The organism is Gluconobacter roseus (assembly GCF_046058915.1).
Classification (GTDB): Bacteria; Pseudomonadota; Alphaproteobacteria; order Acetobacterales; family Acetobacteraceae; genus Gluconobacter; species Gluconobacter roseus_A.
This window is the reverse complement of sequence record NZ_CP175538.1, coordinates 574,623-688,988: the sequence shown is the minus strand read 5'-3', so window position 1 is coordinate 688,988 and position 114,366 is coordinate 574,623. Positions and strand designations below refer to the sequence as shown.

100 protein-coding genes and 4 pseudogenes (2 of these 104 running past the window's edge) are annotated in these 114,366 nt (G+C 60.7%); 43 read left to right on the top strand and 61 right to left on the bottom strand.

From position 1 onward, the window contains the following. The 8 genes and pseudogenes from ACJ2A4_RS03230 to ACJ2A4_RS03195 all read right to left on the bottom strand — a co-directional run. Positions 1–852, bottom strand: the start of a protein-coding gene (locus ACJ2A4_RS03230) for an AAA family ATPase (protein WP_408873600.1). Its footprint begins 3,684 nt before the window's first position; only the first 852 of its 4,536 coding nucleotides appear in the window; it begins with the start codon at positions 850–852; its stop codon lies off the left edge, out of view. A 34-nt stretch (positions 853–886) separates the two neighbouring features. Beyond that, on the bottom strand, positions 887–1,513 hold the full coding sequence (locus ACJ2A4_RS03225) for a thioredoxin domain-containing protein (protein ID WP_408873599.1): 627 nt from the start codon (positions 1,511–1,513) through the stop codon (positions 887–889). Then, on the bottom strand, positions 1,514–2,137 hold the full coding sequence (locus ACJ2A4_RS03220) for a thioredoxin domain-containing protein (RefSeq protein WP_408874081.1): 624 nt from the start codon (positions 2,135–2,137) through the stop codon (positions 1,514–1,516). 66 nt (positions 2,138–2,203) lie between these two features. Next, a complete protein-coding gene (locus ACJ2A4_RS03215; RefSeq protein ID WP_408873598.1) occupies positions 2,204–3,151 on the bottom strand; it encodes a hemolysin family protein in 948 nt (315 codons plus the stop codon). Continuing rightward, positions 3,148–3,636 (bottom strand): rRNA maturation RNase YbeY, encoded by a 489-nt coding sequence (gene ybeY / locus ACJ2A4_RS03210; protein WP_408873597.1) that lies wholly within the window; start codon positions 3,634–3,636, stop codon positions 3,148–3,150. The genes ACJ2A4_RS03215 and ybeY overlap by 4 nt, the downstream gene beginning before the upstream one ends. Then, complete coding sequence (locus ACJ2A4_RS03205) at positions 3,605–4,786, bottom strand: PhoH family protein (RefSeq protein ID WP_408873596.1); 1,182 nt, start codon at positions 4,784–4,786, stop codon at positions 3,605–3,607. Before ACJ2A4_RS03205 ends, ybeY begins: the two co-directional genes overlap by 32 nt. After that, positions 4,780–6,104 (bottom strand): annotated as a pseudogene (miaB, locus tag ACJ2A4_RS03200) (tRNA (N6-isopentenyl adenosine(37)-C2)-methylthiotransferase MiaB). Before miaB ends, ACJ2A4_RS03205 begins: the two are co-directional and overlap by 7 nt. 344 nt (positions 6,105–6,448) lie before the next feature. Continuing rightward, positions 6,449–7,405 (bottom strand): lysophospholipid acyltransferase family protein, encoded by a 957-nt coding sequence (locus tag ACJ2A4_RS03195; RefSeq protein WP_408873595.1) that lies wholly within the window; start codon positions 7,403–7,405, stop codon positions 6,449–6,451. Between the two features lie 275 nt (positions 7,406–7,680). Between ACJ2A4_RS03195 and ACJ2A4_RS03190 the strand changes: the two genes are divergently transcribed. Both ACJ2A4_RS03190 and ACJ2A4_RS03185 read left to right on the top strand, forming a co-directional pair. Then, positions 7,681–9,888: an autotransporter assembly complex protein TamA gene (locus ACJ2A4_RS03190; protein ID WP_408873594.1), complete on the top strand. Its 2,208-nt coding sequence runs from the start codon at positions 7,681–7,683 to the stop codon at positions 9,886–9,888. Continuing rightward, positions 9,888–14,033 carry a translocation/assembly module TamB domain-containing protein gene (locus ACJ2A4_RS03185; RefSeq protein ID WP_408873593.1) on the top strand — a complete coding sequence of 1,382 codons (4,146 nt, stop codon included), beginning with the start codon at positions 9,888–9,890 and terminating at the stop codon, positions 14,031–14,033. The genes ACJ2A4_RS03190 and ACJ2A4_RS03185 overlap by 1 nt, the downstream gene beginning before the upstream one ends. A 3-nt stretch (positions 14,034–14,036) precedes the next feature. Here ACJ2A4_RS03185 and ACJ2A4_RS03180 read toward each other — a convergent pair whose 3' ends face one another. The 5 genes from ACJ2A4_RS03180 to ACJ2A4_RS03160 all read right to left on the bottom strand — a co-directional run bounded on the left by ACJ2A4_RS03180 (position 14,037) and on the right by ACJ2A4_RS03160 (position 18,571). After that, positions 14,037–15,665, bottom strand: a complete 1,629-nt coding sequence (locus tag ACJ2A4_RS03180; RefSeq protein WP_408873592.1) for a tetratricopeptide repeat protein — start codon at positions 15,663–15,665, stop codon at positions 14,037–14,039. A 9-nt stretch (positions 15,666–15,674) separates the two neighbouring features. Further along, positions 15,675–16,055 (bottom strand): response regulator, encoded by a 381-nt coding sequence (locus tag ACJ2A4_RS03175; RefSeq protein WP_408873591.1) that lies wholly within the window; start codon positions 16,053–16,055, stop codon positions 15,675–15,677. Between the two features lie 5 nt (positions 16,056–16,060). After that, the gene (locus tag ACJ2A4_RS03170) at positions 16,061–16,861 is read right to left on the bottom strand and encodes an SDR family NAD(P)-dependent oxidoreductase (RefSeq protein WP_408873590.1); all 801 of its coding nucleotides are present in this window, start codon (positions 16,859–16,861) and stop codon (positions 16,061–16,063) included. A gap of 173 nt (positions 16,862–17,034) precedes the next feature. Continuing rightward, on the bottom strand, positions 17,035–17,622 hold the full coding sequence (locus ACJ2A4_RS03165; RefSeq protein WP_062509245.1) for a CarD family transcriptional regulator: 588 nt from the start codon (positions 17,620–17,622) through the stop codon (positions 17,035–17,037). Positions 17,623–17,695: 73 nt separating this feature from the next. Continuing rightward, positions 17,696–18,571: a bestrophin family protein gene (locus ACJ2A4_RS03160; RefSeq protein WP_408873589.1), complete on the bottom strand. Its 876-nt coding sequence runs from the start codon at positions 18,569–18,571 to the stop codon at positions 17,696–17,698. A gap of 180 nt (positions 18,572–18,751) precedes the next feature. Here ACJ2A4_RS03160 and ACJ2A4_RS03155 point away from each other — a divergent pair, with 180 nt between their 5' ends. The 3 genes from ACJ2A4_RS03155 to ACJ2A4_RS03145 are packed head-to-tail and all read left to right on the top strand — an operon-like array spanning position 18,752 to position 21,479. Beyond that, positions 18,752–19,867: an S-(hydroxymethyl)glutathione dehydrogenase/class III alcohol dehydrogenase gene (locus ACJ2A4_RS03155; RefSeq protein ID WP_062509241.1), complete on the top strand. Its 1,116-nt coding sequence runs from the start codon at positions 18,752–18,754 to the stop codon at positions 19,865–19,867. Positions 19,868–19,869: 2 nt separating this feature from the next. Beyond that, entirely contained in the window at positions 19,870–20,718 is an 849-nt protein-coding gene (gene fghA, locus ACJ2A4_RS03150; protein WP_408873588.1) for an S-formylglutathione hydrolase, read from the top strand. Further along, positions 20,715–21,479: a ribonuclease T2 family protein gene (locus ACJ2A4_RS03145; protein WP_408873587.1), complete on the top strand. Its 765-nt coding sequence runs from the start codon at positions 20,715–20,717 to the stop codon at positions 21,477–21,479. Before fghA ends, ACJ2A4_RS03145 begins: the two co-directional genes overlap by 4 nt. Here ACJ2A4_RS03145 and hisI read toward each other — a convergent pair. Both hisI and ACJ2A4_RS03135 read right to left on the bottom strand, forming a co-directional pair. Continuing rightward, positions 21,467–21,877, bottom strand: coding sequence for a phosphoribosyl-AMP cyclohydrolase (gene hisI, locus ACJ2A4_RS03140; protein ID WP_194260074.1), 411 nt, complete (start codon positions 21,875–21,877; stop codon positions 21,467–21,469). The two genes, ACJ2A4_RS03145 and hisI, sit on opposite strands and share 13 nt — an antisense overlap. After that, positions 21,874–22,686: a YgfZ/GcvT domain-containing protein gene (locus tag ACJ2A4_RS03135; protein WP_408873586.1), complete on the bottom strand. Its 813-nt coding sequence runs from the start codon at positions 22,684–22,686 to the stop codon at positions 21,874–21,876. The genes hisI and ACJ2A4_RS03135 overlap by 4 nt, the downstream gene beginning before the upstream one ends. 276 nt (positions 22,687–22,962) lie before the next feature. On the opposite strand from ACJ2A4_RS03135, the gene ACJ2A4_RS03130 reads away from it, so the two are divergent. The 5 genes from ACJ2A4_RS03130 to ACJ2A4_RS03110 are packed head-to-tail and all read left to right on the top strand — an operon-like array spanning position 22,963 to position 28,672. After that, positions 22,963–25,284, top strand: a complete 2,322-nt coding sequence (locus tag ACJ2A4_RS03130; protein ID WP_408873585.1) for a cache domain-containing protein — start codon at positions 22,963–22,965, stop codon at positions 25,282–25,284. Beyond that, complete coding sequence (locus ACJ2A4_RS03125) at positions 25,281–26,105, top strand: MlaE family ABC transporter permease (protein ID WP_408873584.1); 825 nt, start codon at positions 25,281–25,283, stop codon at positions 26,103–26,105. Before ACJ2A4_RS03130 ends, ACJ2A4_RS03125 begins: the two co-directional genes overlap by 4 nt. Next, entirely contained in the window at positions 26,098–26,817 is a 720-nt protein-coding gene (locus ACJ2A4_RS03120) for an ABC transporter ATP-binding protein (RefSeq protein WP_194260079.1), read from the top strand. The genes ACJ2A4_RS03125 and ACJ2A4_RS03120 overlap by 8 nt, the downstream gene beginning before the upstream one ends. Next, entirely contained in the window at positions 26,817–27,773 is a 957-nt protein-coding gene (locus ACJ2A4_RS03115) for an MlaD family protein (RefSeq protein WP_408873583.1), read from the top strand. Before ACJ2A4_RS03120 ends, ACJ2A4_RS03115 begins: the two co-directional genes overlap by 1 nt. After that, positions 27,770–28,672 (top strand): hypothetical protein, encoded by a 903-nt coding sequence (locus tag ACJ2A4_RS03110; RefSeq protein WP_408873582.1) that lies wholly within the window; start codon positions 27,770–27,772, stop codon positions 28,670–28,672. Before ACJ2A4_RS03115 ends, ACJ2A4_RS03110 begins: the two co-directional genes overlap by 4 nt. Positions 28,673–28,733: 61 nt before the next feature. On the opposite strand, the gene ACJ2A4_RS03105 is transcribed toward ACJ2A4_RS03110, so the two are convergent. The 4 genes from ACJ2A4_RS03105 to bioB form a co-directional block, all read right to left on the bottom strand. Further along, the gene (locus ACJ2A4_RS03105) at positions 28,734–29,024 is read right to left on the bottom strand and encodes a hypothetical protein (protein ID WP_408873581.1); all 291 of its coding nucleotides are present in this window, start codon (positions 29,022–29,024) and stop codon (positions 28,734–28,736) included. A gap of 147 nt (positions 29,025–29,171) precedes the next feature. Further along, a complete protein-coding gene (locus ACJ2A4_RS03100; protein WP_408873580.1) occupies positions 29,172–30,731 on the bottom strand; it encodes a carbohydrate porin in 1,560 nt (519 codons plus the stop codon). 296 nt (positions 30,732–31,027) lie between these two features. Then, the gene (locus tag ACJ2A4_RS03095; protein ID WP_408873579.1) at positions 31,028–32,329 is read right to left on the bottom strand and encodes an Hsp70 family protein; all 1,302 of its coding nucleotides are present in this window, start codon (positions 32,327–32,329) and stop codon (positions 31,028–31,030) included. A gap of 122 nt (positions 32,330–32,451) precedes the next feature. Next, a complete protein-coding gene (bioB, locus tag ACJ2A4_RS03090) occupies positions 32,452–33,492 on the bottom strand; it encodes a biotin synthase BioB (protein ID WP_408873578.1) in 1,041 nt (346 codons plus the stop codon). A 103-nt stretch (positions 33,493–33,595) separates the two neighbouring features. Between bioB and ACJ2A4_RS03085 the strand changes: the two genes are divergently transcribed. From ACJ2A4_RS03085 to ACJ2A4_RS03070, 4 genes are all read left to right on the top strand, one after another. Then, positions 33,596–34,417 (top strand): acyl-ACP desaturase, encoded by an 822-nt coding sequence (locus tag ACJ2A4_RS03085; RefSeq protein ID WP_194260086.1) that lies wholly within the window; start codon positions 33,596–33,598, stop codon positions 34,415–34,417. 58 nt (positions 34,418–34,475) lie between these two features. Further along, complete coding sequence (locus ACJ2A4_RS03080) at positions 34,476–35,153, top strand: Dabb family protein (RefSeq protein ID WP_408873577.1); 678 nt, start codon at positions 34,476–34,478, stop codon at positions 35,151–35,153. 83 nt (positions 35,154–35,236) lie between these two features. Continuing rightward, positions 35,237–37,321: a M13 family metallopeptidase gene (locus ACJ2A4_RS03075; protein ID WP_408873576.1), complete on the top strand. Its 2,085-nt coding sequence runs from the start codon at positions 35,237–35,239 to the stop codon at positions 37,319–37,321. 75 nt (positions 37,322–37,396) lie between these two features. Then, a complete protein-coding gene (locus ACJ2A4_RS03070; protein WP_041112230.1) occupies positions 37,397–38,122 on the top strand; it encodes a glycine betaine ABC transporter substrate-binding protein in 726 nt (241 codons plus the stop codon). A 42-nt stretch (positions 38,123–38,164) separates the two neighbouring features. On the opposite strand, the gene ACJ2A4_RS03065 is transcribed toward ACJ2A4_RS03070, so the two are convergent. Next, positions 38,165–38,944: an acetoin reductase gene (locus tag ACJ2A4_RS03065; RefSeq protein ID WP_408873575.1), complete on the bottom strand. Its 780-nt coding sequence runs from the start codon at positions 38,942–38,944 to the stop codon at positions 38,165–38,167. Positions 38,945–39,202: 258 nt separating this feature from the next. Between ACJ2A4_RS03065 and ACJ2A4_RS03060 the strand changes: the two genes are divergently transcribed. The 7 genes from ACJ2A4_RS03060 (at position 39,203) to mltG (ending at position 45,576) form a co-directional block, all read left to right on the top strand. Then, entirely contained in the window at positions 39,203–40,081 is an 879-nt protein-coding gene (locus tag ACJ2A4_RS03060) for a class I SAM-dependent methyltransferase (protein ID WP_408873574.1), read from the top strand. Between the two features lie 41 nt (positions 40,082–40,122). Further along, complete coding sequence (locus ACJ2A4_RS03055) at positions 40,123–40,869, top strand: hypothetical protein (protein WP_408873573.1); 747 nt, start codon at positions 40,123–40,125, stop codon at positions 40,867–40,869. 72 nt (positions 40,870–40,941) lie between these two features. After that, positions 40,942–41,886 carry an ACP S-malonyltransferase gene (fabD, locus tag ACJ2A4_RS03050; RefSeq protein WP_408873572.1) on the top strand — a complete coding sequence of 315 codons (945 nt, stop codon included), beginning with the start codon at positions 40,942–40,944 and terminating at the stop codon, positions 41,884–41,886. A 12-nt stretch (positions 41,887–41,898) separates the two neighbouring features. Next, positions 41,899–42,639 (top strand): 3-oxoacyl-[acyl-carrier-protein] reductase, encoded by a 741-nt coding sequence (fabG, locus tag ACJ2A4_RS03045; RefSeq protein WP_408873571.1) that lies wholly within the window; start codon positions 41,899–41,901, stop codon positions 42,637–42,639. A gap of 220 nt (positions 42,640–42,859) precedes the next feature. Next, complete coding sequence (locus tag ACJ2A4_RS03040) at positions 42,860–43,099, top strand: acyl carrier protein (RefSeq protein ID WP_011253554.1); 240 nt, start codon at positions 42,860–42,862, stop codon at positions 43,097–43,099. A 123-nt stretch (positions 43,100–43,222) separates the two neighbouring features. After that, the gene (gene fabF, locus ACJ2A4_RS03035; protein ID WP_408873570.1) at positions 43,223–44,509 is read left to right on the top strand and encodes a beta-ketoacyl-ACP synthase II; all 1,287 of its coding nucleotides are present in this window, start codon (positions 43,223–43,225) and stop codon (positions 44,507–44,509) included. Between the two features lie 17 nt (positions 44,510–44,526). After that, complete coding sequence (gene mltG, locus ACJ2A4_RS03030; protein ID WP_408873569.1) at positions 44,527–45,576, top strand: endolytic transglycosylase MltG; 1,050 nt, start codon at positions 44,527–44,529, stop codon at positions 45,574–45,576. Positions 45,577–45,612: 36 nt separating this feature from the next. Here the strand turns inward: mltG and ACJ2A4_RS03025 are convergent, their stop codons facing one another. From ACJ2A4_RS03025 to ACJ2A4_RS03015, 3 genes are all read right to left on the bottom strand, one after another. After that, on the bottom strand, positions 45,613–46,491 hold the full coding sequence (locus tag ACJ2A4_RS03025) for a lipid-binding SYLF domain-containing protein (protein ID WP_408873568.1): 879 nt from the start codon (positions 46,489–46,491) through the stop codon (positions 45,613–45,615). 87 nt (positions 46,492–46,578) lie between these two features. Next, positions 46,579–47,367: an inositol monophosphatase family protein gene (locus tag ACJ2A4_RS03020; protein WP_408873567.1), complete on the bottom strand. Its 789-nt coding sequence runs from the start codon at positions 47,365–47,367 to the stop codon at positions 46,579–46,581. A 10-nt stretch (positions 47,368–47,377) separates the two neighbouring features. Next, positions 47,378–47,941 (bottom strand): MmcB family DNA repair protein, encoded by a 564-nt coding sequence (locus ACJ2A4_RS03015; protein ID WP_408873566.1) that lies wholly within the window; start codon positions 47,939–47,941, stop codon positions 47,378–47,380. Positions 47,942–47,969: 28 nt separating this feature from the next. Between ACJ2A4_RS03015 and ACJ2A4_RS03010 the strand changes: the two genes are divergently transcribed. Beyond that, the gene (locus ACJ2A4_RS03010; RefSeq protein ID WP_408873565.1) at positions 47,970–48,926 is read left to right on the top strand and encodes a hypothetical protein; all 957 of its coding nucleotides are present in this window, start codon (positions 47,970–47,972) and stop codon (positions 48,924–48,926) included. 20 nt (positions 48,927–48,946) lie between these two features. On the opposite strand, the gene ACJ2A4_RS03005 is transcribed toward ACJ2A4_RS03010, so the two are convergent. The 6 genes from ACJ2A4_RS03005 to ACJ2A4_RS02980 are packed head-to-tail and all read right to left on the bottom strand — an operon-like array spanning position 48,947 to position 54,758. Next, complete coding sequence (locus ACJ2A4_RS03005) at positions 48,947–50,017, bottom strand: glycosyltransferase (protein ID WP_408873564.1); 1,071 nt, start codon at positions 50,015–50,017, stop codon at positions 48,947–48,949. Continuing rightward, positions 50,014–50,769, bottom strand: a complete 756-nt coding sequence (locus tag ACJ2A4_RS03000) for a nucleotidyltransferase family protein (RefSeq protein ID WP_408873563.1) — start codon at positions 50,767–50,769, stop codon at positions 50,014–50,016. The genes ACJ2A4_RS03005 and ACJ2A4_RS03000 overlap by 4 nt, the downstream gene beginning before the upstream one ends. Further along, complete coding sequence (locus ACJ2A4_RS02995; protein ID WP_408873562.1) at positions 50,766–51,581, bottom strand: sterol desaturase family protein; 816 nt, start codon at positions 51,579–51,581, stop codon at positions 50,766–50,768. The genes ACJ2A4_RS03000 and ACJ2A4_RS02995 overlap by 4 nt, the downstream gene beginning before the upstream one ends. Next, a complete protein-coding gene (locus tag ACJ2A4_RS02990) occupies positions 51,578–52,687 on the bottom strand; it encodes an LptF/LptG family permease (RefSeq protein WP_408873561.1) in 1,110 nt (369 codons plus the stop codon). The genes ACJ2A4_RS02995 and ACJ2A4_RS02990 overlap by 4 nt, the downstream gene beginning before the upstream one ends. Beyond that, positions 52,684–53,838, bottom strand: coding sequence for an LptF/LptG family permease (locus ACJ2A4_RS02985; protein ID WP_408873560.1), 1,155 nt, complete (start codon positions 53,836–53,838; stop codon positions 52,684–52,686). Before ACJ2A4_RS02985 ends, ACJ2A4_RS02990 begins: the two co-directional genes overlap by 4 nt. Then, positions 53,835–54,758 (bottom strand): metallophosphoesterase family protein, encoded by a 924-nt coding sequence (locus ACJ2A4_RS02980; RefSeq protein WP_408873559.1) that lies wholly within the window; start codon positions 54,756–54,758, stop codon positions 53,835–53,837. The genes ACJ2A4_RS02985 and ACJ2A4_RS02980 overlap by 4 nt, the downstream gene beginning before the upstream one ends. A gap of 144 nt (positions 54,759–54,902) precedes the next feature. Between ACJ2A4_RS02980 and ACJ2A4_RS02975 the strand changes: the two genes are divergently transcribed. Beyond that, positions 54,903–55,850 carry a diacylglycerol/lipid kinase family protein gene (locus ACJ2A4_RS02975; protein WP_408873558.1) on the top strand — a complete coding sequence of 316 codons (948 nt, stop codon included), beginning with the start codon at positions 54,903–54,905 and terminating at the stop codon, positions 55,848–55,850. Further along, on the top strand, positions 55,798–56,781 hold the full coding sequence (locus ACJ2A4_RS02970) for a hypothetical protein (protein WP_408873557.1): 984 nt from the start codon (positions 55,798–55,800) through the stop codon (positions 56,779–56,781). Before ACJ2A4_RS02975 ends, ACJ2A4_RS02970 begins: the two co-directional genes overlap by 53 nt. Before the next feature lie 39 nt (positions 56,782–56,820). Here the strand turns inward: ACJ2A4_RS02970 and spt are convergent. The 5 genes and pseudogenes from spt to ACJ2A4_RS02945 all read right to left on the bottom strand — a co-directional run bounded on the left by spt (position 56,821) and on the right by ACJ2A4_RS02945 (position 62,686). Continuing rightward, positions 56,821–58,013, bottom strand: a pseudogene (gene spt / locus ACJ2A4_RS02965) (serine palmitoyltransferase). After that, a complete protein-coding gene (locus ACJ2A4_RS02960) occupies positions 58,010–58,264 on the bottom strand; it encodes an acyl carrier protein (protein WP_062509391.1) in 255 nt (84 codons plus the stop codon). The pseudogene spt and the gene ACJ2A4_RS02960 overlap by 4 nt, the downstream one beginning before the upstream one ends. 113 nt (positions 58,265–58,377) lie before the next feature. Continuing rightward, the gene (locus ACJ2A4_RS02955; protein ID WP_408873556.1) at positions 58,378–60,189 is read right to left on the bottom strand and encodes a fatty acyl-AMP ligase; all 1,812 of its coding nucleotides are present in this window, start codon (positions 60,187–60,189) and stop codon (positions 58,378–58,380) included. Further along, the gene (locus ACJ2A4_RS02950; RefSeq protein ID WP_062509173.1) at positions 60,189–61,319 is read right to left on the bottom strand and encodes a hypothetical protein; all 1,131 of its coding nucleotides are present in this window, start codon (positions 61,317–61,319) and stop codon (positions 60,189–60,191) included. The genes ACJ2A4_RS02955 and ACJ2A4_RS02950 overlap by 1 nt, the downstream gene beginning before the upstream one ends. Beyond that, a complete protein-coding gene (locus tag ACJ2A4_RS02945) occupies positions 61,319–62,686 on the bottom strand; it encodes a lipopolysaccharide biosynthesis protein (protein ID WP_408873555.1) in 1,368 nt (455 codons plus the stop codon). Before ACJ2A4_RS02945 ends, ACJ2A4_RS02950 begins: the two co-directional genes overlap by 1 nt. A 225-nt stretch (positions 62,687–62,911) precedes the next feature. Between ACJ2A4_RS02945 and alr the strand changes: the two genes are divergently transcribed. Beyond that, positions 62,912–64,015, top strand: coding sequence for an alanine racemase (alr, locus tag ACJ2A4_RS02940; RefSeq protein ID WP_408873554.1), 1,104 nt, complete (start codon positions 62,912–62,914; stop codon positions 64,013–64,015). A gap of 6 nt (positions 64,016–64,021) precedes the next feature. Here alr and ACJ2A4_RS02935 read toward each other — a convergent pair whose 3' ends face one another. The 3 genes from ACJ2A4_RS02935 to ACJ2A4_RS02925 all read right to left on the bottom strand — a co-directional run bounded on the left by ACJ2A4_RS02935 (position 64,022) and on the right by ACJ2A4_RS02925 (position 67,598). Further along, complete coding sequence (locus tag ACJ2A4_RS02935; protein ID WP_408873553.1) at positions 64,022–66,631, bottom strand: hypothetical protein; 2,610 nt, start codon at positions 66,629–66,631, stop codon at positions 64,022–64,024. Between the two features lie 204 nt (positions 66,632–66,835). After that, positions 66,836–67,423: an HD domain-containing protein gene (locus tag ACJ2A4_RS02930; protein ID WP_408873552.1), complete on the bottom strand. Its 588-nt coding sequence runs from the start codon at positions 67,421–67,423 to the stop codon at positions 66,836–66,838. 49 nt (positions 67,424–67,472) lie between these two features. Continuing rightward, the gene (locus ACJ2A4_RS02925; RefSeq protein WP_264787796.1) at positions 67,473–67,598 is read right to left on the bottom strand and encodes a hypothetical protein; all 126 of its coding nucleotides are present in this window, start codon (positions 67,596–67,598) and stop codon (positions 67,473–67,475) included. A 207-nt stretch (positions 67,599–67,805) separates the two neighbouring features. Here ACJ2A4_RS02925 and ACJ2A4_RS02920 point away from each other — a divergent pair, with 207 nt between their 5' ends. The 3 genes and pseudogenes from ACJ2A4_RS02920 (at position 67,806) to ACJ2A4_RS02910 (ending at position 70,700) form a co-directional block, all read left to right on the top strand. Then, positions 67,806–68,024: a hypothetical protein gene (locus ACJ2A4_RS02920; RefSeq protein ID WP_408873551.1), complete on the top strand. Its 219-nt coding sequence runs from the start codon at positions 67,806–67,808 to the stop codon at positions 68,022–68,024. A gap of 146 nt (positions 68,025–68,170) precedes the next feature. Then, positions 68,171–69,591, top strand: a pseudogene (cysG, locus tag ACJ2A4_RS02915) (siroheme synthase CysG). A 152-nt stretch (positions 69,592–69,743) separates the two neighbouring features. Then, positions 69,744–70,700 carry a glutaminase gene (locus ACJ2A4_RS02910; protein ID WP_408873550.1) on the top strand — a complete coding sequence of 319 codons (957 nt, stop codon included), beginning with the start codon at positions 69,744–69,746 and terminating at the stop codon, positions 70,698–70,700. A gap of 3 nt (positions 70,701–70,703) precedes the next feature. Here ACJ2A4_RS02910 and ACJ2A4_RS02905 read toward each other — a convergent pair whose 3' ends face one another. Beyond that, a complete protein-coding gene (locus tag ACJ2A4_RS02905) occupies positions 70,704–72,056 on the bottom strand; it encodes an Nramp family divalent metal transporter (RefSeq protein ID WP_408873549.1) in 1,353 nt (450 codons plus the stop codon). Between the two features lie 168 nt (positions 72,057–72,224). On the opposite strand from ACJ2A4_RS02905, the gene mntR reads away from it, so the two are divergent. Continuing rightward, a complete protein-coding gene (mntR, locus tag ACJ2A4_RS02900; RefSeq protein ID WP_408873548.1) occupies positions 72,225–72,716 on the top strand; it encodes a manganese-binding transcriptional regulator MntR in 492 nt (163 codons plus the stop codon). Between the two features lie 9 nt (positions 72,717–72,725). On the opposite strand, the gene ACJ2A4_RS02895 is transcribed toward mntR, so the two are convergent. The 6 genes from ACJ2A4_RS02895 to metH all read right to left on the bottom strand — a co-directional run bounded on the left by ACJ2A4_RS02895 (position 72,726) and on the right by metH (position 81,754). After that, complete coding sequence (locus ACJ2A4_RS02895) at positions 72,726–73,544, bottom strand: DeoR/GlpR family DNA-binding transcription regulator (RefSeq protein WP_062509156.1); 819 nt, start codon at positions 73,542–73,544, stop codon at positions 72,726–72,728. A 121-nt stretch (positions 73,545–73,665) separates the two neighbouring features. Further along, positions 73,666–75,165 (bottom strand): malate dehydrogenase (quinone), encoded by a 1,500-nt coding sequence (mqo, locus tag ACJ2A4_RS02890; RefSeq protein ID WP_408873547.1) that lies wholly within the window; start codon positions 75,163–75,165, stop codon positions 73,666–73,668. A 56-nt stretch (positions 75,166–75,221) separates the two neighbouring features. Then, positions 75,222–76,640: an FAD-binding oxidoreductase gene (locus ACJ2A4_RS02885; RefSeq protein ID WP_408873546.1), complete on the bottom strand. Its 1,419-nt coding sequence runs from the start codon at positions 76,638–76,640 to the stop codon at positions 75,222–75,224. A 143-nt stretch (positions 76,641–76,783) separates the two neighbouring features. Next, the gene (locus ACJ2A4_RS02880) at positions 76,784–77,230 is read right to left on the bottom strand and encodes a hypothetical protein (RefSeq protein ID WP_408873545.1); all 447 of its coding nucleotides are present in this window, start codon (positions 77,228–77,230) and stop codon (positions 76,784–76,786) included. Between the two features lie 101 nt (positions 77,231–77,331). Beyond that, positions 77,332–78,210 (bottom strand): formyltetrahydrofolate deformylase, encoded by an 879-nt coding sequence (gene purU / locus ACJ2A4_RS02875; RefSeq protein ID WP_408873544.1) that lies wholly within the window; start codon positions 78,208–78,210, stop codon positions 77,332–77,334. 37 nt (positions 78,211–78,247) lie between these two features. Further along, on the bottom strand, positions 78,248–81,754 hold the full coding sequence (gene metH, locus ACJ2A4_RS02870; protein WP_408873543.1) for a methionine synthase: 3,507 nt from the start codon (positions 81,752–81,754) through the stop codon (positions 78,248–78,250). Between the two features lie 174 nt (positions 81,755–81,928). Here metH and ACJ2A4_RS02865 point away from each other — a divergent pair, with 174 nt between their 5' ends. Both ACJ2A4_RS02865 and ACJ2A4_RS02860 read left to right on the top strand, forming a co-directional pair. Continuing rightward, complete coding sequence (locus tag ACJ2A4_RS02865; protein ID WP_408873542.1) at positions 81,929–82,300, top strand: hypothetical protein; 372 nt, start codon at positions 81,929–81,931, stop codon at positions 82,298–82,300. A gap of 70 nt (positions 82,301–82,370) precedes the next feature. Beyond that, positions 82,371–83,000, top strand: a complete 630-nt coding sequence (locus ACJ2A4_RS02860; RefSeq protein WP_408873541.1) for a TetR family transcriptional regulator — start codon at positions 82,371–82,373, stop codon at positions 82,998–83,000. A 16-nt stretch (positions 83,001–83,016) separates the two neighbouring features. Here the strand turns inward: ACJ2A4_RS02860 and ACJ2A4_RS02855 are convergent, their stop codons facing one another. The 3 genes from ACJ2A4_RS02855 to ACJ2A4_RS02845 all read right to left on the bottom strand — a co-directional run bounded on the left by ACJ2A4_RS02855 (position 83,017) and on the right by ACJ2A4_RS02845 (position 87,136). After that, entirely contained in the window at positions 83,017–85,224 is a 2,208-nt protein-coding gene (locus ACJ2A4_RS02855) for a TonB-dependent receptor (protein ID WP_408873540.1), read from the bottom strand. 315 nt (positions 85,225–85,539) lie between these two features. After that, a protein-coding gene (locus ACJ2A4_RS02850; protein WP_408873539.1) for an IS3 family transposase occupies positions 85,540–86,726 on the bottom strand; the annotation gives its coding sequence in 2 pieces (ribosomal slippage) (positions 85,540–86,468 and positions 86,468–86,726; 1,188 coding nt in all). Positions 86,727–86,791: 65 nt separating this feature from the next. Continuing rightward, positions 86,792–87,136 (bottom strand): 5' nucleotidase, NT5C type, encoded by a 345-nt coding sequence (locus tag ACJ2A4_RS02845; RefSeq protein WP_408873538.1) that lies wholly within the window; start codon positions 87,134–87,136, stop codon positions 86,792–86,794. A 297-nt stretch (positions 87,137–87,433) separates the two neighbouring features. Here ACJ2A4_RS02845 and ACJ2A4_RS02840 point away from each other — a divergent pair, with 297 nt between their 5' ends. Beyond that, the gene (locus ACJ2A4_RS02840; protein WP_062509140.1) at positions 87,434–87,703 is read left to right on the top strand and encodes a general stress protein; all 270 of its coding nucleotides are present in this window, start codon (positions 87,434–87,436) and stop codon (positions 87,701–87,703) included. 97 nt (positions 87,704–87,800) lie between these two features. On the opposite strand, the gene ACJ2A4_RS02835 is transcribed toward ACJ2A4_RS02840, so the two are convergent. The 4 genes from ACJ2A4_RS02835 to ACJ2A4_RS02820 form a co-directional block, all read right to left on the bottom strand. Next, positions 87,801–89,363, bottom strand: coding sequence for a TolC family protein (locus tag ACJ2A4_RS02835; protein ID WP_408873537.1), 1,563 nt, complete (start codon positions 89,361–89,363; stop codon positions 87,801–87,803). Positions 89,364–89,449: 86 nt separating this feature from the next. Beyond that, positions 89,450–91,282 (bottom strand): FUSC family protein, encoded by a 1,833-nt coding sequence (locus tag ACJ2A4_RS02830; protein WP_408873536.1) that lies wholly within the window; start codon positions 91,280–91,282, stop codon positions 89,450–89,452. Beyond that, a complete protein-coding gene (gene mdtN / locus ACJ2A4_RS02825; protein ID WP_408873535.1) occupies positions 91,263–92,312 on the bottom strand; it encodes a multidrug transporter subunit MdtN in 1,050 nt (349 codons plus the stop codon). Before mdtN ends, ACJ2A4_RS02830 begins: the two co-directional genes overlap by 20 nt. Positions 92,313–92,314: 2 nt before the next feature. Continuing rightward, entirely contained in the window at positions 92,315–92,590 is a 276-nt protein-coding gene (locus ACJ2A4_RS02820; protein ID WP_408873534.1) for a YtcA family lipoprotein, read from the bottom strand. 166 nt (positions 92,591–92,756) lie between these two features. Here ACJ2A4_RS02820 and ACJ2A4_RS02815 point away from each other — a divergent pair, with 166 nt between their 5' ends. The 3 genes from ACJ2A4_RS02815 to ACJ2A4_RS02805 all read left to right on the top strand — a co-directional run bounded on the left by ACJ2A4_RS02815 (position 92,757) and on the right by ACJ2A4_RS02805 (position 94,606). Then, positions 92,757–93,311, top strand: coding sequence for a YceI family protein (locus ACJ2A4_RS02815; RefSeq protein WP_408873533.1), 555 nt, complete (start codon positions 92,757–92,759; stop codon positions 93,309–93,311). 85 nt (positions 93,312–93,396) lie between these two features. Then, the gene (locus tag ACJ2A4_RS02810; RefSeq protein WP_408873532.1) at positions 93,397–94,341 is read left to right on the top strand and encodes a ribokinase; all 945 of its coding nucleotides are present in this window, start codon (positions 93,397–93,399) and stop codon (positions 94,339–94,341) included. Positions 94,342–94,468: 127 nt separating this feature from the next. Then, positions 94,469–94,606: a hypothetical protein gene (locus ACJ2A4_RS02805; RefSeq protein ID WP_408873531.1), complete on the top strand. Its 138-nt coding sequence runs from the start codon at positions 94,469–94,471 to the stop codon at positions 94,604–94,606. Positions 94,607–94,686: 80 nt separating this feature from the next. Here ACJ2A4_RS02805 and ACJ2A4_RS02800 read toward each other — a convergent pair whose 3' ends face one another. Further along, entirely contained in the window at positions 94,687–94,923 is a 237-nt protein-coding gene (locus tag ACJ2A4_RS02800; RefSeq protein ID WP_408874080.1) for an RcnB family protein, read from the bottom strand. Between the two features lie 3 nt (positions 94,924–94,926). Continuing rightward, positions 94,927–95,112 carry a hypothetical protein gene (locus ACJ2A4_RS02795; RefSeq protein WP_408873530.1) on the bottom strand — a complete coding sequence of 62 codons (186 nt, stop codon included), beginning with the start codon at positions 95,110–95,112 and terminating at the stop codon, positions 94,927–94,929. Between the two features lie 274 nt (positions 95,113–95,386). On the opposite strand from ACJ2A4_RS02795, the gene ACJ2A4_RS02790 reads away from it, so the two are divergent. The 4 genes from ACJ2A4_RS02790 to glpK all read left to right on the top strand — a co-directional run bounded on the left by ACJ2A4_RS02790 (position 95,387) and on the right by glpK (position 100,396). Beyond that, positions 95,387–96,172, top strand: a complete 786-nt coding sequence (locus ACJ2A4_RS02790) for a DeoR/GlpR family DNA-binding transcription regulator (protein WP_408873529.1) — start codon at positions 95,387–95,389, stop codon at positions 96,170–96,172. Between the two features lie 119 nt (positions 96,173–96,291). Next, positions 96,292–97,872, top strand: a complete 1,581-nt coding sequence (glpD, locus tag ACJ2A4_RS02785; protein ID WP_408873528.1) for a glycerol-3-phosphate dehydrogenase — start codon at positions 96,292–96,294, stop codon at positions 97,870–97,872. A gap of 36 nt (positions 97,873–97,908) precedes the next feature. Beyond that, positions 97,909–98,805, top strand: coding sequence for an MIP/aquaporin family protein (locus ACJ2A4_RS02780; RefSeq protein ID WP_408873527.1), 897 nt, complete (start codon positions 97,909–97,911; stop codon positions 98,803–98,805). Between the two features lie 52 nt (positions 98,806–98,857). Next, positions 98,858–100,396, top strand: coding sequence for a glycerol kinase GlpK (glpK, locus tag ACJ2A4_RS02775; protein WP_408873526.1), 1,539 nt, complete (start codon positions 98,858–98,860; stop codon positions 100,394–100,396). 74 nt (positions 100,397–100,470) lie between these two features. Here glpK and ACJ2A4_RS02770 read toward each other — a convergent pair whose 3' ends face one another. Continuing rightward, positions 100,471–101,526: a Rieske 2Fe-2S domain-containing protein gene (locus ACJ2A4_RS02770; RefSeq protein ID WP_408873525.1), complete on the bottom strand. Its 1,056-nt coding sequence runs from the start codon at positions 101,524–101,526 to the stop codon at positions 100,471–100,473. A gap of 239 nt (positions 101,527–101,765) precedes the next feature. Here ACJ2A4_RS02770 and ACJ2A4_RS02765 point away from each other — a divergent pair, with 239 nt between their 5' ends. Beyond that, on the top strand, positions 101,766–102,020 hold the full coding sequence (locus ACJ2A4_RS02765) for a hypothetical protein (protein ID WP_062509120.1): 255 nt from the start codon (positions 101,766–101,768) through the stop codon (positions 102,018–102,020). Positions 102,021–102,094: 74 nt separating this feature from the next. Here the strand turns inward: ACJ2A4_RS02765 and ACJ2A4_RS02760 are convergent, their stop codons facing one another. The 4 genes from ACJ2A4_RS02760 to ACJ2A4_RS02745 all read right to left on the bottom strand — a co-directional run bounded on the left by ACJ2A4_RS02760 (position 102,095) and on the right by ACJ2A4_RS02745 (position 107,750). After that, positions 102,095–103,411 (bottom strand): c-type cytochrome, encoded by a 1,317-nt coding sequence (locus ACJ2A4_RS02760; RefSeq protein WP_408873524.1) that lies wholly within the window; start codon positions 103,409–103,411, stop codon positions 102,095–102,097. Further along, positions 103,404–105,041 (bottom strand): GMC family oxidoreductase, encoded by a 1,638-nt coding sequence (locus ACJ2A4_RS02755; RefSeq protein ID WP_408873523.1) that lies wholly within the window; start codon positions 105,039–105,041, stop codon positions 103,404–103,406. The genes ACJ2A4_RS02760 and ACJ2A4_RS02755 overlap by 8 nt, the downstream gene beginning before the upstream one ends. 20 nt (positions 105,042–105,061) lie before the next feature. Continuing rightward, a complete protein-coding gene (locus ACJ2A4_RS02750; protein ID WP_408873522.1) occupies positions 105,062–105,679 on the bottom strand; it encodes a sorbitol dehydrogenase family protein in 618 nt (205 codons plus the stop codon). A 424-nt stretch (positions 105,680–106,103) separates the two neighbouring features. Further along, positions 106,104–107,750: a lactate permease LctP family transporter gene (locus tag ACJ2A4_RS02745; protein ID WP_408873521.1), complete on the bottom strand. Its 1,647-nt coding sequence runs from the start codon at positions 107,748–107,750 to the stop codon at positions 106,104–106,106. Between the two features lie 579 nt (positions 107,751–108,329). Between ACJ2A4_RS02745 and ACJ2A4_RS02740 the strand changes: the two genes are divergently transcribed. Continuing rightward, on the top strand, positions 108,330–109,232 hold the full coding sequence (locus ACJ2A4_RS02740) for a S1/P1 nuclease (RefSeq protein ID WP_408873520.1): 903 nt from the start codon (positions 108,330–108,332) through the stop codon (positions 109,230–109,232). A gap of 24 nt (positions 109,233–109,256) precedes the next feature. Here ACJ2A4_RS02740 and ACJ2A4_RS02735 read toward each other — a convergent pair whose 3' ends face one another. Genes ACJ2A4_RS02735 through ACJ2A4_RS02725 form a run of 3 tightly spaced genes read right to left on the bottom strand, consistent with a single transcriptional unit; the run spans position 109,257 to position 113,453 of the window. Continuing rightward, a complete protein-coding gene (locus ACJ2A4_RS02735) occupies positions 109,257–110,768 on the bottom strand; it encodes an efflux transporter outer membrane subunit (protein WP_408873519.1) in 1,512 nt (503 codons plus the stop codon). Further along, entirely contained in the window at positions 110,765–111,760 is a 996-nt protein-coding gene (locus tag ACJ2A4_RS02730) for an HlyD family secretion protein (protein WP_408873518.1), read from the bottom strand. Before ACJ2A4_RS02730 ends, ACJ2A4_RS02735 begins: the two co-directional genes overlap by 4 nt. Positions 111,761–111,776: 16 nt before the next feature. Next, complete coding sequence (locus tag ACJ2A4_RS02725) at positions 111,777–113,453, bottom strand: MFS transporter (RefSeq protein WP_408873517.1); 1,677 nt, start codon at positions 113,451–113,453, stop codon at positions 111,777–111,779. A gap of 166 nt (positions 113,454–113,619) precedes the next feature. On the opposite strand from ACJ2A4_RS02725, the pseudogene ACJ2A4_RS02720 reads away from it, so the two are divergent. Beyond that, a pseudogene (locus ACJ2A4_RS02720) lies at positions 113,620–114,081 on the top strand (LysR family transcriptional regulator); the annotation flags it as partial. Positions 114,082–114,159: 78 nt separating this feature from the next. Next, positions 114,160–114,366: the 5' portion of an IS5 family transposase gene (locus ACJ2A4_RS02715; RefSeq protein WP_408873516.1), read on the top strand. It continues 873 nt past the right edge of the window; the window shows 207 of its 1,080 coding nt (coding positions 1–207); its start codon is at positions 114,160–114,162; its stop codon lies beyond the right edge, outside the window.

The following is a 114,366-nucleotide window of genomic DNA, read 5'->3' as shown; positions in this document are numbered from 1 at the left end:
GGCTGCCTTGCGGGCTTCGAATTCGGCAATGGCCGCAGCTTCGGCAGCCTGCTCAGCCTTTTTCAGATCTTCGCGGGCCTTGGCGAGATCGTCCCGGCTGCGCTGGACGGCCAGATTGGCGCGGGCATGGAGCAGGGCGTGAAGCTCGGTTTCCGTCGTGCGGATTTTTTCGGAAATTTCGCGATATTTCCGGGCCTGAACGGTCTGGCCCTCAAGGCTTTCAAGCCGCTCTTCGAGCTGAAGGCGCAGGTCCTCAGCGCGGGAAAGATTGGTCTCGGTCTGGCGCAGCTTGAGTTCGGCGTCGTGGCGCCGGGCATGCAAACCGGTGATGCCTGCGGCCTCTTCAAGCAGCAGGCGCCGCTCTTCGGGCTTGGCCGCAATGAGCTGGCCGACGCGGTTCTGGCTGATGATGGCGGAGCTTCGCGCCCCCGACGCCAGATCGGCAAAGAGCGTCTGGACGTCACGGGCACGCATGACGCGGCCATTGATGCGGTATTCGCTACCCGAGCCACGCTCGGCCCGGCGACTGATTTCCAGCTCGTCCGCGTCCTGAAACGGGGACGGAGCCAGACCGGCCGCGTTGCTGAGATGGAGTGTGACCTGAGCGATGTTACGGGCCGAGCGCGCGCCCGTGCCCGCGAAAATCAGGTCGTCGAGTTCGCCGCCACGCAGGGCGCGGGCGGATGTTTCGCCCATCGCCCAGCGCAGGCCTTCGACGACATTGGATTTTCCGCAGCCGTTCGGCCCGATAATCCCCGTCAGACCCGGAAGGATATCGAGACGCACCTCATCGGCGAAACTCTTGAAACCGCCAATACTCAGGCGGTCGATCGTCGTGGTACGGCTCGACATCAGGGTATGGAAATGATGGTCCTACGGTTCTGGATCAGGACGCCTTAGCGACCAGATCGGCGAACTTTTCGTAGGTTTCCGGATCCTGGTCGTAATGCGTGTTGTTGAAGCGGAAATACGGCGTTCCCTGGATGTTGTAGGTGTCCGAATCCTTCTTGACCTGATCGAACAGGGCTTCCGCGAAGACATTGTCCTGGCTGATGGACTGGAACTGCGTCGCGGAAACACCGGCGAGAGCAGACATCTGCTGCAGGCGCTGCATCGGGTCACCACCAGCCGCAAAAGCCCACTGCATCTGGCTGGAGAACAGGGCTTCGAGGAACGGCACGTAGCGGTCTTCCGGCAGTGAGCGTGCGACCATCGCCGCGGTCAGGCCAACGCGGTCACCGCAGAAATCATGGAACTGATAGCGGATCTTGCCCGTATCGATGAGCTGTTCCTTGATCTTCGGGAACTCTTCCGTCGCGAAATGGGCGCAGTGCGTGCAGGTCAGGGAGAACCATTCCTGGACCAGAACCTTGGCGTTCGGATTGCCGATGATGCGCGGGCTCAGGCGGGGATCAACGGCATCGGCGGCACGGGACGCGCTCACGCTGCCAGCAACGGCGAGGGCCGGTGCGGCAGAAACGAAAAGGCGGCGGGAGAGGGAAAGACGGGTCATTCAGGAAGCCTTTGCGACTGCTTTGGCAAAATCATCATAACTGCCCACCACGTCTGGTGCGGCAACATCATTGATACGGAAATATGGCGTGCCCTGGATCTGGAGGAAAGCGCCATCATGATCCTGTTTGTTGATGATGGACTCACGCAGGGCATTGTCGGCATTGATCCGGTCGAACTCTGCGGCATTGACGCCAAACAGGGCCGCACGCTTTTTCAGTTCCGCGATCGGGTCGATGTTCTGTGCGAAAGCCCACTGGTCCTGATGGTCGAGCAGATCGGTCACGAACGGCTCGTACCGGTCAGCGGGCAGGGAGCGCGATACCATGGCCGCCAGCAGGGCGACCTGATCGAGCGGGAAGTCATGAAAGCGGTAGCGGATCTTTCCCGTATCGATCAGGTTCTTGCGGGTCTGAGGAAAGACCTCCTGTGCGAAATGGGCACAGTGCGAGCAGGTCAGCGAGAACCATTCATCCACCATGACCTTGGCATCCGGCGAACCGATGACCCGTGGCCCCATGCGTGGATCGCTGGCCGGAAGGTCCTCGGCACGCAGGGATGGCACCGAGGCCGTAGCCACGAGAGCGGCGCCAGTCACGAGAAAGGCGCGGCGTCCGGAAAGCAGGGGGCAGACATGGGCGGGGCTCCGCTGGAAACGATATGGTACTCGAACGATGAACGGGGGGCTCCGTCAAGAGCCCCGGTCATCTTCCTGCGTCTTGAGAGTGGGAAGCGGCTTGTTTTCCCAGCCATCCGGCACCCGCATGCGCAGGGAACGGATATGCCGCGCATCAGCATCCAGAACGCGGAACTCCAGACCGCTCTCATGGGTCAGCACTTCATCCTTGGCCGGGACATGCTCGGCCAGACGGAAGACCAGACCACCGACCGTCTCGATCTCGGCCTCGCGTTCGGCATCGGTCAGGACGGCGCCAAGCCGTTCCTCAAGCTGCCGGACGGGAAGGCGGGCGTCGATATCGAACGAACCATCCGGGCGCTCCACCCACATGGTCGTGACCGGATCGTCATGTTCGTCGGAAATATCGCCCACGATGGTTTCGATCAGGTCCTCGATCGTTACGAGCCCGTCGATGCTGCCATATTCGTCGATGACGAGGGCCATGTGCATCTGGCGCTGACGCATCTGCAGCAGCAGGTCCAGCACCGGGATGGTCGGGGCAATCATCAGCGGCTGACGCAGAAGCGGGCGGATGTCGAAGGCTTCCGGATCGCCGACATAGGCAATCAGGTCCTTCACATGGATCATGCCCGCAATATCGTCGAGCTGGTCGCGATAGACGGGAAGGCGGGAATGGTTTTCCCGGCGCATCAGGTCCAGCGCTTCCTGGAAGGGCAGGGCCTCGGGCATGGCAATGATGTCTGCCCGCGGGATCATGACATCATCCGCCGTGATGTCGCGCAGACGCAGCACGTTCATGATGAGCGCGCGTTCCTGCCGATCCAGTTCGGGTTCGTCGCTCGCTTCCTCAGCCGGCTGCCCAGCTTCCTGAACAAGGGTGGCGATGGACTCTCGAAGCCCCTGATCGCGGCTACGGCGGTTGAAAAGTCCGAAAAGACCGCGGGAAGGGCGGCTCTTGCCCAACTCTTCAAACAGGCGATCGTTTAATTCGTCACTCATATCCGGCAGTTTCCCTGGCGCCACGGGTCCCCGAAACCAAGGGACCGCAGGGTGCGGGTCTCAATTCCTTCCATTTCCCGGGCCTCGCCGGGATGATGATGGTCGTAACCGGCAAGATGCAGTGCGCCATGCACCACAAGATGCGACAGATGGGCCCGCAGCGAGCGTCGGGCTGCCGTGGCTTCACGGCGCACGGTCTCGTAACCCAGCACGATGTCCCCGCCATGCACGGGCGAAACAGGCTCGAACGTCAGCACGTTCGTGGGTTTGTTCTTGTCCCGGAAGCGCGCATTGAGGCGCTTGACGATCCGGTCTGTCGCCAGAAGGATCGAAGGAGCCGGGGACTGCGTGAAGTCGGGTCCACCCTGACGGGCGACCGCAACGAGGGCGCGCCGGATTGCACGCTCCGTCCCCGGAACCGAGGCGCGCCAGCGGGCGTCCTCGATGATGATGTCAGTACCGGCGTGTCGACTTGGAGGTTCCATTGTTTTCCCGGCGCAGCCTGTTCCGGAACACGTCCCGGGGGGCTGGCGCTTTCTGTTCATAGGCATCGACGATACGGGCAACCAGCGGATGGCGCACCACATCTTCGGAAGAAAAGCGCGTGATGCCGATTCCCTTGATGCCTTCGAGGGTTTCGACCGCTTCACGCAGACCGGATGATACACCATTCGGCAGATCGATCTGACTCAGATCGCCCGTAATGGCCATGCGTGTCCCTTCCCCCATGCGGGTGAGGAACATCTTCATCTGGGCTGCGGTCGTATTCTGGGCTTCATCCAGAATGACGTAGGAATGAGCCAGGGTGCGTCCGCGCATGAAGGCGAGCGGCGCCACCTCAATCTCACCCGTCCCCATGCGGCGCACCACCTGATCGCCCGGCATCATGTCATGCAGGGCGTCATAGAGCGGACGCAGATAGGGGTCGATCTTTTCGCGCATGTCGCCGGGCAGGAAGCCGAGGCGCTCACCGGCTTCAACGGCCGGGCGCGAGAGAATGATCCGGTCCACCTGTCCGGCGAGCAGCATGCCCACGGCCTGCGCCACGGCGAGGTAGGTCTTACCCGTACCGGCCGGGCCGATGCCGAATACCATGTCGGTATTGGCCAGCATTTCCATATAGGCCGCCTGACCATGCGAGCGGGGTGCGATCACGCCGCGCTTGGTCTTGATGGCGGGCAGATCCCCGAATGCCGTTGCAGGCGCGTTATGCGGCTTACCATGGCCCTTTTCCGGACGCCGGTGGCCGTTATTGCCACGCGAGCGTTCTTCGGGAGCGGGCCGGGCCTGCCTTGTGTCAACCGGGCGCTCCGGGCGGCTCGGCAGGGCCGTCAGGCGGATCACGCCATCGACCTGCGAGGCATCGATCGTGCCACCCTGTTCGAGCTGGTTGTATAGCGCGATGATGGCCGCCTGTGCGCGACCAACCGTTTCCGTCTCCCCGGATATGGCGATCTTGTTGCCACGACAGGACAACTTGACGTCAAATCCTTCCTCAAGCCGGACGAGATGCCGGTCATGATCCCCCAGCAGGCGCTGGAGCAGGATGTTGTCATTGAAGCGAAGGGCAACGGTGCGGTTGCCTTCGGAGCCAGTGCTGGTGGCGGCGGGACGGGTCGGGTGCGTTGTCAGCAAGCGGAGGCTGTCTCCCGGATCAGGGTGCCGCCCAGGGAGTTGGTGCGGCGCGTGGTGATGGCGACCTTGACGGTGGACCCGATCAGATGATCCGGCCCGTCGAAATGAACGGGTTGCAGATAAGGGGAACGCCCGGCGATCTGCTCGGGCTTGCGGCCCCGGTTCGTCACGAGGATTTCCTGCACCGTCCCGACCATGTCGGCATTGAAGGCGTCCTGCTGTTCGCGCAGAAGCGCCTGCAATTCGGCCAGACGGCGATCCTTCACGTCCTCGGGCACCTGCATCGGCTGGCCGGCGGCGGGTGTGCCGGGACGGGGGAATATTTGAAGCTATAGGCCATGGCGAAACCGATATCGCGCACGAGCTGCATGGTCGCTTCGAAATCCTCTTCCGTCTCGCCGGGATGGCCGACGATGAAATCGGAAGACAGGGCCAGATCCGGACGGGCCTCGCGCAGTTTGCGGACGCTCTCGCGGTATTCGTCCGCCGTGTGGCCGCGGTTCATGGCCTTGAGGATCCGGTCCGAGCCGCTTTGTACGGGCAGATGCAGGAACGGCATGAGGGCCGGGTTGTCCCGGTGCGCGTCGATCAGGCTCTGATCCACGTCGCGGGGATGGGACGTCATGTAGCGGATGCGGCCCAGACCGGGGATCTGCGCGAGCTGTTCGACCAGCCTCGCCAGCGTCGCACTGCCGCCCTTGCCATCATCGCCATGATAGGCGTTGACGTTCTGCCCGAGCAGCGTGATCTCGCGCACGCCGCTTTCCGCCATCCGGCGGGCTTCGGCGAGCACCGAAGCGACCGGGCGGCTCGTTTCCGCGCCACGGGTATAGGGCACGACGCAGAACGAACAGAACTTGTCGCAGCCTTCCTGAATGGTGAGGAACGCCGTCAGGTTACCCTGCGTCTGGGGCGCGGCATCCGTAGGGAGGAAATCAAACTTCTGCTCGACCGGGAAATCCGTCTCGATCACGGCGCCGCCGGCACGGGCCGCACGGGCCACCATTTCGGGCAGCTTGTGATAGGTCTGCGGGCCGAGCACCAGATCCACATAAGGCGCACGGGAAAGGATGACTTCCCCCTCGGCCTGCGCCACGCAGCCGGCGACGGCGATAATGGTGCGGTCAGCCCCATTGCTCATCCGCTCGTCGCGGATCTTGCGCAGGCGTCCGAGTTCGGAAAAGACCTTTTCGGTCGCCCGTTCGCGGATATGGCAGGTGTTGAGGATGACCATGTCCGCGTCTTCGGGCCGCTCGACCGGTCCATAACCCAGCGGGCGCAGGACATCGGCCATGCGCGCGCTGTCATACACGTTCATCTGGCAGCCCCATGTAATGACATGAAGGCCCCGTGGAGCATGTCCGATGGGCGCGGTGTCGGAAGAGGCAGGCACGGCTGGGGAAGTCGGGGCAGTCAAGGTCTCGGTCCGGGAATGGCAAAATCAGGCACACACATCGGGGCAGACATCCACGGGGTCAAGCCTGTTCCGGAGAACGGCGAACCGAATGTCACGGGCCGACGGATTGTCAGACGGGCCTGAATGGGTATCACCACCTCCGGACACGCAGGCTGGATTACCGCCGTGTCATGATCTGAAGGTGGCGCGTGGGCAGGCGTCAAGTCAAGACAAACATGATGACAGGGCCCGGTTTCGCGCAGATTTCAGGACCGGGCCGCGTCTGTCTGGCCGCGACGGAGTTCCGCTGCGCCGTCATTGACGACCTTGAAGGTGGCGCGCGCGAGTTCCTTGCGGGAGCGGTAATCCTCGGGATTGATGGGATCATGCAGCATCAGCGAGGCGCCCATCGAGCGCCATTGTCCGAAGGACCAGAGATGCGGGGCAAGGTCCATGTCCCCGTACCATGAAAAGACATTCCGCCGGCTGCGCCCGACCGGCAGGCCTTCAAGACGGTCATAGACCACCGAAACGGGCTGGATCAGGACCGGAGGGGCCCTGGGGAGCCCGGCCTGTTCCAACCGTCCGGGTTTTGCGACGGCAAAAAACGACGACAGAAACGGAAGAACCCGGGAGCCGTCGGAAGATGTGCCTTCCGGAAACAGGACGATGTCGTCTCCATCCCACAGACGTGCCGCCATGTCCTGTAGTTCGCGGCCGGTGTCCTGACGGTTGCGGCTGACGAAAATCGTCCGGCCCAGTCGCGAGGCCGTGCCGATGAGAGGCCATTTCCCGACTTCGCCCTTGGCGACGAACACGCCGGGCAGGGCGCTGCCGATGATGATGATGTCGAGCCAGGAGCAGTGATTGGCGACGAACACGACCGGGCGCTGCCCGCTGCGGACGTCCTTGGCACTCCGCACGCCGCCTGCGCTCTTGCCGATGACGGTGGTCCTGATTCCCATGATCAGGCAAACGCCTTTCCAGAGCAGCTGCGGCATCAGGATTTTCAGGCGTCCGGGAAGGCGGATGAGAATGGCCTGTATGCAGCACACCCAGAATGCCCAGATCAGGACAAGCGACAGCCGCCTGATGCAGCGCAGGCGGCTGTACAGCGAGGACGACGTTGTCGGCTGGAAGGCCGGGAAATCGGCATTTCCATCCAGGACGGGGCGATTGTGACCGCGCCGGCCGTTTGGTGTCTTGGCATCACGATGGGACATGGGTGCTGAGTGATACGGTTTTCGCGGGGACGACACAATCTTGTTTGTGTCCGCTCGCCGGCTGGAAAGCGTTTTCGCTGCCGTGCCAGAATAAGGCGGCGATATGGCAATGGGGTCTGACAGGGCATTTTCCGGACCGCTCCTGTCCGGGAGGACTTGACAGGAAAGGCCGTGCAAGGTTCCTCGAACGGTAGCAGTCCTGTCGTTCGGTCTGCGCTCTCGTATCCGGCTCTGACATGGCCGGAAGTGCCCTCAAGACGATTCCAGGACGCACGGTGAAATCAGGCCGCCGCCCCGTTTCCTTTTCTGTTTCTTTTGCCTCGATGTCCTGCGCGCTGGGCATCGTTACGGTGTTCTGCGTGCCGCATCCGGCCGAGGCAAAGGCTTCGAAACCGGCGGCAAATGCAAAGCCGGTCACGGATGGCACGACCGATCCAGCCATTCCCTATGCCGTCACGCTGACGCCCACGAAACAGGCCGATCTGGATGCCGCGATCAGCGCATCCTCCCAGCTCAAATCACTGCAGACGTCTCATACTGTCGGAGCCTATGCCCTCGCCGGGCGCATCCGCAGCGATTACGACCGGGTCAACAGTGCGCTTGAATCGCAGGGATATTACGCGGGGTCTGTGAAGATCAGCGTCAAGGCGGGCGCACGGACCGTGGATGGCAAGGATCCGTCCCTGCCGGATATCCTTAAGGCGCTGGATAAAAAGCAGAAGGTCGCCATTACGGTTTCGGCCACGACCGGACCACAATTCAGTCTTGGCGCTGTGGCGCTGACCACGCCGCCGCAGGAAGCGCCCGCCGCATCCGCTGCAGCGCCCGCTCCGACGACACCCACGGTGTCCGCCATGTCGCAGCCCGCGCCGAAAGTGCCCGCTGCGAAAACATTCGCCGCGAAAACGCCCGACAGCGGAACTCCGGACCAGAAAACCGCGTCCCCGGCACCTGCGACCACAACAGTCGCCGCAACGTCCGAACAGGCCATCGCCCAGGCGCAACCCGTCACGCTCCTGCCCGAGGAGCGCAAGGCGTTCGGTCTGACATCCGGGCAGCCCGCGGTGGCGGCCGATGTGCTGGCGGCGCAGAACAGCCTGCTCAACCAGTTGCAGGAAGAAGGCTATGCCACGGCAAGCGTGTCCACGCCGCTGGCCTATCTGAAGCCCCAGACGCATACGCTGGATGTCGTGTTCAGGGTCAATCGTGGGCCGAAGGTCGTGATCGGGCCGGTCGGGCTGACGGGACTGAAACAGACCAACCAGCGCTATCTCATGAACCGGCTGGAGCTCAGGGAAGGCGAACTGTACCGCCCGTCACGGATCGAGGCCGCCCGTCAGGATCTGGCGAGTACGGCCGTGTTCGCGTCCGTTCAGGTCCGGAACGTCCCGCCGATCATCACGCTTCCCCCGAACAAGACGCTCATGCCTGGTATCCTTCAGGCCATGCCGATCGAGTTCAGTTTCAAGGAAGCCAAGCGGCGCACATTATCCGCCGAAATCGGATATTCGACCGATCTGGGCGGCCGCGTGGGTGTGAGCTGGACGCATCACAACCTGCTGGGCAATGCCGAACAGCTGCGCCTGACGGCCCTGATCACCGGCCTTGGCGGTTCCGCCCAGCAGGGGCTGGGCTATGACGTCTATGCGGATTTCATGAAGCCGGACTTCCTGTCCAAGGGGCAGAACCTGAGCGTGCGTCTCGAAGGCATCCGCCAGCTTCTCTATTCCTATCATCAGACCGCCATCATCGGCCGTGCGGGGCTGAGCCGCCATGTTGGGAAATACTGGAACGTCTCGGGTGGCGTGATGGGTGAGCAGGAACAGATCCAGCAGTTCGGTGACACGCGGAGCTATTTCATCATAGCCGCCCCGCTGAACGCCACATTCGACAACACCCGGCTCTCCAACCCGATCGACCCGGCAACGCATGGTGTGCGCGCTTCGCTTTCGGTGACGCCTTCAGAATCGCTGGAAAGCGGGTCGTCGTTCTTCACGCTGCTGTCGGCGCAGGTCTCAACCTATTTCGATCTGAAACATCTTGGTATTTCCCGCCCCGGACGCAGCGTGATTGCGGTGCGTGGGATCGTAGGCTCGGTGCAGGGTGCATCGACTTATCAGATCCCGCCCGATCAGCGGCTCTATGCGGGTGGCCCGGCCACGGTGCGTGGGTTTCGCTATCAGGGCGTCGGCCCGCAATATGGCAAGTCCAAATACGGCATCGGTGGCACGTCCATGGATGCAGGCAGTGTCGAGTTCCGCCAGCGCCTGCCCATGAATCTGGGTTTTGCCGGGTTCGTGGATGCCGGTCAGGTGGGCACGGGATCACGGCCGGGGCAGGGCACGCTACGGGTCGGTTATGGGGGCGGCGTGCGCTATTTTACGCCGATCGGGCCGATCCGCGTGGATGTGGCGCTGCCGATGAACCGCCCGGCTTACGGCGATAAATGGGAACTGTATTTCGGCCTCGGGGAGACGTTCTGATGCGTGTTCGCAGGATTCTTCTCCGTGTCGCGGCCGGTCTGGTCATCGTGCCCGTGGGGCTCGTGGCTGTGGCCGTCACGGGTGTTCTGGTCGGGATCAACATCTCGCCCGGCCAGCGCCTGATCGAGCGCAAGATTGGCCCGCTGACGGGAGGGATGGTCGAGATTTCCGGGCTTTCGGGCTTTCTGCCGCATCATCTGGCGGTGACGAAGCTGCTGATCAAGGATACGAAAGGCCCCTGGATCGAGCTGGATAATGCCGACCTGAAATGGTCGCCACTGTCGCTGATCCACATGGATGCGAAGATCGCCAGCCTGACTGCCGCGCGTGTAGCCATCCTGCGCAAGATGGTCTCTGCTCCGGATACGACGCCTGCAAAGCCCACGACGACCAGCACGGCACCGTCTAAGCTGCATCTGCGCGTCGATCTGGCGTCCCTGCATATCGGACGGCTGGACATCGGACCGGATTATACGGTGACGCCGACGGCCTTCTCGCTGGATGGGCACGGCCATATTCACAGCATCGCGCCGTTTCTGGATGGCGTGACGATGAAGACGCTGCCGGTCATGGACGTGGCGCTGGCGCTGAAGCGGCTCGATCAGCCGGGCAGTCTGACGCTGAATGTCCAGACGCCGAAGAAGCGTATTGCAGTCGGAGTGCAGTTTCAGGAAGGCGATAACGGTTTTGCCACGACACTCGGGCAGATGCCGCAGCTTGATCCGATGGACCTGCACCTAAACCTCAACGGGCCGCGTACGGCTGCGGTGCTGGATTTCGGTCTGGGTGCTGGTCCGATCAAGGCGTCCGCCAGCGGGACGATGAACCTGCTAACCCGTGTCGGGGACCTGCATGTGAAGGCCAACGCGCCGTCCATGACGCTGCGTCCGGGCATTGCATGGAACACGATCGCACTGGATACGGACCTGCATGGGCCACTGACGGCACCGAACGGGCAGGGCGTTCTGGATATCGACTCCCTGAGTGCGGCGGGCGCTGGAATCGGGCATCTGCATGCGCAGTTCGAGGGCGTTGAGAGCGACCAGCCTGATGATGCGACGGGCCATCTGACCGCATCCCTGGACGGGCTGAGAATTCCGGGCTCCCAGCCCACGCTTCTGGCGTCCGCGCCTCTGACACTGGATGTTCTGGCGCATCCGCTGGCGCCATCCGCGCCGATCGTGGCGAAGCTGGATCATCCGCTGCTCCATGCCACGGCCACGGCGGATCTGAAGCCCGCCGCGAAAGGGCATCTGGATCTCGACCTGCCGGATCTGCGCCCGCTGGCCGCCATGGGCAAGACGGACCTCAAGGGCAGTGCAGGGCTGCATGCCAACTTTGCCATGCCGGTCACGAAGCAGGACGATCTGACGCTGAAAAGCACGGGGACGCTCGCGATCACGGGCGGGCAGGCACAGGCCCTGAACCTGATTGGCAAGACGGGCACGTTCTCGCTCGATCTGACGAAATCGCCCGCCAATATCCTGACACTGAAAAGCTTCGGACTGGATGGGGCGGCCCTGCACATGCTGGTGTCCTCCGTCATCGACATGGCGCATGGCAACCGGATGCAGACGAAAGCCTCTGTCCAGCTGCCGGATCTCGCCAAAGCCAGTCCCGCCATTCTTGGCAATACGACGCTGACGGCCACGGCAGATGGCCCGACCGATGATCTGGCGGTCAAGGCCGACCTGAACGGGAATTTCGGCACAAAGGAAGTCGCGAAAGGGCCGGTGACGCTTCATGCGGATTTCCAGCATCTGCCGTCCCATCCCGATGGCACGCTGACGGCCAAGGGCACGCTGGACCATGCGCCACTCGCCCTCGATACCGCGCTGCAGCAGGACGATGCAGGCGCTTACCATCTGGATCTCAACACGCTGGACTGGAACAGCCTGAGCGGGAAGGGCAAGCTCCGCCTGCCCAAGGGTGCGAAAGTCCCGCTCGGGGATCTGGACGTCTCGATCCGCAATCTGGGCGATTTCCGGCGTCTGATCGGGCAGGCGATTTCGGGCCATCTGACGCTGGGCCTGCACACGACGGAAGCCGAAGGCGCACCGCCTGTCGTGAAACTCGGGCTCGACGGGATGCTGTCGATGGCGCAGGCCGCCGTCCAGTCCCTGAAGGTTAATGGTACCATCACCAATCCGATCGACGCACCGGAGCCATCGCTGGTGCTGGATCTGGCTGGAATGCGCTATCAGGCTATGACGGGCAAGGCGCATGCCACGATCAAGGGCCCGCAGACCGCCATGGCCATTGCGCTGAACGCGGCCTTCCAGAACGTGATGGATGCTCCGGCGAATATCGACACCGCACTTGTCCTGAACGTGCCTGAAAAGACAGTGCGCCTCGGGCAGTTGACGGCGCTGGCCAAGGGCGAGAGCCTGCGTCTGAGCCGCCCGGCCGTGGTGTCTTTCGGCAAGACGATGGGTGTGGATCATCTTCTGGCGACGGTCGCACCGCAGGGTGTCGCACCGGCGACGATTGATGTTGCCGGCACGATCAAGCCGGCGCTCGCGCTCACGGCCCGTCTGGACCGCATCACGCCCGCAATCGCCAAGCCTTTTGCGCCAGACCTTTCGGCAACGGGTGCGATTTCGCTCAATGCAAAACTCGGGGGAACGCTGGCCGCTCCGACCGGTAAGGTCTCGCTGGACGGGCGTGATCTGCGGATGCGGACCGGTCCCGCAGCATCCCTCCCGGCCGCCCAGATCCTGGCCAATATTGGTCTGGCCGGAAGCTCCGCAAAAGTGGATGCAACGCTCGGAGCAGGGCCGTCTGTCGCCCTCGCCGTGCGGGGAACGGCGCCGCTGTCCAAGACGGGGTCAATGGCCCTTGCGACCACGGGACATGTTGATCTGTCAGTCGGCAATGCGGTTCTGGGCGCCAGCGGCATGGGGATGGCCGGCAAGGTCGGTATCAACCTCAATGTCGCGGGAACGGCCGCCCAGCCGCAGGCCACAGGGCAGGTCACGCTCGAGAACGCCTCGTTCGACCACTATGCGCAGGGCGTGCATCTCAATCACATCAATGGGGCGCTTGTTGCGTCCGGAGACAGCATTGCGATCAACCATATCGTCGCGCATGCAGGTCCGGGCACAATTACAATGGATGGCTCAGTGGGCGCATTCCGGCCGGATATTCCGATGGACATCCATATCACGTCCGACAACGCCCGACCGGTTTCAAGCGACCTGCTGACCGCGACGGTCAATACCGACCTGCATATTCACGGGCAGGCCACGACGCGGCTGGATGTGGACGGGAAGGTCAACATTCCCAATGCCACGATCAATATTCCGGATTCCATGCCGGCTTCCGTGCCGCAGCTTGAGGTCATCCGTCCGGGGCAGAAGCCGCCTGCCACGTCTTCTTCGAACCTGATCATCGGGCTTGGGGTGGACGTGATTTCGCCAGGCGAGTTCTTCGTGCGCGGGCATGGCGTCTTTGCGGAAATGCAGGGCCGTCTGCGCGTGCGCGGTACGAGTGCGGAACCTTCTGTGGGCGGCGGCTTCGATCTCAAGCGCGGTAATTTCAACCTGGGCGGGATCAACCTCAACTTCACCAACGGGCGCGTCGCATTCAACGGCTCGGGCGTGAACCACAAGCTTGATCCGACGCTCGATTTCCGCGCTGACCGCAACGCCAGCGGCACGCTCGCGAGCCTTCTGGTGACGGGCTATGCCAGTGCGCCCAAGATCGACTTCGCGTCCACGCCAAGCCTGCCGCGCGATCAGGTCCTGTCCATCCTGCTGTTCGGCACTGACAGCCATTCGCTGTCCACGACGCAGCTGGCCGAACTAGGTGCGGCCGTGGTGCAGCTTGCGGGCGGCTCGGCCTTCGATCCGCTGAGCAAGGTCCGCAACCTGCTGGGGCTGGACCGTCTGGCCGTGGGCGGTGGCAGCGGCGTGGATAATGGCGGCACTAGTGTCGAGGCCGGAAAATACGTCATGAAGGGCGTCTATGTCGGCGCCAAGCAGGCGACATCCGGTTCCGGCACGCAGGCACAGGTCCAGATCGACCTGACAAAGCGCCTGAAGTTCAACACGACGGTCGGCACGGGCGGTCAGGTCACGGGCTTTACGACGCCGGAAAATGATCCGGGATCGAGCATCGGCCTGTCCTACGGCTACAGTTACTGAGCTTTAGTGTGCGGAAACGGCGTCTTCGAGGCGCCGTTTCACGCGCTTTACGACGTCCGACCAGTCCGCAAAACGGGTCTGACGGATGATCGTCATCTGCGGATACCAGGGCGTATCGTCGCGTCCGTGCAGCCAGCGCCAGCAGTTATTGACGCGATCCATCATGATGACGGGCTTGCCCAGTCCGCCCGCCAGATGAACGGCTGACGTATCGACCGAGACGATGATGTCTAGGTTCACCATCAGCGCCGCCGTGTCGTCCATCGTGTGACATTCGGGCATGAAATTGATCAGCTCGCCTGGAAAATCGGGGATCTGCTCGGCCGGGCGATCTTTCTGCAGGGAATAGAAACTCGCGCCTTCAATGTCGGCCAGAGGGGCAAGGGCGGAAAGCGGCATGGAACGCTGGCGGTCCACCATGAGCGCCGCCGTATCCTCAGGCCGCGCCGCCCCGGCCCAAACCAGACCGACCCTGAATTTGTGATCATCCTGCAGGCGCTGACGCCACATCTCGGCTTTCCGGCGGTCCGCGCTGAGATAGGGAACGGGCGCGCCCATTGCGTCCGGCGTGCCGGAAAAGGCGCGGGGCAGGCTAATGAACGGGCAGTGATAGTCGTATTCCGGCGTCTCGCCGCCAAACTGCACTTCCGCCACACCCGCCACGCGCTCACAGAGCGCGGCCAGTGTTTCCGTGCCCCAGATATGAACGATGGCGCCAGTCCGGGCGAGGGGCGGGATGTAGCGCAGATACATCAGCGTATCGCCCAGACCCTCCTCCTGCGTGACGAGGATGCGCTTGCCCTGCAGGTCCAGCGATGGGGAAATATTGGGCAGGAGCCGGTCCAGCGGCATGCTGGTATGGCCCGGCAGACCGAAACGCCATTCATGCTCGGCCCAGCCCTGTGCCATGCGGCCGCTCTTGAGCATGGTAATCGAATGGTTCAGTCGCAGACGAGGGTCTTTCGGGGCCATGGGGACCGCCTGCCGGTACAGATTGGCCGCTTCCTCCATCCGCCCCAGGCTGCTGAGGATGCAGGCCATGTTGCAGATCGGCTCCCAGTCATCCGGGTCGCCTTCACACAGATCATTCATGACGGAGAGAGCGCTGTCGAAGCGCCCTGTTTCCGTCAGAAGAAGGGCAAGCAGGTTGAGCGTGGCGCGGTTGTCCGGACGGCACTGCAGGCTCTTGCGCAGCAGAAGTTCGGCCTCGTCAAACCTGCCGATCTGGATCAGTACGGTCGCTTCGGCATCCAGCAAACGCACGTCGTCCGGCTTTCGTCCGCGGCAGATCTCCAGCAGCGGCAGCAGGTCGTCCCGCCGACGCATGGCCACGGCTTCATCCAGCAGCAGGGAAACAGCGTGCGGGCCGGCATTGGTGCTGGCCTTTTCAAGCTCCTCCGCACAGTCATCGTAGCGGTGAAGATGAAACAGGGCACGGGCGCGGACATAATGGAGCGCCGGGATATCTAGACCCTCTTCCGGAGCAGGGCCGGCAAGAGCGAGGGCCTGCTCTGGGTCTTTGCGGGTCAGTGCGTCCTGCGCCTGGGCCAGACGATCGGCCGGGCTGCTCTGTTCCGGTCCGGTCGCAGGTGCCGGATCATCGAGGGCTGGTCTGTCCAGACTGGCAGACATACGGATCTCCTAGTCCGAGGCCGCCGATGTCATGTCCTTCAGGGCCTCCAGGATGCTTGCTAGCGTATAAGGCTTCGAGATGAAACGGTCCCGTGCAGGATCGCCGGATGTCTCATCACGTCGCAGGTCGCCATGGCCGCTGATATAGATGACCGGAAGATCCGGCCAGCGCTCGCGGGCCGGATGGACGAGGCTCATGCCATCCCCGTCCGGAAGGGTCATGTCGGCCACAAGTGCATCCAGCCGGGGCTCCGCACCGATAATGGCACGGGCCTCGGCGCAGTTATCCGCTTCCCTCACTGTCAGGCCGCTGTCCAGCAGAAATTCCGCCAGACAGGTTCGAATAAGGAAATCGTCTTCGATCAGCAGAACGATAAGGGAAGGGACCATATGGGTTACGAGGACCAGTTCTTTTCAAAATCGCCATAAAGCGTCAGACCGCCATCCACATACAGGGTCTGGCCCGTGATGTAGGTGCTGTCTTCAGCGGCGAGGAAGGTGATCGCATCTGCGATTTCACGGCTCTCGCCCGGGCGCTTCATGGGAATATAACTCGAAACAGCCTTGTACTGCTCGGGAGCATCGATCCAGGACATGTTGATCGGCGTCACGATGGCACCCGGGGCCACGGCGTTCACGCGGATGCCACGGCTGGCATATTCGAGCGCCAGCGTACGCACGATGTTGCCGACAGCGCCTTTGGAGGCGGAATAGCCCAGATAATGCGGTTTGGGGATGATCTGGTGAACGGAGGAGTTCACGATGATCGTGCCCTTGATGCCGTTCTCCAGCCAGTACCGGATGACTTCACGGCAGGGCAGCATCACGCCGGTTACGTTGACGGCCATCACGCCTTCAAAGTCTTCGAGCTTGATGTCCTCGGACGGCGAAGCGATCTGATAGCCCGCATTGCAGACGAGCACGTCCAGACCACCCATGGCCTTGATGCTCTCGGCAACCAGACGCTTGACGTCCTCTTCCTTGGAAATATCACCCGTGGCGATCGGGTGTTCTCCGCCGGAGACCTTTGGCAGCTTGTCGCGGACCGCGATCAGCTTGTCTTCCTTGCGGCCGTTGAGGGCGACCTGCGCGCCTTCTTCGGCAAAACGAAGCGCGGTCGCTTCTCCAATTCCCTGGGATGCCCCGGTGACGAGGACTTTCTTGCCGGCGAAACGGTCTTTGTAAGGGGCAGGCATGTGGCCTCACCTCTCCTTGTGAATGCAGGTTTGAAACCGTGACTGAAAACGCATCGCGAAAAAGGTCTTCCGTATCGCCAACGCGGAAGACCCCATCCGGGATGCGAAGAAAACCACATCCTGATCCATATTGGAGAAGTGCAGGCTTTTCAAACCGTGCCCTTGGCCGCGCTTCAGGCGGCCTTCATGGTCTTGGTCAGGTTTTCGAGCACCTGCGCCGGATCGACGTTTTCGAGAACGGCGACTTCAGCGACGAAACGTTCCTGTGCCGCTTCGAACAGTTTGCGCTCGGAGAAGCTGCCGTCGAGGCTGTCGACGTTGCGGCGCAGGTCACGCAGCACTTCGGCAATCTGGATCAGGTCACCGGAGTTGATCTTTTCCTGATAGGCCACGGCACGACGGGCCCACATGCCCTTGCTGACATGCGGCTTGCCCTTGATGACGGTCATTGCCTTGTCGACGATGTCACGCGTGACGATCTTGCGCAGGCCGGCCTTGCGGGCCTTGGCCAGAGGGATGCGGAGCGTCATCTGGTTGCCGGGGAACGAGATCTGGATCATCTCGATCGAGGTATCGGCGACTTCGACCATGCCAATCTTGTCCACGCGCCCGACGCCATGGGCGGCGTAGACAATGGAGTCACCTTCGCGGAAGGGGTCGGTTTCGTGGTCCGGATCGGTCTGACGGGCCGTGTTGTTGGCGGCGACACGAGCCATTTCATCGGTCATGCCGCCCTTCTGGGGGCTTTTGAACGTGTTCATAGCCCCAGCTTATAGCAGAAAAACCCTCTCCTGTCTTGTCCGTTCGCAGGAGGGGCTGTGGCGCGCTATGCCGTCAGGGTTGCACACCATGGATGGGCTGGATGGGGTCGGGCGGTGTATCGCCGATCGGCTGCAGCAGGTCACGTTCGATCGTGCGCGCCATCGTCAGCATGGGCAGGGCGTGGACGCTTTTCTTGAAGGGTTCCTGAAGGTCGCGGCCACTGCGGTCGAGCATCTGGAACAGCATGCCGATGATGCTGGAGCCCAGCGGCGTGATCCAGCCGAGCGTCTGCACCGCCGAAAGGGGCAGGATGATGCAGAACAGATGCGTCGCGATCTCGGGCAGCATGGAATATTGCGCGGGCAGGGGCGTGTTCTTGATCCGCTCCAGTCCGCCCTGTGCATTGGCGATGTCGGACAGGATACGGTCCACCGTACCATGGACGGCACCATCGATTCCCTTGAGTTCGACTTCGTCCCGGACACCCAGACCGATCTGATAAAGCAGCATGTTCGCCGTGTTCGAGCAGGAGAAGACCTTCTCGTACATCTCAGGCGTCAGCAGCCTTTTCGTGTCCTCATTGGGCGGATCGCCTCTGAGGGCAGCGCGCAGGACATGCGGATAGGCCGCCATGGCACGGGCCAGATCCGGACGCCCGCCCAGCAGGGTTGCGGCTTCACGACCGAAGGAGCGGCAGTTGTTGGTGATCGAGCCCCAGAGCGTGCGTCCTTCCCACCAGCGGTTATAGGCTGCGTTGTTGCGCATGCTGAGGAAGATTGCGAGCGCCGAACCCATCAGGGAAATCGGGAGCGACGGCTGTTCCATCCAGTCCTGATGGTAGATCTGGAACAGGACCACCACAACGAAGTCCCACAGCGTCAGGATGATCAGGGGCGGCAGGGATTCCCGGAACAGAATGGCCAGTCCATGCGGACGGTTGACGATCAAACGGCTGTCTCCTCGGATGGATGGAAAAGTCCATTCAAAGCCTAGCTGTGAAGTCTGCCGGGGGCCAACACCAAAGGGTGTCTGTCACTTTACTTTCTTTTGCAGCGACCAGAACCGCCTCTTGCCGCGCGCCTGTCCCATACGACACAGTGTCTGCACTTTTGAGAGGAGACTGATGTTATGGACGTGACCGCAGCCATTGCGTTCGAGGCCGGCAGGCCGCTGGAAATCGACACGGTTCAGCTCGAAGGCCCGCGTGACGGGGAAGTGCTGGTCGAGATCATGGCAACCGGACTGTGCCATACCGACAAGTACACGCTCTCCGGTCAGGACCCCGAGGGCCTGTTTCCGGCCATTCTCGGGCATGAAGGTGCTGGTATTGTCCGTGAGGTCGGGGCCGGGGTGAAGCATCTCAAGCCCGGCGATCACGTCATTCCGCTCTACACCCCCGAGTGCCGGGAATGTCCGTCCTGCCTGTCACGCAAGACCAATCTGTGCACGGCGATCCGCAGCACACAGGGCAAAGGCGTGATGCCGGACGGCACGTCCCGCTTCTCCTATAAGGGCCAGCCGATCCATCATTATATGGGCTGCTCGACCTTCGCGAATTTCACGGTCCTGCCGGAAATCTCGCTGGCAAAGATCCGGCCCGACGCGCCGTTCGACAAGGTCTGCTACATCGGCTGCGGTGTGACGACGGGCATTGGCGCCGTGTTGTTTACCGCCAAGGTCGAGCCGGGATCGACGGTTGCAGTGTTCGGGTTGGGTGGCATCGGGCTCAATGTCATTCAGGGTGCCAAAATGGTCGGGGCGAACCGGATCATCGGCATCGACATCAATCCGGGACGCGAGGCCATGGCCCGCAAGTTCGGCATGACCGACTTCGTGAACCCGAAGGATCTCGGACCGGATGGAGACCTTGTCGGCCATCTGATCGAGATGACGGGCGGCGGTGCGGACTACACATTTGAGTGTGTTGGCAACACAACGCTGATGCGTCAGGCGCTGGAAAGTGCGCATCGGGGCTGGGGCGTATCCTGCGTCATCGGTGTGGCCGGGGCAGGGCAGGAAATCAGCACGCGTCCGTTCCAGCTCGTGACGGGACGCCGCTGGATCGGCTCGGCGTTCGGTGGTGCGCGCGGGCGGACCGATGTGCCGAAGATCGTGGATTGGTACATGGAAGGCCGGATCGACATCGACGATCTCATCACCCACAAGCTCAAGCTCGCTGACATCAATCTGGGCTTCGACATGATGAGCCGCGGTGAGAGCATTCGCACCGTCGTGGAGTACTGAGCATGTCCGACATCGAAGTTCTGGCGCATCACGCCTGTTTCGACGGCTCACTGCGCTTCGTCCGGCACAATTCGCAGGCGCTCGGCGTTCCCGCGACGTTCGGGATCTTTCTGCCGAAAGAGGCTCTGGCGGGGCAGAAAGTTCCCGTCATTCATCTGCTGGCCGGGCTGACCGCGACGCAGGAGACGTTCCTCATCAAGGCCAATGCCATTCGCTTTGCCGCCGAGCACGGCATCGCACTGGTGGCGCCCGATACGTCCCCGCGCCATACGGACACAAAAGGTGAAGACGACAGCTATGATCTGGGATCGGGTGCCGGCTTCTATATTGACGCCACGTCCGAGCCCTGGAGCCATCACTACCGGATGGAGACCTATGTCGGGGAAGAACTGCCCGCACTGACGGAACGGCTCTATCCTCTGGACGGCACACGACGCGGCATCATGGGACATTCCATGGGCGGCATGGGCGCATTGCTTCAGGCGCTGAAATATCCCGATCGCTGGAAGACGGTCTCGGCTTTCGCGCCGATCTGCCATCCGAGCATCGTGCCCTGGGGGCAGAAGGCGTTCGACGCGTATTTCGGTGGCGATCCGGCGAAATGGCAGAGCTGCGACCCGACGCTCCTGTTGCGCTCGGGGCATAAGCACCCGTCCACCATTCTCGTGGATCAGGGGCTGATGGACCAGTATCTGGCCGATCTGTGCCCGGATGCGCTGGAGGACGCGGCGAGAGAAGGCAAACAGTCTCTCGAACTCCGTCGCCATGCCGCGTATGACCATTCCTACTGGTTCGTGCAGAGTTTCATCGCGGACCATCTGCCCCACCATGCCAAAGGGCTTTCCGCGTGAAGCGTTCCGTTCTTGTCGCTCTTTTCCTGCTGGGAGGCTGTGTTTCGCAGGCTCCAACCGGGCCTTCGATCACGCCCACGGCCCATACCGATTTCCGGCATGACACGCTGGCCCTGACCTGGCAGCCGGGGTTCTGTGCCACGGGCGGCGGATGTGAGTGGGACCAGACACATCGCATCTCGATCGGTCTGCACGGGCTGTGGGCGTCCGAGCCACATGCGCTGGAAGCACAGGGCGTGCCGGTGCAGGAATGGTGGTCCAAGGGCTGTAATCTCTATGATCACAACGACACCCCGCCACAGCTCCTGCCGACAACGGTTGAGGCGCTGCGGGGTGTGGTGCCGCATCTGAAGAAGCCGCTTTACGTGCATGAATACACCAAGCATGCCCGCTGCTTCGGCTATGACGCGGATCGCTTCTTCATCACGTCCATGGAAATGCGGGACCGGTTTGCGGCTTCGGCCTTCGGGCTGTGGCTGGCGCAACAGTCCGGATTTCAGGTCAACCGCGATGACATGCTGGCCACCTTCGCACGTCTGATGAATGTGCGCGACAGCCGGGCTCTTCAGGTCCGCTGCGAACCGGCCCATAACGGGCAGATGGTGCTGACACAGCTCTGGTTCACGCTGGATCCGAAGAAGCTGTCGCGCTTCCCGTATGAAGGGGCCTATCTGTCCTCACCGGACGACCAGAACGGCTGTCCGGCCACGTTCCTCGTGCCGGGCTGGACGGCGCCGTCTGCGGCTGATCAGCGGCCGTAAAGCTCTTCGGCGCTGATTTCGGGCTGCGAGGTGTCGCGCAGCCCGTCCGGCGTCACCCCGTGATAGAAACAGCTCCGGCGACCGGTGTGGCAGGCCACGCCGGTCTGGTCGACGATCATGAGAACGGCATCCATGTCGCAGTCCAGCCGGGCTTCAATAAGCTTCTGCTGCTGACCCGAGGTCTCGCCTTTGCGCCACAGCTTCTGGCGGCTGCGGGACCAGTAGCAGACACGGCCCGTCAGGAGCGTCTCGCGCAGGGCGTCCGCGTTCATCCAGGCGAGCATCAGCACCACGCCATCCGGCGCCTGTGCAAGCGCGGAAATCAGGCCGTTCGCATCGAACTTCACCTGCGCGATGATGTCATCGACAACGGACGGGGCGGGGGGGACATAGGTCACGAACGCATCTCCTCGGGAAACCAGACGGGCCACGCTACAGAAAGCGGCTGTCCATTGCACGTCAGGTCCGGCGAAGACCAGGCCTCCCGACGCAGCATGGCGATCGCCCGATTGCCATTGCGGGAGCGGATGTCCCCTACTTCGCGCTCGCCGGAAACGATGACGCCACTTTCATCCGCAAACGTGCTGCCCGACAGGACAACCGGCAGCAGACGGCGCTTGACGAGGCCGCGGTAATGGGTGCGGGCGGTGAGTTCCTGCCCCATGTAGCAGCCCTTTTTCCAGGACACGCCGTGCAGAAGATCCATGTCGGCTTCGAGCGCCAGCGTCTGTTCGCTCTCAAAATCCATAACGTCCGGCAGGCCGAGCAGGAGGCGGCGTTCCAGAAACGCGGATGGTGTCTCGCCGCTCTGATCCGTTCCAAACACGATGGCCCGCCAGCCTGCACCCTCACAGCGCGGATCGGACGCGCTGCTGATTGCATCTGGTGGCACGGAGTGGCTGTCCGCACCGGTTATAACGCGCAGATCCGTCTTCTCGATCTGCACATCCGCACGCAGGCGAAAGCGTGACAGGCGTTTGACGAGCATGTCGGCATGGTCTGCCGCGCAGTCCATCAGGATCCGGTCCGGCGCCTCATACAGGAAGAACTCGCTCAGCCAGCGTCCCTGCGGCGTAAGCAGCGCACTCCAGACAGCCGTCGCGGGCGTCAGATCCTGGACGTCATTCGTGATGAGGCCCTGAAGAAAGCTGGTCCGGTCCGATCCCGTAAAAGACAGGACGGCGCGGTGGGAGAGAGATCCGTGCATGTATGACACCGCAGTTTCGACGGTTTCCAGCAAAACCACCATGTTGGAAAACTGCCTGACCATAACGGCGAAATCTCGGGGCCGCCATATCTGCGTCAGGCCAGCATGCTTAAAAGTCGGTTGGGCAGATCATATAGAAATGATGGGTTCCCGATGTAAGCCTCTGTTTCGGAGCATGGCTGCGGGTTGCAGTCTGGCAGTACTCGGGGGATATTGCCGTATCGCGGTAGTACGGCCCTGTTCCGCGACCCCGTGCCTGTCCGGAGAGAGAAGACGTTGTCAGCCGCAGAAATCGTGGACCCCACCCAGAGCCCTGCCAGCGACCGCCGCCGGATCTTCCAGATCCTGGGCCCGCTCGTGGGCGTGTTTCTGGTCATCGCCGCGATTACGGGTATCAGTCTCCACAACTACCAGACGACCCGCAAGGGCGCGATTTCGCTCTCCAACGACCTTCTGCGCAGCCAGCAGCGCTATGTGACGCAGGAGGTCAGCGATTATCTCGCCCCGGCCTCCATCGGCGCCCTGATCGCACAGGACATGTTCCGCGATCCGCTGACGAATGCCACGCCCAACACGTTCATGCTCTACGGTCGCTCCATCCTGACGCACACGCCTCAGGTGGACAGCTTCTATATTGCGAACGATCAGGGCCAGTTCTGGATGATCACGCGCCACGGAGAAGACGGGTTCGAACAGACCCATTTCCAGACTGATGACGGCAAGCAGGTCTATCACCACGTCTATACGGACAAGGACGGCAACGTTACGGGTGAAAGCTCGGACCCGGCGGAAGGCTATAATGTCATCACCCGCCCTTGGTTCGCAAAAGCCGTCAAGCATCAGAACGACCCGGAGCGACAGCTTCACTGGACCGATCCCTACGCCTATATTTCAACCCATCAGTTCATCATCACGGCCTCGCTCGCCTTTGACGGACATGACGGGCACAAATCGGTCTTCGCGATCAACATTTCCCTGAACCAGCTGACGTCCTTCCTCAACAAGCTTCAGGTCGGGCGGAGCGGGCAGGCCGTGATCGTGGACATGCACGGCCAGATCATCGCCGGGCACAATGTCGCGGCCGGGCAGGATCCCAAGACCTTCGATCCGGGGAATGTGTTCCTCGATCCCAAGACGCAGCCCGTCTTTATCCATGCGCTCAACCGCTTTCGCATCAAGGGACCGGGCACAGGCGTGGTGCAGGCGCGGGGCAGGAATTACGTCACCATCGCGTCCGAACTGCCTTTCGTGCACCGGCACTGGGTGCTGCTGCTGAATGCCCCGGAGAGCGATTTTGCCGATTTCGCACAGACCGCGCGGCGGCAGAATATCGGATTTTCGCTGCTGGTTGTTGGGCTGGCGTCCATTCTGGCGCTCGCACTTGTCGCACAGGGGCGCCATGTGGAGCGTCTGCGAAAGCAGCTCCAGCGGGGGCGGGATCAGGTCAGGGCGGAGAATGCCTCGCTGCTCGAAATCGCCAGCACGCCGGATCTGTTCGATCCTGCGCATGAAGTGCCGATCCTGACCGAAGCCCTGACGGCCCGGACCAGCGCGCGGCGTGCCAGCCTGTGGCGACTGCTGCCCGATGGCGACCGCCTGCTCTGCGAGGATGCATTCGATCCCGCGCGTGACGTCCACAGCACCGGCGTCGAGATCAGTCAGCGTGAAAACGGCAAGCTGTTCGAGGCTCTGGAAGAGGGCCATACCCTCTCGATCGCGGATGCGTCGCAGGACGAACGGACGCAGAACTTCCAGCGCGTCATCATGCGTGCCGTGGGAGCCAATACGCTGCTGTTCCAGCCGGTCCGCAACGCACATAAAACGGTTGGCGCGATCGTACTGGAAGATCCGGGCCAACCGGAGACGATGGAACATATCATCGCCATCGTTGCGTCCATCGTGGCCCTGCGCTTTGCCAAACCGTTCGACGGGGCCGCGGAAGACGGCAAAACCGGCCTTACGGTTCCAGCAGAAAAGCATGATACGCGCTTTGACGAAGGCTTCCTGCTGGCTCCATCGGATACCACGGCCGGAGAGCCGGTGGCGGCGGGTGTGTATCCGCAGGTGCCGGTCATGGTCATTTCCTTCGTGGACCCCTATGCGTCGGATCGCGACAGCATAGCGCGCGCCATGAACGTCATCCGTGCGCTCAGTCTGGAGATCCAGAAGATCGCGCGCGACAGCGGACTGTTCTCGGTTCAGGTGGTGAGCAACCGTCTTGTTCTCGTGGGTGGCTGCTCGCAGACGCCGGACCCGTCTGCGGCCGTCCGGCTGGCGGATGCTGCGGTCTCGATCCGTGAGGCCTGCCTGTCCTCGCTGGCCGCGGCGGATCTGGACCCCGTCTTCCGGATCGGCATGGATGTGGGATCGGTCATGGCCTCCGAACTCGGAGAGTCGCCTTCGGTCTTCAACATCTGGGGCGACGCGCTCAACGGTGCCGAACTCCTGACCGGCAGCGCGCCGGATGCGGGCACGATCCAGGTCTCCGAACAGGCCTATATGATCCTGCGTGAACATTTCCTCTTCCGTGCCCGGGGCATGTTCTACCTTCCCAACAGCGGGATCACCCGCAGCTTCATTCTGGCGGGCCGTCGATGAAAATGCTGCGCAATTTCGACCGGATCACGATGGTCCGGAGCATGCTGGTGCATCTGGGATATTTCTCCCGCACGCAGATGCGCTTCACGCTCATGATGATCGGCGCCGGCTGGGGCATCATGCGCGAGGCCACCCGTCTGACGACCTGGCGGCGGACGGTGCGGATCGAGTTCTGGACCTCCCTGCATCAGGCCGTGGGTGGCGGTATCCTGAGCACGCTGGTGACGGCGGCGCTGACGGGGTTCGGTATCGTGGCCCAGACCGTTTACTGGCTTGGCTTTGCCGGCATGGCACAGATGACAGGCTCTATCCTGTCCACGGTGCTGGTGCGTGAGATCGCGCCGGTTCTGGTGGGGGTCATCCTGCTGGGACGCTCCGGGATGCTGATGCTGACCGAGCTCGGGACGCTGACGACGGGCGGGCAGATGCGGGCCATGACCGGAATGGGCATTGATCCGTTCATTTCCTTTCTGGTGCCGCGCAGCCTGGCCATGACGATCAGCGGCTTTACGCTCGGCATCATCTTCAGCGCGACCGCACTCCTTGTGGGATATGCGGTCTGTCGCGTCGAAGATGCGATCACGATGCCGATCTGGGCGTTTCTGGATCAGGTTGTCAGCAGCGTGAAGCCGATCGACTATATCGTGATCCCGGCCAAGTTCATCTTCAGCGGTTATGCGGTAGGCGTCTGCTCGTGCCTGTCGGGCATGGACGTGACGACAGAGGATGATCTGTCGAGCATGATGCCGCGCGGATTTGCGCGCGGGATGCTGTCCATCATGGCCATCAACGTCGTCTTCAGTGTGTGTTTCGATGGCTGAACCTGACGACGTCTTTCCGAATTCACTCGATGCCCGTCTGGAGCTTCTGGACGCACGGCCGCGCTTTGATGAAAGCGGGCTGGTCTCCAGCCGCTACAATCTGCGTCTCAATTCAGGGGAATGTGCCCTGATCGAGTGCCGGGACATGGGGCAGGCAGCCCTCTTCGCCGATATGTGCGTCGGGCTGATCCCGCTCGATGACGGGCATATCCGCTGCATGGGGCTCGACTGGGCCGATCTGGACGAACGGCGCAGCAACGCGCTGCGGGGCCGGATCGGCCGCGTGGTCATGACAGGCGGCTGGGTGGACCTTTACGGGACGCATATGAACATCCTGTGGCCACAGTTGCACCATACCCGCACGCCGATCGAAAAGCTTCAGGCCCAGGCGGTGCATCTGGCCGTGCGGCTTGGCCTGCCGGGCCTGCCCGTCGTCCCGCCGAACCGCCTGTCGTCCATGGACCGCCAGCGCGCAGCCTGTGTTCGGTCCATGCTGGGCGAACCTGCGCTCCTGCTTCTGGAGCATCCGATGGAAGGGGCGTCCGTCAGTCTGATGGAGGCGTTCCTGTCTCTCGTGACCAATCTGCGGGATCGCGGATGTGCGGTGGTCTGGATGGCTCCGGATGAAAGCGGGTGGGGGGATTATGCGTCCGATGCCACCATCCGCCTGCGCCTTTATGATGACGGACTGTTTTCGATGCGAGGTTCCTGATGTTTCGCGTACGCCAGACCGAGACCGCCCGTCCCCTCTTTCAGAACCGTTATGCGGATGAATGGGTCGGACTGCTTGTCCTTGCCGCGATCGTCCTGTTCTCGGTGGCCGTCGTGGAGGCGGGATTTCTGCGCCAGTGGCTGACGCCGGAGAAGAAACTGCATTTCGTGCTGCCGGAAAGTGGCGTGGCGGGGCTTGCGATCGGGAATGACATCGAGGTTATGGGCGTCCATGCCGGTGAAATCCGTCGCCTCAAGCTCAACGAAACGGGGCGGATGTATGCCGAAGGGGATCTCGACCCGCAGTTTGCCAACTTTATCCGCCAGGACAGCACGGCCATCATCCGTCATCGCCTGATCGTGGCGGGGGCGAGTTACATTGAACTGGGCCGCGGCAAGGGTAAGCCGCTGGACTGGGACTATGCTGTTTTGCAGGCGACGGTTGAAGCCAACCCGGCCGATGTGATTACCCAGACCGTTACGGATCTGCGCAACAAGCTCGTACCGGCCATGAATAACATCCAGCTCATCACGACGCAGGTCAACGATATGCTGACCGACATGCGCAAGGGACAGGGGACGATTGGCGGATTGCTGGTGAAGGATGACGTGCTCGACAAGGCCAATGCTGCGCTGGCTCATCTCGATACTGTCATTGCGGATCTCAGACCCATTGAAAAACAGGCCGGAGGAATCATGACCAAGGCTGATGGCACGATGGCCAATGCCAGGGCCGCGACGGCGAGCCTGCGTCAGAGCATGCCGCAGGTTCAGCAGACTGTCGCCCATACCAATACGGCCACCGCACAGCTTCCGGCCCTGCTGGCGCAGGCGGAGGCCAGTGCGAGCAGTCTGCGCAAGCTGACGGATCAGTTGAGGGGGCTCTGGCTGCTGGGCGGCGGCGGATCGAAACAGGAGCCCTCGCGCCGACTGCCGGCGCAGGCGGTGCGGCCATGACGCGCGTTTTCCTGGGATGCTCCGCCCTGATGGTTCTGACGCTTGCTGGCTGTTCATCTTCGACCGCGACGAAAGGTCCGAAGCCGGACCAGCCTTACGAAGACGCCATGGATACGGGCAAAAGCGTGTATGAGATCGGTCAGGCCTCGCAGGCTGAAGCCCAGTACCGGACGGCCATGGATCGTGCGCTGATGCGGGACGATGCGGCGGGTATTCATGAGGCCGGATTCAATCTGGCGACCGTCCTGCTGGCGCAGGATCAGCCCCGCAAGGCTTTGCAGAGCCTGAGCACGACCGAGGCCGCGCTGAGCCTGCGCAGTTTCTCCGATACGTCCGATCTGGCCGTGATCCGTGCGGCCGCGCTTTACCGGCTTCATGACACGGTATTCGCGTCGCAAGCTGTGGAGCGGGCTCTTCAGTCTCCGGATATGGGGATCCGCGAACGAGCGCTTTACCTGTCGGGGCTGATCGCAGCGGACCTGAGGCAGGATACGGTTCTGGCCCAGCGTGTGAACGATCTGGCGGGATTTCATACGACCGGCGCGACAGTTGATCAGCAGGAACTCACGGCCCGCCTGAACCTGCTTCGGGGACAGCCGGAACTGGCTTATAGCGGAGCGCTGTCAGTGGTGAAGAACCGCCGGGATACGCTGGATTATCGTGGAATGCGCCGGGCGCTTACACTCGCGGCCGATGCTGCCGAAGCGGCAGGGCATCTTCCGCAGGCCACGGCGCTTCGTCAGGAAGAACAGATCAGCAAACAGGTGGCTGTGAAACAGGCCGGGGAAAATGGCGGTGCTGCGGGAGATACTCCTGCGCCCGGATCAGTCCCGGCCAAGGTTACGGTACAGGTGCGTGGCACGCCTGCCGATCAGTCAGGCCTCGGGGCTGGTGACTGAAAAAGAAAAGGCGTCAGACCCGGATTGCACGGGTTCTGACGCCTTTTTTCTCAAGTAAAACTCAGAACTGGCCGCGGGTATTTCCTGTCCGCTTCGCTTCGTCTTCGCACATATAGGTTCCATGTGAAGTGGCGCCGTACCAGAAGCTGCCCTGTACATGGTAAACATGGGTTGCCGTGTTGACCCAGACCTGATTGCAGGTCTCGCTGTTCCGGGTATCTGCGGCCTGCGTGACTTGGGGCTTTCCTTCTGATGGTGCGCTGACAACGGCGTTTTCGACTTTCGGATCCTGAGCGACGGCCGTTCCACTGAGAAGTCCAAGAACGAAGACAGAAGCGAAAACCGTTTTCATGCGAGAATTCCTTATCGGTGGTCAGTAGCTGCCTTCAGATTATGTAAATGGAAAAGCATATCCAAATCACGAACGGGTAATTCTACTGTCAAAGAATAACATTCATGTTAATTCACAAGTAACGGATCTGTTATCAGTGATCTTGTCTTACAGGTTTCCAAGAACCTTCAGGCCGACCAGTGTTGCATTCGGAATGACGGAGGTCTGGCCCGGGCGCATCATGTATTCGAACTCTGGCTGCAGCACGAGACCAGGACGAATAGGGACACCGTAATAGGCTTCCAGAATGGCGGAATGGGTCTGCGGGCCGTTGACGAATGCCCCCATAGACATGCCTGCAAGCTGTCTCAGACGCTGACCGATAGTTATGGCTGGGCTCATCTGGTAATAGGAATACATCACACCGAACCGGTCGAACGGCCGGCGGGGGATAATGCCGAGCAGTGATGCGCCGACATAGACCTGATCCGAGAACGTCGAGACGCTGGGCGTATTGTGCACATAGCCGGCGAGGATGTAGCCGCCCGCCATCTGGTGCTGTCCGCCCTTGCGATACACCATCTGGTCCGCTTCGATATAGAACGTGTCGCGCGGTTTGTTGGCGTCGTGGATCACGTCCTTCGCAAACATCGCCGGAATGGTGCCGAGCCGATCCGCATAAGGCGACGTGTCATGCGCGAAGCCGAGCTTGTAATGGCCTGGGAGGTTGTCTGGACCGATAAAGGGCTCCCAAGTCAGTTCGATCGGAAGCATGACACCGGTTGAGTGTTCACTGCCCCAGGCCCAGCCGCTGGGATTTTCCGTCAGCGCGCCGACCCGGTAGACGCCGGTTCGCAGGGTTAGGTCACGTGTGGGTTTGATACGCAACGTGCCGCCCCAGTTGGCTTTCGGGTAGACGCTCCAGCCTTCGTCGGCCTTGATGGCGGGGGGCGCGGAGCATTGCACCATGAAGGTGCAGAGCAGCACGGAGGTCGCATAGGTATGCGTCAGCGTGATGCGGCCGATATTGATGTTGATGCGGTTATTAAAAAACGACTTTTCGAGATAGATGTCCGCCAGATGGGCCGCCGCATGGCCGGAAAGGCTGTAGACTTCACTCAGCAGGATGTGGTGCTCGCCAACATGGTCGTAGGAGACTTCGCGGCCGGCACGCTCCATCATCACCGCATGCAGGATCCAGCCATCCAGCCCCAGCAGCCGACCCAGATCCCAGCGTGTGTTGAACGTCAGTTCATGCGCGTAGGACATGCCCTTGCTGATGCCGCCGCCGACATTCGCCATGGCTTCTCCCTTGTAGGAGAACTCGAAGCTGAAGCCGCGCTCTGCCAGCCAGTTCCGGTAAGGCGAGAGCTGGGGCGCGATATGACCGAAGGCTTCTGCTGGCACGTAATAACCGGCTGTCAGGTCACTGCGGCGCAGGGCGTCGTCATTGCGGTTGAGGAGGGAGGAGATGCTCTCTGTATCAAAAATTGCCCCAAGATGGTCCGCGGACGGTGCGGGGGGATGGGCGGCAGGTGCATGCTGCGTCCGGGCGGCCGGGTGAGACATGCCGGGTGTCGTGGACGGAAGCTGCCGGACAGCCGTGCCCGGAGCGGGCTGCTGGGTTGTCTGGGTCGTGTCCTGAGCATGAACTGTCAGGGGAGTAATGGCGATGGCCGAAAGAATATTGATCTGCAGGAAGACTTTTAAAAAACATTTACGAGACATTTCTGGTACTCTTTCCTGCGTTCATAATAACTATGGCGCATTACTTTAAATATAGTAGACGAAAACGAAGCGGCCAAAAGGCTTAGCCGCGCGTTTCTGGTCTTTCAAAGAAAGATAAAGTCCGGAATGAAGAAAATTCCCAATCACATAATCCGGAATTTTCTTCACTAAATAAAAAAGTATAATCTTGAGTGTTGGATTTGCGCCGTTATTCCGGAGTTTCGGGGCAGGACATCATGGATTTGTCCTTCGACCTGCGCGGTATGATGACCTGCAGGGAAAGGCCCGCAAGGCTTTCAGGCCAGATGACGCTCGCGCTCGATCAGGGCCAGTCCTTCGGCAACGGAAACAAACTCCGATCCACCGTCCACACGCTCGGCACCAAAACGGCGGTCGAACAGGTTGCGGACGGCGGGGACGAAAGATGTGCCCCCGGTCAGGAAGACCCGGTCGATGTCGTCCGGTCCAAGTCCGGTCTGACGCATGGCATCTTCGATGGCGTCATCCAGACGCTCCAGATCAGGAGCGATCCAGCTTTCGAACTCCGCGCGGGTAATGGTCTCTTCGATCTTGAGATCGCGGTGAATAAAGCGCAGGACGGTGCTGTCTTGGCGCGACAGGTCACTCTTGGCCTGTCCGACCGCGCGATAGAGGTTCTGGCCTTCCTGATCCTCGATCAGCCGCAGCAGACTGCGCAGCTTTTCCGGTTCGGACGATGTCTTGGCGACGTCAGCGATGTCCCGCAGAGTCTGGAGCGTGCGCATCAGCGACAGGCGGTGCCAGCGGCCGAGGCTTGCGAACCATTCGGCAGGGACGGGCAGGGGCTGGCCACCCATGACGCGATAGGTCGCATCGCGTCCCAGAGCCGGGGCGACGGCATGGCTGATGATGCGGTAGTCGAACTGGTCGCCGGCGATGCCGACACCCGAATGGCCTAGCGTTGTAACACGCTGGCTTCCTTGCGGATCGAAGCGCATGACCGAGAAATCGCTGGTACCGCCGCCGAAATCGCCGACGAGAACCGTGGCGGGCCTGTCGAGGCGCTGCATGAAGCGCCAGCCTGCGCCCTCGGGTTCGAGAACGATATTGGGCTCGGGGAAGCCCGCTTCCAGAAAGCTCTCGCGCAGACGGGCGACACCGAGCGAATCATCGGCCAGTTCACCCGCAAAGCGCACGGGACGGCCGATTGTGGCACTCACATCGCCCGGGTTCAGCCCGGCCTTGTCCATCAGCGACCTCAGAAAGCGCGCAATCAGGGCTTCGAGCGTCATGACGCTGCTGAAAACCCGCGTTTCGCGGAAAGATCCCTGCGCGAGATAGGTCTTCATGGACATGATGAGGCGGCTCTCGGCCGGATCGTCCAGATAGGCCTCGATGGCATCCAGTCCGATCGCATCCTTCATGACGCGGCGGCGTCCGTCCTGATCCATCCAAAGGCAGAGCAGCGTGCGGCAGGTTTCGCTGGTGGCGTGGTCCGTGAAGACGAAGCGGGCAGGGTGCGTGTTGCCGTTTTCGTCCGCGATGACGACCACGCTGTTGGTGGTGCCGAAGTCAATTCCGACGCGGATTTTGGTCTGGTTGTGTCCGGGCGCCGTCATTGGTTCTGCTTTCTTCCGGTTTGGGCAAAGGGCGTGGGTTTAGGGAAGAAGCGGGCAAAGGCCAAGCATAAAAAGGGGAAGCGCCCTTTCGAACGCTTCCCCTTTCAGACGTGGACCGAAGATCAGGAGACGGCCATTTCGCAGACGGCGTCTTCCGTCACGGCCGGGCGCATCGTGCCCATCTCGGCTTCAGACTGCACCATGGGCGACATGCCGAGCGCGGAGAGGAGCTGGCGATCACGGTGTTCGGCCGGGTTCGGCGTGGTCAGGAGCTTCTCGCCGCAGAAGATCGAGTTCGCACCCGCCAGGAAGCAAAGCGCATGGGCTTCGTCCGTCATGTTCTCGCGCCCTGCGGCAAGGCGGACATGACTTTCCGGCATCATGATGCGGGCCGTGGCGATGATGCGGACGAAGGTGATCGGATCGACGGCTTCGGCCTCACCCAGCGGGGTGCCTTCGACGCGGACGAGCAGGTTGATGGGCACGCTCTCGGGATGCTTGGGCAGGTTGGCGAGCGTCATGAGCAGGCCCGCGCGGTCGGACAGGTCTTCGCCCATGCCCACGATTCCGCCGCAGCAGACATTGATGCCCGCGTCGCGCACGTTCGAGAGCGTATCGAGACGTTCCTGATAGGTGCGGGTGGAGATGATGGAGCCGTAGAACTCCTCGGACGTGTCGAGGTTGTGGTTGTAGTAGTCCAGCCCCGCATTCTTGAGACGCTCGGTCTGCTGCGCATCGAGCATCCCGAGTGTCACGCAGGTTTCCAGCCCCAGGGACTTCACGCCCTCGATCATCTCGCAGACGGTGTCGAGGTCATGATCCTTCGGCGTGCGCCAGGCGGCCCCCATGCAGAATCGGCCCGCACCAGCCTTCTTGGCAGCCCGTGCTTCCTTCATGACGGACTCCACGGCCATCAGGCGCTCGGCCTTGACGCTTTTTTCGTGCAGCGCGCTCTGCGGACAATAGGCGCAGTCTTCCGGGCAGCCGCCCGTCTTGATCGAAAGAAGCGTGGAAATCTGCACTTTTGTGGGGTCAAAGTACCGGCGGTGCAGGGTCTGCGCACGGTACATCAGCTCCGGAAAAGGCAGGGTGACAAGGGCTTCGACTTCGTCGCGGGTCCAGTCGTGGCGGACGTCTGGCTTGGTCGTGGTGGTGGCCGTCACGGATCAATCTCCAAGGGTTGCTGCATCACACCTACCCAAAATTGTCCCATCGTGTCATCTCATCGTCACTCTTGATGAGCCGGAAAACGGACGAGGTCGCAGAATGAAACACTGGCATATCGATCAGATGGACTGGAACTCCTTTGATCCTTCCCGCGTCGATCCCGAGATCATCCCCCTCGTGAAGGCGGCTTCCGTGGTGGAAAAGAACGGTCTCGACTACGCCCAGTATCTCCGTCGCGTCTTCGTGGGCGATCCGGATTTCAGCAAGGCAGCCGAGAACTGGGCTGTTGAGGAAGTGCAGCATGGGGATGCGCTCGGGCGCTGGGCCATGCTGGCCGATCCGTCCTGGAATTATGAAAAGGCGTTCGACCGCTATCGCGCATCCTATAAGATCGATGCGGATGTGGACGCGTCGATCCGCGGCTCCCGCACGGGCGAGCTGATTGCGCGCTGTATGGTCGAGACTGGCACGTCGTCGTTCTACACGGCGCTGGCGGATGCGACGGACGAGCCGCTGCTCAAGGCCATCTGCAAGCAGATCGCGGCCGACGAATATCGCCATTTCAAGCTGTTCTACGATCACATGCGCCGCTACCTGAAGCGCGAGAAGCTCGGTGTCTGGGCCCGGACCCGCATTGCGCTGGGCCGTGTGACCGAGAGCGAGGACGACGAACTGGCCTCCGCCTACCACACGACCAACGAGCCGCCGGGCATGGCCTATGACCATCAGCGCTGCATCGCGGCCTACATGTCCAAGGCAATGGGGTTCTACAAGCCCAAGCATATCGACCGGGTGACGGCGATGATCTTCAAGACGATCGGTTTCACGCCCCATTCGCGCTGGCAGAAGCTGGCTGCGAATGTTGTCTATCGTCTGATGCAGTGGCGCCGGAAGGTCTTCCAGAAGGCCGTGGAGGCCTGAGTCCGCAAACGAAACATTGGGATACTGAAAAAAGGAGACGGAACAGAGCGGTTGTGCCATGAAAGGCAGCAGTTTTCCTACCCTGCGTCCGGAGATCGAGATGACCGTTTCCGCCCTTTTCTCCCGTCGTGCCGTCTATGGGGCCACCCTGGCGGTCTGTGCCGTCGGGCTGTATCAGTTTCCGGCCGCAAAAGCGGATCCGTATTCGCTGCCGATCGCCTCATCCGGGCCGGTCAAGACCGATACGCTCAGCCCGGCCACCCTGTCCGCCCAGCAGCTTGCCAAGCAGGTCGGCTACGCACAGTTCACGGCGCCTGATTGGCATGTCGGTCCGGTCCGGCACATGGTGATGTTCCGCTACACCAAGGACTCAACGACCGCCCAGCGTGCCGAAGTCTCCGGCCGTTTCCTGCATCTGGTGCAGGACAGCCGCCGTATGGACGGAAAACAGGTCGTCGCCAGCATTGAAACCGGGTTCCAGAGCAGCGGGGAAGGGGCCGATGCCGGCCTGCAGCAGGCGTTCCTCGTGACATTCCGTTCGGAAGGCGACCGCAACTATTATGTCGGTAAACCGGTCGTCACGGATTCTGCATTCTTTGATCCGGCCCACGAAGCCTTCAAGGAATTTGCGGCCCCGTATCTCGAGAAGGTTGTCGTGTTTGACTACATGGTTGCGGCTGAGGTCACGCCTGCCGGGACGGGCATAAAGGCCAGAAAAGCCAGGCACGATCGCTGATTGCACTGTTTGCATTCCGTCCTTTTGACGAAATGATATTTTATACCTCATTATAGGGGCACCACTCTGGAATGAGGTTTAATGTGAAACAATTCCTTACGTCACGACATGCTCTGAAACATGGAGCCAGCCTGTTTGCCCTGGCAGCAGGACTGATGGTCTCTGGCGCGCAGGCTGCAGGATACAACGCGGGCTGGGGCTTTGACGAAGCCGGAATGAACCGTGCCGTTCAGCCGGGCGACAATTTCTTCGAGTATGCCAACGGCACCTATCTCAAGAACCTCAAGATCCCCGGCGACATGAGCAGCTACGGCCCGTTCCGTATCCTCTACGAACTGTCCCTGTCGCGTCAGAAGACCATTCTTGACGAAGCCGCAAAGAAGTCCGTTGACCAGCCGACGGACGACATGGGCAAGATCGGCACCTATTACGCCAGCTTCCTGGACCAGAAGACCGTGGATCGTCTGGGCGCCAGGCCGCTCGCTGCCGATCTGGAAAAGATTCGCAACGTCAATGACGCAAAGGGTCTGGCCACGGCATTCGGGTCGTCGCTCAAATCCATGGCTTTCACGACATTCCAGATTGGTGTGGAGCAGGACCAGAAGGACCCCGAGCACTACATGCTGATGCTCGATCAGGGCATGAGCATCGGTGTTGGCGGCGGTCTCGGTCTGCCCGATACGAGCTACTACACAAACCCCAAGCTGGCGGACAAGAAGAAGGCCTATCAGGCCTATATCGCCAAGATGCTGACGCTTGAGGGCTGGCCGGACGCAGAAAAGAACGCGCAGGCTGTCGTCGATCTCGAAACGGCGCTGGCCAAGGTCGAAGTCCCCCGTGACCAGACCCGTGATCCGCTCAAGACCTACAACCCGATGCCGGTTTCCGAGCTTCAGAAGCTTGCGCCGGACTTCGACTGGGCCACGTTCCTGATCAGTGCCGGTCTGCCGGCCGAAGGGCTGGAAAACCGCAAGATCGACGTGCGTGAGCCGGCCGGGATCAAGGCGATGGCGACGGTCCTGAAGGGCGCGGATATCGGAACGCTGCGGGCCTGGCTCGCATTCCATCTCGGAGACAATGCGGCGGCCTATCTGTCCAGCACGTTCTATGATGCGTCGTTCGAGTTCAACAGCCATACGCTCTCGGGTGTCGCGCAGCAGTCCCCGCGCTGGAAGCGTGCCGTACGCGTGACGAACGGTGCTCTGGGCTGGGCTCTGGGTCGCGAATATGTCGCACGTTACTTCCCGCCTTCCGCACAGGCGCAGATCACGTCGCTGGTGCAGGAAGTGAAGGCGTCTTTCCACGAGCGCCTCGAGCACAACAGCTGGATGGACGAGCCGACCCGCAAGGCAGCCCTGAACAAGCTCGATCATTTCGCCATTCAGGTCGGCTATCCGAAGAAGTGGTGGGATTACAGCAAGCTCGAGATCCGCAAGGGCGACGTCTACGGCAATGCCGTGCGTGGCGTGGCGTTCAACTGGCAGCACGACCTGGACAAGCTCGACAAGCCCGTTGACCGTGACGAGTGGGGCATGACGCCGCAGACGGTGAACGCCTACAACGATCCGACAATGAACGAGATCGTGTTCCCGGCTGCGATCCTTCAGCCGCCGTTCTTCGATCCGAAGGGTGATGTCGCCGTCAATTACGGTGCCATCGGCGGCGTGATCGGTCACGAAATGAGCCATGGTTTCGACGACCAGGGCCGTCATTACGACGAGCATGGCCGCCTGAGCGACTGGTGGACCAAGGCTTCGACGGATGCGTTCCAGAAGCTGGCCGACCGTCTGGGTGCGCAGTACGATGCACAGGAAGTCCTGCCGGGCGCGCATGTGAACGGCAAGATGACCATGGGCGAAAACATCGCGGATTCCGGCGGGCTGAACCTCGGTCTGCAGGCCTATCATGACTCGCTGCACGGCAAGCCCGCGCCGGTCGTGCATGGTCTGACCGGTGATCAGCGCGTCTTCCTCGGCTGGGCTCAGGTCTGGCGTGAGAAGGATCGTCCGGATGCGCTGCGTCAGCAGATGCTGTCGAACGAGCACGCCCCGGCCATCACCCGCGTCAACATCCCGGCTCACAACATCGATGCCTGGTATGACGCGTTCGACGTGAAGCCCGGCCAGAAGCTCTATCTGGCACCGGATCAGCGCGTAAAGATCTGGTAAGCTCGTGACAAATCGGAACGTGGGGCCTAATCACGGTCTCACGTTTCACTTTTTCTACCTGACGGACCCATTCTCATGACGCAAATGACGATCGGCCATCTGTACACCTCGTTGCATGCGGGCTGTGCCAGCGCGGTCGCGCGCGTTCTTGAGGCTTACGAGGTCGAGGTCGAATATGTCGATCTGGACCCCGATGATATCGAGGACGCTCTCGAAGGGGCGGAAGTCGATCTTCTCGTCTCCGCATGGTTTCCGCGGGACGAAAAGTTTGCCGGTCCGGGGCGTCGGGTTCTGGGCGATCTGTACCAGCCTGTCGTCAGTTTTGCGGCCCTGTCACCGCTGGGTGCCGTCGGGACGCTCACATCCGCGGATGTGGACCGCATCATCGTCAGCGATGACAGCCGTCAGGCGCTGGAAGATGCTCTCAAGCAGCTTCCGGCTCTCTCGGTGCTGCCGATCGAAAGCATCGGGGAAGGGGCGCTGATCGAGCGTCTGGAAAAGGCGCGCGATGCCGGAGAGAAGCCGCTGGTCGTGGCGACGCAGCCTCATGCGGTCTTCCATACGGATCTGCTGACCGTGATCGAGGATCCGGCCCACCTGCTGGGCGGAGAAATGTCGGCCCGGATGATCATGCGTGAAGATGTGGCCCGTCAGGCGGACAGCGATCTGCTCGACGAGCTTTCGGAAATGATGCTTGGCAACAGGGTCATGAGCGCCCTGGACTATGTCATTTCCGTTGAAGGGCAGGACCCGGAAGGGGCCGCCGAAGCCTGGCAGCGCGGCCGTCTGATCGGCCGCTGACAAAAAGGGGGCGCGGGAACCCGGCCCCCTTTTTTTATGATCTCAGCGGAAAACGAGACCACCGTCGATCAGGACGGACTGACCCGTCATGTAATCGGCGTCACTGCTGGACAAATAGGCGACGAAGCCCGCCACATCGTCCGCCGTCTCCACGCGGCCAAGAGCGATTCCTTCAACGTATTTCTTGTAGGTCGCGCCGATTTCCGTACCGGTGATTTCGGCCATGCGCTTGTCGATCGTGACCCACATGTCGGTTCCGACAATGCCGGGGCAGTAGGAATTGACGGTAATGCCCGAGGACGCGAGTTCCTTGGCGGCCGACTGCGTCAGGGCGCGGACGGCGAATTTGGTCGCGGAATAGGCGCCCAGAAGGGGATAGCCTTCATGGCCGGCGATCGAGCAGGCATTGATGATCTTGCCCTTGGTGCCCTTCTCTTTGAAAATCCCGGCAGCGGCCTGCATGCCCCACAGCACACCCTGCACGTTGATGCTGAAGATCTTTTCGATTTCCGCAGGCTCGATGTCCAGGATCGGCTTGACCTGACAGATCCCCGCATTGTTGACCATGATGTCCAGGCCGCCGAGCGTCTTTGCTGCATCGGCCAGCGTGCTGCGGAACTGGTCGCGGTTGCTGATATCGGCCGTCAGGGCCACAGCGCGCCGGCCGAGAGCTTCAACTTCCTTTGCGGTTTCGGCGAGCGTGTCCTGTTTGACGTCCAGCAGGATGAGATCCGCGCCGTCCTTGGCCAGACGAAGCGCAATGGCCTTGCCGATACCCTGGGCTGCACCCGTAACTGCGGCAATTTTTCCAGAAAGGGACATTGAAAAAAGATCCTTCGATTGTCCGTCATCGGCATGTGACTGCCATGACGGCGGGAACCATCGCCCCATTACTTTCCGCTTGCCACAAAAAATCACCCGTTTTCCAAAAGTGACACGGGATTGTGTGAAAGGGGACAAGGCGTGTCCGGAGAGCCGCCCGGAAGATTGCGGTTTTCGGAAATGGACCGCTCGTCATGTGTTCCCGTGCCTGCAAGGATGCGTTAAATAAACGTTACGACGAGGCTTTGGCAGGACCTGATGAACCAACCGGACAGCATTAGCGCCGTTTTTGACGCATTCGGTGGCATCAGTGATGAAGAGTGGCTTCAGGTTCTGGTGTCGTCCGTGCACATTCCTGAAATTCAGGGTGTGACAATGCCGGCTTTTCCGCCGGATGACCTTCAGAGGGAAATTCACGGGCATCATGGGGAAATTTCCATCCATGAGGCGCATGTCTTCTTCCGGGAAATCAAGGCGTACTGCGCCTATGCCGGCCGGCCGGTCCGCCCCGAGACGACACTGCTGGATTTTGGCTGTGGCTGGGGACGCATCGCACGGCTGTTCATGAAGGATATCCGGCCGGCCAATCTGTACGGCGCGGAAACCACCGACCGTTTTCTTATGGCGGCGCGGCGGGCCAATCCCGCGCTCAACTTCCTGGGGAGCGGTCTGGTGCCGCCGATGCTCCTGACGCCCGAAAGCTTTGACCTGATCACGTCATGGTCCGTGTTTTCCCATCTGGATGAATTTCTAGCCGGGCACTGGGTGCGGGAGTTTCACCGTCTGCTCAAACCGGGCGGGATGCTGGTCATGACAACGCAGAGCCGCAGGTTCATCGCCTTCTGTGCCGAACAGCGCCTCAAGCGCGCCTCCGGCATCAGGCTCGAACATCCCTGGCATGAAGTCTGTGCGGACAGTTTCATTGACGAGGCGCGGGCCAATGCCGAGTTTGAAGCCGGACGCTTCCTGCATGCCGCGTCCTCAAAACCTCCGCAGCCCCAGTCGCATTATGGTGAGGCCATCATTCCGCGGAACTATATCATCAAGGCCTGGGGTGGCCTGTTCCGCCTGATCGAATATCTGGACAATCCCGTGCGGTTGCCTCAGGTGCTGATCGTGATGCAGAAGATCGGATAGTCACTATTTGTCATGAAGTGACGGGGCATGAGGAGAATGGTGTGAGGAAAGCCAGTATCAGAGCGGTTCTGGCTGCCGGTTTCGTGCTCATGCCTCTCTGCGGCGCTGTGGCCCAGACTGCGGAAACGGTAACCGTGACCGGCCAGCGTGCCATGCGTGTTGGAAGCTACAAGGGCATCCACTGGGTCTATGACCGGTTCGACCGCCTGCCGGAACGCGCGCGGAAGGATCTGTCGCTGCATTTTCTGGGTGATATCCTGCCCGATCATGCCGTGCCGTCCGAAGCGCATGTCGTGCTCCATGCCAAAAACGGCGATATCCCGCTTTTTGTAGGCAATGACCGGGACATGCATTTCCCCCGTTCCGATGCGCTGCTGGCCGAAAATCCGCCCGTCCTGCTGACCCTGCCGCCCGGACGAAAGGTCCAGCTTGAACTGGCGATCGAGGTGACGCCTTTACCAACGCCGTCTTTTACAAAAGAGCAGGCACAGGTCTGGCTTGGCGAGATCAACGCCTCCATCCGGGACTTCTTTGGCGTGATCCTCGCTTTTCTGGCCCCGGATGCCCATCGGCTGAAGGTGGATGTCGCCCCCGGCGCCCGGTTCGAGGCTGTGGAGAACGGGACGGCGCGGCTTCTGGTCGATAATCAGGGGGTCACGCCCTACACCTACATCCTTCGGCCACAGGATTACCAGAGCGGGACAGTGTTCCGGTCCGACAGGCCGTTTTCCATGATCCGCGTGAAGGTGCCGACGAACGAGTTCTTCACGCTCAAACGGAAAAAATGACGCGGGATTTGACAGATGGCCCGCAAGGACGCATCACCCGAAACCTTAATTTCACTGCCAGCAGGGGGATCCATGTCGGTTCACGCGTTCGTCTTTCCGGGACAGGGGAGCCAGTCCGTCGGGATGGGTCAGGCCCTGAATGAGGCTTTTGCATCCTCCCGCGCCGTTTTTCAGGAAGTGGACGAGGCCCTCGGTGATCATCTGTCACGCCTGATGTTCTCCGGCGATGCGGATGAACTGACGCGGACTGAAAACGCCCAGCCGGCGCTGTTCGCAGTCTCGCTGGCCGCCGTGCGCGCTCTGGAAAGCGAAGGTGGCTTCAAGCTGGCGGACAAGGCCGCTTTGGTGGCCGGTCATTCGCTGGGTGAGTATTCCGCCCTGGCTGCCGCTGGAACGCTCGGTATTGCAGAAGGTGCGCGTCTGCTGCGTCTGCGCGGACAGGCCATGCAGCGTGCGGTTCCAGCAGGTGAGGGCGGTATGGCCGCTCTTCTGGGTGTTGATGCTGCACAGGCCCGTTCGATCTGCGACGAAGCCTCACAGGGCGAGACGCTTGAAATCGCCAACGACAATGGTGGTGGCCAGATCGTGGTCTCCGGTGTCATGAGCGCCATTGACCGCGCCATCGTCGTGGCCAAGGAGCATGGCATCAAGCGCGCTGTGAAGCTCCCGGTTTCCGCGCCGTTCCATTCGTCGCTGATGGCTCCGGCTGCCCGCGAAATGGAAGAGGCGCTGGCGACTGCGACCCTCAACGCACCGTCCATTCCCGTCATCGCCAACGTCACGGCCGCCAAGGTCACTGATCCTGCCGTGATCCGCGAGTTGCTGGTCAAGCAGGTGACGGGCACGGTACGCTGGCGCGAGAGTGTGCAGACGATGGTGGCCATGGGTGTCACGAACATGCACGAGCTTGGCGCAGGCAAGGTCCTGTGCGGTCTGGCGCGTCGCATTGCTCCGGAACTGGCGACCAGCAATGCCGGGACGCCCGCTGAAATCGAAGCCCTGCTCAAGACCCTGTAAGGACAACCGATCATGTTCTCTCTTTCCGGCAAGACTGCTCTCGTCACGGGCGCATCCGGCGGCATTGGTGCTGCGATTGCCCGTCAGCTTCATGCGCAGGGTGCAACGGTCGTGCTCAGCGGCACGCGCGAAACCGCCCTTCAGGAACTGGCTAACAGCCTGGGCGAGCGCGCCCATATCGCCGTCGCCAACCTGTCCGACCCGGCTGAAGCTGATGGCCTCGTTGCCAAGGCCGAGGCCGTTGCGGGTGCGCCGCTGGACATTCTGGTCAACAATGCCGGCCTGACGCGCGACACGCTTGCCATCCGCATGAAGGACAGCGACTGGTCGCAGGTCATGACCGTGGATCTGGAGAGCCCGTTCCGTCTGGCCCGCGCCGCGCTCAAGGGCATGCTGCGTCGCCGTGCAGGGCGGATCATCTCCATTGCGTCCGTGGTGGGCACGACGGGCAATGCCGGTCAGGCCAACTATGCCGCCGCCAAGGCCGGCATCGTGGGCATGAGCAAGTCGCTCGCGCAGGAAGCCGGTCCGCGAGGTGTGACGGTCAATGTCGTGGCGCCCGGTTTCATCGAAACGCCGATGACGGATGTTCTGCCGGAAACCGTGCGCGAGAAGCTGGTTGGCTCCATTCCGCTCGGCCGGATGGGGAATACTGGTGACGTGGCGTCCGCAGTGGTATATCTGGCTTCCGATGAGGCGGCATGGGTCACGGGAACGACCCTGCACGTCAATGGTGGCATGGCGATGGTGTGAATGCTTGGCCTTTTTGGTTAAAGCGTGCTAATCGCGCGCTGCTTTGCCCGGCCTGCTGAAGGCTGATGTCCGGTTCTTCCGGCGGCAACGTCTCTCCTGCAAAGGGGACGGCTCTGCTCTGGAGGGACCTGCGGGCCTCCGGACTGGCAGGCGGCAGTACGAGTTTTGATGTAACGCACCGGACGGGCAGAGATCCCGGATGGGCATAAGGAACGAACAGATGAGCGATATTGCTGACAAGGTAAAGAAGATCGTTGTCGAGCACCTCGGTGTAGACGAAAGCAAGGTAACGCCGGACGCGTCGTTCATCGACGATCTGGGCGCTGACAGCCTCGACACGGTCGAGCTGGTCATGGCTTTCGAAGAAGCCTTCTCCGTTGAGATCCCGGAAGATGCTGCCGAGAAGATCGCAACCGTCAAGGATGCCATCGACTACATCGAGAAGCAGAAGGCAGCCTGAGGCTGACCGGGGCCGGTTTTCCGGCCCCGGATTCCCGCCTCGTCCCGAGGCGGAAGACCAGTCCGGCCCCTGTCATGAGGCCGGACTGCAAGACCCGGACATAACGTGAGACAAGAGGCATCGATGAGCGGGACTGCAACTAACGGGCGGCGTGTCGTCGTAACCGGTATCGGTGTTGTCAGCCCACTGGCTGTGGGCGCGGAACTGACATGGAAGCGGCTGATCGAAGGACAGTCCGGCATTGGCCGGATCACGCATTTCGATCCCTCCGAACTTCCTGCCCAGGTTGCCGGACAGGTTCCGGATGGCCCGACGGCGGAAGGTGGTCTCACGTTGTCCGACTGGGTGCCGGCCAAGGACCAGAAGAAGATGGATCGCTTCATCCATCTGGGTCTGGCCGCAGCCATCCAGGCTGTCGAGGATTCAGGCTGGATGCCTGAGGACGAGGATGATCGCTGCGCTACAGGTGTGATGATCGGCTCGGGTATCGGCGGTCTGCAGACGATTTATGACGCCTCCCTGACGGTTTCGAGCGGCAAGGCCCGTCGTCTCTCGCCGTTCTTCATTCCCTCGGCCCTGATCAACCTGATTTCCGGTCACCTTTCGATCCGCTACGGGTTTAAGGGACCGAACCATGCTGTCGTGACGGCCTGTGCGACCGGCGTTCACGCCATCGGTGATGCCTCGCGCCTCATCCAGTATGGCGACGCGGACGTGATGGTGGCTGGCGGTGCGGAAGCTGCGATCTGCTCGCTCGGTATCGCCGGGTTCTGCTCGGCGCGTGCGCTGTCCACCGGCTCCAACGATGATCCGACCAAGGCCTCGCGCCCCTGGGACAAGGATCGCGATGGCTTCATCATGGGTGAGGGCGCCGGCGTGGTCGTGCTTGAGGAGCTTGAGCACGCGAAACGCCGTGGCGCGAAAATCTATGGTCAGATTGGCGGCTACGGCCTGTCCGGTGATGCGTATCACATCACGGCTCCTGCCGAAGGCCATAACGGCGCATTCCGTGCCATGAAGGCCGCGCTGCGCAACAGCGGTGGCCTGACCACGGCTGACATCGACTATGTCAACGCTCACGGCACCTCCACCATGGCGGATGACCTTGAGCTTGATGCGGTCGAGCGCTTCTTCGGTGATGACGCCAAGCGTCTGGCCATGTCTTCCACGAAGTCGGCCATTGGCCATCTTCTGGGTGCGGCCGGTGCGGTTGAGGCGATCTTCTGCCTTCAGGCCATCCGTGACGGCATCGTGCCGCCCACGCTGAACCTGGACAATCCGGCGCGTGAAAGCGTTATCGACCGCGTGGCGCATGTCGCCCAGCAGCGCAAGATCGACGTCGCCCTGTCCAACAGCTTCGGCTTTGGCGGGACGAATGCGAGCATCATCCTCAAGCGCTTCAAGGACTGAGGAAGGGCTCGTTTTTCATGTCTGAAGGCCTGTCTGACAGCGAAGAACCGCGGAAGCTCGTTCTTCCTCCAAAGGCTGGCCGGAAGCTGGCGCTCTTCGGAGCGCCCCTGCTTCTCGTTGCGGGACTGGTGGCAGGCTACGGACATTATACCGATCCCGGACCGCTTCAGGACGAGAAGACTTTCGTCATTCCGCACGGCAACAATGCCCGTGTAACACAGGCGCTCCAGGACGACGGGATCCTTTCCCCGACCTGGGCATCCGGAACATTTTTCCGGATTGCCGCTTTCCTGACGCATCGTGAAGGGCAGATCCATGCGGCGGAACTTCGCTTCCCTGCACGAGTCTCTGTCGCACATGTGCTCGAAATCCTGCGTCATGGAAAGCCTGTGTCCCATCAGGTCACGGTGCCCGAGGGGCTGACAGCTTTTAGAATTACGGCCATTCTGAACAAGGCCCCGGCGCTCACTGGGGATCTGCCGACGCTTGCCGAGGGCAGCGTTTTTCCGCAGACGGTCTCTTATGTCTGGGGCACACCGCGTCAGGCCCTGTCTGAAAAGCTCCAGAAAATGATGGCTGCGAAGCTTGCCGCAGCCTGGGACGGCCGGGATGTCGAGGCGCTGGATGGATTGATCCAGTCTCCGCAGGAGCTTCTGGTGCTGGCCTCCCTGATCGAGCGGGAGACGGCTGTGCCGTCCGAGCGGCCGATGGTGGCCCGTGTGTTTCTCAACCGCCTGAAACTGGGAATGCGGCTTCAGACGGATCCGAGCGTGATCTACGGGCTTAGCAATGGGGCAGGAACGCTGGATGTGCCGCTGACCCATGAGGATCTTCAGACGCCCGGGCCATACAATACCTATCTGCAGGCGGGACTACCGCCTGGCCCCATCTGCTCGCCGGGGCAGACGTCTCTGGATGCTGCGGCACATCCCGCCGAGGGGAAGATGCTGTATTTCGTGGCGACGGGAAATGGCGGTCACAGCTTTGCCGAGACCCTGGCCGATCAGGATAAAAACATCCGCGCCTATCATGCGCGCCTGTCAGCGACGCCCCAGAACCAGAACTGAAAACCCCGCCCTCCAAGGAGGACGGGGTGCCGTGTTTCAGTGCTTCAGGGGAGCGAGGCTCTGGCTCTGTACGCCGGCAGCCTGTGACGAATATGGGCGCGAAGAGTCATATGTCGTCGGGTAAGGATTGTTGCCGACTGCGTCCTGTGTGGCCGTGGCCCGTGCTGTGGTGGCTGCCTTTGTCACGCCGGAGGTTGCCGTTGCAGCCACTGGAACCTGCGCAACCGTCATCAGGACGCGACGCAGCGGATCTGCGGCCGGGTTATTGACGCGCATTGTTACGACAATGTCCTCGGGGCCGACCGTCTGGTTGTAATAGGCGCGGTTGGCACCGCTATCGACCGTCAGCTTCGAGCCACCCAGCGCGGCACCGGCATACAGGCCTTCGTTTTTCTGTGCGGCATAGATGTCGGTGTTGTGCGCGCCGGCCGTGCTGTCTTCCAGACCGGTTCCGATGCTGGCGAAAGACGCGGAGGCGGAGGCGTCAAACTTGAACTGGCTGTCCAGAATGGCCTGGATGCCGCGCTGGGACATGATGAACAGGATGGTTTCCGTGCTCTGAACGCCAAGCTGGAGGCCCATGGAAGCCGTGCTCAGACGATAGAACGCCGGATCGGACCATGAGCCGCGGGCATCACGGCTGAGCAGGACGCAGCGGCCGCCGGAGCCGCCAATGCCAAACGACATGTTCAGCACGGACGGGCAGACCATGACGGCCTTGGCCTGCGCCAGCAGCTTCTGGGAGCGGGACTGCGCCGTGGTTCCGGTGAAGAGATCCTGAACGGCCAGCGTGGCGCGATCAATGATGATCTGCTGCTGGCTGGCTGTGGTCTGGGGCGCATCGGAACAGGCTGACAGGGCGGCGCAGCCCGAAGCGACGAGCATCGTCGTACGCAGGAGACCGGACAGGGTCATGGAGGATACCTTCTGCAGTCATCGTGGGAATGTTTCCCGCACTATGCGCCAAATGCGGCCAAATCACGAGTGCGGGAGAGGGGAATGTCAGATTTCCACGTCAACGGCAGCTGACAGCGCTTTCGCGATGCCGGGAGCGGCTGCGAGAATGGTCGCACCACCCGTCAGACCACCGGTTTTCAGAAACGGTGAGACTGCAGCCTCTGCTTCCGAGAGGATGATCAGGGCCGCCGCCACATCCCAGAGCTGGATGACGATTTCCAGATAGCCGTCGGAGCGTCCGCAGGCCACGTCGGCCAGAGCCAGTGCACCGGATCCACCGGAGCGCGGCATCGCGCCGAGAGCCATGATGGCGGCGATCTTTTCGTTGAAGGTCTCGGTCGCAACACGCGCTGACCAGCCCATCTCGATCATGGCTTCCTGCGTATTCGTGATGGGAGACGCCTTGATCGGCTTGCCGTTCAGGAACGCGCCCTTGCCCTTCTGGGCCGTAAAGACTTCGCCGAGGGCCGGAGCGTCGATGATGCCGGCAACAGGCTCGTCTCCGTCCAGCAGGCCGAGCGAGACGCACCAGCGGTCCCGTCCACGGGCATAATTGGACGTCCCGTCGATCGGGTCCACCACCCAGCGGAAGCCACCCTGACGCGTGGCGCCATTTTCCTCACCCTGAAAGCCGTCCTCGGGGAAAAGCTCCTGGATGCGGCGGCTGACAAAGGCTTCGACGGCACCATCCGTCTCGGTCAGGTAGTCCTGTCGTCCCTTGAGGGTTCCGGTCGGGCCACCGGGAGCCGGGCGCAGGGAGAGGGCAAGCCGGGCTGCATCGCGCACAACGGAACGGGCGGCTTCGAGGCGGACGGCAATCGGATCGAAAGTCATGGAAACAGTCCTAGTCTGTGCGCCGTGCAGCGCGGAGGGATGCCGTAATGGCAGGGTCTTCAAGGGTCATGAGACGACTGGCAGCCGTGGTCGCAAAAAGATGCAGCAGGGTGCGCCGTCTGGCAGGAGCGAGTTTGTGGAGCGCGGGCTCCCGGAGGATCGTGCATTCCGCCAGAATGCTATCGCGAAAGGCCGCCGGGACGGCGCTGACGCTGACGACGATCAGGCCCACATCCGGCGGAATCAGATCCAGTGGGAACCCGTCATCCACCGCGAAAAACAGCCGATCGGACCAGTCGCGGTATTCCGGCCATTTCTGATCGGTCTGGAAGTCGCGCAGGCCGGACTTGATCTCGATGCAGGTCAGGGAGTGATCCGGCAGAAGCACCATGATGTCCGGCCGCCGTCCCGCAGCGGGGAGGGCGAATTCATTGATCGCAGCCCAGTTCATGGTCCGGCACAGTCCAAGGACGGCGCGCCGGATGGCCAGTTGCGTTTCCGGAAGGCCGCAGGGGCTCTGCACGGAATTCTTATCGGGACTCTGGCAGGGAATGTCGGAAAGATCCGTACTCATGGTTTCATCCTGCCCCGATCTGCGCTCTATGTCTGCCCCGGGATCGACCCTGATCGGCCGTTTTGCGGTCACGCTTTTTGTGGGAGAGGGCTTCATGCCATTTTTGCGGACGGATCACTGGCGCTGCGCCATCGTTCACGCGCCTCTGACTGAGGTGATCGAAGCCGCCAGCCTGAACGGCTTTCCCATCACGACGCTGCCCGATATCGGGGATCATTGTTTTCTGGCTGATCCGTTCGGGTTCTGGCGGGACGGGAAACTGCATGTCTTTGCCGAAGCCTTCGATTATCGCAGTCCGAAAGGGACGATCGAGGTTCTGATTTATGACGGAACAGGCCAGATGGTCCGCCGTGAGACCGTCCTGGAAGAGCCCTGGCACCTGTCCTATCCGTTCGTGTTCGAGCATGACGGCGAAGTTTACATGCTGCCGGAGGCAAACGGTTCGGGGCGGCTCTCGCTGTATCGTGCAAAGTCCTTCCCGCTGGACTGGGAACGGGTCGAGGCTTTCGACTTCCCCGAAGCCGCGATTGACGCCACGCCATTCCATTATGCCGATCGCTGGTGGATGTTCTGGACACCTGCGGGTGATAAGGACGAACGGCAGAGTTTGCTGAACATTTCCGTGGCCGATACACTGATGGGACCGTGGAAAAATCTCGGGCTTTTTCTGAACGACCGAGCCGGAGCCCGTCCCGGTGGCACGCCGACCATCGTGGAGGGAAAGATTTTCCTGCCGACGCAGGACTGCCGCGGAACCTATGGCCGCGGGATCCGGCTGCTCGAAATCGAGGGGCTGGAGCGGGGCCTGCCGAAGGTCACGCCGGGACTGTCGATTTCCATCCCTGCCTCTTTGCGGAAGATGTACCCTGACGGGATGCACACCCTGTCTGCGGCAGGGCAGGTGACGCTGATCGATGTCAAGAAAATCGGCTTCGGCCCCAAACGGGAGCTGCTCAATCTGAAGCGCCGGATTTTTGGCGCCTGAAGGGTACGTATCCCAGGCGCTCAGAAGCCCGGGATACGATCCAGCACCGCGTTGCCATGCCTGACGAACGCTTCAGGGCCGAAGCGTTCCAGCACCCGTTTGCGGGAGCGTGCCCCCATCGCCGCAAGCTCGGAAGGTCTGCCGATCAGGTCTGCCAGAGCTGCCGCGAGGGCAGGGGCATTGTCGAACGGCACGATACGTCCCGTTTCACCGTCGAGAATGCTCGATGCCAGCTCGCCTGCAGGGGTGGAGACAACCGGAAGGCCGCAGGACATGGCTTCATGCCCCGCGACACACATGCCCTCCCAGTGCGACGACTGGACGTAAAGATGCAGGGTCTTCAGGAAATCAAACGGCTTTGACTCGTAGCCCAGCAGGTCAATCGGCAGATTTCCGGCCGTGATGCGGGCCTGAAGCGCTGCATGTTCGGGACCATCGCCTGCAATCTGAAGACGGAACGGCGGCAGGTCGGGATGGTCTTTCAGAAGGGCTACGGCCTCGCACAGAATGTCATAGGCCTTGACGGGATTCAGGCGTCCCAGCGTTCCGACGCGTACGACTTCGCCTTCTTTCCACGGTGCGGCGACAGGGGCGTCCGGATCAGCGCGGAAAATAGGCCAGGCAACGAAATTGTCGCTGATGCCGAGTTCCTTGCCCGCAAAGGTGATGACGGACTGGGAGTCGGCAACCCAGAGCGTGGTGTAAGGACGGCACAGGCGTAGCAGGAAGGCATTGACCTTCTTCAGGCGCCCGCAATGCTGCCAGTGCACTGTCGGAGTCTTATGACGCAGCGCGACCAACTGCCCCAGAAGCGTGGCACGGCTGAGGGACGTCCAGATCAGGTCCGGCTGGAACACCTCCATCTCATCCCGTAGCCAGCGATAGGCTGCGATGTGATCGCGTGTTGTACCTTCCCGAACGCGCACGGGGATGCCGGCGGCTTCGATCAGCGGGATGGCGAGTCCGTCCTTGCGGGCCAGTGCGAAGATCGTCACATCGCCACCGCGTGCCTTCAGAACAGACACGATGTCCGGAATGGGAAGCTGTGCGCCCCCGCATTCAAGGGAATTGATGATGTAGGCGATTTTCATGGGGTCGTCTGCGCCAGGATTTGTTCGGCCAGTTTCAGGTCGGAAGGTTTGTCCACGTCCACTGCCGCACGTCCGTCCGACAGGGGCACCAGACGCACGCTGGCACCGGTCAGCTTATGGATGCGGCGACAGAGCGCTGTCGAATCCAGTGTATGGGTCACGGCACGCAGAAGGGTTCCGAGGCCCAGCGTCATGGCCATGCGGAGCGGGCGCTTGCGGTTCTGCTGAAGCCGCTTCCACAACTCGATGACGTTCCGCCCCTTGGCTGTGCCGATCAGGAACAGGTTGCAGCCTGAGAAGCTCATATCCGACAGGCGGATATAGGTCCGTTTTGTACCGGGCACATCGCGTTCAACCGTGGAACGCAGTGCAACGCCGGCGGCCAGATCGCAGCCCTGGGCCTTGGCCAGAAACTCCTGGATCCATTCCGGACGCAGAAGCGCGTGATCGGCCGTCGTGACCAGACAGGGCGTTCCAATCCGGGCAATGGCTTCGGCAACGCTTTCGCTGGGAGAGGGGGCGGAGCGCAGGATCGTGGCGTCACCTGCCAGATCCCTGATGCAGTCCGGATTTTCGATGCTGATTGTCACAGGCCCAAGGCCGGGCGTGCGGGCAATCGTGTCGAGCACGCGGGCCAGCATGGGCTGACCGGCGACGGGAAGAAGCGCCTTGTGGGAAACCTGCCCCAGCTTCGCAAGCACATCATTCTCGCCGTCGCGGGAGCCGGCGAGAACCAGAACGGGGAGGCTCATGCCGCGCGGTTATGCCCGGAAGCCGTGCGGGCTGCCGCCGGACGTGCGCCATCGGGACGGTCCTTCGGGGGCGACCCCGTCAGATCCATCACCCACGGATAGCGATGCGCTTCCTCGATGTCATAACCGAGATTGAAGACATGCTTGCTACGCGGTCGGTCGCGGGCTTCGCGGTAGAAGCTGCTGAACAGGCGGTCCGGCACATAGTTCGTGATGCCAAAATTACCGTCTTCGTCATGGAAATGGTGCAGCACGTGCAACTGCTTGATGTTCGCGACCCATTTCCAGCGCGGCTTGTAGGCCAGATGCTGGATGCAGTGGAAGAACTCGTAGATGCAGGTCATGACCAGTGCCGTGGACAGCGCACAGAATGCACCGCTCCAGCCGGCGATCAGGCCACCGATTGGCATGGTGATGATCGCCATGGTCGGCACCGTGTTCAGCGGGGAGCCGAATAGCACGTCCAGCAGGTGCGGGTCCTGATGGTGGTCGAAATGGATGCGCTTCCAGAGCGAAGCCGTCCAGTGGTTGCGATAGAGCCAGCGTCCATGAAGGATGAAACGGTGGATCGCATACCAGGCCAGCGGGTAAACGACGATGACCACAGGCACCGGGACGAGCGTCATCCAGAGCACGGTCGAGAAATGCAGCGCCGCCCAGGCGGATCCCGCGATCAGCGCGAAATAGAGCAGGATCGTCGGGTAGGTCAGATAGGCGAACCACAGCTGGGAGAGGTTCATCTTTCCCAGATCGAAGCTGCGGCCTGTCCGGATGGCGGACATGTTGCGCCATGGTGCCTTGAAGTTGCTCATCGTTCCTCCATCCGCAGAAGCCAGGTCAGCCCCATAAGGGCGCCCAGCAGCGGGCCTACACTGACAGCCAGGGGCGCCGGAAGCGTCCCGGCATTTCCAAGTGCGGAAATCATTCCCTGCAGGATGACAAAGCCCATTCCGGCCGCAAGAACATAGACCGGGAGCGGGTTTCGAAGTCCTGCACGAGGTGGGATATAGATCACCGGCAGCGTCAATAGAAGCATTACTGCAATCTGAACGGGCAGAATCATGCCCGTGAACAGCGCCATACGGTATGTGGTTCTTGGCAGACTTGCCGGTGCGCCTTTGTGAAGAATGGCGCTGATCTGGGCGGGTGTTACGAATGCTCCGTTCTGCGACAGCGTCATGATGATCGACGGTGTGGCAGGAATAACGAAGGTGTTGTCACCCTTTGTCACATTGACGAACGACTTGTCGTCGGAAAGGGAAAGATCCTGCGCGCCATCAGGATGCCACTGGCCGTTCTGGTACGTCAGGATATTCGTATGCTCGGTTCCGGTCAGCAGGCCCGTGGCGTCACGGTGATAGATCGTCACGTCCCGCAGGAAATAGCCGCCCTGGGCGATCTGCCCGATCCGGACCAGCGTGGGGCCTGCGCGGAACCACAGGATGTCGTCTTCGGGCTGCCCTTCCTTTCCGGCCAGTGGGTCGGTCCGGTTCCACCAGGTGGTGAGGGCATTTTCGCAGGGCGGGACCAGCCAGTACTGGGCACAGGCGCCGCCGATCCCCGCAATCAAAACAGCGGGTATGAGCAGGCGGTACAGCGCCGGCGTTGACAGTCCGGCTGCCCGCAGCGCCGAGATTTCGCTCGACAGCGTCATCTGGGTGAGGAGGAACAGCGCGCCGACCATGAAGGCCAGCGGCAGGATGTCGATGCTCAGGGCCGGCAGGTGCAGGAACGCGAATGTCAGGATCCCGCGCACGCCGAGATGCCGGTTCAGGATCGGAGTTGTCTTTTCAAGAAGCGCCAGGATCTCCAGCAGGGAGACGAGAACGGCGCCACACAGCATGAACCGTCCCAGAAGGGCACGGTTGAGCGCCTTGATCAGCACAAACCGGGGCATACGCTGCGTGGACTCGGTCATGCGGGTGCCCGTGTCAGCTTGCGGCGGCGCCAGGAGCCGCGGGAGCGACGGAGCAGGGCCGCCAGACAGCCGATGCAGAATACGAGTTCCGGCACCCAGATCGCCAGCCAGATCGGAAGGCGGCCGGTCGAGGCAAGGCTGTGACCGAACATCAGGGTCTGGTCGAAGCCGATCAGGATGACGGCAACCGCAATCAGGCCCCAGACGAATTTTTTACGCCGGGACCCGATGGCCAGAGCAACGGCAAGGGGCGGAATAAAGGGGATGGCCAATGCGCGGGCCATGCGGAAATCCATCTCTGCCCGGAGCGTGCGGTATTCGATGCCAGGCAGGCCATAGCGCAGGTCATGCGCCAGCTCGAACTGCGTCAATTCGCGCTCATCGGCCCCGCGGGAGCGGAATGTCGTTTCCCTGGTCGGGCGGTCAATGACGCGGACGACATGTTCGAAATGGGTCACGGTCGGCTTGTGGGGTTTGGTCGCCTGGAACGGATCATCCACGATTTCCCCGTTCCACAGGTCGAGGCGGGTGCTGCGGGTCTTTTCAGAGATGGTCAGCGCCCCGGTACGGGCCGTGATGATATGGGCGACACCATTCGCGTTGACTTCACGGATGAACACACGTCTGAGCCGGGTGCCGGCGTGGCTGACACTGTCCGCTGTCATGACGGCCTTGCTGGAGGTGGATGCGAACATCCCCGCCTGAAGATGCGGTGCCCAGCCTGTATGCTCGGCAAAATAGAAGCCTGCGCGATAGTCATAGCGCGCGACCGGCTGGATATAACCGTAGAGGAACATGCTGGCGGCGCTGAGGAGCAGCCCGACGATCATGAACGGTCGGCTGATCCGCATCAGTGAGACGCGACCGGCCTGAAGGGCATCAATCTCGTTATTGTCGCTCATGCCGCGAATGGTCAGGAAAACCGAAATGCAGAGTGCGGCAGGCAGCGCGATTCCGAAATAATGGGGCAGCAGATCCGTCAGAAGCGCGATGCAGGTTCCAAGCGAACTGCCTGCCGAAGCCAGATAGTCAAAGAGAGACAGCAGGCGTTCCAGCAGCAGGGCGACCAGCATGGCCAGAAGCGCGATCGCGAAGGGGGGCACCATCTGTGTCAGCAGATACCGGTCCAGAATATGGGCCCGCTGTTTCACGCCTCTGTCCTTCCTGTCCGCTTCCACGATGCCCGTTCGCTGACGGAACCATCGAGCCGGTGACGTGCCAGATTGATCGTCCAGCCCTTTTCATATGGGTGGATGGACAGATGATTCCAGCAGGCCTGCCGGTGCGGGCGTTCATCGGTCAGGGATGCGGACGCCACGCCGAGCAGCGGAATGTCCGTTCCGGCAATATGGGTCAGGGTCGCATCATGGGAGTGTCCATGCAGGACGATCTCCGCTCCTGCCCGCCGGAACACCCCGGCGACTTCCCGGTGATCGAGCAGGGACTTGCGCCAGGGGACGAGGCCGCGTTTGGGCGGATGATGGATCATCACGACCCGGCACAGCCCTTCTTTCCCAAGACGCTCCAGCAGGGCTTCCAGCCGGTCACGCTGGCGGCGTCCGACACGCCCGCAGGCCATGAAGGGTGCGGTCGGAATACCGGAATTGACGCCTATGATCGCAACGCCGTTCTGGATGCGGACGTAAGGGTACTGCCGGGCAGACCAGCGTTCCCACTGGTGCAGGCCGGCCGATGCCGGCTGCCGGACCATGCAGTCATGATTGCCGGGAATAACGAGGGCAGGCGCGGGCAAGGCATCCAGCCAGCGGGCCGCCTCTGCGAATTCGTCTGGCGTTCCGAAATTGGTCAGATCCCCGCTGACGAGGATGGTATCGACGTTCGAGCGTCCAATATCCTTCACCAGTGCCGCGCAGGTCTGCGCGAGATGGACGTACTGGCGGTGCTTTTTCCAGGACAGGAGGCTCAGGGCGCGCTTGTTGAGCGCCGCGCGCCAGTGAACCGGGGGCGGGGGAAGATGCGGGTCCGAAATATGGGCCAGTGTGACAGCAGGCGTGGGGACAGGGGACGTGTGCCGCGACGAGAAGGGATCTGCGGGCAGGTCAGGGGTCATGATCAGAAAAGGGCCTTGTCAGAATCCACGCCAGGCACGAGAGGTCCGTGGTGAGTATCCCGGACGCCCTGTTCTGGCAGTTCCATCATAGCCGTGCTAGACCCGCCCGCATAGCCGAACGCCAGATGAAGATTGCCTCACCCAGTGCGCATTGCCTTGATCCATAATGCCCGTAGCCGGAAAAATCGCCGGGACGGTTCCAGTTTTGCTGTCGAGGCGCAGGCCCTTCTGGGAAAGGATTTCGTTCCTTCGGATAGTCGTGAAGGCACGACGGAGCATGTCCGGCAGCTTTACGAGCGTGGGATCGACACCATCCTCATCGACGGTGGTGACGGCACGGTCAGCACCGCGCTGACCGCCATTGCGCGTGCCTATCCGGCTGACAGGTTTCCGGACATCGTGGTCCTGGCGTCTGGCAACACCAACCTGATTGCGGGTGACGTTGGTTTTGGCCTGCGTGGCATGGAGGCGGTTCAGCGTCTGCGGCAGGGCGGGCTGCGCTCCAGCATGCGTACACCGATCCGTCTGTCCTGGCCGGGAACGGACCGTATGCCGGTGCTTGGCCTGTTCGGCGGCTGTGCGGGTTATGCAAGAGCCGTGCGGATCGCACATTCTCCCACCGTCCTGCGTTTTGCGCCCCATGATCTGGCCGTTGGCATCACGTTGCTGTCCACATTCGTCAGCCTCATGTTCCGCAAAAGCCGTGAAGACTGGCTTAGGGGCGATCCGCTGCGGATCGAGACCGGCGGCCATGTCTATGACGGGCAGAGCTTCATGTTCCTGACAACCGGACTGTCGCGCCTGTCACGTGGTATCTGGCCGTTCTGGGATGCCGAGCCCAATGTCGAGGGGCTGCGTTATCTTGATGTCAGTGCCTGGCCGGACAGTCTGCTCCGGGCAACGGCGGCCCTTCTGTGCGGACGCGCCCCCCGCTGGCTGCGCCGTCATCCCGATTACGTCAGTGGTCGTACGGATGACATGACCCTGGTCACGGAAAGCGATTTCGTGCTCGATGGCGAGGTCTTTACAGCAGCGCCTGATGGAGTCCTGCATCTGGAACGTGCTCCCGGCTTCCGGTTTCTCCATGCCTGATGCGCTCGAACAGCGCCTGATCGGTGAACTGACAACGCCGGTCGACTCCGGTGTCGTTGCTTTTGCCGAAGCGCTGGCCCACGCCTGTCCCGTTCTGCCGCTGGGCATTCTATTTTATGGTTCGATGCTGCGGAAAGCCGATCCGGACGGTATTCTCGACTTCTACATCGTCACTGAAAACGCCGAAGGCTTTTCCGGCGGACTGGTGGCCCGGACCGGCAATCTCGTTCTGCCACCCAATGTCCGCTATGCCGAATTCCACCATGGTCATCGCACCCTGAGGGCCAAGATTGCGGTATTGTCGCGTGCGCAGTTTGCTGCCCGAACCGGACTCGGGGCCCTGGATACGACAATCTGGGCGCAATTCTGCCAGCCGGTGCGGCTGGTCTGGGTCCGCGATCCGGAAAGTGCGGATGCTGTCCTGTCACTGATCGCAGCCTGCGTCACAACGGCGTCATGCTGGGCAGCGCTGCTGGGTCAGGCATCCATGACGGCGGACGATTTCTGGGAAACCCTTTTTGCCCATACCTATGCCTCTGAACTCCGCGTGGAGAAAAAGGGGCGGGGGAGCAGTATTCTGCGAGGGCAGGAAGCCCGTTACGCAGCCATGCTGCCTCTGGGCTGGGCGCGGGCACATCTGCAGTTTGCGGCACATGGCGATATGTTGGAACCTGTTATCAGTGCAGCGCTCCGCAAAAAGGCAATCCGCCGCTGGGCTCTGATCCAGAAATCGGGTCGCCCTCGCAGTGCAGCCAGACTTATGAAAGCGGCCTTCACTTTTGAAAATGGCGCATCCTACCTGGCTTGGAAGATAAAGCGCCATACGGGCTTTGATATGCAGCTATCGCCCTTTGAAAGCAGGCATCCGCTTGTGATGCTGCCCCGGCTTCTGTGGCGGGCACGCCATCTTCTGAAACGTCAGAAAAACTGAAAACAAAAAAGAGGATCCATGGGATCCCCCTTTTTGGTCTTACAGTCCGAAATGTCTGGCGACTTCGCCAAAGACCGCAACAGCACGGTCAATTTCTTCAGGAGAATGTGCAGCCATGACCGAGCAGCGCAGAAGCGGACGGTTGTCTGGCGTTGCTGGCGGCAGCGAGAGGTTTACGTAGACCCCGTTTTCCAGCAGCGCGTTCCAGAAGCCCACGGCCTGATCCACGGTTTCCAGCGTCACGGCGACGACCGGGGAGACATGCTCGCCTGTCTTGAGGCCAACCTTCTGAAGTCCGGCATGCAGACGGGCCGCGTTTTCCTGAAGCTTGATCCGCAGTTCAGGACGCTCCTGCATGTCCTCGAGGGCTGCCATGGTGGCGGCAATGATCTCGGGGGAAGGGAGGCCGTGAACATGTAAGGCCGTGAGCACAGACGCATCAGGTCCACACCATTGTGGTCCGTGACGCAGTAGCCGCCAACGGTGCCGAGCGACTTGGAGAAGGTGCCGACCACGAAGTCGATCCCGTCCTCGCAGCCCTGCATTTCCGCAACGCCGCGGCCATGCTCGCCCAGAACGCCGAACGAATGGGCTTCGTCAGCCATCAGATACGCACCGTGGCGCGTCTTGATGTCCACGAACTTGTCCAGCGGGGCAACATTCCCCGTCATGGAGTAGATGCCCTCGGCGATGATGAGCTTGGCGCCCTGGTGGTCCTTCAGGCGTGCCAGACGCTTTTCCAGATCGACCGGATCGTTGTGGCGGAAGCGGATGACCTGCGCGCCGGACAGCTTGGCGCCGTCATAGATGCTGGCATGGCTGTCCGCATCGAGCAGCAGGACGTCGTCCTTGTTCACCAGAGCCGAGATCGTGCCCAGATTGGCCTGATACCCGGTCGAGAACACCATGCAGTGCTTGCGGCGGAAGAACTCGGCAAGCTTTGCTTCCAGCTTGCGATGCAGACCGAAAGTACCGTTCGCGATGCGGGAGCCTGTCGTGCCCACGCCCATCGTCTCCGCCGTTTCCACGGCAGCCTCGATGGCTTTTTTCGACTGGCTGAGACCAAGATAGTTGTTGGTCCCGAACAGAAGCGTCTCGCGGCCTTCGATGATCCCGACACTGGCGGAGATCGGGCGTTCGATCACGACTTCAAACGGATTGCGCGGCGACGCGGCCGTCAGGCCTTCATAGGCTTCGCGCAGGCCTGCGTGCTTGGCAAAAATATCTGTCACGCGTGGGCAACCTTGAGCGTGTGCAGGCATGCGGCAAGATCATTGATGGTCCGGATGTCCGCAAGCTTGTCGAGCGGTACGGAAACGTCGAGTTCATCCTCGATTTCCATGACGAAATTCATGACGGCCAGGCTGTCAAAGGCAAGGTCTTCGACAATCTTGCTGTTGCCGTCGATGTCCCGGGGAACCTTCGGGTTGGCAAGCAGTTTTTCAATGATCATTCCGGAAATACCGGCGACGCTGTCAGTCATGAACTTCAACTCTCGGTGTCTGTGCAATCTTGGGCAAGCCTTATGCTCCAAACCGGCCCCGTTCGCCACCCCTCTGCCTGTTCTGGCAGTCGGGCGGCGCGGCCGGAAAGAGATCAGGCGACCGAAGGCGTGGTTTCGGGCTGCTGTTCGAACTGACCGGAGAGCAGCATGCTTTTGGCCTTCGCACGGGTCAGCTTGCCAGAGGACGTCTGGGGAAGTGTGCGGGGCGGAACGAGAATGACGTCAACATCCACACCATGCTGGCGGCGGAACAAACTCGTGACTTCGTCGCGGAGTTGGTCACGGCTCGCATCTTCCGTTGCACGGCACTGCACGAGCGCGACAATTTTCTCGCCGTCGTCGCTATCCACGGAGAAGACAGCAACGTCACGCGAGCGCAGGGATGGGATCTCGCTTTCGGCAGACCATTCCAAATCCTGCGGCCAGATGTTGCGGCCATTGATGATGATCAGATCCTTGGCGCGGCCCGTCACAACAATCTGGCCGTTGAGGTGATAGCCAAGATCACCCGTGTTCAGCCAGCCATCAGCGTCAAGAACGGCTTCGGTTTCGTCAGGGCGGCGGAAATAGCCACACATGAGACTCGGTCCGCGAACATAAACGGTTCCGACCTGTCGGTCGGCCAGATCGCGGCCCGTTGCATCGCGCACTTCGATCTGGTGATCGGGCAGGGCTTCACCGCACAGGACGAAGGTCCGCAGCGGATGGGACGGATCGTTGGAGGGCTCTGCAATGCCATCCTTTTCAAGACGGCGCAGGTCGATCGTATCGGTCTGGATGCCGGTATCGAGCGGGGCAAAGCTGATCGCAAGGGTGGCTTCCGCCATACCATAACTGGCGACGAAAGCACTGGCCCGGAAGCCGTTTGATGCGAAACGCTCGGCAAAGCCTTCAAGGATATGGTGGCGGATCATGTCGCCGCCGATGCCGGCAATACGCCAGCACGACAGGTCAAGATCGGCCTGACCGCTGCGGCGGGCGCAGAGTTCGTAGCCGAAAGACGGGCTGTAGGCGATCGTGCCGCGGTTGCGGGAGATCAGGTCCAGCCAGACATGCGGACGCCGCGCAAACTCGCGGGTCGGCAGCAGGTCCACGGAGAGCTGGCAGGTCAGCGGCGTCAGGAAAAAGCCGACGAGGCCCATGTCATGATAGAGCGGGAGCCATGAGACGCAGCGGTCATCACGCGGGTCTTCCGCCGGGTGAACATGCAGGCCGTCACGGGCGATGGCGCGGGCATTGGCCATGCCGGCCGCCTGCGTGACCGAGACACCCATCGGAAAGCGCGTGCTTCCCGAGGAAAACTGGAGATAGGACAGGGCTGTCGGGGAGATTTCCGGCAGTTCGACGCGCGCTTCGGCGTGACGGTACAGGTCGGCCGGCGATCCGCCGAACACCAGATCAAGTCCGTCAATGATCTCGCCGGTCCAGCTTCCGATCACGTCCGGGACCACGACAGCACGGGCCGCAGCGCTCTGGATCATCCCGCGCAGGGTCGCCACATAGCCTTCACGTCCACCGAACGCGACGGGCAGCGGCAGGGGAGCGGGGACGAGGCCAGCGTACTGGCAGCCGAAGAAAATCCGGACGAAATCGCCATCGCTTTCCGCAACGATCGCAACACGGTCACCAGGGACAAGGCCAAGACCCAGCAGGCGGCAGGCCATGGAACGGGCCTGCTCGCGCAGCAGACGGTAAGGCAGCGCTTCAAGAAGCTGTCCCCGTCCGGAATAGATGTTGAATCCGCTCTCACCCTGGGCCGCGTAATCGAGTGCGGCAGCAAAGCTGGGGAAATCACCGTAACGTCTTTCCAGGCCGGAACGGCTGGGCGTCGGGACGGGATTGGCGGTTGGGTTCTGGTTGGCCTCGGTCAAACCTGGACTAGCTCCGTTTGGATTACCTGACATCAGGCAGCCCTTTTCAGAAAATCGACGATTGCGTCCGCCGCAGCGGGAGCAGTGGGCTCATCACCCAGTGTTTCGAATGTCTCTAATACATATTGGCGCTGCGCCTCAAGAAAACGAGGATGCGTTTCGAAGGCATTCTCGATCTTGGCACCCAGATCCGACACGTTTTCCGTCACCGGCCCCAGTGTCCAGAACTGATAATCCGGATTTCCATGCCATTTGACATGGTGGGCGTTGAGGAAGAGACAAGGCCGCGGGCGGATCATGAATTCGGCCACCTGACTGCTGACATCGCCCAGATAGAGGTCTGCCCCCATCGTATAGGTCATGTCGATGCTGCGATGGCTTCCCGGATCAATCAGCATGTGCGGAAGATGCCCATACTGGCGCTTCAGGGCTTCTCCCTCTTCGCGGTGATTGTCGAAGAGACGGAAATGTGGCGCAAAAACAAGGTTGTAGCGATCCTGCCTGGCAAAGAAATCCAGGATCTGGTGTCCCATTTCCGGCCAGGATGACAGGCGGCGCAGGAAATGCGGATTATACAGGATCGTCGGCCGGTTGTTGTTGAACAGCTTCGGCCGTTTCGCATCCATGCGCCGTACGAGATCGAACTTGGCGTAGGTGCCACGGTGATAGGCGCCCGGACGGATGATGCCCTTTTCCAGCATGCGCTGCTCCACTTTTCGTCCTGGAACCAGCAGGAAATCGAATTTCCCGAGATGCCGGGCAAAACCGATGGCCCGGTCACCGGCGCCATGGCCCGTCCAGATCATTTTCGGACGGCGCACACCCATGCGGCGAAGCTGCAGGGACGTTGCTTCCGGGACGATGATCGAATTGAAGTTCCGGAAATAGCGACGGGACGCAAAGAGCCCGATCAGGCGGTCCACGACCCGCAGACCATGCTGCTCGATGCGGCGACGCAGTTTCGCGGAGATCGGGAGCAGATCGAACTGCACCCGTGCTTCGGGATAGAGCGTGGCCAGCGAACGGGCCAGTTCAAGATGGCTCACGGTCAGGCAGGAGACGTGTACCGCAACATCCGGATGGCGCGCGGAGACTTCCAGCGCGATCGGCAGCGCATGCAGGGTCTGGTGACGCTGGCCAATGAGAGGGAACGCAACCTTCATCATGCCACGGCCCCTTCAGGAGCGCGGATCGTCCGCACCACGAGCACAAGCTGGATCGTGATCAAAAGCGTCACGCCACACAATGTAGCCGGTCCAACGCCACTCAGCCCGTAGTGACGCACCATCAGCACGAGGGCCGGCAGGAAGAACAGGCATTCGAGGATGCGTGCACCGATTGCAGCACCCGACCGGTTGGTCGTGAACAGCAGTGGCTCGAGCGGCAGGCCCCAGACCGTGACCACTTCTGCCGCCAGCAGCCATAATGTAACCGGCAGCGCCTCCGTTGCGCCCTTGTGGCCGATATAGAGCTGAAGAAGCGGCTGCCCGGCAAACAGGGTCAGCAGGAGAAGCCCGGTTCCGATGCCGCCGGCCATCAGGGCAATCTGGCCCGTAAGACGATAAAGCCGGTTCATGGCCCGGTCGCGCCACAGGCGGGCCATTTCGGGATAGACGGTCGTCTGGATCAGGGTTGCAGGCTTTGCGATTCCCGCCGCGATCTGGCTGGCAATGCGATAATATCCGGCACTGGTCGGACCGACGAATGCACCCACAACAAGCGTCCCGATATGGCCAAAAGCCAGTGCGAGTGTTGAATTGAGGTTCGTGTTCAGCGCAAAGCGCCAGATCCCGGGATAGATGCGGAAGAACTGTCCGTTCAGGATATCGGGGACAATGCCGCGCATTTCCTGAAACAGGCCGCGGATCAGATCACGGCGATACATCTCGCGGGTCGCCATGAAGAAGAGCGTCCCCCAGGCCGCGACTTCTGCGGCGATCCATACGCTGGCCAGCGCGGCAACCGAAGCCCAGCCCAGAGCCATCGAGGCCGTGCCAACCACACGGACGATCGTGGCAACCGTTCCCTGCACGGCAAGGAGGTCGTAACGGTCGAAAACCCGCAGGAGCCCGGTCGCGGTGGCTGATGCCATGAACAGAATGGAAACGCAGTAAATGACACCGATGACATGGATCTGCGGTGGCCAGCCCAGCAGATTCATGGCCAGAAGGCTGATGACGACACCACCACCAAAACCCAGCAGACCGCCAAAGCTGTCCAGAAGAAGACTGAAAGATACGATTTTCTGGAAACTGCGGCGATCACCCTGCGTTAGAGGGCGCAGTCCAAAATGCAGGACCGTCTGCCATGACTGGAAATCGACGATATCGCCCATCGTCCGCGCGAAAGCGTACATCATCGCAACGAGTCCGAAGCTGTAACTTCCCAGCAGATGGGTGGCCATCCAGATATGGACGAGACTCAGCGGCGCATTGACTGCACGTCCTCCGAGAAGGACGCCCAGATTGCTCATGACACGCTGAACCCCGCCCGTACGGGCGGTCTGGGAAGACGATGAATCGTCTGACATCAATTTATGGAAACTTTCGTGACAGTCTTGCCGTTAACTCTGTTCGGCACCAGAAATAGGCATTTCCCCGGAAATCTGAACTCACTTTTTGTGACTGAAGATTGCGCTTGCCTGCAACACATCATCCAGTGTTGCGCAAAACCGCCGTTCTGAAAAGAAAGCATGACCGTTGCGTGATATGACAGGGATGCCATAAGGAAGCATCGCAGTCTTACGGACAGCCCTATGCATATCTTTTTTCAGGACGCCGCATCAGCCCGGGCCGGAGCCTGGATGACCGTCAGCCTCCGGGCCATTGCAGAAAATTACGATCTTGTCGCCGGACTGGCTCCGGAAGCGGAATGCGCGGCCGTCGTCAAGGCTGACGCCTACGGACTGGGAGCGGCGCAGGTGGCTCCCGTGCTTGCTGCGAGGGGGGCGAAAACATTCTTCGTGGCACATCTGGATGAAGGCATCGCTTTGAGAGCCGTGCTGCCGGATGTCCGCATTTTTGTCCTGCATGGTTTCATGCCCGGCTGCGAAGGCAGCATGCAGGCGCATGGCCTTATCCCCGTTCTCAACGATCCTGAGCAGGTCCGGAGCTGGAAACGGTTCTGTGAGAAGAACAAACAGGCATTTCCGGCGGCACTTCAGTTCGATACGGGAATGTCCCGTTTCGGGTTGAGTCCGGCTGATCTGCAGGATCGCACGGTCTTTGAGGGTCTGAACCTGCAACTGGTAATGAGCCATCTGGCCTGTGCTGATGAGCCGGACAATCCGGCCAATGACATGCAGCGGCAACGTTTTGTGGATATGGCGGCCCGCTTTCCGGGTGTTCCCCGTTCCCTCTCAGCTTCATCCGGTATTTTTCTGGGGCCGGAGTATCATTTCGAGCTGATCCGGCCGGGAGCGGCGCTTTACGGAATTGCGCCTTCAGAAGGCAACCGGATGCTCCGCCCGGTCGTCTCCCTTGATGCGCGGATTGTTCAGATCCGGACCGTGGAGGCCGGAGACCGCGTCGGATATGGTCTGAGCTGGACCGCCACGGAGCCGACACAGGTCGCCACGCTTGGTCTTGGTTATGCCGACGGATTCTTCCGGGCGCAGGAGGGGCGGGGAGCAGTCTGGCATGACCGGACGCGGCTCCCGGTGATCGGGCGTGTCTCGATGGACAGCATTTCCGTCGATCTGACCGACGCTCCTGCCGATCTTGAAGCCGGGGACGTACTGTCGGTACTGGGACCGGCGCAGGATGTGGATGCGCTGGCCCGGTCAGCGGGGACGATCGGCTATGAGGTGCTGACGTCTCTGGGGAGCCGTTTTCATCGTGTCTATGTCCCGGCGGCCTGACACATCTCAGACTGATTTGCGGATCGAAAGCGAGATGGTCCGCCCGAGCGGATCCAGAAAGGCGGGTTCGTAGCCGGCCGGGGTAATGCCGGAGCCATTGCGGGCGCGGATACGGCTGTTGAAGAGATTGCTGACCGTGACCATAACGCGAAAGTTTTTCGCCCAGGGGCGGTTCCGCCAGCGCGGAATTTCCCCCAGATCGGCAAAGCCCGTCATATCCACGGTCGCAAGGTCACTGAAAAACAGGCTGTTGGCGTGCGTACTCGCCAGGGTGGATGTTCCGGACTGCCATTTGGTGACGAGGCGGAAGCCGAACCCGTTCTTGAAGACGCCGCCCTGAAGCTCGACTTCGTGCCGCGGTTGACCGCCCGTTCCACCAATAGTGCCGCCGTTCAGCAGATCAATCGGCGGCAGACCGGCACGCAATTGCACAGTATCTTTCAGGCGCCAGACCTGCGTCAGAACGATGTAATACCGGCCACCAGCACTATGTTTTCCGCCCCTGCCGGAAGGCTTTTTCCCCAGAGGGCGCGAAAAAGAGAACGTCGCATTCCACTCATTGCGCTTTTCCATAACCGCATTGACCGGCCGGATATCGACAACATCCAGAATTCCGTCCGAATTGCGCTGATAGCGGTCGGGGAATGCCTCTTCGATCGCAGCAGTCGCAGTTGGCAGGCTTATGACCGGATTGTGGTTGCGGTCCCGCACATAATTGACATGCAGCCGCGCACCTTCAAGAAAATCCGGGGAAATGATCGTCCCGATGCTGATTTCGTGCCGGTCCGCTGCCCGCAGGTTCCTGTTGCCGCCCGAGATGGTCGTCACCTGCACCGAGCGTCCGGTGACGTAATCATAGGTCGTGACATTGGGCGTCTCGATCTGCGGTGCAATCAGATCCGTGGCTGCGGGTGCCTCGGTGCGATCGGTGACGGAGAACGGGAACTGGACCCATGACACGGGCTCCCATGTCACGCCCCCGCCAATCGTCCCCAGCGTTCCAAAATGCGACACTTGGCTGATGGCGCCGTTGATGTTCGCATCGAGCTTGCCCAGAAACGACAGGACGTGTTTGCGCGCATTGGCAATCGGAATATCGCCGTTGATCTGCAGTGTGCCGACATCGCGGCTGATATGGGTCCGCTGCAGTTTGCCCTGGCTGAGCGACGTCGCATTCTGCTCGGTAATGGTGCCGGTCGGGGCGATGCTGGTCGAGACATCACCGGCAGGCAGGGAAAAGACCGAACCTGACAGAAGCCCCGTGATCTTGCCAGTCGTGCCGGTGGTATGCCCGTGATTGACCAGGCGGTTGTCCAGCCAGCTCCGGTCTACGGCCGAGAACGGATCGAAAGTCGTCATCCCATCGGTCAGCGCCGTCTGGGCAGCTGTCAGGTCAAGTCCGGTCTGGCTGTTGGTCGTTGTGGTGGAGCGGTCGAAACTTCCGGTGCTGTTCCATTTCCAGTTTCCGACATCGCCGTTGAAATTCACCCCGGCATGAACCGCATCCGTATGGGATGTCTGCTGGAGTGCGGAGACATTCGTATAGTCCCGGTACAGCAATGTGTCCTGCGAGAAGGGCGAATACAGGCTGGCGGAAGGAAGTGTGAGGATGCCCCGCACCGGCCCCTGAAGGCTTTCGGAATTGCTGTGGGTGTAGCTGGCGTTGAAAGAAGCAGAGACCGTTTTGAAGATCTGGTCCGCATAGACGCCGTTCAGACGCAGTTCATGCGTTCTGGGCTGAAGGCTGTAATCTGACGCATTCGAACTGACATGCGGCGCATTGGCGTAGGTTGTGAAATCCTGAAGGGTCGGGATCTGTCCTGCTGCAAGTGCGGGAACGCCGGCCGAAGTCACGCTTTGCCCGGTCAGAGCATCCAGCGCCGGATCAAGGCTTCCTCCGTCGGCGGATGCGATGTTGCCCGCATTGGAATAGAGACTGCTGGCGGAAGGCGGGGTCACGCCGCGGTCACTGTCGAGCAGACGGGCCTGTGCTTCATACCGGGCGCTCAGATTGATCCGACGATCGGCGGAGAGCTTCGTGAAACTGGCACCAAGAACACCGTCATCGCCGCCACCATCGGTGGATGTGCTGCCATAGGCCCGCATCCGGACGGCGCGGAAGTGCTTGACGGTAATGATGTTCACCACGCGCTCATCGGCAGGATAGCCGTAGCGCAGGGCTTCTTCCTCGGTGAAGATCTCGACGCGGGCGATGGCCTCGAACGGCAGATCGTTGACTTCCTGCATCCCCGAGATGCGCTTGCCGTTCAGAAGCACGACTGGCGTGTTCCCCGTAGCACCGCGTCCCGAACGTGTTTCCGGGGCAATGGCCGTCAGGAGATCGGCAGCGGTATCGACGCCGTAAGAGCGGATTTCGTCAGCCTGGATCTGCATGATCGGCTTGGCGTCACCCAGCACGGCTCCGGCCGGCTTGTGGGCTTTGACGACGATCTTTTCGCCGCCGTTTACTGATGTCGTGGACGTGGTGACGGTTGTCGCATTGTGCTGCGTGGCTGCCGGCGCGGTGGTGGTACCGGGTGTGGTCTGGGCGAGCGCGGACGCAGCAGGAAACAGGCTACCAAGGCCCCAGACAAGGCTGAGAGCCGGACGCAGCATGGGGCGTATCAGAGTGGGGACGACTTGAGTTTTCAGGTCATGATCTGACATGCGCTCTTTTGCGTATTCCTGCATTGCGTGCGGGCCCGGTTGTCCGCAGCAAGTGCAGAATGTCACGAACCTGTAAGGATATCGTGGCAGTGAAAGCCCATTTCCAGCTGTTTCTGGCGGATTTGCCTTCGTCTGTCGAGACTAAAGGAGCCTCTAGCTGGTCACCATGTTCCGGCTTCGTACCATATTCCGGCGGGTTTCCTCGTCCAGAATTTCGCGGATGCGACGGGTCAGTTCCGTGGCGTCGGTATATTTCCGGCCATAGGTCAGATTGAACGTATGGTCGAAATCATCGGGGTTCAGGCCGGCATTATGCTGGCTGATCGTCTCGATCTTGTCGAAAGCCTTGGCCAGACGGGCTTCGGGAGACGCCGCATTCTCGTATTCGTCCCACAGCGCCAGAAATTCCGCCTGCAGATCATCGGGCAGGGGGGCCATGATCGTCAGCAGGTCTTCGCGTTCCTGCGCCGCCTTGTTGGCCGAAGCCTTGAGCGAAATGGCGGGAACGTCGCCGTGGATGGCTTCGCCCAGATCATGGAGGATGCAGATTTTCAGAAGCTTGAGAAGGTCGATGCCCTCAAGCTGGTCGGCGAAAGTCATGACCAGCAGGCAGAGCGCCCAGGTATGCTCGGCCGTACTCTCGGTCTGGCCGCCATGGGTATAGGTCCGTCTGAGGATATCCTTGAGGCGGGAGGCTTCCCGGAGAAAATCGAGGCGCTTTTCAAGATCGCCTTTTGTCATGCAGTGGGTCCTGTCTGTGACGGTGCGCGATACAGCCATTGCGGAAGATCTATCCGACAAGCGCATACAGGACTTCATATCCCACAAAGACGGCAACGGCCAGAAGCACGAGCAGAACAAGAAATCCGGGCCCGTTCTGAAGGGATTTCAGCATTTTGACTATCAAGGCGGGCATGAGACATGTTCCGTAAAAAGAATTTTGATCCGCAAGCGCCAGTCAACGGGATCCCTGTTCATTCACAGTCCTAGCATTTCCAGCAGCCTTTCTGTTGGAATTTCTTTGCAAAATTCTGTGCTGTCATCCTCTGTTACGTTCTCTCCTTGAGAACACCATATTTGGCCATGAATTTGAGAGCCTGAAATATTTTCGGTGGAGTTGTTCATGAAGAAGATTGTTGCCCTGGTTCTCGGAGCCGGCCTTTCCCTGTCCCTCGCAGCCTGTGATGGCCCTTATGATGGACGCCGTGACGGCGGACACCATCATTATCGCCATGACGACCGGGGCTATGGCGGTCAGAATATGGGTGGTCCCGGCATGAACAGTGGAGGCGTGAACGGGCAGGGCATGAATGGCGGTCCGGGACGTCAGGGCGGCTGGTAACAGCCCCTATCGGGACGTGCCGTTCAGCGGGCATGTCCTGTCTGTGATGGGAGTAGGGCGGTCCGGATTTGACGTTCAGGTCTGGCTGTCGCTGAATGCGGTTCTGAACTCTGCCAGGCCCCTCTCATCCGGACATCCACAATTCGATGACTGCACCGCGTTTGCCTTCCAGCCCGGACTCTTCTCCGGAGACAGGCTGGTTTCCCATTTCCATCCGGCTTTCCGGTGCCCGCGTCCTGCTGGTGGGGGAGGAGAAATTGCCCTCAACAAAGGGCGACTTCTGCTTGATCACGGTGCGCGGATCGATGTTCTGGCCGAACAACTGCATCCTGTCGTTCAGGGGTGGGTTGAGGCCGGTCTGGTCCACCATATTGGCGGCCGGGCGGATGAGCTCACCCTGCGGACCTGTCTGCCGGGTTGCCGACTGGTTTACGCTGCGACGGACAACCGGGAAACCAACCGGCAGGTCGCAGCCATTGCCGATGAACTGAACATTCCTGTCTGCGCGGTGGATGATCCCCAGCCTTCAAGCTTTATCACGCCCGCGCAGGTGCGTCGGGGCGGGGTGAGGGTGGCTGTTTCTACAGGCGGGGCCGCCCCGGTCCTTGCCCGTCGTCTGCGCGAGCAGATCGAAACGCTTCTGCCGGAAGGCACGGGTCGTCTGGCTGCCTATATGCAATCGCGGCGCGCGCTGGTGTCAGGACGCTATCCCGAGGTTCAGGACCGCAAGCGCATCTGGGAAGATTTTCTCGATGGCCCCGGTGCGGAAGTCGCGCGATCCGGTGACGAGAGCCGGGCGGATACGTATCTTCAGGCGCTTCTGGATGCGCCTCGCAAAACGGGAGAAGTCTGGCTTGTCGGGGCGGGTCCCGGCGATCCGGACCTGCTGACGCTCAAGGCACTGCGCCTGATGCAGAATGCTGATTCCGTCCTTTACGACAACCTGCTCTCGCCAGCCCTGCTGGATATGGTCCGCCGGGATGCAAAGCTTGTCTTTGTCGGCAAGCAGCGGGACCGTCATGCCCTGCCGCAGGAGGAAATCAACCGCGAAATGATCCGTCGCGCGCAGGCCGGCGAGCGCGTCCTGCGACTCAAGGGCGGAGACCCGTTCATTTTTGGGCGTGGCGGCGAGGAAATCGAGGCACTGGTCGAGGCCGGTGTTGTCTTCCGTCTGGTGCCAGGCATTTCGGCGGCCAATGGATGCGCGGCATGCTCTGGTATTCCCCTGACGCATCGCGACTGCGCGCAGGCCTGCTTGTTCGTGACCGGCCATGCGAAGGCCGATGGTGTGCTGGACCTGCCGTGGGACGATATGGCCGACCGGCGCCAGACCGTCGTGATCTATATGGGCATCTCGACCCTGCCGCAGCTTGCCGCCGGGCTGATGGGAAAAGGACTGCCTGCGGACTGGCCGGTGGCGATCGTGGAGCGCGGAACGCAGCCCGGCCAGCGCGTCTTCACCGGAACGCTGGAGACGATTGCCGGACAGGCCGCCGAAGCGCAGGTGAAGTCACCCGCACTGGTGATCGTCGGGCAGGTGGTCCGGCACCGTGTGATCTCGCCGTGACCTGATGTGTTCTGCATGGCAGGAAGACCGGCTCTTTCAGCCATGCTCGCAGCGCATATCCCTCTTTACGTTCCTGCGGGTTGCCCGCATGCGTCAGGGCCTGTGAAACTCCTGTTCTTTCAGTCACATCGCGCTCCATTCACCGAGGTCCCATGACCACACTTGCGTCCATTATCGTCTCGATTGCAGAGGAAATGCGCACGGTCTCCGAACGCGGGGCCGTTGCCAATTACATTCCTCCGCTCGCCCGGGTGGATCTGGACCGGTTTGGCATGGCAGTGGTCGGCATGGACGGGGCGACACATACAGTCGGGGATGCGGAAGTCCCGTTCTCGGTCCAGAGCGTTTCCAAAGTGTTTAGCCTGAGCATGGCGCTCAATACGATGGGTGAAGAGCTGTGGGGCCGGGTGCGTCAGGAGCCTTCGGGCAGCGCCTTCAACTCCATCGTCCAGCTCGAAAACGAGCATGGCATTCCGCGCAATCCGTTCATCAATGCGGGCGCCATCGTTATCGCGGATATTCTGGTCTCGCGTTACGGCCGTGAGAATGCCCAGACGCGCCTGCTGGAGTTCCTGCGTCCGCTGGTGAGCGATCCGGCTTCCATCGACATCGACACGGACGTCGCACGGCAGGAGCGCGCGACCGGTTTTCGCAACATGGCGCTTGCGAACTACATGCGGACATTCGGCAATATCCGAAACGTGGTCGAAGACACGCTGGATTTCTATTTCCATCAATGCGCGCTCGCCATGAGCTGCCACCAGCTGGCGCAGGTCGGGACCTATCTGATGACGGGTGGCCGGAACCCGCTTACAGGCGAACGCGTCATGTCCGAGCGCAATGCCCAGACGATCCTCGCGCTGATGATGATGTGCGGCCATTATGACGGCTCGGGCGCTTTTGCCATCCGCGTTGGCCTGCCTGGAAAGTCCGGTGTGGGCGGGGGTATTCTGGCGGTCGCGCCCGGTGTTGCATCCATTGCGGTGTGGTCGCCGGGTCTGAATGCGAAGGGTAACTCCCTGCTGGGAACGCGGGCGCTGGAACGGCTTGTGCAGCATACGGGATGGTCGGTTTTCCGGGCAAACCCGTGGGTTGCCAACCCGACCTGACGCTCAGCCCGCCAGCGTGTCGTAAAGCAGCTTGAAGTTCAGCAGCAGGATCAGTCCCGCCACGAGCCATGACAGGATGCGGGCGGGTGCGGAAATCACGAACTCGCCCATCGTCCTGCGGTCCGAGACGAACATGACCAGCGGTATGACGGCAAACGGCAGTTGCAGTGACAGGATGACCTGACTGGCCATCAGCAGATCGCCCACGCCTCGGTTGCCATAGATCAGCGTGACGATCGCGACGGGCACAATTGCCAGTCCGCGCGTCAGAAGCCGTCTGGCCCAGTGCGGGATGCGGAGGTGCAGGAAGCCCTCCATAATGATCTGCCCGGCCAGCGTGCCAGTGATCGTCGAGTTCGTGCCCGCTGCCAGAAGTGCGAGCGCGAACAGCGTGGACGCCATGCCAAGCCCGAGGATCGGGGAGAGCAGCCTGTAGGCATCCTGGATTTCCGCTACGTCCTGATGGCCCGAAGTGTGGAACGCAGCCGCTGCCACGATCAGGATGGCCGCATTGATGAACAGTGCCAGCGTCAGGGCAATCGTGCTATCCCAGGTCGTCCAGCGGATCGCATCCCGTCGCCCGGTCGGCGTACGTTCATAGGCGCGGGTTTGCACGATCGAGGAATGCAGATACAGGTTATGCGGCATGACCGTGGCACCAATGATGCCGATGGCGACATAGAGCATCCCCGGCGTCGTCACGATCTTCGGATCGGGGAGGAGCCCGGCCAGAACGCTGTGTACGGGTGGCGCTGCTGCGACGAGCTGGATGCCGAAACACAGCGCGATAATGCCTAAAAGCGCGATCACGAAGGCTTCCAGATACCGGAAGCCCCGGTTCATCAGCAGCAGGACGACCAGTGCGTCCAGAATGGAGAGCAGCGCACCGCCGAGAAGAGGCAGGCCGAACAGAAGCTGAAGCGCCACCGCCGTGCCAATCACTTCCGCCAGATCACACGCGATGATGGCCAGTTCACAGGCGAGCCACAGTACGATGTTCACACGTGGCGAAAAATGATTCCGGCACGCCTGCGCCAGATCGCGTCCCGTCGCGATCCCGAGGCGTGCGGAGAGCGCCTGAAGCAGGATCGCCATCAGGTTCGACAGCATGATGACGCAGAGCAGGGTATAGCCGTAGCGCGACCCGCCCTGCAGATCCGTTGCCCAGTTGCCCGGGTCCATATACCCGACCGACACCATGAAACCCGGCCCGACAAAGGCCAGAAAGCGTCTGATCCAGGACGCATCAGCCCCCGGCACATGAATGCTGGAGAACGCATCGGGCAGACTTTTCCGCATATCCGGGGACGTCCGGGACTCCACGGGCGGAGTGCTGGGAGTGGTGGAATCTGACATCAGGAGAACATCCAATCCCATCCATGACCAATATTCAATATGCTATATTGATGAGCCTCTTGAAAAAGACGCGATCTGGAAAAACGTGATCATTCAGGCTGGCGGAAAATGCAGGAATGTTTTATTCCGCCGCGAATATTGTTTTCCCAATGGAGGCACAGGACAGGAATGGACCGGAAAAGACGTCTGAAAAATGCGGCGCCCAAAGAGATGCTGCCTGATGTCGAAACCCATTCCGAAGGCTTCCGTGCCAATCGGGCGGCGCGACGCAATGTGCTGGTCGAAGACTATGTGGAGCTGATTTCGGACCTGCTATCAGAAGGGCAGGAGGCCCGGCAGGTCGATATCGCCGGGCGCCTAGGCGTCTCACAGCCGACAGTGGCGAAGATGCTCGCCCGTCTTGCGATAGAAGGGTACGTCACGCAGAAGCCTTATCGGGGCGTTTTCCTGACACCGGCCGGTCAGGATATGGCGGACAGGGCGCGACACCGGCACCGGATCGTGGAGGCCTTTCTGCTCGCACTGGGCGTGAGCGAGGAAAACGCCCGCGTCGATGCCGAGGGTGTGGAGCATTACGTCGGGAGTGAAACCCTGAGCTTGTTCGAAAAAGCCATCGAAGGCGGACTGAAACAGTTCATGCAGGCGTTGCCCAACGCCTGACATCTGTCGTCAGGTGCAGATTTCGAGCTTCACGTCGTCCTGTATCAGCGCCTTGGCGATGGACGGCTTGAGCTGCGAGTCCGTCAGGACGCGGTCGAATTCCGTCAGTGATGCCAGACGGTGCAGGCCACCCTTGCGGAACTTCGTGCTGTCCACCAGCAGGACGCACTGATCCGCGATATCCATCATGGCCCGCTTGACCTTTACAACGTCCTGATCGTTCTGGAACGCGGTGGCGTTGTGGATGATGGATGTCGAGAGGAACATCATGTTCGCCCGCAGCGACTGCGCTGCCTGCTCGCAGACCAGACCGAAGAAGGCATTGCGCGGCGGATTGTAGTCGCCGCCAAGGCAGATCAGTTTCAGGTTGGGATAGGGCGAGAGCGCCTGGATCACGCCGACAGCGTTTGTGATGATCGTCAGTGGCGCCAGAGCCGGGAGCAGGGGCAGCATTGCCGCAACGGTTGTGGAGTCATCCAGAACCAGAACCTGTTCGGGCTGGATCAGCGAGATGGCCCGCTGGATGATGGCATCTTTCAGATCCGTTGCGCGCGAGCGGCGGAAATTGACGGTTTTCTGCGTCGTGACCTTGTTGCGCAGAACGATGCTGCCATGCAGCTTGTCGATCAGGCCCTGCTGGACCAGCGCATGCGCATCGCGGTGGATCGTCATGCGGCTGACATCGAAACGCTCGGCCAGACCTTCGATCGTCGCACTGCCGGTTTCGAGAAGAACGTCGAGGATCTGTTTCTGGCGGGCCGTATTATCCCGCCGCTTTGAACCCTGCGGTGCGGCGGTAGCGACTACGGAGCCCGAACCATCAGTCATGTCTCAAATCGATTCCTGAGCGTGAATACAAACAGATAAATGTAAAATCGCGTCTATCATAACAGGCCAGGGGCTGTCTGTAACGCCCGCTGGAGAGCATTCAGCCCCAAAAAGGTGATTATCAGGTCGGTGTGGCAATCTTCAGGACCTGAGCCGTATCACGACGGAGCGTTGTGCAGGCCTGGGCGTCCTGTGTCAGATCGACGCCATAAGCAGGGAAAACCTGACGCAGACGGGGCAGCCAGTCGCCCTCGACAAGCCGTTCGGGGAAGCAGCCCTGCACGACCTGAAGCGCTACGGATGCTGCGATGGACGCGCCGGGAGAGGCACCCAGTACCGCGACGAGGGAGCGATCGGCGTTTTTGACAAGTTCGGTGCCGAAGCGGAGTTTTCCGTGCAGGCCGCTGTCCGGCCGGATGATCTGCACCCGCTGCCCGGCCACGACCTTGCTCCAGTCTTCGGGGCGCGCGGTCGGATAAAAGTCCAGAAGGGCCCGGAAGCGGGCGTCATTCGTCTGGATGACCTGCTTCACGAGATAATCCAGCAGGCCGAGATTGTCTTTTCCGGCCGTCAGGGCAGGGATGATGTTTTTCGGCGTGAGGGAGCGGAAATAATCCGTCCACGACCCGCTCTTGAGAAACTTCGTGGAGAAACCGGCATAGGGCCCGAACAACAGGCAGGATTTCCCATCGATCACGCGCGTGTCGAGATGCGGGACGGACATGGGCGGAGAGCCGACGGGCGCTTTGCCGTAAACCTTGGCATGATGCTGGCGCGTGATGGCCGGGTCGGTGCAGCGCAGCCAGAGTCCGCTGACCGGGAAGCCTGCGTAATGCGCTGCTTCGGGGATGCCGGATTTCTGGAGCAGAGGCAGGGCATTGCCGCCTGCGCCGATGAACACGAAGCGTGTCAGAACTGTTATGGCGTGGCCGCTTTCGGTGTCCGTTGCCGTAACGCGCCAGCGGCCGTCCTCGGTGCGTGTCAAATTCGTGACGCGATGGTTATAGTGGATGGAGACGTTGCGGTCGGTCTTGAGCGATGCGGTCAGGGCGTGCGTCAGGGCACCGAAATTGACGTCTGTTCCCTCTTTGATGCGCGTGGCTGCGACGGGCTGTGTCGTATCGCGTCCTGCCATGGCGAGCGGCGCCCATTGCGCGATGACCGCCGGATCGTCGGTATATTCCATGTCGGCAAAGCAGTGATGGGCGACCATGGCCTCATAGCGGGCCTTGAGGAACGCCACATTCTCTGCGCCCCACACCAGACTGATATGCGGGCAGGGCTGAACGAACGCGGCCGGATCGGCAATTCGGCCTTCACGGACCCAGTGGGCCCAGAGCTGCCGGGAGAGGTCGAATTCCGTATTGACGGCCAGCGCCTTGGAGATATCGACGCTGCCATCCGCGCGCTGTGGTGTGTAGTTCAGTTCGCAGTTACCTGCATGTCCGGTTCCGGCGTTGTTCCAGGCATAGGAGCTTTCCTGCCCGCAGTCAGAAAGGGTCTCGAACATCACCATCGAGAGCGACGGATCCAGCTCGCGCAGCAGGGCGGCAAGCGTGGAACTCATGATCCCGGCGCCGATCAGGACGATATCGGGGCAGAGGCTGGAGAGTGACGGCATGATGCTGAAATCCGGCAGGAACTGGAAAGAAAGGCGGCTGAAAAATCCCCGAAAGCTCAGCCCGTGTAAACAGGGCCGGGCGGAAGGAGCTTGCCGGGGTTGAGGATATGGTGCGGGTCCATTGTGTTCTTCAGGGCGCGCATCACGCTGAGGCTTCCAAGCCCATGCTCGGTTTCCAGAAATTCCAGCTTGCCCATGCCGACGCCATGTTCCCCGCTGCACGACCCGTTCAGGGACAGCGCACGGGCCACGATCTTCCGGTCCAGATCAAGGGCGAGCTGATGACCTTCGGGAGTATCGTCCGTGATGATGAGCGTATGAAAATTGCCGTCGCCCACATGGCCCAGAAGGGGCGCGCGCAGGCCGGAGGCTTCGATATCGCGGTGCACGCCCTCGATCAGCTCTCCCAGACGGGAAATCGGGACGATGCAGTCCGTGGAAATGACGCGCGCACCCGGAACGATGGCCTTGGCCGCCCAGTAGGCATCATGCCGCGCTTTCCACAGGCGGGTGCGGTCTTCGGGACTTTCGGCCCAGGCAAAGCCCAGCCCGTTATTGCCGGACGCAATGGCTTCGGTCGTCTCGACCTGCTCGCGTACGGCTGCGGGCGAACCCGTGAACTCGAAAAACAGTGTTGTCAGCGGCTGGTATTCTATGAGGCCGGAATACTGGATGGAAGCCGCCATCTGCACGCTGTCCATCAGTTCCACGCGGGTGATGGGGATGCCGCACTGAATGATTTCCATGGCGGTCTGGATGGCGTCATGCAGGTTTTCAAACTGGCAGATCGCGGCTGAAACACTGTCTGGACGCCCGTGCAGACGAAGCTGGACTTCCGTGACGATCCCAAGCGTGCCTTCCGAGCCGACGAACAGCGACGTCAGATCATAGCCGGTGGAGGATTTGCGCACGCGTCCGCCTGTGCGGATGATTTCGCCGGTCGCGAGAACGACCGTCAGGCCCAGCACGTTTTCCTTCATCGTGCCGTAGCGCACGGCAGCCGTGCCGGAGGCGCGGGTGGCGCACATACCGCCGATCGTGGCTTCCCCGCCCGGATCGACCGGGAAGAACAGACCCGTTTCGCGGATTTCAACATTCAGGGTCTGGCGCGTGATGCCGGCTTGAACCCGGCAGTCCAGATCCTCGGCGTTCAGTTCAACAATGGCGGTCATGCGGGACAGATCGAGGCTGATGGCCTGTTCGGGCGGCACGACATGGCCTTCCACCGAGGTTCCGGCGCCGAACGCCACGACCGGAACGCGCCATTCATGGCAGTGCCGGAGGACGGTTGCGACATCCTGCGTGCTTTCCGCAAACACCACCGCCTCAGGCAGGTTGGAAGCATTCATGGCCTCGCCGTGGCTGTGCTCTTCGCAAACGGAGGGTGCCATGCTGATCCGCTCACCCATGACAGGCTGGAGGGCTTTGAGAACGGCCTGAAGGCGGTCCGGAGCGGAGGCGGAAGAGGCGGTCATGACTGGTTCCGGCATGAAGAAAGGATGCTCTTCATAGGCCGGATCGAAAATCCGGGAAATATCTTCTGTTCGATATGGGGGTATAAAATGGAATAATCTGTCAAAAAACAAATATACGATGCAAGATCAGATATTATCCGTGACTATCTCAGGAAAATATTGCTCGCCCGGCTGACGAAGATATAGGTCCGGTAATCGTCCTTGTTGTTCACGACAATCCCCTGTTCCAGATCAGCGCCAACCTTCATGGCCGATCCGATCACCAGGATCTTGCGGTTCAGGACCATCTTGCGGAAATCGCCACCGAAACGGATATCGGCATTATAGGCCACGGCTGACGTGATCTGCACGGCGACATTGGCCCGGTCCAGATAGGTGTCTTCGGAGTTGAGGAAGACCATTTTGTTGAAGACATTCACACTTTTCACGGTCATGACGAACGTGCCGGGAACGACAGTCCGGTTCGTGGTCTCACGCAGGGTATCCGCAGGTGTCAGCCGCTTCTCGAGAACCACGTCACCGGAACAGGCTGCCTGTGTGAGGAGAGTGGTGAACAGGGCAAGTGAAAAAAGGGCTTTGCGGACGGTCATCTGAATATTGCTGCCGGCTGTGAACATGCCGGGCCGAGCCTAGGAAAGAATATTCCGGATGTCGTGCGAAATATTCATGTCGCGTTGACGAAAAGCAGGGCTCAGGGCGTAAAGACGACTGTCCTGCTACCATTGATGATGGTCCGGCGCTCAATGTGATACCGCACCGCGCGCGCCAGAACCCGGCGTTCGATATCGCGCCCTTTGCGGATCAGGTCATCAGGCGTGTCGGCATGGGAAATGCGCTCCACATCCTGTTCGATGATCGGGCCTTCATCCAGATCACGCGTGACGTAATGGGCAGTCGCACCGATCAGCTTCACGCCGCGTGCAAAGGCCTGATGATAGGGACGCGCGCCCTTGAAGCCTGGCAGGAAGGAGTGATGGATGTTGATGCAATGCCCTGACAGGCTGGCAGCCATCTCATTGGACAGGACCTGCATGTAGCGCGCGAGAATGACCAGTTCGGCCCCGGTCGCGGCAAACAGGTCCAGAATTTGCGCTTCCTGCGCGGGCTTCGTGTCTTTCGTGACGGGAAGGTGGTGGAACGGGATGCCGTAGAAATCCAGATCCGCAAACACCTCGCGCGGGTGGTTCGACACGATCCCGACCGGCTCGATCGGCAGTTCCCCAATCCGCCAGCGATACAGCAGATCCACCAGACAGTGATCGAAACGCGAGACCATCAGCAGGACCTTCGGCTTCACGCTCCGGTCATGCAGCGCCCAGTCCATGCTGAATGTCTCACCCAGAACAGCCAGCGCCTCGCGAAGCTGCTCCATGCTGGTCTGGCCATCCGTGATCTCGAAGACGATCCGCATGAAAAAGACCGTGCTGTCCCGGTCATCGAACTGCTGGGCTTCGGTGATGTTGGCGTTCAGTTCCGCAAGCCTGCCGCTGATTGCCGCCACGATGCCCGGTCGGTTGGGGCAGGAAAGCGTCAGGACGTAGGTGGTCTGCGGAACTGATGGGGCCGTCATGGACTGTCTTTTCTCGTCTTTTTAAAGCCTGCCGTCCTCAGACGGTGAAGTATTTCGCCCGTGGGTTCAGCATCACAAGCGCAGATGTCGACTGCTCGGGGTGAAGCTGATAGCCGTCCGAAAGCAACACGCCGATGCGTTCGGCATCCAGCATTTTCAGGATCGGTTCCTGATCCTCAAGCCGGGGGCAGGCGGGATAGCCGAAGGAATAGCGCGAGCCGCGATAGGACTGCGAGAGCAGCTTCTCCATGTCGCGATCATCTTCGCCGGCAAAGCCCAGCTCGGCGCGGATGCGCTTGTGGGTGTATTCCGCCATGGCTTCCGCCATCTCGACCGACAGACCGTGCAGGTACAGATAGTCCTGGTAGCGGTTTTCCTCGAACCACACCCGCGCCAGATCGGACGCCTTCTGCCCGACGGTCACGACCTGAAGCCCGACCACATCGCGGGTATCGTCGCTGATGTCACGGACGAAATCGGCGATGCACTCGCCGTCATCCTTGGGCTGACGCGGCATGGTGAAACGTGCGGCTTCCGTCTTGCCGTCCTCTTCGAACAGTACGAGATCGTTCCCGTCGCCCGCGGCCTTCCAGTACCCATAGATCGCCTGGGGCCGGATGATGTCCTGCTCCGCACTCAGCGCCAGCATGCGTTTCAGCACGGGGCGGAGTTCGGTCTTGGCGTATTCCATGAATTCGTCGAGCGAGCGGCCCTGTTTCCGAAAGCCCCACTGGAACTGGTATAGCGAGCGTTCATTGAGGAACGGCAGGACCGCATTTGGCGTCGCTTCGAGCACACGTCCGCCCCAGAACGGCGGCGTAATGACAGGCTCGGAGCCTGAAATTCGCTCACGACGAGCCTTGGCAGCGTCACGATCGACAACGCCGAAGCCGCGTGTTTCCGCGATTTCCGGTGCGCGCGCCGTTTTGCGGCTCGCCTGGCTGGCGCGGCGCGTCTGGATTGCGCCCAGATAGGAATCGAGTTCCTTGTTGGCGATCTTGTCCATCAGGCCCAGACCGTCGAATGCGTCACGCGCATAGGCCACGCGTCCTGGCTCACCGGCGCCGTAGGAGCGCGCGCATTCTTCCTCGACGTAATTTCGCGTCAGGGCCGCGCCGCCGAGAATAACCGGAACGTCAAAGCCCTGACGGTGCATTTCCTCAAGGTTTTCGCGCATGATAACCGTGGACTTCACCAGAAGCCCGGACATGCCAAGCGCATCGGCCTTGTGTTCCTTCACGGCCGCGATCATGTCCGCGAGTGGCACCTTGATGCCCAGATTGATGACCTGATAGCCGTTATTGGTCAGGATGATGTCCACGAGGTTCTTGCCGATATCGTGCACGTCGCCCTTGACGGTGGCAAGCACCATCGTGCCGCGATGCTGGCCTTCCACGCGCTCCATGTGCGGCTCTAGCCAGGCGACGGCGGTCTTCATCGTCTCGGCGGATTGCAGCACGAACGGAAGCTGCATCTTGCCCGAACCGAACAGTTCGCCCACGACCTTCATGCCATCGAGCAGGACGTTGTTGATGATGTCGAGCGGCGGCATTTCCGCCATCGCGTCTTCCAGATCCTGCTCGATGCCCTTGCGGTCGCCGTCCACGATCCGGTCCTTCAGACGCTCAGCCGGGGTCTCCGCGCGGCGTTTCTTGACGGCATCGGCAGCCTTTCGCCCGGCAAACAGTTCCAGCAGCTTCTGGAGCGGATCATAGTCTTCGGTGCGGCGGTCGAAGATCAGGTCTTCCGCGACCTTGACCTCTTCCGGGGCAATCAGATGCAGTGGACGGATCTTGGAGACATGCACGATCGCACCCGTCATGCCGGCCTTGACCGCATGATCCAGGAACACCGAGTTCAGCACCGCACGCGCAGCCGGGTTCAGGCCGAAGGAGATGTTCGACAGGCCGAGGATGATCTGGATGTCCGGGAACTTGTCGCGGATCAGCTTGATGCCCTCAAGCGTCCACTGACCAAGTTTCCGGTCGTCTTCCACGCCCGTGGCGATGGTGAAGGTCAGCGGATCGATCATCAGGTCCGACTGCGGTAGCCCGTACTGGGTGCAGGCGAAATCGACCAGACGTTCAGCAATGCGCAGCTTGTCCTGCGGCTCTTTCGCCATGCCGACTTCATCGATCGTGAGTGCAATCATGGCCGCGCCGAACTTGCGGGCCAGCTTCATGCGGTCATGGGCCTGCTGCTCGCCATCCTCGAAGTTGATCGAGTTGATGATGGGCTTGCCGCCATGCAGCTTCAGCGCGGCTTCAATGACCGGCGTTTCGGTGGAATCGATCACCAGCGGCGCATTCACGGACGACGTAAAGCGCGTGACGACCTCGTTCATTTCGCGGACTTCATCACGCCCGACGAAGGCCGTGCAGATATCGAGCGCGTTGGAGCCCTCGGCCGCCTGTTCACGACCGATGGCGACGCAGCCGTCCCAGTCGTTCGCTTCCTGAAGTTCACGCCATTTCTTGGAGCCGTTGGCGTTGCAGCGCTCGCCGATGGAGAAATAGCTGTTTTCCTGACGCAGCGGCGTCTGGGTATAGAGGCTGGAGACCGACGGCATCCAGATTGTGCTGCGCTTGACCGGGGCAGGGCGCAGCTTCGTGCCGCCAAGGCGACGCAGCATACCGTCGAGCGCCTGGATATGCGGTGTGGACGTACCACAGCAGCCGCCGATCAGGTTCAGCCCGTCTTCCTTGACGAAGCGCTCCATCCAGACGGCCATTTCCTCGGGACTGAGCGGATAGACGGTCTTGCCGTCAACAAGCTCTGGCAGGCCGGCATTGGGCTGCATGGAAATGAGACCGGGCCAGTTTTCCGACAGCCAGCGGACATGCTCGCCCATTTCCTGCGGGCCGGTGGCACAGTTCAGGCCGAGCGAGGGCACATCCAGCGCCTGAACGGTCGTGGCGGCGGCGGCAATATCGGGGCCGACCAGCAGCGTGCCTGTGGTTTCGACCGTGACCTGCACGAAAATCGGCGCATCCGAACCGAGTTCGATCCGCGCAATCTTGGCGGCATTCACGGCCGCCTTGATCTGGAGCGTGTCCTGACACGTCTCGATCAGGAACCCGTCCACACCGCCATCAATCAGGCCGCGGCATTGTTCGACCAGACCAGCTTCCAGATCGTCGTATGCGATATTGCCGAGTGTCGGCAGCTTCGTGCCCGGACCGATGGAGCCCATGACATAGCGGTGCCGTCCGTCCGAGAACGTCTCGGCGGCTTCACGGGCCAGTGTCGCGGCCGTGCGGTTGATTTCGCGTGTGCGGTCCTGAAGTCCGAACTCCGCCAGGGTAACGATGGAGCCGCCGAACGTGTTCGTCTCCACCATGTCTGCGCCGGCTTCGAAATAGCCGCGATGGATTTCACGGACGAGTTCGGGGCGCGAAAGGTTCAGGATTTCGGTGCAGTTTTCCTGCCCCCAGTAATCGCGCTCAACTTCCAGATCCAGCATCTGCACGCGCGATCCCATGCCGCCGTCACACAGCAGGACCTGATCGGCGAGGGCGTCAAGCAGATGGGGACGTGAGGACATGGGCAGGCTGCTCTGTAGTTAGGATGACTGGGAATGGATATGGGAGCCGCGATCGGGCTTGCGCCTCTATACACGGTCAGGGACAGGAGGGTGTAGCAAAACGGTTCTGCTCCGGCAAAGAGGCAACACCATAAAATGCTGTTTGCTGCGGTTGGTCCTGCTACAGGGAATGGCATGACCTCATCCCGCAATTCCCTGATCCCCCTGACCGTTCTGTCCGACCAGGCACTCTGGCCGGAAGAACGCAGACGCCAGGCCCTGCTGATTGGCGTTCCGGATCGGGAAGGAGGGTGGGGAGATGTGGCGGATATTCCAGCACCGTCTCCCTTCATGAACCGTCATGCGGCGGGCTGTCTGTGCTGCGCCCGTGATCCTGTGGGCATGGTGCTTGCCGAGGTTTTTCAGGGTCGCGTGCTGGGAAAGCGCCCGCTTTTCAGGGAAGTCGCGGTATCCGTCGCATCGAAAGACCTCGTGGCAGTCCGGCAACAGCTTGAAAACGATGTGCTGGTCCGCGCCCGCTACAGACTTGTGTCTGAAGGCGTATAATCCTTCGTCGCTGGAAGGGTTTTGCAGTTCGGGTCTATGCTCCTGCGGGACTTCGGGATAACTGGACGGCATGACGACAGACGCAGAACAGGACGGGCCGCTCCGGCAACGCAAGAAGGACCGCACCCATGCCGCGCTGGTGCGTGAGGCCATGCGTCTGTTCTCGACATATGGATATGAGGAAACATCCGTCGACGAAATCGCCGAGGCCGCGCAGATTTCGCGCCGGACACTGTTCCGTTACTTTCCAGGCAAGGCGGACATCATTCTTGCCTGGACGGGAGGGGTCACCACGATCCTGACCGATGCCATTCGGGCCGTACCGCTGGATGTTCCGTTGCAGGATGCCGTTCTGGCGGGGCTTCTGCCAGTTGTGGCCTGCTATTCGTCCGACCGGATGGACGCCTATGCGGTTGTCAGGCTTGTTGAGCAGACGCCCGCGCTGCGCGACATGGCGTTGCGTCGCTATTCCGAATGGGAGGAGACGCTGGCCTCCCTCCTGATCACCCGGCTGCCTGCAACCGAAATGCCGTCTCTCGTGGCCCGGCTGCTGGCCCGGACTGCGATTGCGACGTTCCGGACCGCTCTGGACGAATGGATCAAGACAGGGGGCAAGGTGGATCTGGAAGCCATCCTGCGCCGGACCTTCATGTTTCAACCCCTGCTATGGCAGGGCGACTTCCCCCTGAGTTCAGGCTAGGAGCTCGGACTGGACCTCAGAGGTCCAGCTCGATGCTGAAGTGGTAGGTGCGCGGCAGACCCGCCACGGCCGAGTTCGTGGCCGAACTCACACCATTGATGCTCGACGGATAGACGGACGCCCAGTAGCTCTGGTTCGTCACGTTATTCACCCCGAAACGGAACACCAGCGGCTGCCCGTAAGCGTGGGTCGCATAACGCGCGCCCAGATCCAGTGTGACATAGGACGGTGCGAAGGTCGTGTTGTACACGTTGGCGGCGCGGCGGCCCATGTAATGGACATTCGCGTTCACGGCAGCGCCCTTGAGGAACGGCAGGCGATAGTCCAGCAGCGCATTCGCCATCAGCGGCGGCACGCCCACGACCTGCTTGTTGGCTGTCAGGGACGAGTTCGTGTCCAGAAGCTGCGCATCCAGCCAGGTCATGCCGCCGAGGAAGGTCAGGTCTTCGGTGATGTTGCCCGAGGCCTGGAATTCGACGCCATAGTTCCGCTGATTGCCAAAATTGCCATAGACATTCGTGGCCGGGTCCACAAAACCGAAGGGGCGTGACATGCGGAAGCCGGCCATGTTCACCTGCATGCGCTTGGCAATGAGGATCTTGTAGCCGACCTCATATTCCTCCGACCGCAGCGGTGCCGTGACTTCATTCATATTAACCGCACCGGCCGGCGCGATCGTGCCAGCCTGAAGCGAACGTCCCCAGGTGAAATAGAAGGTCTGGTTGTCGGTCGGCTTGTAGAGCAGGCTGGTCATCGGGCTGAACGCGGCCGAACGGCTGTAGCTCGAGGTCTTGGTTCCCGTCTTGGCGTAGTTGTTCGTGCTCAGCCAGCTCCAGGCGAGGGACCCCATGATTGACCAGTGTTTTCCGAGCGAAATGGTGTCGCCCGCCAGAAGCGACTGGTTCATCGTGTCGGCGGATTTGTAGCGGCCGGAATAGTAGGGCTGCGCGCTGGCGAAGCTCTTGGGATGGCCGATCGTGGCCTCACCCAGCGTCAGGGTGCCGGTTGAGGAGGTGGGGTTGTAGTTCCCCATCACGTAGCCATTCGTGCCGAGCTCGATCTGGTGGCGCAGGGGGCCGGTGCGGAACTTGCCGTTCAGGTAGGCCATGTTGCTGCCAGCCACGAAGTCATTAGCCGTGAGAGCTGCGGAGATCGTCTGCTTGTACAGACCAGCGGAATTGAGAAGCTGGTTGGACGTGCTGAAGACGTTACGGGCCGCGTTCTGCCACAGACCACCGAGCTTGAGGCTCCAGTTGTCGTTGAAGTTATGGATGATCTTGGCCATGGCCGTATCGGTTTCCATGTTATAGCCCGCCTGTGGCTGGCCATAACCCTTCTGGCTCAGATCCGGCGCCTGGGGCAGCTGGATCGCGGTGCTGTAAGCGAAACCGCCCGGAAAGCCGCGCTCGGCATAGGTGTACTGGCTGGCGTCGAGCTGGATAACGGTCTTGGGCGAGAGATGGATGTCGAAATCGCCGCTGACGAGATCACGCCGCAGATGCGAGCCCTCGACATAACCTTCGCCATTCTGGTTCAGCAGGTTCAGGCGGTAACCGAACCAGCCGTTCTTGCCTACACGCCCGGAGACATCCGAACTTTCCAGCGGTGAGCCGATTGAGTCCGTACCGACGACCAGCCGCTCGGTCATGCGGTCCGTCGGGCGCTTGAGCGTGAAGTCGAACGTACCAGCCGGGTTCTGCGGCCCGTAAAGGGCGCCTGCCAGACCGTTCAGAACCTGCATGCTGTCGAACTGCTCGGCCGCATAAGGCGTGGTGATGACCATGTTCAGCCCGTCCATACGGGTATTGGAAATCACATCGCCTTCAAAGCCGCGGGACTGTGGGCGGCTGGTGTTCGGATCACCACGCATTTCGAGCTGTGCAGAGGGCACATACGCCACGAGATCGTTGATATTACGGGCCTGCTGGTTCACCAGAACATCATGCGGGACGACCATGATCGACATCGGCGTATCGAGGACGGAGCGCGTCCCGAGCGGGCCCAGAGCCACGTCCTTGGTCCGGTAATCGGCAGCCGTGCCGGAGCCGTTGCGGCTGTGAACCGTGATAGTCTCGGCTTTGGGCGCTGCCGGTTTCGCCTTCGTGGCGGGCTTGCTGGCCGCAGCCTTCGTATCGGAAACGGGTTGTGTTTCTGCCGCAAACGCTGGCATACTGCTGAGAACAGATCCGGAGAGAAGACAAAGCAGCAGGCGTGCGGATTTCATGGGTGATCCTGATCGGTACGTGTCGTGAAGCTGGTCTCTCCTCTCTACATTATGACACCCAGTGTCAAAATGATTCGTCCGCTTCAGTGCTGCTGGCGCTGTGATTGAGCCATGGCTGTTTCCTGAAAGACACAGCTGTGCCCATCAGACCCAGATCAGCGACTGGTGTCGATCTGGTCGACGATCGTCAGGACGTCCTGCCAGTTATTGGCGCGTGGGGTCCAGGTTTCCGACATGTTGTGGGGAGCAGTAAACAGAGGTGGTCCCGTCCGTTCGGACAGTTTTGCGGGCTTGATAAGCTATACCCGGTTGTCGTTATGCCGCCCTTCTGACGGCGTTGCTGTTGGCCATCTGGTCCGGGGTTAACCCCGGACCAGATGGCGTCGGCACGCCATGATACGCCTCATCAGGCGTTCGTCCAGCCAGGGCCGTATGGGGACGTTGCCCGTTATAATGGGTGATCCATTTCGTGAGCCCCACTCGAAGTTCTGATCCGGTCTCAAATGCGTGCAGGTAGACACATTCGTATTTCAACGACCGCCACAGACGCTCGATGAACACGTTGTCCAGCCAGCGCCCGCGCCCGTCCATGCTGATGCGGATCTGACGCTCTTCCAGGAGCCCGGTGAAACGGGGCGTCGTAAACTGCGACCCTTGGTCAGTATTGAAAATTTCCGGAGCGCCATAGCGCGTGAGGGCATCCTGTAGCGCCTCGATGCAGAACTCCGCATCCATCGTGTTCGACAGACGCCAGGACAGCACCTTGCGCGTGAACCAGTCCATGATCGCCACGAGATAGAGAAATCCCCGTTTCATGGGGATATATGTGATATCGGAACACCAGACCTGGTCAGGCCGCTCAATGACCAGATCCCGTAGCAGATATGGATATTTCCGATGCTCCGGATGAGGCACACTCGTGCGCGGCTTCTGGTAGACCGCCCGCAGGCCCATGATCGCCATGATCCGCCGGACCCGCTTGCGGCCCACTTCATGTCCCTGGCGGCGCAGATGCCATGTCATCTGCCGTGAGCCATAATACGGCGTTTCCAGGAACTGGGCGTCGATCAGCCGCATCAGCTCCAGATTGGCCTCGCTCTGTGGCACAGGCCGATAGTAGACGCCCGACCGGTTGAGTTGCAGCAGCGTGCATTGCCGGATTATCGGCAGACGCGCTCGCTTCGGGTCAATCATCTGCCGCCTCTGATCACGCCCAACCGAGCAGAGGCATCGCGTAAAAAATCCCGTTCCACGAGAAGTTCGCCTATCTTCGCGTGCAGTTTCTCCACATCAGCAGGGCTGACCGGCGGCTCAGCCACCGTCTTCCCGGAAAAGGTCGCCGCCATCCCCTCGATCGCCTGCCGTTTCCACTGTGCGATCATCGTCTGATGCACTCCATGTTTCGAAGCCAGTTCCGCCAGCGTCAGTTCCCCACGGATCGCCTCCAGCGCAACCCGTGACTTGAACTCTGCCGCATACCTCTTCCGCGTAACCTTGCCCATAAAACCCGTCCTCGTTCAGGCCAGATGATAGCTTATCGCCCTGTCCGAAAAATGGGGACCACCTCTCAGGGAAAATGCTCCCGCAGCCATGCAAATTTCGGGGCGCAGGAGGCAGGGTATTCCATGGCCGCCGTCGTGATGAAGACCTCGCAGGTTTCGCACAGGGCGGAAATCGCTTCCTGTGCGCCGGGCATGACGGCCAGGTTTGCAAAAAAGTCCCCCTGATGCAGCATGGCTTCCATGGCGGCATAATCTTCGGGCGAGACGAGATCCCGGAAACGTTGTCCCTGCAGTTCAGCATCCGTCCATTCATAGCCGTAGGTTTTGCGAAACCAGACACGCTGGGCGGAGAATGCATCCGCAAGGACTTCATCCATATCGACAGCAAGGCGCAGACGGGACGGGGGCATGGGTGGCTCCGGTAACTGGGACAGGATCAGAACTCTTGTCCCGATGCTTCTGCAGGGCAAGCGAAAAGATGTCTGCAAGGTTGAGGGAAGAACAGTTCTTTCATGAAAGATTTATTGTTCCGATTATTCAAGTATTTCAAATATGTCATTCCATAAATAAAACGCTTTACTTAAAGTAAAATATTCTTGTTCTGTATTTCAGCAACTGTAAGCATTGGGTTCTGTTTTCCGCTCGTCCGGTTCAGAGCTTCTTTCCCGCGAAGAGGATGCGCCGGCACCTGTAGAAGGAAAACCATCATGTTTCTTAAATATGAAGAGAATTTCCGTACCGTTTTCGCCGCCAACGGCTCCGGCAGTGGCAACTCCGGCAACTTTTCGCAGGATCGCGAAAGGGCATCGGAAGCTGGTCGCAAGGGCGGCGAGCACAGTCATGGCGGTCACTCCACCAAGGAGACCTCCAAGTCGTCCTCTTCAGGGGGAGAGCACTCTACCCGCGGCTTTGCCAAGGACCCGCAGAAAGCGTCCGAAGCTGGCCGCAAAGGTGGACAGGCTTCCCACAAGTCCTGAACCGGCCTGCGCGCAGGCAGGAGACAATCCTTTCTGCGCGACTGCTGTTGCAAAACCTGCCGAGGGCTATCCCCGGCAGGTTTTGTGCGTTGGAGCATTAGTCCCTGCTGATCGAACCCGTTCCGAAGGCCAGCCCTGCTGCCGCGATCAGTGCGGCGTAATAGGCATCCGAATGGCTGAGCGTCGCGTCCAGATAGCCGTTCTGGGCAATGCTGGTCTGGGTTAGGGAACCAACACCACTGCGATAGGCGGCCGAAGATGCCTCGAAGCTCGTGCGTGCGGCGGTTTCCAGTTTTCCTGATGCGGCATAGGCGCTCAGGCTTGTTCGCAATGCGTTTTCTGCAGCCACGATCTGTTTGACCGAACTGTCCACCGTCTGCTGCAGGGTTGCGTCCGCGCTGTCTGACTGGTCCTGCGCCTGTTTCAGAAGAGCCGCACGGGTTCCGCCATCAAAGATCGGCACCGTAATGCCACCGAGGATCAGGCTGCTGAAGGCATTGCTGGACAGGTTAAGCGTTGGGGGCGCTTCGCTTCCTACGCCCGGCACGGATGACAGAGCCAGACGTCCGGTCGTGTAGGCGACGTTACCCGTCATGAAGATCTTGGGCAGAAACTCGCTTCTGGCCGCCTGAACCCTGCTCCTTGCCGCCTTGGCGCTTGCATAGGCTGCCAGAACATCCGGCCTGCGCGAGACCGCCTGCTGAACGAACGCATCCGTCAGGCGCATGTCATCCAGAGCAAGCGGGCGGCCGGAAATATCCAGCGTCTCCAGCTTTGTGGACGGAGAAATCCCGATGGCATTCAGGAGTTCCAGCCGGGTGTTCTCTTTGTCGCCCTCGGCCTGCACGAGGCGCAGTTCCGTCTGGGCCGTTGCCTGCCGCGCCTGCGTGACATCGACAATCGTGCCCTGACCCTGATGCAGCCGCGCTTCGGCTGCCGTCTGCACAAACTGGGCATTATCCCGCGCCTGTTGCAACAGGCGCACCCGGCTGGCTGCGGCAGCATGGGTGTAATACGCCGTCGTGACGCCGTAGATGATTTTCTGATGGGCCGCGGTAAAGAGAACATTGGTAGCAATCTGGGCCTGTTTTGTGGCCTCGATCACGGCTTCACGCTTGCCGAAATCGAACAGCAGCCATTCCATGCCAAGTGTCTGGACTTCGCCGGCGCCCGAATTGTTGTTGCGTACGCCGCCCAGCGCGTTTTCCAGTCCGCTCAAACCGGAATTGACGATGCCTTCTGCCGCGCCCGCATTGCTGATCGTGGGGTTCGCGCCGTCATTGCGGCTGTGGTTGTAGCCTCCGACCACGGTTGCCGTCAGGCGCGGCAGATAGGTACTGCGGGCTATCCCAACCGCCAGAGCCGCATCCCGCGCCATGTTCCAGGCCCGGCGTGTTTCGGGATTGGCGGATTGTGCGATGTCGATCAGTTCTGCCAGCGAGTAGGCCCGGCCGCCCTGCACGGACAGTTCCGGGGCAGGGGGGCGCACGCGGATCTGTGTGTTAGATGGCAACGTGTAGCCTGCCGGCAGATTGAGCGCATGCGGATTGTGCTTTCCGGGCAGGATTTCGCCATTCGCAGCAATATTGGGCTGCCAGGGCCGGTCCGGGGCCGTCGGTGCGCTGTCGAGAGCCTGCGTGGCACAAGCGGAAAGCAGCATCGGCACTGAACACAGAGCACTTCTTGTCAGGATACGGGCAGCCCTGCGATGTGAGACGAAGCGTAAACGGGACGGTGCAGGACAGGTCATCGGGCAATCTGTTCCAGTCGTGCCGTGCGTTCGGAAAGATCCGGCCTGTCGGGCGTAACAAGCAGGTCTTCGGACAGCCGCCCCGCATCATCGAGCGCCATCCGTGTGGCCTCAAGCCGGGGCAGATCGGCCCGCATATGGACAGGTTCGGACATGGCATATTCCAGTGTGAGTTCGCTTTGCAGAAGGGCCGACTGGGTTTGGGCAACGGCATCCGCACGCTTCTGGGCGGTGGAGGCGTCTGCCTGTCCCCTCAGACAGTCCGCCAGTGTGCGCAGCCTGTCGCCGATCCTGTCATAGGCGCTGGCGGGCCAGAAGCTTGTGAACATGGCATAGGTGATGAAATTGCCGAGCATGATCCCGACGATACGGTCCCGCGCGGTCGCCATGTCGCTGGTGGGGCCGTAACCTTTCAGATCCGTCAGATAGAAGGCCAGACCGATCTGAAACCCTGCATAGGCAATGCGTTCATCACCGGTTTTGACCCAGGCCCCGATCAGGGACACGACGAAGACGAGCACCAGAAAACCGGTGATGTCATTCAGATGCGGCATGACAAAAATGATGGACGCAATTCCGAGCGCACCCCCCACGAGTGCGCCGGAAATACGCAGGGTCAGCTTGGAAATCATTTCTCCCATTGTGGGGAGGGCAACAATGAAACAGGTGATGATGCAGGTATGGATGCCCTGCCAGTTCAAGACCTTGAAGATCAGATAGCTCAGCATGACAGCAGCCGTGCCCTTGACCGCAAAGCGCACATGATCGGGATTGGTAAAGGCGTCCCCGGCAAAGAATCCGGATTTCTTCTCCGGCTTTCTGGCTTTGTCTTCATCCGGAACCGGGGTTGCGAAGTCCGGCAGCAGATCAGCCATCGCACAGGCCGTGGCAGACCCCGAACTGACCGCCGGGCGCGCAATCGCCGCGGGATAGTCGCCATCCGCGAAAATGGCGGCCATCTCTTCCAGCGTCTGTTTCAGGCAGGTTGCATCGTCTGCCGCAATTCCGGTTCTGCTGGCTTCATCCGCAAGGGCGAGTACCGCTACGCTGCTGCTGGCCGCCTGTCGCAGGCAGGCCAGATCACGGGGAGACCAGATCTTTTCCAGGCCTGCCATCTTGGCAGATTTCATCATGTCAGTTGTGCCGCTGCGCAGCATGTCCGTGGCCTGCTCGCGGACGTGCTTATCAGGATCGCGCAGGAGGGCGCATGCCATGCGCAGACGGTCGGCGATACTGTCGGTCAAAATTTTTCGCGGGGAGGGGCAGATCAGCAGGCCCAGCACGACCATGACCGCGCCCGGTACGGCCAGAAACAGGTCCGTATACAGCAGCGCGCGTGTGACGACCTCGCCGACGGGCACTTCGTCGATTGCAATCAGCCCGTACACGGTGATCAGCCCGAGCATATAGGCCACAGGTTTGAGCTTGCTGGCCGATCCCAGAAAGAAAAACATGAAGGATAGCAGGGCAATGACGATCACCAGCCCCATCGGATGATCCAGCGTCAGGCGGATCAGTCCGTATATGATGGCCAGCAGGATCAGAACCGCGATATTCACCCCGACACCGGCAAGCGCATTGGTGACGCGGTCCTTCTGCCACAGCGCCATCGTCACAAGTGCGGGGACGGCCAGATCCGGAACCTGCCAGATTTCGCCGACCAGAACCGTTGTCGTACAACCCGCCGCCATACGAAGTGCATAGCACAGACGCCCCGGAGCGGGATTGCAGACGAGACGCCAGATCCGGGCCAGTCCCAGACCGGGCCGCATCATGTCCGGACGCGGCCCCTCCAGCGGAAGGGTGGTCTCAGGGACAGGCAGCGCCATGCCGGATCTCGACCGTTGCGGTGGCACCAAGCCGCAGCAGAAGCGGGTTGGTTTTTTCCAGACGGATGCGGACCGGGAAACGCTGCGCCACATGCACCCAGTCCATCTGCCGGGGCACGATCGGCAGCGAGCGTGCAATCCCGGCGGAATCTACCGACAGCACGCCCCAGCCGATGCTCTCGACATGCCCTCGCAATGGCGTGCGGCGGTCGATCATGGAATGGACCGTCACGCAGTCCCCGATCTGCACGGCTCCCAGATTGATCTCGCGGATATTGGCCATCGCATACCATTCATTATCCGCAATCAGCGTGAACAGGACCTGCGAGGGTGCCAGAACTTCACCAGTCTTCACCCGCAGGCTGGTGACATAGCCATCCACCGGAGCAATTACGGTGGTCTGGCGCAGTTCATAACGCGCATGGTCCAGCGCCGCCTGACTGGCATCGCGCGCGGCGATCGAGCTTTTCAGGTCCCCGATCGCGGTGGTTGCCGCAACGGACTGGTTGCGGGACTGGGCCAGCGAGACCTGGGCATCATGAAGGGCGACGCGGGCCTGATCGTATTGCTGCCAGGGGATGTAGGATTTTCCGGCCAGGGGCTGAAGCCGTTGCACAGTGCGCGCCGCAAGGTCGCGGTTGGTCTGGGCCCGGACGACCTGATCATCGGCCGTTGCGGCATTGGAGGTCTTGATGCTCAGCAGGCGCGTCTGGTTTTCCACCTCGGCAGCCGCCAGATCCAGATTGGCCTGTGCCTGACGAACGGTCAGTTCATAGGGTTCTGGGTCCAGCCGGTACAGGACATCGCCCTTGTGAACATGCTGGTTGACCGAGACATCAAGCTCCTTCAGCCGCCCGCCAACAGTGGAAGCAACATGTACGACTTCCGCATCAATGGTGCCGCTGTCGGACGAGGGGTGCGTGCTGTCTTCATGGGAGACATGAATGCCGAAAACGACAGCCGCTCCCACGCAGAGCACTGCGATGATGATACCGATCGGCTTTTTGCCGGAGACATGGATGCGCTGCACGATCAGGGTCCGAATACCAGTGTCCACACCGTGAGTGCGGCGATGACGCCCAGGGCGACATAGGTAAAGAGGCGAAAGCTGAGCAGGGCATCAAGACCCGTCAGCAGAAAGACAACCCGCAGCCCCACGGCCGTGCCAATTCCAATGAGGCCACAGACCATCCAGTCCGGAAAATAGGCACCGACGACAGGAAAGGACGGTGCTCCGCGAAGGGAACATCCACCCGTCGCCACAAGGCACAGGCCGGACAGAGACAGACGCAGGCGGGCAGGACGCATGAGGAGACTTGAAACTTTCGCGCGGCCATCAGGAAAGCCGGAGCCTATCACATCCTTTTGTGAAAGCCACAGTCCCGCTGCCCGGCGTCCAAAGTCGAAAAAGAAAACCGGACCCGTTGCGGGAAGTTTTAAAAAGCAGACACGGTTCAGAACATGGTCCGAGGCAATGAAAAACGGCTTTTTCCCTGCAGTGTTTCTTCTGGCTCTGATGACGAGTGGTCAGGCTCTTGCCGCCAGGCAGGATCTTGTCCTGTCGCCGGTCAATACACAGGCCCGTCTGCATGCCCGTTCTGCCCTGACAGATATTGACGGGAGTTTCGGGGATGTCTCCGGAACACTGACTTACGATCTGGACCGGCAGACCTGTCATGTGGACATGACCATGAACGTCAATTCGCTGAAGGTCGGCAGTGCGGTCATGAAGCAGATCATGCTTTCAGGGATCATGCTCGACAGCGACAGCCATCCGGTCATGCGATATGTTGGCGATTGTCGTCCGAAGATCACCAAAGGCCAGTTACAAACCGAGCTTGTCGGAAAGCTGACCATGCGCGGGCAGACCCATCCTCTCGTTTTTACGACGGAGCTTCAGTTTCAGGGCAATACGCTCATGCGCATCGTAAGCCGCGGCACGTTCGATCAGAGACAGTGGGGCGTGAGTACGTTGCTGCATTCGGTGAACCCGATGGTGAAGGTTGAAACCACAATCCTCATGAAGTGACACGCCGGTATTCTTGAAGAGGACCGGTTCCTTCGATAAGCAGGCCTTCGATTCCCCGCTTCTCCAGCTTTCCGGCCTTGTGGACATGACCTTTCGGACGCCCCTGATCCTTTCCTTCGGCAGCATCAATATCGATCTGACGGCCCGCAGCCAGCGGCTTCCCCGACCGGGCGAAACCGTCCATGCCGATAGTTATGCGATTGGTCTGGGCGGCAAGGGGAGCAATCAGGCCGCCGCTGCGGCGCGGCTGGCGCGAAGCTTCGATCTGGACGTGGCGCTTGCCGGGCGCGTCGGGTGCGATGCCTTCGGCGCGCAGGCCCGCGCCAGCCTGTCAGGCTTTGGCGTGGACCTTTCCCCGCTGCGTGATGATCCGGAGAACCCGACGGGTATCGCCCTGATCGGGATCGACGCCGCAGCGGAAAACTGCATCACTGTCGCTGGCGGTGCGAACATGGCGGTGGACGGCACGGACATCGATGCGGCCGCGCCTTGGCTGGAGCGGGCAAAGGTTCTGCTCCTGCAACTCGAAATCCCGCAGGAAGCTGTCCTTGCCGCTGCGCGCCAGACGCGCCGGGCAGGGGGTGTTGTCGTTCTCGACCCGGCACCGGCCCCCGAAAAGGGTCTGCCTGAACCGCTCTGGTCCGAGATTGATATTCTCACGCCCAATGAAAGCGAGACTTTCAGCCTGACCGGTATCCGCCCCACGACCGTCGAGGAAGCACGGAAGGCTGCGGATATCCTGCTCGCAAAAGGCGTGGGTGCCGTACTGGTCAAGATGGGCGCGAAAGGCGTGTTCTGGCATGACGGAACTGCGTCCGGGCATCTGGCGCCATTTCGTGTCGTCCCGATCGATACGGTGGCCGCCGGTGACTGTTTCAATGCAGGGCTCGCCGTGGCGCTCGCGCTCGGCAAGAGCCTTTCGGAAGCAGCAAAGATTGCCTCCGCCTGCGGAGCACTCGCCACGACACGGCATGGCGCTGCGGATGCAGCTCCGGAGTGGGATGAGGTCGCCGCGCTGGTCGCAGGCTGAAAAGCCGCTTGCGTCATCGGTTTTTCAGGTTCAGGTTCCCGCGCACAAGACGGACTGAACTGAAAAACGGAACTGTGGGACAATGACGAAAAGACGCATCACATGGATGGTTCTCTCCGGAGCCCTCATGACGGCGTTTTTTCTTGTCGCCTGCATGACGACGACGATGGATGCCGCAGGACACATCCATGCCAGCTATTTCTGGATGGCCGGGTTCATCATTTTTGCCATCGTGCATGTCTACTGCACATGCATGTCAAAATGACGGGCTTCTGTCGGTCGCCAGAGGTATAAAAAAAGCAGGGCACCGGAAGGTACCCTGCTTTTTGTTGAGGCCGGAGCGGATCAGTAAGGGCCAGGTCCGTAACCCGGGCCATATCCCGGTGCGACCGCACCCGGTGCAGGCGCCACCGGAACGCCGGGCTGCACGACGCCGGGTGCGACACCCATGCCGTTGGCGCTCACGACGCCAGCGATCAGGCCTGTCGTAAGGGCGGTCAGCAGGAACTGGTTGCCATAGCGCATCCAGTAATAGCCACGTGGCGGAGCGTAGAGACCGCGATAGCTGCGCCAGTTGTTGATGGCCTAGCGGCTGCCACGGGGTCCGTCGTAACGGTCACCCCGACGCCAGACGCGATCATGACCGCCGCCACGTCCACCGCCACGATAGTCTCCGTGACCGCCCGGGCCATTCATGCCAGGTCCGCCAGGACCACCGCCGCGGGGATCAGCAGATGCAAGAGGTGCTGCGGCGAGGAGGCAGCCAGCCATCAACCCTGCGAATAGTTTTGTCTTCATAACTCACCTTTAAATCCAGTCATCACCACCCGGATAAAACGGCCGGGGGCATGTACCGGACTGTCATAAAGCCCTTCAAGCATGGCTGGAATATGGCTTTCGGGGCGCGCTTTGTAACGGTGCTCGAGGGGCAGAGGTTTCCTTTCATGTGATGGATCAAAGGGACTGTGCGTTTCTATGGCTTTCCGTCTGGGAAAATGTGCGCTTATGTTCGTTTTCTTACAGCCCCGTATCCGGACCTTCTGCCATGCGCCATGAATTGCCCTTGATCAGCCCGCGTCAGGACCAGATCGTGCGTCTGGTACGCAGCAACGGCTACATGGCCAATGAGGAAATGGCGCAGCATTTTGGCGTCGCGGTCCAGACCATTCGCCGGGATGTGACGTCTCTTGCGGGGCTCGGTCTGCTCTGCCGGCATCATGGCGGTGCAACGCCTGTCTCCACGGTCGAGAACCTGGATTATGACGCGCGCCAGATCCTGAATGCCTCGGCCAAAGACGCCATCGGACGTTATGCCGCCTCCCTGATTCCAGACCGCTCTTCCCTGTTCATCAATATAGGCACCACCACGGAAGCCTTTGCGCGCTCGCTCACAAAGCACAGGGATCTGCGGATTGTGACGAATAATCTGCACGTGGCGTCGCTCGTATCAGGCCGGATGGATTTTCACACGGTCATTACCGGCGGCCAGCTGCGTCCTCAGGATGGCGCCATTCTGGGAAGCAGTGCGATCGAGTCCCTGTCGTCTTTCCGCACGGAATTCGGCGTCATCGGCATCAGCGGAATCGAAGATGACGGAACACTGCTGGACTTCGATCTGAGCGAGATCCAGTGCGCCCGAACGATCATCCGCAATTCACGCCGCGTCCTGCTTCTGGCCGATCACACCAAGTTCAGCCGCCATCCGATGGGAAGGGTGGGGGATCTGCGCGATATTGATGACCTGATTACCGACCAGCCGGTCTCCGAGGCATTTCAGCGGCACCTGGACGCTGCGGGCGTTACGCTTCATGTCGCTGAAAATCACGTCTGATTTCACCAAAAAAGAACACTATCTCGTTACGAATCACATAAATCTCTTTCTTTATTGCTCAACATGCTCCAAAACGAACATCGACCGCTCGTTTTGGAGCGTGATGACAGGAGAGTGTGATGTCATCGATTCACGAGGTTTCTTCCGCGGCCAGTGCCTCCGTACCATACGACCTGCTGGTCGTGGGCGGCGGCATCAATGGCTGTGGAATCGCAAGGGATGCTGCGGGCAGGGGGGCAAAGGTGCTTCTCGTCGAGCAGGATGACCTTGCGAGCCATACATCTTCCGCGAGCACCAAGCTGATCCACGGTGGTCTGCGCTATCTCGAATATTACGAGTTCCGGCTGGTCCGCGAGGCCCTGATGGAGCGTGAGCGTCTGCTGAAGATTGCGCCGCACATCATCTGGCCGATGCGTTTTGTCCTGCCACATTCGAAAATGCTGCGTCCGGCCTGGCTGCTGCGGACGGGACTGTTCCTGTACGATCACCTCTGCCCGAACATGACGCTGCCGCGAACGAAGGCGCTGAACCTGCGGACGGCTCCGGCCGGGAAGCCGCTACGTTCCGAATACGTGCGCGGTTTCGAATATTCCGATGGCTGGGTGCAGGACAGCCGGCTCGTGGTTCTCAATGCCATGGATGCCGTGCGCGTCGGGGCCGACATCCGGACGCGGACCCGTCTCGTGAGGGCCGTGCGTGCGCCTCAAGGCTGGACCGCAACGATTGAAAACACCGAGACGGGCGAGCAGAGCACGGTTTACGCCAGGGCTGTCGTCAATGCGGCAGGTCCATGGGTTGCCGAACTGCTTCAGGACCGTCTGAATGTGCCGAGCCGCAACCGCGTGCGTCTGGTCAAGGGAAGCCACATCGTGGTGCCGCGCGTCTTCGAAGGTTCGCAGGCCTACATCTTCCAGAACCCGGACAAGCGGATCGTCTTCGCTATTCCCTACGAGCAGGATTTCACCCTGATCGGCACTACGGATGTTCCGTGGGAGCAGGATCCAAGCCATGTCGAAATCTCGCCCGACGAAGTGACCTATCTGTGTGAGAGCGTGAACCGCTACTTCACGAAAACCGTCCGTCCCGACGATGTTGTCTGGACCTATGCCGGCGTGCGTCCGCTCTATGACGACAACTCGGGCAATGCTTCGGCCGTGACCCGTGACTACGTCCTGGACGTGGATGCGACTTCCGCGCCGATCCTGTCCGTTTTCGGCGGCAAGATTACGACGTTCCGCAAGCTCGCCGAACATGCCGTCGAGAAGCTTGCGCCGCATCTTCCCGTCCTGCGCAAGCCGGGCTGGACGGATGGCACGCCGCTTCCCGGAGGCGAGTTCGCCCCGAAGGATTTCGAGGCACAGCTTCGCCGTTTCAGAGGGTATGCACCGCATCTGTCCGAGCGCAGCTCCTGGCGTCTGATGCGCAATTACGGCCTGCGGGCCTATGACATTGCGACACCTGATCCCGAGGGTATGGGCCGGAATTTCGGCGATACGCTCAGTGCGCGTGAGGTGGATTACCTGATCGACAATGAATGGGCCCGGACCGCCGAGGACATCCTGTGGCGCCGCTCGCGGCTTGGCCTGTTCGTCAGCGATGCCGACCGTGCGGACCTTCAGACCTATGTCGAAGGCCGTCTGCAGGGCGGTGTTGTCTCCATTCCCGACCCCAGCCTGGTCACGCGTCAGAACGTCGCCTGACCGCATAGCTTCATCTTTTCATGGCGGATACCAGTCATGTCAGAAAACAGGCGTTACCTTGGTGAGCTCCTCTCGGAGTTCTTCGCAGTCGCAATCATTATTCTCTTCGGAGATGGTGTTGCGGCCATGTACTCTCTGTACGACCCCAGTCCGTATAAAACGGCCTACTGGGGGGTGTGTATCGTCTGGGGCCTTGGCGTGACGGTAGCGATCTACGCGACCGGCGCCATCACCGGAACCCATGCAAACCCGGCTGTCACGTTGTCGCTGGCCATGTTCCGCGGCTTTTCGTGGAAAAAAGTGCTTCCCTACATTAGCGCTCAAGTTCTGGGCGGTTTTGTCGGCGCGGCCCTCGTGTACTCACTCTATGTCCCGGTGATCGACCATTTCAACGTGGCGCATAACCTGACGCGTGCTGTCGATGGTGGTGCTGCGGGCGTGTTCTTTACCCATCCGGGTGATTTCGTCACGGTCTCGCATGCGTTCTGGGATGAGCTGGTTCTGACGGCCGTTCTGGTGTTCGGCATCTTCGCGATCACCTGCCAGTACAATACGCAGGCCCCGCAGGCGAACTCCAGCGCGCTGATCATCGGTCTGCTGGTTGCCATCATCGGTGCATCCTGTGGCTATCTGGATGCCTGGGCGATCAACCCGGCCCGTGATTTCGGTCCGCGCCTGTTCTGCTTCTTCGCAGGCTGGGGACAGAGCGCACTGCCTGCACCGGGCAACTATTTCTGGGTTCCTGTCGTAGCCCCGCTGATTGGTGGTCCGATCGGGGCGGCGGTGTACCACTACGGCCTGCGCCCTTTCATGCCGCGTTACCTGGAGCAGACCATCACCGTGGCACCGGAAGGGATCAACCCAGCCGAACCGGTTCTGGTTGTGTCCAATCCGGGTGATCCAGCCCTACCTGTCGTCAACCGGGTCTCCTGAAATCCGTCTGAAACCTTCCGAACTTTCAAGATCTTCCGCCGGAGAATATATCATGAGCAAGAAAGACTGCATCCTCGCCATTGATCAGGGCACGACCTCGACCCGCAGCATCGTCTTCGGAAAGGATGCGCAGGCTCTGGCCATTTCCCGCCGCGAGTTCCCCCAGCATTATCCCGAACTGGGCTGGGTCGAGCATGATGTGGAAGACATCTGGCGCGATGTGCTCGCCACGGCACGCGAGACGATTGACGAGGTCGGTGGACCGGAGCGTATCGCCGCCCTCGGCATTACCAACCAGCGTGAGACCATCGTGATCTGGGACCGCGAGACGGGCCGTGCGATCCATCGTGCGCTCGTCTGGCAGGATCGCCGCACGGTCCATGAGTGCAATCGTCTGCGCCAGCAGGGCAGGGAAGCCATGGTCCGTGAAAAGACAGGCCTGCTGCTGGACCCCTATTTCTCGGCCAGCAAGATTGCCTGGCTGCTGGACCATGTGCCTGATGCCCGCCGTCGCGCGGAAGCAGGCGAACTTGCAGCGGGCACGATCGACAGCTTCCTGCTGTGGCGTCTGACCGGGGGCAAGCGTCATGCAACGGACATCACCAATGCCTGCCGCACGTCGCTGTTCAACATCCATACGCAGGAATGGGACGAGGAGCTTCTTCAGCTCTTCAACGTCCCCCGTTCGCTCCTGCCGGAAGTCTGCGACAACAGCAGCGATTTCGGCGAGACGGAAGCCAAGCTGTTTGGTGAGAAGATCGCCATCGGCGGCATGGCGGGCGACCAGCACGCCGCCGTCATCGGGCAGGCCTGCTTCCAGGAAGGCATGGCAAAGGCGACTTACGGAACGGGCTGCTTCATGCTGCTCAACACCGGCGAGAAGCCGATCATGTCCAACAACCGCCTTCTGACCACGATCGCCTATCGCATTGGCGGCAAGACCTTCTACGCGCTGGAAGGTTCCATCTTCGTGGCCGGCGCCGGCATCAAGTGGCTGCGTGACGGGCTGAAGCTGATCACGCATGCTTCCCAGACCGACGATATGGCGACCCGCATCCCCGACAGCCATGGCGTCTACATGGTGCCGGCTTTCGTCGGTCTTGGCGCTCCTCACTGGGATCCGGATTCACGCGGTCTGATCTGTGGTCTGACGCTCGGTTCCACGCAGGCACATATTGCCCGTGCCATGCTGGAGTCCGTGGCATTCCAGACCTATGACCTGATCCGCGCGATGCGTGAGGACGGTGCCATGCGCACCAGCATCCTGCGCATCGACGGCGGCATGGCTGTCAATGACTGGTTCGCCCAGTTCCTGTCCTCCATGCTCAAGGCCGAGGTCGAGCGTCCGGTCAATATCGAGACCACTGCCCTTGGCGCAGCCTTCCTTGCCGGATTGCAGGTCGGGTTGTGGAAAAACCTGGACGAGGTTGCCGCGACCTGGAAGCAGGAGCGTGTTTTCGCACCGAAGATGGACCCGGCACAGCGCCGGATCATGATCGATGGCTGGCACGATGCCGTCCGCCGCACGCTGACGCCCAGCGCGCCGATCGCGCATTCCAGCGTGGAAACGACATCCAGTCAGGCAGCTTGAGCGTTAAACGGGGTGTTAACTCCATGAAAAAAACCGCCACCAGAACAGGTGCCGGTTTTTCTTTGTCCTGCGCCTTAGGCCGTGAAGAACTGGCTGAACCCCATTCCGCGCAGGGCCCGGCGATAGGCGATCGAGCTGCGATCCGCCATGACATGCGCTTCCAGCGTGGGGTCCAGCGGCAGGTTCTCGGGTTTCTGCGCTTCAACAAGGGCACGGTCTTCTTCAAACACCTTGCGGTTGAAATCATAGACGGCCTGAACTGGGATATGCTTGTCAAAGTTCTTACAGATCGGTGAGAACATTCGCGTCATCCTTGCCGAGACGGGGGAAGCGGCATTCATGATGACCAGCCGCCCGTTATCCGGGAAATGGATTTCCAGGGTGGCCACGAATGGCACATGCACGCGGAAATGCCGCAGCCACTCGAAGCCGGGCTTTTCCCAGTCCTCGTGACCTACAGGAAAATTGCTGACCGTGCTGCGGTACTCTGCCTCAAACCCGTCTTTCGTCATCTTAGGCATATAAGAGGGAACGACAGGGTTGTCGGGATCGGCGAACGTCTCAGTATGGACGAAGGCGAAATGCGCCACGTCGATGAACCCCTCAACCTGCCGGCCTGCAAAGCCCGCAATATCGATCCAGGGGTAGTTGATCTGCTGATAGTCTGTCTCATCCCAGTGAGGCATTGGCGGAATATTCTGGGAGCCATCGGAGTTCAGGCATGTCCAGATCAGCCCATACCGCTCGACAGCCGGATAGGTCCGCAGGTTCAGTTTGGAAGGAATGGCACTGTCGGGATGTGCCGGGACCCGGACGCAACGCCCCTCCGCCCCGAAGCGGAACCCGTGATAGGCACAGGCGATCGTCTCGCCATTACCCTTGCCCATGCTTAATGGTACGCCCCGATGCGGGCATAGATCATCCGCAATTACGATCCGCTCGCCAGCGCGATAGATCACAAGGGGTGCGTCCAGCAGCGTGACGCCAAGCGGACTGTCCCCCAGTTCACGGACCAGCGCCACCGGATGCCAACAACGGGACAGCAGATCCCAGTCCGCGGGCTCAAACGTGCAGTTGCGAGGCAGGGGAGCAAAGGACGGGCGTTCGGTCTGAGGGGCCTGTAAGGTCATGAGGGGCTCCTGGGCGTTGGAGCCCCCATCATTCCTCACCCGAGCGTTCGCCGATATATCAAATTCAATGATTGTGTGTTCGCAAAAAGAGGTCACCGGAGTATCGTGAGGCCCAGTTTATAGAGTTCAGGCTTTGATCCTGCGGGACTTGGCAGTATCCTGTCACGCAGTCCGCAGCATGGACAGGCGCGAATGGCGCGTTTTTTCATTCCCTGCCGGCAAACAGGAAGTATGTCCGCATGACCGTCCCGCAGCAATCCAGTCCCTTTTTCCAGCAGCTGCGTCAGATCAATGGAGATCGTGGATTTCTTGCAAATCTGGGCGGTTTCTTCTGCGTCAGCTGCATGATGGGGCTGGGCAATCTGTTCAGCCAGTCGCTTTTTCATGAAAACATGGCATGGCTTCTGGGGCCGCTCATGGTCATGATCGCGCTCTATTTCTTCGTGCCGTATTTCATCCTGCTGCTGACGAACCGCCGATCCGGCGAAAGCTGAATGTTTTAATCGCGCACAAAAAAGGGGAGGCGGATCAGATCCGTCTCCCCTTTTTTGTCTGTATGCCGCCAATATCAGTGCGGCGTGTTGTTCTTACGCACCTGGGCGACCTGATCGGCCGTCACGTTGTAGGAGCCGTTGCCAAACGTCTTGCTGACATAATTCACGAGGCTTGCGACCTCCTCGTCATCCAGACGCTGCACGTCTCCCGTGCTGCCAAAGGCAGGCATGCTGGCATGACCGTCTGCGGTCGTGCGGTTCACGCCCATCAGGATCGTCATGATCAGGTTGTCGGGGCGACCGGCACCGACGGCGGAGTTTTTATAAAGGGACGGCGCATACTGATCGACTGTTCCCGCACCATTCTGCCCGTGACAGGCGGCGCAGTTGGCATCGAACAGGTTTGCCGGGCTCTTGTGAGACAGGTTGTCGATCCGTGTCAGCTCGCCCGAGCGGATATCAGGCACATCATTGGCCTTGCCGAACCCGTCACGCGGCTGATGATCGGCGTCATCTTCCATGGGCTTCACCTGGCGGATGAAGGCCGCGAGCGCATGCAGATCCGCATCGGTCAGATGGCTCGTACTGTGTTCGACAGCTTCGCCCATCGGACCAGCCGCCTGGCTTTTGCCCTTGACCCGGCCGGTGCGCAGATACTGGACGATGTCGTCTTCGCTCCAGTCACCGATGCCGCCGGTCCTGCTCGGCGTGATGTTTGGTGCATACCAGCCTGCAAGCGGACTGCCCGCCAGATACTGGTCGGATTTCTCCATCAACATCACATTGCGGGGCGTATGACACGTTCCGCAGTGTTCGAGCGCAGTGGCGAGGTATTTGCCGCGACGCAGCGTGTCATAAGTGGCGGAATCGCCCGTTTCTTGCTTTTCGCTCCCTGCCAGCATGTTCCAGCCTGACAGGGTCAGGCGGATATTGCTGGGAAAGCTCAACTGCGTGGCGGGGGGTGTTTCCGCAACCGGTTTGACCCCGTGCATGAACCAGACATACAGCGCGTGAATGTCCTGATCCGTCATGCCGGCGTAAGACACGTAGGGCATCACCGGATACAGGTTTTCGCCATCCCGGCGCTTGCCGCGACGCAGGGCCTGCTCGAAATCATGTTCCGAATATTTCCCGATGCCATGCTCGGCGTCAGGCGTGATGTTCGTGGAAATGATGTCGCCCATGGGGGTTGCGATTTTCAGCCCACCCGCGAACGGCGTTCCACCCTGTTTGGTGTGACATGCAACGCAGTCCGCAGCCGTGGCCAGATAGGCGCCACGGTTCATGACATCCTGATCCACATCCGCGGCCCGCGCAGCATGAGCAGACAGTCCACCCAGAACCGTTCCACCAACAAGGAAAGACCAGAAAACGGTTTTGAAATCAGGCATGGAGCAGTTCTTTTTTCAGCGTATCGGCAACACGAAGCGCAAGGGCTGCGACGGTGAGGGTGATGTTCCCGGTTCCGACCGTGGAGAACACGGACGAACTTGCGATGAACAGGTTCTCGTGGTCATGCGTCCGGCAATGGCCGTCCACCACGGAATCCTTGGGATCCACGCCCATGATGGTGCTGCCCGAGGGATGATCCTGCGGGAAGTAACCCGGCGTCCACTGCTCATCCGTGCCATGCATCAGGCCGATGAGGTTTTTGAACAGCCCGCGCGTGTGCTCGCAACTGCGGACCGTATATTCCGGCAGCTTGTAATAGACATCCGGATGCGGAATGCCGAGCGCATCCTTGTGCGTCGTGCTCAGCGTCAGGCGGTTGTCCGGATCGGGCAGGGCCTCATTATGGCTGAACAGGCGGACAGTGTGGGATGCCAGATAGCGGATCTGCTCTTCCAGAGCCTTGCCGACATAACCCTTTGAAATCGCAAGCTGCGTTGCAAAATCGACCTGGTTGTCATCGACCATGTGCACGAGATACGCGCCGCGGTCACCACGCCAGTCGCCATCACGGAAATTGTCGATCACGTTGGTCTCAAGCGGACCGCGTCCCGGCCACAGGGCCTTGTCGCCGCTGATGAACGTCACCTGCACACCAGTATGGTCCATCATGTTCCGACCGACATGGCCCGAACTGTTGGCAATACCATTGGGGCTCTTTTCGTCTGCCGAAACCAGCAGCAGCTTGGCCGTCTCGATGCAGTGTGCGGCGATGACGAAATACTTGCCGGTTACACGATGCGATCCCTTGTCCGGGTCGTAATAGTGAACGGCCGTCACCTTCTTGTTCGCGCTGTCCCGCTCGATCTTGTAGACGACCGCATTCGGGACGAACTTCGCACCGACTGCCTCGGCGTGATAGACGGAATATCCGCCGTTATACATCGCCCCGATCGGGCAGATCGGCATGCAGTTGTTGTGCCCTTCGCAGGTCGGACGGCCGTCATAGGGCTTCGTGTTCCGGGCCTGCGGCTCATGCACGACGCGGTAGGGCGTCTTTTCGCTGATGAGCTTGCGGAACTGCTGCGCCGCATAGGAAATCGGCAGGGCTTCCATGGGGTAGGGCTGCCTGCGGGGCGACCCCAGATCCTCGACTTTCGGGTCCGGACCACACACGCCCATCATGACTTCGGCCTGATAATAGAACGGCTCGAGATCGTCGTATTTCAGCGCCCAGTCACGACCCTGACCATAACGGGTCTTGAGTTCGAAATCGGACGGAAGATAGCGCCATGCACAACCGGCCCAGTGCCAGGTCGTGCCACCCATCATCCGCAGATAGACCTGCTGATAGGCTTCGGCGTTCGGGCCGCTCGTATGCAGGTATTTGTTCGGCGTGATCTGGTTGGGCGGATGTTCGGCCCAGGGTGTAGATGGGAAAGGCCCCTGATAGGAGGGCTTGTTTTCCAGATTGCGGAAATTATCCACGAAATGCTGCCGGTCCACACGCGGGCCGGCTTCCAGCACGATGACGGAAATGCCCGCGCGCGCCAGTTCGTTCGCAATGGAACTGCCCGCGACACCGGATCCGACGATCACGACATCGGCGGAGAGATTCTGATCAGGAGACATAGGAGATGCTGTTCCCGCTCTCAGGTAGGTTCCACGTCGAACTTCGAGGGCGACAGGGCAGGGCCACCGGTCGGCCTGTCGACTTCAGGAGGCTGCGTCGTCCAGTAGAACGGACCGCCTGCGGCGTAAGTCTTGGGGTAGATGGCGTCCTTGGTGATGTCGAACATCAGCGCCGAGCGGTAAACCACGACCTTGCCGTTTGCGACCCCGCGATACCAGCCGGACATCAGGTCATGGATAACGTCCTTGAATGCCGGATCGGACTGTTCCGCAGCTTTGGCGAATGCGGAGGCATCTTCGTAAGTGCCGCCAGCCAGAAGATCGGCCAGTCTGCCCAGCTGGGCTTTCCGCTCGGGCCCGGACTGAAGGATGCGCTCGTAAAGGGCCTGTCCGATGCGCGGGTCCAGGGACGGGCGATCCGTCAGGCGCTCCGAGACTTTCATGAAGCGTTCAAGTTCAGGATCTGCGCCGGTTGCAGGCTCTGCGGAAACTGCTGTTCCTGCCGCCAGAACTCCCATGCCGGCCATGCCCGTCATCAGCGTATCGCGACGGGACATCCGCATCAGCCGGTTCAGGCGCATGGCATTGGGAGAGGAGACATGGAGGTCAACAAGAGGGCAGTGACGCTCTTTCGTCATGGAAAATCACTCTTTGCATACACTCGAGACCGGTGACACGACCGTGATCCATGTCACCTTCAATGGGCCTCAACCTACAGAGACAGAGTGATCATGCAACCGTGAACGGCCAATTATCCGGAAATATCTCGGCGAAAGAAGCGGATCGACCTGTGTCTGCAAAAAGGATAGCAGGCGGTAACGTCCGTTACCCTATTGCGGTTTTTGGTAGTCATCAAAGAGACTTGAAGTATTAAATGCGCATTGACGGTCGTGAATAGATCGGAGTCGTCAGACGATTCCTTCTGGAGTGCTTTCTATAGAATGCGAAAGTCTTCCAACCCCAATTCTTGAATGATGAATAGGGTACTCTACAGGTCCTGAAAAACAGAACAGGGCGCGGTATGACCCGCGCCCTGCTGACCCCGTTCAAAAAGGGAAAAGGCTAGGTGCCGATCCCCATAAAAACCAGCGCCGTGGTCATAAGACCAACCAGAACGGCCAGAACAATGCTGCATTTGAGAGTGAACTGAAGGAGCGCGCCTTCCTGTCCGACTAACCCCACGGCTGCCGAGGCAACGGCAATGGATTGCGGGGAGATCATTTTTCCGACAGCACCGCCAACCGTATTGGCTGCGACCAGAAGCTCTCCACTCACGCCGATCTGGCGTCCGGTTGCTGCCTGAAGGCCGCCGAACAGCGCGTTGGAAGAGGTGTCCGAACCCGTCAGGAACACACCAAGCCAGCCCAGCAGCGGCGCAAAGAACGTGAACGCCCCCTTGGTCATGGCGAGCACCAGGGCGAGCGTTGTGGAGAGGCCCGAGTAATTCGCAAGAAACGCAAAGGCCAGCACCATGCCGATGGCGTAGATCGGCGTCTTCAGTTCGCGCAGGGTGTCTCCAAAAGTCGTCAGGGCATCTTTGGGGCGCATTTTCAGGAACAGGACGGAGACTATGCCCGCCAGCAGAATGGCTGTTCCAACGGATGAAATGAAATCAAGCTTGAAAATGGCTGCATAAGGCGTTGGGCTCGGAACAATCGGTGCCGTTTTCAGCACCAGATTGTGCAGTCCGGGGAACCGAACCACGAGTACCGTCCAGTCCAGTGGTCCACCTGCGGCGAAAAGCGCCTTGAAAGGTTTGATGCTCCAGACGGCCACAAAAGCCGTGAGAATGATGAACGGAGACCAGGCCCGCAGGATCTGCGACGCTGCATAGGAGGGCTTTTCGGTGACGGCACTGGCGGGAGCCTCACCGGTCTCGAAGCGGAAAATCCGGCGCGGCTTCCAGACCCGCAGAAAGACCGGAATGGCAATCATCGTCAGCAGCGGTGCGATAATGTCGGGAAGTTCAGGGCCGATCAGCAGGGCTGTCAGGGTTTGTGTAATGGCGAACGTCGCCCCCGTCATCAGGATGACGGGCCATGTTTCGCGAATGCCACGCAGCCCGTCCACCACGCCGACCAGCCAGAACGGGATGACCACGCCAATCACGATAAGCTGCATCACGACCAGTCGGCCGACCACATAAGGTTCGGCGCCGATGACCTGTGCCCCCACGATGACGGGAATACCCATTGCACCGAAGGCACCAGGTGCAGCATTGGCGATCAGGCACAATCCGGCTGCATAGATCGGTGGAAAGCCCAGGCCCACGAGCAGGGCCGTGGTAATCGCCACGGGTGCACCAAACCCGGCAGCGCCCTCAAGAAAGGCCCCGAACGCAAAGGCGACCAGCAGAAGCTGGATGCGCTGGTCTTCTGAAACTGTGGAAATGGAATGACGGATGATGTCGAACTGACCGGTCCGGACCGACACCTTGTAGAGAAAGACCGCCCCGATGATGATCCACGAGATGGGCCACAATCCATAGGCAAACCCGTACAGGCAGGCCGATATGGCCATGAAGAACGGCATTCCGTAAAACGCGACCGCCAGAAGGAAAGTAATTCCAACAGTAATCGTACAGGCAACATGACCCTTCATGCGCAGATACAGAAGGGCGAAGAAGAAAAACAGGATTGGGATAAGAGCGATTGCGCCAGAAATCCAGATATTTCCAATTGGATCGTAAACCTGTGTCCAGGATGACATCCCGAAAGCCTCCAAGTAAAAATTAAGTGATAATAAGAAATTGATCGCTTTTTCTTACTCTCTTTGGCGGATCGTATTTTTCGAAAACAATAAGCGCAATAAGCCGCGCATATAACTGCGGGTAAACTTTATGACATACTGTTTTTAATAGTTGGATATATTCAGTTATTATTTTCTAGAGATGTCACTTGGGATGGATCCTGAAAGGTAAAGCCCTCCGTCTTCAAGGTAATTTTGCTCAAAAATCCGCTTTTGACGCCGGAAAAGCGGGTTGAACGCTTTCTTTGAATAAAAGTATTTGCGGAATATTTGATACGAAACTTAAAAGTGAATTTAATAATATTTGGATTTCAGGAAAAAATATCACTGATTTCGAAAAAGCATCACAACAATTCGGGACAGACGCTGAAATACAGCCTGCTCCGGAACCTCCTCAGGGCTGGTCCACTCGCTTTTATGTTACACAAACAGATCACTCGTTCCGCAGGACCGCTGCGAGAACCCGACGCCTTGTCCGGCTCTCGAAAGGGTGAGAAACAGGTTCAAACGTCACCCTCACAGATGGATAGTCAGGTTCCCATGCATCTTCGTCTTCTATGTGCGTCCCTGATTGGGGCCGGTACGATCGCCTTTTCATCCAGCGCATTCGCCTGGGGGCCTTATGGTCACGCGATCGTTGCAGACATCGCCCAGGAGCGGCTGACCCCGCAGGCCCAGAAGGCCGCAACCGCGCTGCTGGCGCTGGAGAACCATCAGACGCTCGATCAGGTTGCCTCCTGGCCGGATACGATCGGCCATGTGCCCAAGAAAAAAGGTGGCCTGCCCGAGACGCTGAAATGGCACTACGTTGATATTGACGTGTCCCATCCGGCCTATGATCAGGCCCGCGACTGCCCCGACCATGCCTGCGTCGTCGAGAAACTGCCCGAAGAAATCAAGATCCTTGCTGATACACATGCGCCCGCGCAGGAGCGTCTGATGGTCCTGAAATGGGTGGTGCATCTCGTCGGTGATATCCATCAGCCGCTGCATGCTGCCGAACGGAACAAGGATATGGGCGGGAACGCGATCCGCCTGACCTATTTCGGTGACAACGCCAATGGCCATATGAACCTGCATTCCCTGTGGGACGAAGGTGTGATCGATCATGAAGCAGATCTGCATGTCGGCCCGTTTTACAGCATTGATGCATCCCGCGCGAAGAAGGAAGCTGACCGTCTTGGCGCCCTGATTACGCCGGATGAGACGAAATACTGGGTGCAGGATCTGGATGGCGGCGATGTTTACAACGCGACCGTTGACTGGGCCGATGAGAGCCATTCTCTGGCTCGTAGCGTGGCCTATGGCGCGCTTCCGGCCAACAAGGGGGCTGATATCGGCAAGGACTACACCGCGCTGACCTGGCCAATCATGGAACTGCGCCTCGAACAGGCGGGCGTGCGTCTGGCTGCCGTTCTCAACACCGCCCTGAACGGCGGCTGAGAACAGTGTCTGTGAGGATGGACGTCAGGATTTCTGCGTCCATCCTCCCCCCAGTGCCCGGTACAGATGGGCTACGGAAACAGATACGGCAGCGCTGGATTCAGCCAGCGCGCTTCGGCTCGACAGAAGGGCATTCTGCGTCGTCAGGACGTTGAGGAAGTCTCCGGCACCCTGACTGTACTGAAGCTGCGCGATATGCACGGCGGTTTCGTCTTCCGAAACCGTTTCTTCCAGCCGGTTCCGGCGCTCCTGCGCGGCACTCAGATCCGCCATGGAATCATCGACTTCTTCCCAGGCTTTCAGAAGCGTGCGCTGTAAGGCAATCGCGGCTTCCTTCTGCTGGGCCCGACGCAGATGAAGCTGCCCCGTCAAACGCCCGCCTTCGAACAGCGGCAGCGTCATGGTCGGGCCGAACCCATATTGTCGGGACGCCCATGAGCCCAAGCCACTAAACTGCAACGCCTGAATATCGAGACTGCCCGAGAGCGTTACGCGCGGGAAAAAGTCAGCGACCGCCACGCCGATACTGGCTGTTGCGGCATGGAGATGATCCTCGGCGGCCCGCACATCCGGGCGCCGCTCGGCCAGTTCGGAGGGCAGACCAACCGGAATGATATCGGGAACGGGCGGGATCGTCTGGGACGATCCAAGTCTGTCCTTCAGTGCGCCGGGCTCCCGCGCCGTCAGAAAGCTCAGCGCGTTCACGAGATGCACTTCCTGACTTTTCAGGACCGGAAGACGCGCCTCGAAGCCATGCATCTGCCCGCGGGAATAGGCCACGTCGAGCTTCGTTGCCGTACCCTGTGCGAAACGTAGTTCCGTCAGCTTTACGCTGTGCCGGGCGATATCGATGCTTTGCTGGGTAATGCCGATCTGCGTCTGGATATTGCGCAGGTTCAGGTAATCCTGCGCGGTCTCGGCCATGAGCGAAACCAGCACATCGCGGCGCAGTTCGTCCGTTTCATGCATGGCCGCCGTCGCCGCTTCGACCTGCCGGCGGACATGCCCCCAGAAATCAACTTCCCAGGATGCACTCAGCCCGTATTGCGGCAGGTTGAACGACGGATTGCCTTTTGCGCCATCCGCCGCGGCCGGGCCGAAACCCTGTTCACCGCTGGCGACTTCGCCCGGCCCGGCCTGTTGCATGGTCCCCAGAAGACCAAGGATACCGTTCGTGCTGGCGCGTTCGCGGGCATAGGACGCAGCTCCTTCCATATGCGGCATCTGAGCGGCGCTTGCGATCTTCCGTTCAGCCTGACTTTCGGTGAAATGCAGGGCGGCTTCGCGCAGGTCGAGGTTGTTGCGCGCGACATCCTCTTCAAGCGCCGTTAGCGTCGGATCACGATAGATCCGCCACCATTGCGCTTCAATGGCAGAGGTTTCCTGCGGGTGGCTTGCGGCTGGTGTGAGGCTCTGGTGCCAGTGCGCGGGTGCATGCGGATCAGGACGATGATAATCCGGCCCCACCGTGCAGGCGGACAGTGCGGTCAGGGCCAGAAGAAAGCAGCGGGAAGGCTGGAACAGGGAAGGGCTCATTTCCAGAGATACCGCTCGTCATGGGAATGGATGCCCTCAGGCGTGGAGGACGTGTCGATCCGCGCTTCGACGGACATACCGACGCGCACTTTCTCCGCCAGAGGCTGGCCGGGATCGAAGGTCAGCTTAACCGGCACGCGCTGCACGACTTTGGTGAAGTTACCCGTCGCATTGTCCGGCTGGATGGCGGCGAAAGCCACGCCCGTTGCGGGGGCCAGACTGTCCACATGCGCCTTGAGCGGATGGCCGGGGAACGTATCAACCCAGATCGTCGCGCTCTGGCCCGTCTGGACCTTCGTCAGCTGCGTTTCCTGAAAATTCGCCAGCACATAGGCCTTGCGGACCGGTACAACAGCTAACAGCCCCGTGCCTGGATGGACATACGCACCAACGCGCACGCCACGCTCGCCGACCACGCCGTCCACGGGAGCAGGAATGGTGCAGTAGGACAGGTTCAGTTCGGCCTGATGCTCCGCGCTCTGAGCTTTCAGAAGCGCACCCTGCGCCTTTTCAAGCTGCCGGGCTTCCGCGCCCTGCTGCTGCTCAATCGTGCTGGCTCCGCCTGCCGAGAGATTGCGATACCGCGCCGCATTCTGCCGGGCGAAGACCAGCGCGGCCTCGTCGGACTGTACGGTATATTTCGCCGCATCGACGATGGAGCCCTGACGGTTCAGCAAGGCCCGAAGGTTATCCACGTCACCCTGCGCTGCGGCGGTATCACCATGGGCGGCGCCTAAAGCCGCGCGGTAATCGTCGTCCTCGATATGGGCGAGTTCTTCCCCGGCATGGACGTATTCGTTGTCCTCCGCCAGCACGCGGTCGATACGGCCCGAAACTTTCGGAGCCACGGTCGTGAAATCGGCCGTGACATAGGCGTCGTTGGTTTCCTGACGGATGCCGTCACCCACGAAGAAGCGGTCAGCCGTCCAGGCCAGACCCGTCAGGACAATGACCGCACATCCGGCCAGAAGAATGGGTTTTCCGTAAATCATGTTCGAGGCAGGTCCGTCAGTGTGCGGGGCTGGGAATGGAGGAAGGGGCCGGTTCGGGATCCGGTTCGCGGGCCGCGGCAGGAATGGCGGGAGCAGGTCCCTTGCCGGGCGGATAGACCCGTTTCGGCAGCACGGCGGTCAGCGCGATGTAGAAAATGCAGATGCACATCACGACGAAATAGATGTCCACCAGCGCCAGCGTGATCGACTGCTCGTGCAGATAGGTGTGGAAGATCTGAAGCGTATTGCGCGCCACATGATCGCTGTCGGGCGATGTGTTGCTGATTGCCGCATGAATCGGATCGCCCATGCCCGAGAGCGACGTGGCGTTATTGCCCGCCCGGTCCAGCAGTATGGTGGAGTGATACTGTTCCCGGCGGCGCAGCAGGATTTCGAAAATGGCGGTTGCGAACGCATTGGCCATGCCCTTGAGCATGTTCACCATGCCCGAGATGAACGGCCCGTCCGCCGGACCAAGGGACATGGTCGCCAGCATCAGCACCGGGATCACGACCATCGGCTGGCCGAAGATCTGAAGTCCCTGCATGACGTAGAAATTGTCCCGCACCCAGTCCGGCGTCAGCCAGGTGCCGAGGAAGGCCGAGAGCGCCAGGCACGACATGCCAAAGGCCAGCACATAGCGGCAGTCCACCCGCGCGGAATTGCAGAGTGCTGCCGTCAGCGGAAGCATGATGAGCTGGGGCAGGGCCACCGTCAGCGCGACCGGGGCTGCCTGGATCGGACGGTATCCTCGCACGGCTTCGAGATACGTCATCGGCACTTCGAGCATCAGCCCGCAGATGATGAGTACCGCAACCAGTGTGAGGAGTGACATCGTGATGTTGCGGTTTTTCCAGTACTGAAGCCGGAAAAACGGGCTGTGATGATGCCATTCATGGAACAGGAACCCTACGAACAGCGCGCCGCCCCAGAACGTCAGATGGGAAATGATGGGTGAGCGGAACCAGTCCAGCCGGTCCCCCTGATAGAGCACTGTCACCACGCAGATGATGGACGGCACGCCAATAAAGAAGCCGCGCCAGTTGAACTTTTTGAACCGTTCGAGATGCACAGGATCGCGCGGCAGCCCGTAAGCCATCATGGCGATGGCGATAATGCTGAAGGGAATGACTTCCCAGTACAGCCAGCGCCAGCCCACATGCTCGAACCACATCGCTTCCAGCGGACCACCCAGATTGGGGCCGAACGTAGCACTCATTGCATAGCCACCAATGCCGAACACCTTGATGGGAGGCGGCAGGTATTTGAGCATGACCGTCATCAGGACGGGCGGCAGGCATCCGGCACTCAGCCCCTGGGCCGCGCGGAGAAAACACAGCGAGATCATATCCGGCATGAAGGGCAGGGGGATCGACAGCATCGCCAGCACGGCCGTCATGAAGATCGAAAACCGGTAGATCGAGAACGTCATGTAGAACCAGGGCGTGAACGCCATGGCCGCGATGTTGAAGGATTCATAAATCGAGGTGAACCACGTCCCCTCGTCATGCCCGATATGCATGGCGCCCCGGATGTCGGTGAGGCCGATTTCCGTGATGTGTTCGTTGAAACCGGCCACATGAACGGCCAGCAGCATTCCCAGACAGCCAATGATCGTCCGCATGCCGAAAGGCGGGATGTATGAAGGCTGGGCAGGTGGTGCGCCTGCGGGAGGTGAAGCTGCTGGGTCCATGGGGTCTCTTCCGTTTCCCAAAAGCCCCTATCCGGAGTGTATGAGTCCGAAAACCCACATTTGCAGCAAGTGACGTTTCCATTTTCCGGAAGGGTTCAGGAAACCCTTCCATTTTTACACGAATGCGTGAAAATGGGTCTGAAACCCGCAGGAAACGGAGTGCGAGATGGCGAAGCGGACCGATAGCCACAGACGCTACGATCTTGATCTTTTGCGCTATCTTCAGGTTCTGGTGGAGGAAGAGAGCGTCTCACAGGCTGCACGACGCCTGAAGGTGAGCGACGCCGCCATGAGCCGTCATCTCGCCACGCTTCGGACCGTGTTCGGCGACCCGATCCTGGTTTTGTCCGGCCGCCGCATGATGGCGACAAGCTTTGCCAACCGCATCCGCGACCGCGTCCAGACCATCGTGCGGGATGCTGATGCGCTCGTGAACGACAGCGAAACGCTCAACCTGCGCCATCTTTCGCCGCGCTTCACGATCCGGGCCAATGACCTGATCGTAGGGGCTTTTGGGAACGCGATCCTGATGGCTCTCAAGCAGGATTGCCCGGAATGCAGCATCGTCTTTTCGCCCGAAACGGAGGAGCCAGCCAGTGAAGCCCTGCGCAACAGCCGGATCGACCTGGAGGGTTCGAAAAACCCCCTGGTATTGAGGTCTGCTCTGTGATTCCATTTCCCCTTAGTTGATTGGGGATGATGAAAGATGAAGCAGCCGGGTTTCTTTGATGTTGAAGAACGGCTTGCCCGCTTGAGCGGGCTTGGTGATCAGCTCGAAGCATTTTCCCGGACTGTGGATTTTGAAGTCTTCCGCCCTGACCTGGAGAAGGCTCTGGCCTATTCAGACGGAAGTAAAGGCGGACGACCGCCATTTGATCCGGTGCTGATGTTCAAAATTCTGGTGATCCAGACG

What these genes read in the sequence shown, in the direction of transcription:
- ACJ2A4_RS03225 (WP_408873599.1), bottom strand. Translation starts at nt 1,513, where the DNA reads ATGACCCGTCTTTCCCTCTCCCGCCGCCTTTTCGTTTCTGCCGCACCG.
- ACJ2A4_RS03215 (WP_408873598.1), bottom strand. Translation starts at nt 3,151, where the DNA reads ATGAGTGACGAATTAAACGATCGCCTGTTTGAAGAGTTGGGCAAGAGC.
- ybeY (WP_408873597.1), bottom strand. Translation starts at nt 3,636, where the DNA reads ATGGAACCTCCAAGTCGACACGCCGGTACTGACATCATCATCGAGGAC.
- ACJ2A4_RS03195 (WP_408873595.1), bottom strand. Translation starts at nt 7,405, where the DNA reads ATGTCCCATCGTGATGCCAAGACACCAAACGGCCGGCGCGGTCACAAT.
- ACJ2A4_RS03185 (WP_408873593.1), top strand. Translation starts at nt 9,888, where the DNA reads ATGCGTGTTCGCAGGATTCTTCTCCGTGTCGCGGCCGGTCTGGTCATC.
- ACJ2A4_RS03180 (WP_408873592.1), bottom strand. Translation starts at nt 15,665, where the DNA reads ATGTCTGCCAGTCTGGACAGACCAGCCCTCGATGATCCGGCACCTGCG.
- ACJ2A4_RS03175 (WP_408873591.1), bottom strand. Translation starts at nt 16,055, where the DNA reads ATGGTCCCTTCCCTTATCGTTCTGCTGATCGAAGACGATTTCCTTATT.
- ACJ2A4_RS03170 (WP_408873590.1), bottom strand. Translation starts at nt 16,861, where the DNA reads ATGCCTGCCCCTTACAAAGACCGTTTCGCCGGCAAGAAAGTCCTCGTC.
- ACJ2A4_RS03165 (WP_062509245.1), bottom strand. Translation starts at nt 17,622, where the DNA reads ATGAACACGTTCAAAAGCCCCCAGAAGGGCGGCATGACCGATGAAATG.
- ACJ2A4_RS03155 (WP_062509241.1), top strand. Translation starts at nt 18,752, where the DNA reads ATGGACGTGACCGCAGCCATTGCGTTCGAGGCCGGCAGGCCGCTGGAA.
- fghA (WP_408873588.1), top strand. Translation starts at nt 19,870, where the DNA reads ATGTCCGACATCGAAGTTCTGGCGCATCACGCCTGTTTCGACGGCTCA.
- ACJ2A4_RS03135 (WP_408873586.1), bottom strand. Translation starts at nt 22,686, where the DNA reads ATGCACGGATCTCTCTCCCACCGCGCCGTCCTGTCTTTTACGGGATCG.
- ACJ2A4_RS03125 (WP_408873584.1), top strand. Translation starts at nt 25,281, where the DNA reads ATGAAAATGCTGCGCAATTTCGACCGGATCACGATGGTCCGGAGCATG.
- ACJ2A4_RS03120 (WP_194260079.1), top strand. Translation starts at nt 26,098, where the DNA reads ATGGCTGAACCTGACGACGTCTTTCCGAATTCACTCGATGCCCGTCTG.
- ACJ2A4_RS03115 (WP_408873583.1), top strand. Translation starts at nt 26,817, where the DNA reads ATGTTTCGCGTACGCCAGACCGAGACCGCCCGTCCCCTCTTTCAGAAC.
- ACJ2A4_RS03110 (WP_408873582.1), top strand. Translation starts at nt 27,770, where the DNA reads ATGACGCGCGTTTTCCTGGGATGCTCCGCCCTGATGGTTCTGACGCTT.
- ACJ2A4_RS03105 (WP_408873581.1), bottom strand. Translation starts at nt 29,024, where the DNA reads ATGAAAACGGTTTTCGCTTCTGTCTTCGTTCTTGGACTTCTCAGTGGA.
- ACJ2A4_RS03100 (WP_408873580.1), bottom strand. Translation starts at nt 30,731, where the DNA reads ATGTCTCGTAAATGTTTTTTAAAAGTCTTCCTGCAGATCAATATTCTT.
- ACJ2A4_RS03095 (WP_408873579.1), bottom strand. Translation starts at nt 32,329, where the DNA reads ATGACGGCGCCCGGACACAACCAGACCAAAATCCGCGTCGGAATTGAC.
- ACJ2A4_RS03085 (WP_194260086.1), top strand. Translation starts at nt 33,596, where the DNA reads ATGAAACACTGGCATATCGATCAGATGGACTGGAACTCCTTTGATCCT.
- ACJ2A4_RS03080 (WP_408873577.1), top strand. Translation starts at nt 34,476, where the DNA reads ATGAAAGGCAGCAGTTTTCCTACCCTGCGTCCGGAGATCGAGATGACC.
- ACJ2A4_RS03070 (WP_041112230.1), top strand. Translation starts at nt 37,397, where the DNA reads ATGACGCAAATGACGATCGGCCATCTGTACACCTCGTTGCATGCGGGC.
- ACJ2A4_RS03065 (WP_408873575.1), bottom strand. Translation starts at nt 38,944, where the DNA reads ATGTCCCTTTCTGGAAAAATTGCCGCAGTTACGGGTGCAGCCCAGGGT.
- ACJ2A4_RS03060 (WP_408873574.1), top strand. Translation starts at nt 39,203, where the DNA reads ATGAACCAACCGGACAGCATTAGCGCCGTTTTTGACGCATTCGGTGGC.
- fabD (WP_408873572.1), top strand. Translation starts at nt 40,942, where the DNA reads ATGTCGGTTCACGCGTTCGTCTTTCCGGGACAGGGGAGCCAGTCCGTC.
- fabG (WP_408873571.1), top strand. Translation starts at nt 41,899, where the DNA reads ATGTTCTCTCTTTCCGGCAAGACTGCTCTCGTCACGGGCGCATCCGGC.
- ACJ2A4_RS03040 (WP_011253554.1), top strand. Translation starts at nt 42,860, where the DNA reads ATGAGCGATATTGCTGACAAGGTAAAGAAGATCGTTGTCGAGCACCTC.
- fabF (WP_408873570.1), top strand. Translation starts at nt 43,223, where the DNA reads ATGAGCGGGACTGCAACTAACGGGCGGCGTGTCGTCGTAACCGGTATC.
- mltG (WP_408873569.1), top strand. Translation starts at nt 44,527, where the DNA reads ATGTCTGAAGGCCTGTCTGACAGCGAAGAACCGCGGAAGCTCGTTCTT.
- ACJ2A4_RS03025 (WP_408873568.1), bottom strand. Translation starts at nt 46,491, where the DNA reads ATGACCCTGTCCGGTCTCCTGCGTACGACGATGCTCGTCGCTTCGGGC.
- ACJ2A4_RS03020 (WP_408873567.1), bottom strand. Translation starts at nt 47,367, where the DNA reads ATGACTTTCGATCCGATTGCCGTCCGCCTCGAAGCCGCCCGTTCCGTT.
- ACJ2A4_RS03015 (WP_408873566.1), bottom strand. Translation starts at nt 47,941, where the DNA reads ATGAGTACGGATCTTTCCGACATTCCCTGCCAGAGTCCCGATAAGAAT.
- ACJ2A4_RS03010 (WP_408873565.1), top strand. Translation starts at nt 47,970, where the DNA reads ATGTCTGCCCCGGGATCGACCCTGATCGGCCGTTTTGCGGTCACGCTT.
- ACJ2A4_RS03005 (WP_408873564.1), bottom strand. Translation starts at nt 50,017, where the DNA reads ATGAAAATCGCCTACATCATCAATTCCCTTGAATGCGGGGGCGCACAG.
- ACJ2A4_RS03000 (WP_408873563.1), bottom strand. Translation starts at nt 50,769, where the DNA reads ATGAGCCTCCCCGTTCTGGTTCTCGCCGGCTCCCGCGACGGCGAGAAT.
- ACJ2A4_RS02995 (WP_408873562.1), bottom strand. Translation starts at nt 51,581, where the DNA reads ATGAGCAACTTCAAGGCACCATGGCGCAACATGTCCGCCATCCGGACA.
- ACJ2A4_RS02990 (WP_408873561.1), bottom strand. Translation starts at nt 52,687, where the DNA reads ATGACCGAGTCCACGCAGCGTATGCCCCGGTTTGTGCTGATCAAGGCG.
- ACJ2A4_RS02980 (WP_408873559.1), bottom strand. Translation starts at nt 54,758, where the DNA reads ATGACCCCTGACCTGCCCGCAGATCCCTTCTCGTCGCGGCACACGTCC.
- ACJ2A4_RS02970 (WP_408873557.1), top strand. Translation starts at nt 55,798, where the DNA reads ATGGAGTCCTGCATCTGGAACGTGCTCCCGGCTTCCGGTTTCTCCATG.
- ACJ2A4_RS02960 (WP_062509391.1), bottom strand. Translation starts at nt 58,264, where the DNA reads ATGACTGACAGCGTCGCCGGTATTTCCGGAATGATCATTGAAAAACTG.
- ACJ2A4_RS02955 (WP_408873556.1), bottom strand. Translation starts at nt 60,189, where the DNA reads ATGTCAGGTAATCCAAACGGAGCTAGTCCAGGTTTGACCGAGGCCAAC.
- ACJ2A4_RS02950 (WP_062509173.1), bottom strand. Translation starts at nt 61,319, where the DNA reads ATGAAGGTTGCGTTCCCTCTCATTGGCCAGCGTCACCAGACCCTGCAT.
- ACJ2A4_RS02945 (WP_408873555.1), bottom strand. Translation starts at nt 62,686, where the DNA reads ATGTCAGACGATTCATCGTCTTCCCAGACCGCCCGTACGGGCGGGGTT.
- alr (WP_408873554.1), top strand. Translation starts at nt 62,912, where the DNA reads ATGCATATCTTTTTTCAGGACGCCGCATCAGCCCGGGCCGGAGCCTGG.
- ACJ2A4_RS02935 (WP_408873553.1), bottom strand. Translation starts at nt 66,631, where the DNA reads ATGCTGCGTCCGGCTCTCAGCCTTGTCTGGGGCCTTGGTAGCCTGTTT.
- ACJ2A4_RS02930 (WP_408873552.1), bottom strand. Translation starts at nt 67,423, where the DNA reads ATGACAAAAGGCGATCTTGAAAAGCGCCTCGATTTTCTCCGGGAAGCC.
- ACJ2A4_RS02925 (WP_264787796.1), bottom strand. Translation starts at nt 67,598, where the DNA reads ATGCCCGCCTTGATAGTCAAAATGCTGAAATCCCTTCAGAACGGGCCC.
- ACJ2A4_RS02920 (WP_408873551.1), top strand. Translation starts at nt 67,806, where the DNA reads ATGAAGAAGATTGTTGCCCTGGTTCTCGGAGCCGGCCTTTCCCTGTCC.
- ACJ2A4_RS02910 (WP_408873550.1), top strand. Translation starts at nt 69,744, where the DNA reads ATGACCACACTTGCGTCCATTATCGTCTCGATTGCAGAGGAAATGCGC.
- ACJ2A4_RS02905 (WP_408873549.1), bottom strand. Translation starts at nt 72,056, where the DNA reads ATGTCAGATTCCACCACTCCCAGCACTCCGCCCGTGGAGTCCCGGACG.
- mntR (WP_408873548.1), top strand. Translation starts at nt 72,225, where the DNA reads ATGGACCGGAAAAGACGTCTGAAAAATGCGGCGCCCAAAGAGATGCTG.
- ACJ2A4_RS02895 (WP_062509156.1), bottom strand. Translation starts at nt 73,544, where the DNA reads ATGACTGATGGTTCGGGCTCCGTAGTCGCTACCGCCGCACCGCAGGGT.
- mqo (WP_408873547.1), bottom strand. Translation starts at nt 75,165, where the DNA reads ATGCCGTCACTCTCCAGCCTCTGCCCCGATATCGTCCTGATCGGCGCC.
- ACJ2A4_RS02885 (WP_408873546.1), bottom strand. Translation starts at nt 76,640, where the DNA reads ATGACCGCCTCTTCCGCCTCCGCTCCGGACCGCCTTCAGGCCGTTCTC.
- ACJ2A4_RS02880 (WP_408873545.1), bottom strand. Translation starts at nt 77,230, where the DNA reads ATGACCGTCCGCAAAGCCCTTTTTTCACTTGCCCTGTTCACCACTCTC.
- purU (WP_408873544.1), bottom strand. Translation starts at nt 78,210, where the DNA reads ATGACGGCCCCATCAGTTCCGCAGACCACCTACGTCCTGACGCTTTCC.
- metH (WP_408873543.1), bottom strand. Translation starts at nt 81,754, where the DNA reads ATGTCCTCACGTCCCCATCTGCTTGACGCCCTCGCCGATCAGGTCCTG.
- ACJ2A4_RS02865 (WP_408873542.1), top strand. Translation starts at nt 81,929, where the DNA reads ATGACCTCATCCCGCAATTCCCTGATCCCCCTGACCGTTCTGTCCGAC.
- ACJ2A4_RS02860 (WP_408873541.1), top strand. Translation starts at nt 82,371, where the DNA reads ATGACGACAGACGCAGAACAGGACGGGCCGCTCCGGCAACGCAAGAAG.
- ACJ2A4_RS02855 (WP_408873540.1), bottom strand. Translation starts at nt 85,224, where the DNA reads ATGAAATCCGCACGCCTGCTGCTTTGTCTTCTCTCCGGATCTGTTCTC.
- ACJ2A4_RS02845 (WP_408873538.1), bottom strand. Translation starts at nt 87,136, where the DNA reads ATGCCCCCGTCCCGTCTGCGCCTTGCTGTCGATATGGATGAAGTCCTT.
- ACJ2A4_RS02840 (WP_062509140.1), top strand. Translation starts at nt 87,434, where the DNA reads ATGTTTCTTAAATATGAAGAGAATTTCCGTACCGTTTTCGCCGCCAAC.
- ACJ2A4_RS02835 (WP_408873537.1), bottom strand. Translation starts at nt 89,363, where the DNA reads ATGCTGCTTTCCGCTTGTGCCACGCAGGCTCTCGACAGCGCACCGACG.
- ACJ2A4_RS02830 (WP_408873536.1), bottom strand. Translation starts at nt 91,282, where the DNA reads ATGGCGCTGCCTGTCCCTGAGACCACCCTTCCGCTGGAGGGGCCGCGT.
- ACJ2A4_RS02820 (WP_408873534.1), bottom strand. Translation starts at nt 92,590, where the DNA reads ATGCGTCCTGCCCGCCTGCGTCTGTCTCTGTCCGGCCTGTGCCTTGTG.
- ACJ2A4_RS02815 (WP_408873533.1), top strand. Translation starts at nt 92,757, where the DNA reads ATGAAAAACGGCTTTTTCCCTGCAGTGTTTCTTCTGGCTCTGATGACG.
- ACJ2A4_RS02810 (WP_408873532.1), top strand. Translation starts at nt 93,397, where the DNA reads ATGACCTTTCGGACGCCCCTGATCCTTTCCTTCGGCAGCATCAATATC.
- ACJ2A4_RS02805 (WP_408873531.1), top strand. Translation starts at nt 94,469, where the DNA reads ATGACGGCGTTTTTTCTTGTCGCCTGCATGACGACGACGATGGATGCC.
- ACJ2A4_RS02795 (WP_408873530.1), bottom strand. Translation starts at nt 95,112, where the DNA reads ATGGCTGGCTGCCTCCTCGCCGCAGCACCTCTTGCATCTGCTGATCCC.
- ACJ2A4_RS02790 (WP_408873529.1), top strand. Translation starts at nt 95,387, where the DNA reads ATGCGCCATGAATTGCCCTTGATCAGCCCGCGTCAGGACCAGATCGTG.
- glpD (WP_408873528.1), top strand. Translation starts at nt 96,292, where the DNA reads ATGTCATCGATTCACGAGGTTTCTTCCGCGGCCAGTGCCTCCGTACCA.
- ACJ2A4_RS02780 (WP_408873527.1), top strand. Translation starts at nt 97,909, where the DNA reads ATGTCAGAAAACAGGCGTTACCTTGGTGAGCTCCTCTCGGAGTTCTTC.
- glpK (WP_408873526.1), top strand. Translation starts at nt 98,858, where the DNA reads ATGAGCAAGAAAGACTGCATCCTCGCCATTGATCAGGGCACGACCTCG.
- ACJ2A4_RS02770 (WP_408873525.1), bottom strand. Translation starts at nt 101,526, where the DNA reads ATGACCTTACAGGCCCCTCAGACCGAACGCCCGTCCTTTGCTCCCCTG.
- ACJ2A4_RS02765 (WP_062509120.1), top strand. Translation starts at nt 101,766, where the DNA reads ATGACCGTCCCGCAGCAATCCAGTCCCTTTTTCCAGCAGCTGCGTCAG.
- ACJ2A4_RS02760 (WP_408873524.1), bottom strand. Translation starts at nt 103,411, where the DNA reads ATGCCTGATTTCAAAACCGTTTTCTGGTCTTTCCTTGTTGGTGGAACG.
- ACJ2A4_RS02755 (WP_408873523.1), bottom strand. Translation starts at nt 105,041, where the DNA reads ATGTCTCCTGATCAGAATCTCTCCGCCGATGTCGTGATCGTCGGATCC.
- ACJ2A4_RS02750 (WP_408873522.1), bottom strand. Translation starts at nt 105,679, where the DNA reads ATGACGAAAGAGCGTCACTGCCCTCTTGTTGACCTCCATGTCTCCTCT.
- ACJ2A4_RS02745 (WP_408873521.1), bottom strand. Translation starts at nt 107,750, where the DNA reads ATGTCATCCTGGACACAGGTTTACGATCCAATTGGAAATATCTGGATT.
- ACJ2A4_RS02740 (WP_408873520.1), top strand. Translation starts at nt 108,330, where the DNA reads ATGCATCTTCGTCTTCTATGTGCGTCCCTGATTGGGGCCGGTACGATC.
- ACJ2A4_RS02735 (WP_408873519.1), bottom strand. Translation starts at nt 110,768, where the DNA reads ATGAGCCCTTCCCTGTTCCAGCCTTCCCGCTGCTTTCTTCTGGCCCTG.
- ACJ2A4_RS02730 (WP_408873518.1), bottom strand. Translation starts at nt 111,760, where the DNA reads ATGATTTACGGAAAACCCATTCTTCTGGCCGGATGTGCGGTCATTGTC.
- ACJ2A4_RS02725 (WP_408873517.1), bottom strand. Translation starts at nt 113,453, where the DNA reads ATGGACCCAGCAGCTTCACCTCCCGCAGGCGCACCACCTGCCCAGCCT.